We start from the raw sequence: 115343 nt of genomic DNA, 5'->3' as shown, positions 1-115343 counted from the left end.
AACCAGGGCGGGCGGCCGCCAAAGCCGCCCACCCCGCTCTGCAACAACCGGCATCGGGGCCCGCCCGATGTGCTGTGCCTCCTCTTCTTGTCAGTGTTGCCCTGCCTTTACTGCGTCGTACCCGGCCTCAACGCGCCTTCGCGACGTCCTGCTCGGTCACCTTCGCGGCCGGATTGCCGAACTGGCCGGTCAGGTAGTTCGTCAGCGCGGCGATCTGCGCATCCGACAGCTCGTTGCGGAACGCGGGCATCCCGACGTCCTCGCTGCCGGCCTTGCGCTGCACGCCGTTCAGGATCACCTGCACCAGGTTCGCCGGATTCGACGCGCCCACCGTCGAGTTGTGGAACAGCGACGGGTAATAACCGTCCGGCGTGCCCTTGCCCTGCATCTGGTGGCACGTCGCGCAGTTGCCGAGATACAGCCGCGCCGGATCGATGCCCGACGACGCCAGTGCGACGCCGCGCAGCTTCAGGCCGTCTTCCGCCGGCTTGCCCCACGACGAGCGCGACTGCTTCGCGTCGCCGCTGGCGACGGCCGGCACCGTACGGACGTACGTCGCGATCGCGCCGATGTCGGCGTCGGTCATCTTCGAGAAGCTGTGCTCGACCGCCTCGGCCATCGGACCGGCTGCCTGCGCGACTCCCGGCACGCTGCCGGTACGCAGGTACTGGACGAGCTGCTGCTGCGTCCAGCCGCCGATCCCCGCGTTCGGGTCGGACGTGATGTTGTAGCCGTCCCAGCCCGCCAGCACCGAGCCCGACAGGAAGCTGCCGCCGGTTTCGTCGAGCGACTTCTCCTGCATCGCGACGCCGCGCGGCGTGTGGCACGTGCTGCAGTGCGCGAGGCCCTGCACCAGGTACGCACCGCGGTTCCACTCGGCGCTCTGCGCCGGCTTCGGCTGGTATGCGCCGTCCTTCAGGAACAGCCAGTTCCAGATCTTCAGCGGCCAGCGCATGCTCAGCAGCGCGGGGATCTCGTTCTTCGGCGGCGCCTGCTTGATCGGTTCGACACCGTGCATGAAGTACGCGTACAGCGCCTGCACGTCGTCGTCGCTGATCTTCGCGTACGACACGTACGGCATCGCCGGATACAGGTTGTCGCCGTTCTTCGACACGCCGTGGCGCACCGCGCGCTCGAAGTCGTCGAACGTCCAGTTGCCGATGCCGGTATCCGGGTCGGGCGTGATGTTGCTCGTATAGATCTTGCCGAGCTTCGGCACCGGCATCCCGAGGCCGCCGGCGAACGGCTTTCCGCCCTTCGCGGTGTGGCAGGCCATGCAGTCGCCCGCGACCGCGAGATATTCGCCGCGCTTGACCTGCGCGGGATCGGCCGCATCGGCCGCGCGCACGAGGCCCGGCAGCGCGAGGCAGCCGGCGAGGAGGAAGGTGAGAGTAGATTTCCGCACGGTCAGACTTCCTTCTTCAGCGTGTCCGACATCCGCAGCGCGAGCGCCGCGATCGTCAGCGTCACGTTCACCGTACCGACGGTCGGCATCGTCGAGCTGCTCGAGATGAACAGGTTCGGATGGTCGAACGTGCGGCAGTCCTTGTCGACGACCGAGTCGCGCGCATCCGCGCCCATGATCGTCGCGCCCGTGATGTGGTTGTTCGGCGCGAACTCGTCGTTGAACACGACGTCCGTACCGCCCAGCACCTGCGCCGCCGTCGCATAAACTTCGCGCGTATGCACTGCGCCACGCTTCACGTAGTCGTCGATCGCATACGTGATCTCCGGGCGCGGAATGCCGACCGCGTCGGTGGCCGTCTTGCTCGGCACGATGCGGTTCTCGGGCTGCGGCAGGATTTCGTGGAAGCAGTCGAACTGCACGTAGCGCGCGGAACGGTCGCGGATCTGCGCGTCGAGCTCGTCGGCCTTCATCAGCTTGCCGGCCTTGAAGATCTTCTGCGTCTCCTGGTTGATGCGCGACATGTTCGACAGGTGGATCTTCTTCGCGGCTTCGGTCGCGCGGAACGGGCCGTCGCGGAAACCGATCAGCGACGTCATTTCCTGCGGGCCGCGGCCCGGCCACAGCTTCTCGCTCGCGTAGAACGACACGCCCGTGCCCGGGTGGTCCATCAGGTTGCGCCCGACCATGTCGGAGCTGTTCGCGACGCCGTTCGGGAAGTCGCGGTTCGCCGACATCAGCAGGATCTTCGGCGTCTCGATGCCGTTCGCGGCCACCACGAAGTACTTGCCCTCGACGCGATGGTCGGCGCCCGTCTTGTCCTTGTAGATCGCGGCGACGATGCGCTTGTCCGGACCCGTCTCGAGCTTGTACACGACCGCGCTGTCGATCAGCTTCGCGCCGGCCTGCTCGGCCTTCTCGACGTGCACGATGCCGTTGTACATCGCGCCGATCGGGCAGATCGGCATGCAATTGTTGTTCCCGCAACAAGTCGGCCGGCCGTCGTACGGGCGGCTGTTGCGCGCGACCGGCTCGGTCACGACGTGGAACTTCGGGTCATGGCCGTTGAGCGCGCTCTTGATCGTCTGCTCGTTGAACGACAACGGCAGCGGCGGCATCGGGTACGGCTGCTTGCGCGGCGAATACAGGTCTTCCTCGGGGCCGGGGCCCCACACGCCGAGCTCTTCCTCGGCACGCTGGTACCAATGCTCGAGATCGTCGTACTGGATCGGCCAGTCGCGGCCGACACCGTACACGGTCTTCATCTTGAAGTCGTTCGGGATGAAGCGCCACGCCGACGCGGCCCAGTGCCACGTCGTGCCGCCCACCGCGCGGATGTACTGCGAGTTGAACTTGTGCTCGCCCTTCAGGACCAGGTAGTCGTTCGGCGGGCCGTATTCCGGATGCGGCGCCCACGGGCTCGACGGGTACGGCGCCATGAAGTCCGTCTTGTCGGGCTGGTTGCGGAAGCGTTCGACGATTTCCCAGCGCGGCATGCGCGGGCCTGCCTCGAGCAGGATCACCGACTTGCCGGCCATCGCGAGCTGGTGCGCGACGATCGCGCCTGCGACACCGGACCCGACGACCACGACGTCGGCCTTTTGCGTATCGGTATCGGCCATCAGCCTTGCCTCTCGATCGGTTTTTCGGCCCAGAAGCCGGGTTTATTCGGGCAATACGAAGGAATCACGAGCGTATCGGACACGACGCTGAACATTAATGCTTCTTCGTAGGTAATTACGACGTTGTCGACGATGCCGAGATACCAGGCTTCGAGAATCGACAGCGCGGACGTTTGCTGATCGGGAGTCAACGAACCGGACGCGAGTGCGCCGGCGAGTTGCGACAGACCGTCGGCGGTCTTGAACGAGCCCTTCTGCAAGGCCTGCAGGAAGCGTTCGCCGAGCACGCGGCTCAGCCCTTTCTTGCCTGTCAGTGCTTCGGAGAGCGTCATGAACGTATCGAGCGGCGCGGTGCCGGGATTATCGGCCAGGGCCCGCAACGCCAGCGAGCCGGTGAGGCCCGCCGCCGTCAGCGCCAGTGCGCCCTGCAGCCATTGACGCCGCGTGATGCCGGATGCGGCTGCGTCGCGATCGCGACGCGAGTGGGGGGTGTTGTCGTTGTGCATGTTTCCTTCTCTCGAACACCGGATTCGGGAAAACCACGCTTGATATTTCTCAAAATTTCGCGCGGCCCTGAAATGTACGCGCTCAATTCGGATTGGACAATGCTTTTATAGTCCATTTAATGTTCCGCAATCCGAGACAATCGACATTTCGCGGCATCTTTGTGTCGTCGACGCGACAATTCCGTATCGGGATGCCGGCGTGTCGCAACCCGGCGACACGCCGCTTCCCGTCATCCGCTCGCATGCCCGTCGGTTAGAATCGCGTGCAATCAAACAGAAAGCTTCCCTCCGAGGGCATCGAGCGATGAAGCAGCACGACAAGCACAACAACACACATTCAACCCATCACACCACACGGCTGCTCTGGCGCATCGGCGCCGTCGCGGCGCTCGGCGCCGCCGCCGCACTGTCGCTGCATGCGGGCGCGGCACGCACCGTGAGCGTGTCGCCGCAAGGCACGGTCACCGAAGTCCGGCAGAGCGTCGTCAAGTTCGACGAACCGATGGTCGCGTTCGGTTCGGCGTCCGCGCCGAGTCCCGCGCGCATGACCTGCAACGATTCCACCGCCGCACGCGGCCAGGGTCACTGGCTCGACGACAAGACGTGGGTCTACGATTTCGAGAACGACCTGCCGCCGGGCGTGCGCTGCTCGGTCGCGCTCAACGACACGCTGCGTTCGGTCGCCGGCAATGCGGTCAGCGGCCCGCGCCGCTTCACGTTTCAAACCGGCGGCCCGTTCCCGGTGACGGTGCGCCCCGGCTCGCGCGAGATCGAGGAGCGCCAGGTCTTCGTGCTGAAGCTGAACGGCCCGGCCGAGCCGCGCTCCGCGCTCGCGAACATCTGGTGCGAAGCGGCCGGCATCGGCAACCGCATCCCGGTCACGGCCGCCGACGACGATGCGCGCAACGCGCTGCTCGATCACTTCGGGCTGAAGAAGGACGCCGCGCGCGTGCTGACGCTGTCGTGCGCGCAGGCGCTGCCCGCGAGCGCGAAGATGCAGCTCGTCTACGGCAAGGGCGTCGCGAGCCCGAGCGGCATCGCAAACGACACCGAGCGCCGCTTCGACTTCACCGTGCGCGCGCCGTTCGCCGCGAGCTTCTCGTGCGAGCGCGAGAACGCGAAGGCGCCCTGCACGCCGCTGCGTCCGCTGACGCTGTCGTTCAATGCACCGATCTCGCGCAAGAACGCCGAGGCGATCAGGCTGAGCGGTCCTGACGGTTCGCTTTCGCCGACCTTCGCGGCCGACGACCACAGCGACGAAGTGACGACCGTCACGTTCAACCCGCCGCTGCCCGCGCAGGCGAACCTGACGATCGAGCTGCCGTCCGGCCTGCGCGACGTGACCGAGCGCACGCTCTCGAACGCCGACCTGTTCCCGCTCGCGACGCGCACCGCACCGATGCCGCCGCTCGCGAAATTCTCGTCGGGCACGTTCGGGATCGTCGAGCGCTTCGCCGAACCCGATACGCCGGCACTCGTGCCCGTCACGCTGCGCAACGTCGAGGCCGACCTGCGCATCGCGGGCCTCAACACGAGCGGCGCGCAATTCTCGAACCTGAAGGTCGACGACGACACCGCGATCCGTCAATGGATGCGCACCGTCGAGCGCTTCGACAACTGGTCGATGACGGCCGGCACGATCGACGAACGCGTCCCAGGCCTGCTCCGGCGCAAGGGCCAGCACCCCGTCTACGTGCCGCTCGAGGCCGGCGAGAAGATGCCCGCGCCGCAGAACCGCCGCATCGACGTGCGCTCGCTGTCGCTGCTCGCCGGCGAACCGGGTGCGCAGGCGCTGACGCTGCCGAAGGCCGACCCGAAGGCGCTGCGTCCGTTCGAGGTCGTCGGCGTGCCGATCGACAAGCCCGGCTTCTACGTGCTCGAACTCGCGTCGCCCGCGCTCGGCCGCTCGCTGCTCGCGAAGCCGTCGAGCATGTACGTGCGCACCACCGTGCTCGTCACGAATCTCGGCGTGCACCTGAAACAGGGCCGCGAGAACAACCTCGTGTGGGTCACGACGCTCGACAAGGGCAAGCCCGTGCCGAACGCGCAGATCCGCGTGTCGGACTGCAATGGCGACGAAATCGCGTCGGGCAAGACCGATGCGCAAGGCCTGCTGAAGATCGACGGCCCGTTCGAGCCGAAACGCGAATGCAGCCAGTCGGAACGCTTCGACGACTACTTCGTGTCGGCACGCGTCGACGATCCGACGACGGGCCGCGACATGGCGTTCGTCAGCTCGAACTGGAACCGCGGGATCGAATCGTGGCGCTTCAACGTGCCGACCGACACCGACAGCGCGCCGACCGTGCGCGCGCATACCGTGTTCGACCGCACGCTGCTGCGGGCCGGCGAAACCGTGTCGATGAAGCACTTCCTGCGCACCGAGACGCTGCAGAGCCTCGCGTTCCCGGCGCACTACCCGACACGCGTGACGATCCGCCATCTCGGCTCCGACCAGACCTACAAGCTGCCGCTCACGTGGTCGGCCGACCATAGCGCAGACACGCAGTTCACGCTGCCGCCCGCGGCGAAGCTCGGTGAATACAGCGTGTCGCTCGAAGGCGGCCCGGACGATGCGCCGACCGCCAGCTACTACGGCGGCAGCTTCCGCGTCGAGGCGTTCCGCCTGCCGGTGCTCAAGGGGACGATCGGCGCGCGCGACGCGCAGAAGAGCCCGCTCGTCGCGGTCAAGGAAGCGCCGCTCGCGGTACAGATCGACTACGTGTCGGGCGGCGGCGCATCGAACCTGCCCGTGCAGGTGTCGGCGCTGATGAAGTGGGCATCGCCGCCGTTCGCGGATCGCTTCGAGGACTTCAGCTTCACGCCCTATCGTCCGGAGCGCAGCGACGGCAACGCCGACGACGATGCGCAGGACGGCGACAGCACATCCGCCGCGAACAACGATCCCGACGCGACGAAGCTGATCGCGGACAAGCTGCCGCTCACGCTCGACCGCAACGGCGCGGGTTCCGTCACGCTCAAGGGCCTGCCCGACGTCGACGCGCCGAAGCGCATCGCGCTCGAGGCGACGTTCGCGGACCCGAACGGCGAAGTGCAGACGATCCGCGGCGACACGATCCTGTGGCCGGCCGCGGTGGTGGCCGGCATCAAGGCCGGCCGCTGGGTGTCGGTCGGCCAGCGCGTGCCGGTGCAGGCGCTCGCGGTCGACCTGCAGGGCAAGCCGCGTGCCTCGGTGTCGATCGAGATCAAGGGCGTCGCGCACATCACGACGACGTCGCGCAAGCGGATGGTCGGCGGCTTCTATGCTTACGACAACAAGAGCGATACGCGCGACCTCGGCGTGCTGTGCTCGGGCAAGACCGACGACAAGGGCCGCATGGCCTGCGACGCGACGCTCGAACAGGCCGGCAACGTCCAGTTGATCGCGGTCGCGAAGGACGGCGACGGCCGCACGTCGAATGCGTCGACGTCCGTCTGGGTCACGCGCGAGGACCAACTCTGGTTCGGCGGCGACAACACCGACCGGATCGACGTGATCCCGGAGAAGACGTCCTACGAACCGGGCGAAACGGCCCGCTTCCAGGTGCGCATGCCGTTCCGCTACGCGAGCGCGCTCGTCGCGGTCGAACGCGGCGGCGTGATGGAAACGCACGTCGTCGAGCTGAACGGCAAGAACCCGACCGTCGACCTGAAGGTCGGCGAATCGTGGGGGCCGAACGTCTACGTGTCGGTGCTCGCGTTGCGCGGCCGGATTCGCGAAGTGCCGTGGTACTCGTTCTTCACGTGGGGCTGGAAGGCGCCGGTCGAATGGGCCCGCGCGTTCTGGCGCGAAGGCCGCTACCATGAAGCGCCGACCGCGTTCGTCGACCTGTCGAAGCCCGCGTTCCGCTATGGCCTCGGCGAGATCAAGGTCGGCACCGGCGTGCATCGTCTCGGCGTGACCGTGACGACCGACGCGACGCGCTACACGGTGCGCGGCAAGGCGCAGGCGCACGTGAAGGTCACGCTGCCGAACGGGCAGCCCGCGCCGGCCGGCACGCAGATCGCGGTCGCGGCCGTCGACGAGGCGCTGCTCGAGCTGATGCCGAACAACAGCTGGGACCTGCTCGACGCGATGCTGCAGCGACGCGCGTACGGCGTCGAGACGGCCACCGCGCAGATGGAAATCGTCGGCCGCCGCCACTTCGGCCGCAAGGCGGTGCCGGCCGGCGGCGGCGGCGGCAGCGCGCCGACGCGCGAGCTGTTCGACACGCTGCTGTTGTGGAATCCGCGCGTGACGCTCGACGCGAACGGCAGCGCGACCGTCGAAGTGCCGCTGAACGATGCGCTCACGCGCTTCCGGATCGTCGCGATCGCGGCGGTCGGCGCGGACCGCTTCGGCACCGGCAGCACGTCGATCCGCAGCACGCAGGACCTGCAGCTGATCTCCGGCCTGCCGCCGCTCGTGCGCGAAGGCGATGCGTTCCGCGCGCAGGTCACGCTGCGCAACACGACCGACCGCGCGATGCAGGTCGTCGTGACGCCGCGCGTGACGGGCCTCGACGTCGCGCCGCAAACCGTGTCGCTCGCGGCCAATGCGGCGGCCGAGGTCGCGTGGACGATCACCGTGCCCGAGCAGGCGCTCGACGCGGCCGGCGCGCTGAACTGGCGCATGGAGGCGGCCGAGCAAGGCGGCAAGCGCGCGTCCGACGCGCTGGCCGTCGCGCAGAAGGTCGTGCCCGCGCTGCCGGTCACCGTGCAGCAGGCCACGCTCACGCAGGTCGACGGCACGCTGACGCTGCCCGTGTCCGCCCCGGCGGGCGCCGTCAACAACGCGCAGGGCGCGCCGCGCGGCGGCATCGCCGTGTCGCTGCAGTCGAAGCTCGCCGACGGCCTGCCCGGCGTGCGGCGCTGGTTCGAGCGCTATCCGTACCGCTGCCTCGAACAGCAGACGTCGCGCGCGATCGGCCTGCACGACGCCGCGCAATGGCAGGCGCTGGTGGCGCGCATGCCCGTCTACCTCGACAGCGACGGACTAGCGAACTACTTCCCGCCGTCCTCCGACGATGCGCACTACGGCAGCCCGACGCTGTCGTCGTATCTGCTCGTGGTCGCCGACGAGGCCGGCCGCCTCGACCCGCGCTTCGCGCTGCCGGAAGACCTGCGCACGCAGCTCGAGGCCGGGCTCGCGCGTTTCGTCGACGGCCGCATCGAGCGCAACGCGTGGGCTCCGCGCCAGGATCGCGACCTGCGCAAGCTTGCCGCGATCGAGGCGCTGTCGCGCTACGGTGCAGCCCAGGGCCGCATGCTCGGTTCGATCGAGATCGCGCCGAACCAGTGGCCGACGTCGGCGGTGCTCGACTATCACGCGATCCTCACGCGCGTGAAGGACATCCCGCAGCGCGACGCGAAACGCGCGCAGGTCGAGCAGATCCTGCGGGCGCGCCTCACGTACCAGGGCACGCAGCTCGTGTTCTCGACCGCGCGCGACGACGACCTGTGGTGGCTGATGACGAGCAACGAGACCAACGCCGCGCGGCTCGCGCTGGAATTCGCGGGCGACCCGGCGTGGAAGGACGAGATGCCGCGCGTGGCGACCGGCCTGCTCGCGCTGCAACGCCAGGGCGCATGGCAGACGACGACGTCGAACGCACTCGGCCAGCTCGCGATCGAGCGCTTCTCGCGCACCTACGAGAGCACGCCGGTGGCCGGCACGACGAAGGTCGCGCTCGGCGGCAACGAGCGCGCGATTTGGTGGTCGCAGGCACCCTCGACCGCGCCCGCCGACAGCCCCGCGTCGGCCACTCCCGCGACCCGCGCCGCCGCCGCGCGCAGCGTGCTGATGCCGTGGCCGCGTGCGGCCCAGGCGCCGGCCACGCTGTCCGTCACGCAGGACGGCACGGGCCGCCCGTGGGCGACCGTCGAAAGCCTCGCGGCCGTGCCGCTGCGCGCGCCGTTCGCGGCCGGCTACCGGATCACGAAGACCATCACGCCCGTGTCGCCCGCCGTCAAGGGCGTGCTGACGCGCGGCGACGTCGTGCGCGTGCATCTCGACATCGACGCGCAGAGCGACATGACGTGGGTCGTCGTCAACGATCCGATCCCGTCCGGTGCGACGATCCTCGGCTCGGGCCTCGGCCGCGATTCGGAAGCCGCGACGCAAGGCGAGAAATCCCCGGACGGCGCATGGCCGGCGTTCATCGAACGCGATTTCGACGGCTACCGCGCGTATTACGACTATCTGCGGAAGGGCAAGCTCTCGGTCGAGTACACGGTGCGGCTGAACAACGTCGGCACCTTCGGGCTGCCGCCGACGCGCGTGGAGGCGTTGTACGCGCCATCCGTGTACGGCCTGTGGCCGAACCCGCCGATGACCGTGAAGCCGGCCGACGCGGGCAAGTAACGGGTACGCGATGATCGATCATGGATTGCCGCGGCAGGTGCGCTTCGCCGGCCGCGTTTTCGTCGCCGTCGTGCTGGCCGCGCCGCTCGTCGCGCACGCGCTGCCCGGCTACGACGACGTGCGCCGCAACTGGCGCAGTTCCGACTGGGTGCTGCTCGCGCGTGACGGCACGCCGCTGCAGCGCACGCGCGTCGACCTCGCCGAACGGCGCGGCGACTGGGTGTCGCTCGCCGACGTGTCGCCCGCGTTCCGCGAGGCGATCGTCGTGTCCGAGGACAAGCGCTTCTACGAACACAGCGGCGTCGACTGGCGCGGGATCGCCGGTGCGGCATGGGGCAACCTGTGGAACCAGCGCACGCGCGGCGCGTCTACCGTGACGATGCAGCTCGCCGGGCTCCTCAATGACGAACCGCGCCGCTCGGGCCAGCGCTCGCTGCCGCAGAAGGCCACGCAGGCGATGAACGCGCTGCTGCTCGAACGCGGCTGGCGCAAGGACCAGATCCTCGAGGCCTACCTGAATCTCGTGCCGTTCCGCGGCGAGACGGTCGGGCTCGCCGCGCTGTCGCAGGTGCTGTTCGGCAAGGCGCCGTCCGGCCTCGACGCACGTGAAGCCGCGATCGCGGCAGCGCTGGTGCGCGCGCCCAACGCGGCGAGCGCGAAGGTCGCCGAGCGTGCGTGCCGGATCCTGCGCGACATGCACGCGGAGCAGGCCTGCGCGTCGCTCGACGGCTACGTGCAGCTCGTGATCGCGCGCCCGGCCAATGCCGTGCGTAACGACCTGACGGCGGACGGCGCCGCCCTCGCCCCGCACTTCGCGCGCCGCATCGCGGCCGAGGTCAGGCCCGCGGCCGGCGCGCAGGTGCGCACGACGCTCGATGCGCCGCTGCAGCGCTTCGCGCGCGACACGCTCACGCGCGCGCTGACCGAGCTCAACGCGCCCGCGCACCGGCGCAACGTGCAGGACGGCGCAGTCGTCGTGATCGACAACGCGACCGGCGAGATTCGCGCGTGGGTCGGTTCGTCGGGCGCGTTGTCGAGCGCACGCGACGTCGACGCCGTGCTCGCGCCGCGCCAGGCCGGCTCGACACTCAAGCCGTTCCTCTATGCGCAGGCGATCGACGAGAAGCGGCTGACGGCCGCGTCGCTGCTCGACGACGCGCCGATCAACCTCGCGGCCGGCGGCGGCCTCTACATTCCGCAGAACTACGACAAGGATTTCAAGGGCTGGGTGAGCGTGCGCAGCGCGCTCGGCGGCTCGCTGAACGTGCCGGCCGTGCGCACGCTCGTGCTCGTCACGCCGCATCGCTTCGCGCGCACGCTGACCGCGCTCGGCCTGCCGCTCGCGCAGGAAGGCGACTACTACGGCTTCAGCCTCGCGCTCGGCAGCGCGGACGTCACGCTGCTGTCGCTGACCAATGCGTATCGCGCGCTCGCGAACGGCGGCGTCGCGCGCAAGGTCGTCGACCTGCCTGCGCCGTCGCCCGCTGCCGGCGCATCGGCAGTGGGGCGTGCGGACAACGGCACGCGCGTGTTCAGCGAAGCGGCCAGCTTCGTCGTCACCGACATCCTCGCCGACAACAACGCGCGCGTGCGCACGTTCGGCTTCGACAATCCGCTCGCGACGCGCTTCTTCTCGGCGGTGAAGACCGGCACGAGCAAGGACATGCGCGACAACTGGACCGTCGGCTTCACGTCGCGCTATACGGTCGGCGTGTGGGTCGGCAATGCGGACGGCTCGCCGATGTGGGACGTGTCGGGCGTCACGGGCGCGTCGCCGGTGTGGTCGGCCGTCGTCGGCTACCTGCACCGCGACCTGCCGAGCCGTGCGCCGCGTCCGCCGGCCGGCGTCGAAGCACGCCGCATCACGTTCGAGCGCGACGTCGAACCGTCGCGCAACGAGTGGTTCGTCGCGGGCACGGCGCTCGACACGATCCGGCTCGCCGCGCCCGTCACGCCGGGCAAGGACGGCGCGCGCGCGCCGCTGACGATCGGTGCGCCGACCGACGGCACGATCTTCGCGATCGATCCGGACATTCCACCGAAGAATCAGCGAATCTGGTTCGAGCGATCTTCCGGGCATGCCGCACGGTTCGCGTGGCGGCTCGACGACAAGGTGATCGGCCACGCCGACCGCATCGCGTGGATGCCGTGGCCGGGCCGGCATCGGCTCGAACTCGTCGATGCGCGCGGCAACGTGGCGGATGCGATCGGCTTCGAGGTGCGCGGCGCGTTCGCGAAACCGGCCGCGCGCAAGCCGTAACGGGCGCCAGCCATGCCGGACGCCGCAGGCCGCGGCGAACAAACGGGCCAGCAACCCCGCGATCGGAGACCTAGAATACGAACAGCGCGCCGAAGCGTCGGCGCGCGCCGGTTGCCCTGCCGCGCTCACTCTTCCGATCCGCCCGCGACCATGAACCTTCGCCATCCGCGCTTCCTCCGCCCCGCGCTGGGCACGCTGTGCGCCGCGGCCCTCGCGACGCTTGCCGGCTGCAACGGCGACGCCTGCTTCGGCGTCGACGTCTGCTTCAACAACGCCAACACGCAAACCGTCGCGCTGTCCGGCACGGCCGCCACGGGCTCCGCGCTCGCGAGCGCATCGGTGACGGTCAGCTGCGCGCAAGGCTCGGCGACGACGCTGACCGACGGCGGCGGCAACTACCGCGTGGCGGTCAACGCTGTGCTGCCGTGCGTGATCACCGTCGCGTCGAGCGGCACGAGCCTGCATTCGCTCGCCTACGCGGGCGGCACCTTCAACACGACGCCCGAGACCGAGCTGATGCTCGTCTATCTCGCCGCGCAGCTCGGCACGAACACGGCCGGGTTGATCGGCAATTTCCAGGGGAATGCGCACTTCCAGCAGGTGATGGGCAGCCCGAACACGGTGCAGGCCGCGCAATCGGCGGTGGTGACGAATCTGCAGCAGCGCTATGCGGTCACGCTGTCGGCGCCGGCCTTCCTGACGACGCCGTTCGTGGTCGGCCAACCGGGCGTCGACAGCGACCTCGCCGCGCTGGCCAAGGCCGGCGCGATCGATTCGAACGGCATGCCGGATCCGGTTGCGGTTTCGCTGCTGGCGCAGGCGGGCGCGGCACACCCGCTGTGAGCGGCGGGCGTGCCGCTGCCGCCCCCGTCGACGCGCCTTACGCGGCTTCCCCGCTCCCGCAAGCCACGCTCGCCGCCTGCTGCTGCGTGAGGTAGCGCAGCAGCTTCGTCACCATCCACACGACGATGAACGACAGCGCGACGAAGAACACCGCGAGCGGCGTCAGCACGTGAATCGATACGAAACCGGCCAGCCCCATCATCGCGGACGACACGAGCAGCAGCGCGCACCCGAGGATCGCGCTCGTCAGCCCCGCGATATGCGGAAACAGCGAATTGCCCTTCGCCATCAGCGTCGGATACATCGCGCCCGCGCAGAAGCCCATCACGAGCACCGGCGTCGCGAGCGTCCATACGCGCAGCCCGACGGTCAGCGCCAGCACCAGCATCGCGACCGCCGCGACCGCCATCACGCGTGCGCCGATGCGCAACCGCTGCTCGGCGCTCGGCAGCCCGCGCCCGTGAATCCGGTTCGACAGGCCGCCGAGGAAATACATCAGCCCGATCCCGAGCGCGAGATAGCCGAAGAAGGTCGGCGGCTTGTGCAGCGTGGTCTGCACCATGAACGGCCCGACGATGTTGAACACCAGCAGGATGCTGTAGCACAGCCCCTGCGCGAGGAAGCAGCTCTGGAACACCGGGCTCGCGAGCACCTTGCCCGCGTTCGCCATCAGCGTGCGCGGCTCGAGATGGACCGGCTTCGGCAAGGTCTCGCGATAGCGCCACAGCAGCGCCCACATCACCAGCGAATACACCAGCAGGAACACGAGGCACGCGCGCCAGCCGAACCATTCCTGCAGGTGCGCGCCGATCACCGGCGCGATGATCGGCGCGAGCCCCCACGCGATCGACATATAGGTGAACGCATGCATCAGCGCCTGGCCCGAGAACGAGTCGGTGATGATCGCCTTCGCGAGCAGGTTCGTGGTCGCGATCCCGAAGCCCTGCAGGCAGCGCGCCAGCACGAACGTCTCCAGGTTCGGCGCGCCGAGCGACAGCAGGCAGCCGATCGTGTAGATGACCAGCCCGAACGCGAGCACGCGCTTGCGCCCGTATGCATCGGCAACCGGACCGAAGATCAGCTGGCCGAGCGCATAGGCGGCCATGTAGCCGGAGACACTCGACTGGATCGCCTGCGGCGTGGTCGCGAACGAACGCGCCATGTCGGGCAGCGCAGGCACGTAGATGTCGATCGCGAGCTGGCCGGCGGAGGCGAACAGGCAAATCAGGAACAACAGGAAGCGCGGGGAGTTCGATTCGCGCGCGGGAGTGAGCGAGGCGTTCATGACAACCGGGAAAGTTCGGACGGCGGCGACACGCGCCGTGCTGCTCGAAGTCGAACAACGGTGCGCGGCGAAGCGCATATTGTGCCTGTTGTTGCGCAACGCGACAGGAATCCCCTGGCGCGGGCGCGGTTGAATGCGGATTGCGTCAGGTTTCGAAACGCGTTACACGCCCCGCTTGCCGATCATGGCGAGCCGGTCCGGCGGCCGGCACGGCCACGGTTTTGATCCATATTTCGTTTTTTGTTTGCGGCGCCACTCGCCTGCCTGCGCGCATCCGCGGCTCGCCGCGCCCCTCCGTACTTTCCACCGATTGACACACCTCCCGGCGTTCCCCCTATACTCCTCGCAGCGCCAATAAATTGTTGAACAATCCAGCATGAAAATTGACGCCTGACCGGCCACCACAACGGATTCCAGCCGGATCTCCGAATCTGCAAATTTCCCCGAGAGCACCGCGTCATGTCGAACTATCCCGCCGCCTACCAGGTCACCAAGGGTTCCGTCCTGAACGTCGACAAAGCCTTTTATTCCGCGATCGCCCAGCGCCGGGACGCGCGCGAACGGATCGCGTCGCACGTCGTGCCGATCCGCAGCGGCTTCGCGTGGACGGTGCCGGCGGGTCACGTGTTCCGGATCGTCACGCTCGAAGGCCCGCAAGTCGCCGACTTCAACATCTGGAACCTGCACAATCCGCGCGAGCGCATGTGGGCGTCGCGCACACGTCAGCTGCAGGCCGCGCACGTGACGACGTTCGACCGGCTCTGGTCGACGCTGCCGTACCTGCGGCCGCTGGTCACGATCACCGACGACACGCTCGCCGGCTATGGCGTCGACGGCGACGGCGGCCGCGTGCACGACCTGCTCGGCACGCGCTGCGACCCGTACGTGAACAAGCTGCTGACCGGCGAGGATTTTCATTTCCACTGTCATTCGAACCTCGTGCGGGCGGTCGCGCCGTACGGGCTGACCGAATTCGACGTGCACGACGTGCTCAACGTGTTCCAGTGCACCGGCCTGAACGACGATGACAAATATTTCATGAAGGCCTGTCCCGCGCAGCCGGGCGACTACCTCGAGTTCTTCGCGGAAATCGACGTGCTGTGCGCGATGTCCACGTGTCCGGGCGGCGACCTTTCGGTGCCGATGTGGGGCCCCGACGCACGCGACCCGATCGACGTGTGCCGGCCGCTCGGCGTCGAGGTATACCGGCTCGACCCTAGCCTGCTCGAAGGCTGGTCGCAGCCGCCCGTCGCGCCCTACCGTGGCCAGCACGGGATGCAGCCGCCGCAGGCCGACTGGCAGCACGACAAGACGGCGTAACGCGGTCCGTAGCCCGTAGAATGGCGAAACGCCGCCGGCCGGCCACGCCGGCGGCGCACGACCAGGAGAGGAGCGAACGAACGGAATGGCAAGCGAAAAAGCGAGAGGACAGTCGGTCGCCGACCGGATCAGCCATCAACTGCGGGAACACATCATCAGCGGCAAGCTACCGCCCGGCACCGCGCTGATCGAGATGGACCTCGCGGCCGAATACGACACGTCGCGCAACTCGCTTCGCGAAGTCCTGCATCAGCTCGGCCGCGAAGGGCTCGTCACGTTCGTGCGCCACAAGGGTGTCGTCGTGCGCACGCTGAATCGCCAGGACGTACGCGATCTCTACGTCGCGCGCCGCACGCTCGAGCTGCATGCGCTGAACACGGCCGAACTCGCGCAGCCGGCGCTGCTCGAAAAGATGCAGGCCGCCATTCGCGCGGCCGAGCGCGAACTCGACAAGGAAAATTGGCAGGCCGTCGGCACGCACAGCCTGCGCTTTCACCAGCACATCGTCGCGCTGCAGAAGTCGGCGCTGCTCGACGAGTTCTTCCGGACCATCTCCGCACAGCTGCGGCTCGTCTTCGCCGCGGATCCCGACGAGAAACGCGTGCAAACGCCCGACTGGATCCAGCGCGAATACCAGATCTACGACCTGCTCACGCAGAACCGCCGCAGCGAAGCCGTCACCGCGCTCGCGCGCTATCTCGACGATTCCGAGCGGATGCTCGTCGCGGCAATCAAGCGCAGCCATCGCGAGGCGGCCTGACCCTGCACGCCGCGCCGCCGTTGCTTGCCTCAAGACGTGGCAAGCAACGGCAGCACGAAAAGGCACGCAACGGCCCGACCGCTCGCGCCGTCAGGCCTGCTCCGTCGGCAGCGCGTAACTGCCGTCTTCCCGATGCGTCTCGAGTCCCGTCAGCGGCGGATTGAACACGCACACGAGATGCAGGTCGCCGCGCGTCGCGCGCAGGACATGCGGATCGTTCAGGTTCAGCGCGTAGATCGTTCCGGGCGTGATCCGGTGCACGTTGCCGGTCGCCGTGTCGACGACCTCCCCCTCTCCGGCCACGCAGTAGTTGGTCTCGAAGTGGTTCTTGTAGTGCAGATGCAGTTCGGCGCCTTCGTGCACGCGCGTCTCATGAACGGAATAGCCGACGCCGTCCTGCTTGACGATCATGCGCTTGCTGTCCCAGCCCGGGCCGCGCGCATGGCGCTCGGTATTGGCGATATCGGCCGATCTCACGACGATCATAAGCACCTCTGAATAGTTACGATGAAAAATGGCAAGGTGATCCTTGCCGCCGGACAATGCGTCATGCGGAATCGGCGGTCAGCGCGCGCTCCACCGCTGCGGCGACATCGAGCAGTCGCGCGTCTTCGCCACGATGCCCGGTGATCAGCAAGCCGACCGGCTGCCGGTTGCGCAGGTCGCCGGGCACACTGATGCTCGGCAGGTCGAGCCGGTTCGCGAATTCGGTCAGCCGGAACGCACGCGCGTTCTGTGCGAGGTATGCTGCTTCGTCGGCCAGATCGGCCACGCGCGGCGGCAGCATCGGCACCGTCGGCGTCAGCACCGCATCCGCGTCGCCGAGTTCGGCGTGGTACGCGTCGGCCAGTGCAGCCAGGCGCCGCAGCGCCGCGGCGTAGTCGTGCGCCCGCACCTGCTCGCCTGCAGCGATGCGCGGGCCGACCAGCGGATCGTAGCGGTCCGCCGCCGCGGCCAGCCGCGCACGATGCAGCATGAACGCCTCTGCCGCGATGATGCCGCCCGCGCGGGCGACCGCGCCGGCCTCGGCCACGCAATCGAGCCGCTTGCGCCGGATCCGTGCGCCGTGCGCGGACAGTCGGGACAGCCACGCGTCGAATGCGCGTCCGACGACCGGGTCGACGTCGTCGGCGACGAACGCCTCGGGCACGATGAACTGCAGGTCGCGGATCGCCGCCGGTCGCCGCCGCCGCGCTTCGCGGCCGTGCAGCGCAACGTCCGCCTGCCGGCACAGCCCGACCGTCGCGGCCAGCAGGCCCGGCACGTCGAAGCTCGTCGACAGAAACCGCATGCCGTCGCTCGCATAGCGCCCGCGCGACGGCTTGAATCCGGTCACGCCGCAGAATGCGGCCGGAATGCGTGCCGACCCGCTCGTATCGGAACCCAGCGACAGGTCGGCCGCACCGAGCGCCACCGACACCGCCGCGCCCGAACTCGATCCGCCGGCCACCCGCTCGCGCCGCGCATCGAGCGGCGTCGTCGGCGTCCCGTACGCACGGTTCACGCCGAGCGCGCCGTACGCGAACTCGGTCATCGCCGTCTGCGCGACCAGTACCGCGCCGGCCCGACGCAGTGCCGACACCGGCGCCGCGTCGATTCGCGCCGGCGGCTCGTCGGCCAGCACGCGCGAACCGGCATGCGTGACCCAGCCGGTGCAATCGAAGCAGGCCTTCACCGTCAGCACGGTGCCAGCCAGCGGCGCATCGATCGCGCCGGCGCGCCGCGCCGCATCCCAGGCGCGCGCATCGGCGACCGCCGCGTCGTCGCGCCGCGCGAGCCACGCGGCTTCGATATCGCCGGGATGCGCGTCGGCATGCGCAAGACACGCACGCACCCGTTCCGCACACGCGTGATCGTTCACGTCGCCCAGCCGGAAATCCGTCGGATCCATTCCCGCTCCCATCCGGTCATTCGTCATGCGAAGTGAACGTGCTTCAGAAAATCCTTCACACGCGCGTCCACGCTGCCGCGAATCCGGTCCGGCGGCACGTCGTACAGGATGCGCCCGTTCTCCATGAACACGATCCGGTCGGACACCTTGAACGCGAAATTCATCTCGTGGGTCACGATGATCATCGTCATCCCCTCTTTCGCCAGCGTCTCGACGACCTTCAGCACTTCGCCGACGAGCTCCGGATCGAGGGCCGACGTCGGCTCGTCGAACAGCATGATCGACGGCCGCGTCGCGAGTGCGCGCGCAATGGCGACGCGCTGCTGCTGGCCGCCCGACAGCTGATGCGGATACTTGTTCGCATGTTCGAGCATCCCGACCTTCGACAACAGCGACAGCGCCTGCAGCCGGATCGCCGCCGCATCGGCCTGCCGGTGATAGCACGGCGCCATCATCACGTTCTGCAGCGCGGTGCGATGCGGGAACAGGTTGAAGCTCTGGAACACCATGCCGATGTCGAGGATGCGCTCGTGCGACACGCGCGGCGGATGCGAACCCGACGCGCGGATGAACGGCTCTCCGTACAGGTCGATCTCGCCCGCGTTCACCGGCGCGAGGCCGTTGACGGTACGAATCAGCGACGTCTTGCCGGAGCCGGACGGCCCGATGATCGACACGACCTGCCCGGGCGCGACGTCGAGATGAATGTCCTTCAACACTTCATGGCGGCCGTAGCGCTGCTGCACGCCTTTCAGGCGCAGCGCGAATTCGGCGTTCGCCCGCGGTCTCGGCGCGACGGCCGGCGCCGACGGCGGCAGCGCAAGATCGACGTGGCCGGCCTGGGCCGGCGTACGGCGGCTGACGTCGAGGTACCGCTCGAGATAACCGAGCAGCCGGCTGAACACCGTCACGATCAGCACGTAGTAGAACGCCACGGCCAGCATCGTTTCGAACACCAGGAAATTCTGCGTGTACAGCCGCTGGCCGACGAGCAGGATCTCGGCCAGCGAAATCACCGACACCAGCGACGTGAGCTTCACGATCGTGATGAACTCGTTCGCCAGCGCCGGCAGCGCAATGCGGATCGCCTGCGGCAGCACGATCATCCGCTGGATGCCGGTGAAGCGGATGCCCAGCGCGCGGCCCGCCTCGAGCTGCCCGCGCGGCACCGACAGGATCCCGCCGCGATGGATTTCCGCGAAATAGGCGGTCTCGCTCAGCACCATCGCGATCAGGCCGGCCATGAACGGATCGGACAGCACCGCGCTCGTCGCCGGAAAGACCTGCGGCAGGTTGTAGATGAAGACCAGCAGCACGAGCAGCGGCAGGCTGCGGAAGAACCAGATGTAGAGCGCCGCCGCCCGTTTCAGCAACGGCTGGTGCGACTGTCTCGCGAGCGCCACCGGAAAGCCGAGCAACACGCCGAGCAGCCACGCGGCGACGCTGAGTTCGACGACCACGACGCAGGCGCGCCAGAAATCCTGGTCCCGCAAGAGCTGAAACGCATAGTGCCAATCGAACTGCATCGAAGACTCCTCAACCGCGGATGGTGATGCGGCCGCGCGGCGCGCGGTGGTCAGGTCGTGCTGGCCGCGCGCTTACTTCGGCGCGCCGAGCGCGTTGGCGACGTCGGCAGGTGTCGGCTCCTGCAACCCGTATTTCTTCACCAGGCTGCCGTATTCGCCGCTGCGCCGCGCATCGTTCAACGCACCCTCGAGCGCACCCTGCAACCCGCTATCGCCCTTCGTCACGCCCAGGCCGATCACGATCGGATACAGCAGCGTGGTCGAACTGATGTCGACGCGCCCGTTCGTCTGCTTCGGAATCTCCTGCGCGACGGCCGCGTCCTCGATCTGGACATCGACCGCCTTCGACAGCAGCGCGGACGTCGCTTCCGGCGACGTCGGGAACTCGAGGATCGCGATCTCGGCGCGCCCGGCCGCCTTGCACGTGTCCTGCGACACCGCACGCAGCTTCGGCGTCCACGACGCGCCCTTGATCGAGCCGACCCGCTTGCCGCACAGGTCCTGCGGCGTCTTCGGCAGGAACGCGCCGCCCTTCGCGACGAGCAGCGACGCGCCCGTCTTCAGGTACGGCACGAAATCGACCTGCTTCACGCGCTCGGGCGTCACGTACAGCGCGGATGCGACGACGTCGAAGCGGCGCGCCTTCATCCCGAGAATCAGGTCCGGGAAGCGCGTATCGAGAAATACCGGCTCCAGTTTCAGGTGACGTGCCAGCAGCCGCGAGAACTCGGCATCGAAACCCGCAGGCTTGCCGGCGTCCAGGTAAGCGTATGGCGGATACGTGAGGTCGGAGCCCACCAGCAGCGTGCCGGGCCGCACCGTCTGCAGCGGCGCCGCCGACGCGAGCGAGCATGCGAAGGCCAGCGGCACGAGCGCGCCGCGGAGGAAATGTCGAACCGGGAAACGAGCAGACATGGCGAAGCTCCTGGGTTGTTCGGCTCTCGCGCTGAAACGTCGCAACGCCTCCCAGGCGCCGCCACACGCGGCTTTCCGGGATTTTCCGCCGAAAATTGTTGAACAATTTCGGCCGATTCTGACCAGTTCAAATTGAAATCTGTATTCGGGTTTACGCGGCAAACGGCGTCGCCGGACGTGCGTCGGGCGCGCATCCGCCAACCCCGCTTCGGTGCGGGCACGTGTTCAGGCAAACGGAGAAAAGACCGGGCGGGACGACGCGCGGACGGCGGGCCGTCGAGGTGCGGCGCCATAAACGCGACGCACGCGATGGAGGGTCAGGACACGGGGTTCAGCATCGGGCGCGACGGGCCCGGCTCGCGCTTGCGGCTGCGGGGATGCGCGCCGCGACGCCGACCCGAAGGCCGGGGGATTCGATCGTGCAGGCCGAGCACGCAACGTGTCGGCCCGCACGCCACTGCGACGTTTCGATCAGTACTGTGCCTGATCCGTCGGATTCCTGAACAGCTGCTTCATCTCCGGCGACAGCGGATAGTTGAGGCTCACACCCTTCGGCGGAATCGGCTGCATGAACCACTGGTCGTAGAGCTTCTCGGCCGCGCCCGAGGTCTGTAGCTTCGCGATCACGCCGTCGACCACGTGCTTGAACGCCGGATCGTCCTTGCGCATCATGCACGCGTAGTTCTCGTGGACGAGCGGCGTGCCCGCCACCGTGTACGCGCCCGGATTGCGGTCCTTCGCGATCTCGCCGTACAGCAGCGGCTCGTCCATCACAAACGCGACCGCGCGCCCGGTCGTGACGTTCATGAACGCTTCGGCATGGTCCTTCGCGCTGATGATCGTCATGTTCATCCCTTTCTCTTCGTTGAGCTTGCGCAGCAGCCGCTCGTCGGAGGTGCCGGCCGTCGTCGCGACCGTCTTGCCGGCCAGGTCCGGGAAGTCCTTCACGCCCGAATCCTTGCGCGTGCTGAAACGGATCCCGTACAAAAAAATGCTGTTCGAGAACGCAGCCTGCTTCTGGCGCTCCAGCGTGTTCGTCGTCGAGCCGCACTCGAAGTCGATCGTGCCGTTCTGCAGCAGCGGAATCCGGTTCTGCGACGTGATCGGGATTTCCTTCACCGTCAGGTTCGGCGTCTTCAACTCCGCCTTGAGCGCATCGATGATGCGCGCCGCGATGTCGCGCGAGTAACCGATGTTCTTCTGCTGGTTGTCCGAATACGAGAACGGCACCGACGATTCGCGGATGCCGAGCGACACGACGCCCGTGTCCTTGATCTTCTTCAGCGTGCCGGTGAGCGCCTGCGCGTGCGCGGCGCCCGCCAGCGCGCAGGACAACGCGACAGCCAGCCAACGGAAGCGGTGATCCATGCTTTTCTCCTGACGAAACCTTGATCGAATCGCGATCCTACGCCCGAAAAATTCGCACCGCATCGGGGAAAGCGTCAAGCGCCCTCCGTCACGGCCACACCGCGCGCAATCGTTTCCGTGCCGCGCAAAAGCGCCCGCGCCGCATGTTTCGCCGGGTCGACCGCCTGCAATCTTGCACCTCATGAACAGATCACCCGTTCCAAACGCGCGTTCGTGCTGCAACCCAGCAACGCAATCGTTTGCGCGTCGCATCTTTTTCACACAAAACATATTCAAGAAGCCGCCTCATCAGCCGTTACCCAATGCATGGCGTGTCGCAGGAACCCCGCGCGCGCCCGACAAAAATCAAGGTCCGGCTTAGGCCAGACCAGGCACCACCGCCGGCACGACGGTTATCTCCGAGGATCGACTTTCAACATGAAAGCCAAACGTTTCAATTTCGCGCTGGCCCGTTCGGCCCATGCGCGCATGCTCGCCGGCATGCTGTCCGCCGCCGCCCTGCTCCCGATCGCCGGCTGCGGCGGAGGCGGCGGCGACGGCAGCAACCCGTCGCCGACCAACTCGGCACCGGCCCCGACCCCGGCCCCCGCGCCCGCTCCGACGACCCCGCCCACCAATTCCGGCAGCAACGCGTGTACGTCGCAGCAGGCCGCCACGCAAATGGCCGCCCAGACCACGCCCGACGAGCCGCCGGTCGATCACCTGATCGTCAGGCTGAAGACGCTGACGGCCACGAACGCAAGAGCGGCCATCGACGACGGCACGCGGCTCGACGCAGTGATCCAGCGTTCGATGACACGCTGGACGGCGCCGACGGCAACCGGCGCCGCGCGTGCGTATGCGGCCGCGCCGACGCCGCTGAACGTGCAGGTCGAGCGGACGGCCTCGAACGGCGCGGCCGTGCTGTCGCTCGGCCAGCGCGTCGCGGCCGCCGACGCGGCGGCGCTCGCGGAGGCGTTCGGCGCCGATGCCGACGTCGACTACGCTGAACCGGATCATCCGATGAAGGTCCGCGACACGCCGAGCGACCCAAGCTACGGCCAGCAGTGGTATCTGTCCGACCCGACCGCCGGCGCCGATCTGCCGCCTGCGTGGAACCAGACCAAAGGCTCGCCGACCGTCGTGACGGCCGTGCTCGACACCGGCTATCGGCCGCACCCCGACCTCGTCGGCAACCTGCTGCCCGGCTACAGCTTCATCACCAGCGTCAACACCAGCAACAACGGCCTGTCGCGCGGCCCCGACGCGAGCGACCCGGGCGACTGGGTCACGCAGCAGGAACTCGACAACGCGAGCGGCCCGTACTACCACTGCGAAAGCGAACCGAACACCAGCAGCTGGCACGGCACGCGCGTGATGGGCGTGATCGGCGCGACCGCCAACAACGGCATCGGCATCGCCGGCGTATCGTGGCTCGGCAAGATTCTGCCGGTTCGCGTGCTCGGCAAATGCGGCGGCGTGACGAGCGACATTGCCGACGCAATGCGCTGGGCGGCCGGCATTCCCGTCACCGGGGTGCCGAACAACCCGACGCCGGCGAAAATCATCAACCTCAGCCTCGGCGGCGTCGGCGCCTGCAGCAAGACGTTCCAGCAGGCGATCGACGACGTGAACGCGAAGGGCGTAACCGTCGTCGTCGCCGCCGGCAACGACGGCCTGTCGACCGGCCTCGACCAGCCCGCGAACTGCAGCGGCGTGATCAGCGTCGGTGCCAGCGATGCAGCCGGCCGCCGCGCCTCGTTCAGCAACTTCGGCACCAACATCACGCTCAGCGCACCGGGCGTCAACATCCTGTCGACGGCCAACAGCGGCACGACGACTCCGGACGGCGACACCTATGGCCTGGCGAGCGGCACGAGCCTCGCGACGCCGCAGGTGACGGGCGTCGCCGCGCTGATGCTCGCGGTGAACGGCAACCTCACGCCCACGCAGATCCAGCAGAAGCTGAAAAGCGGCACGCACACGGCGAAGCTGGCGGCCAGTACGCCATGCACCGCGTTGCCGGCAGGCTCGGGCATTCTCGATGCGGGAACCGCGGTCGCGTCAGCCACGCAGTAAGCGGCCCGTTCTCGACGCATGCAGTCGCGCGCGGCTGCATGCGTTTTCTGCCGTGCGGCGGCCCGACTGTCCGGCATCGCGCCGATAACATTTCGCAAGCATCTTCCGACAAAAGGGTTGACGCTTCGCACAACGAGCCTTTACCATCGCCCCCGTCTGAATTACATGGAGTGTTCTGTGAACACCGATGCGAGTTGTAGTTGGTCCTCGACCAACTTGACTGCTGCCTGAGGAAACCGCGCAGAGCCTCGTCTTCTGCCGCATCCCGGGAAGCAGGATGCGGCGTCCTTCCGGCCTGACCGGCCAGAATCCCCCGCCGAATTTTTTCGATATCGCCGAATGTCCGCGCTGCGCAACCCTGCGTTGCAGCGTGCGTACGTTCGTGCTGCGCGCAGCGCAAGCTGCGTGCGTGTTCCGTTCGCGTGCCGTCCGGCCGCGCGCCCTCGTGCGTGCGCGGCTGCCGATCGCCCGTGCCGCCTACTCGCAACCGACAGGAGTGCAGATGAACTCGGACGACAGTAGTCGATTACCGCTCGCCGGTGCGACGCCGCGCATCGATCCTTCGGCCGCACTCCGCGCGCCGGCGAGCGTTCCCCCCTTCACCGATCCACAGCCGATCGCGCCTGACGCGACGCGGCGGGGAGCGCTCGTGCGTCGCTGACGTCACGGTCGCTCCCCGCCCGCCGCCTCGTGCGCAAGGAGCGACTCATGACACGACACAACACTTCGCAAACATCGCAAAAGAAACAGCGCGGCTTCATCAACGCCGGCCCCGGTCAGCAAAACGAACCGCGCAACATGCGCGCCGCGCAGGAAGCGGCCCGCCCGCTCGAAGAAACCTTCAAGTCGCTGCGCACCAGCACGCGCGGCCTCACCTACGACCAGGCCGCCGATCGCCTGCAGCACAACGGTCCGAACGAGATCGCGCACGACAAGCCGCCGCACTGGACGCGCCAGCTGCTGCACGCGTTCCACAATCCGTTCGTCTACGTGCTGCTGGTGCTGGCCACGATCAGCTTCTGCACCGACGTCTACTTCGCGGCGCCCGGCGATCGCGACTTCGTCGGGATGACGATCCTGCTGACGATGGTCACGATCAGCGCGCTGCTGCGCTTCGTGCAGGAATTCCGGTCGCTGCGCGCGGCCGAAAAGCTCAAGGCGATGGTCCGCACGACGGCGACCGTGCAGCGCGCGGTGACCGACGTGTCCGAGCCCGCGCGCCGCGAGGTGCCGATGCGTGAAGTGGTGGTCGGCGACATCGTGCACCTGTCGGCCGGCGACATGATCCCCGCCGACGTGCGCCTGCTCGCGTCGCGCGACCTGTTCATCAGTCAGGCCGTGCTGACCGGCGAAGCGCTGCCGGTCGAGAAATACGACACGCTCGGCGCGGTCGCCGGCAAGTCGGCCGGCGCAGGCGCGACGGGCTCGTCCGCCGCCGCGAACGATGCGTCCAAGTCGCTGCTCGATCTCGAGAACGTGTGCTTCATGGGCACGAACGTGGTGAGCGGCACCGCGACGGCCGTGGTCGTCGCGACCGGCGAAGACACCTACTTCGGTTCGCTCGCACGCAACGTCGTGAGCCACAAGCGCATCGAGACCAGCTTCGATCGCGGCGTCGCGAGCGTGAGCTGGCTGCTGATCAGGTTCATGTTCGTGATGGTGCCGATCGTGTTCATGATCAACGGCCTGACCAAGGGTGACTGGCTGAGCGCGCTCACGTTCGCGCTCGCGGTGGCCGTCGGCCTCACGCCCGAGATGCTGCCGATGATCGTGAGCGCGAACCTCGCGCGCGGCGCGATCGCGATGGCGCGTCGCAAGGTCGTCGTGAAGCGGCTGAACTCCGTGCAGAACTTCGGCGCGATGGACGTGCTGTGCACCGACAAGACCGGCACGCTCACGCAGGACAAGATCATCCTCGAGCACCATCTCGACCTGTCCGGCCACAAGAACGAGGACATCCTGCGGCTCGGCTGGCTGAACAGCTTTCATCAGAGCGGCCAGAAGAACCTGATCGACATCGCGGTGGTCGCGCGCGCCGACGAGATCGGCGAGCGCGTGAAGCCGCACGGCTACAAGAAGATCGACGAGCTGCCGTTCGACTTCGTGCGGCGCCGCCTGTCGGTCGTGGTCGAGGACACGCACGGCACGCACCAGCTGATCTGCAAGGGCGCGGTCGAGGAAATGCTCGCGGTGTCGACCCACGTGCAGGACGAGGACGGCGTACGCCCGCTCGATTTCGTCGCACGCAAGCGGCTGCTCGAACAGGCAAACGCGTACAACGAGGACGGCTTCCGCGTGCTGGTGCTCGCGACGCGCACGATCCCGCGCGGCGACGAACGCGAACAATACCGCACCGCCGACGAGCGCGATCTCGTCGTGCGCGGCTTCCTGACCTTCCTCGATCCGCCGAAGGAATCGGCCGCGCCGGCGCTTGCCGCGCTGCGCGAGAACGGCGTGTCGGTGAAGGTGCTGACGGGCGACAACCCGACCGTCACGATGAAGGTCTGCCGCCAGGTCGGCCTCGAACCGGGCAAGCCGATGCTCGGCGCCGAAATCGAGGCGCTCGACGACGCGACGCTCGCCGAGGTCGTCGAACGCACGACGGTGTTCGCGAAGCTCACGCCGCTGCAGAAGGCGCGCATCGTGAAGGCGCTGCAGGCGAACGGCCACACGGTCGGCTTCCTCGGCGACGGCATCAACGACGCACCGGCGCTGCGCGACGCCGACGTCGGCATCTCGGTCGACAGCGGCGCCGACATCGCGAAGGAAACGGCCGACATCATCCTGCTCGAAAAGAGCCTGATGGTGCTCGAGGAAGGCGTGATCAAGGGCCGCGAAACGTTCGGCAACATCCTGAAGTACCTGAACATGACCGCCAGCTCGAACTTCGGCAACGTGTTCTCGGTGCTCGTCGCCAGCGCGTTCCTGCCGTGGGAGCCGATGCTCGCGACCCAGCTGCTCGTGCTGAACCTGATCTACGACACGTCGCAGATGCTGCTGCCGTGGGACAAGATGGATCCCGAGTTCCTGAAGAAACCGCGCAAGTGGGAAGCCGGCAACATCGGCCGCTTCATGCTGTGGGTCGGGCCGACGTCGTCGGTGTTCGACATCACGACCTACGTGCTGATGTGGACCGTGTTCGGCGCGGGCGCGATGTATCACCTGCACGGCGGTTCGGGCGGCCAGATCGTGATGAACTCGGGCTGGTTCATCGAGAGTCTCGTGTCGCAGACGCTCGTCGTGCACCTGCTGCGCACGCAGAAGATCCCGTTCCTGCAGAGCACGGCCGCGCTGCCGGTGCTGCTGTCGACGTTCACCGCGATCGCGATCGGCTGCTGGCTGCCGTTCTCGCCGTTCGCGGATTCGCTCGGCTTCATGCACCTGCCGGGCACCTACTGGCTGTGGCTCGCGGCGACGATGGTCGGCTACATCCTGCTCGCGCAGATCGTCAAGACGATCTATGTGCGTCGCTACAAGCAGTGGTTCTGATCGCCTCCGAAACGACGGCGTGCCGGCCCGCGCGGGCCGGCCGCCCACGACGCAACAACGGTGACTTCATGAAAAGAATGCTTTCGCTCGCGGCCGCGAGCACCCTGCTCGCGCCGCTGTACGCGTACGCGGCCCATCCGCTCGTCAGCGACGACACGGGTACGCAGGGCAACGCGAACTGGCAGTTCGAGTTCAACGGCGAGCAAACCTCGAAACAGGACGAAAACGGCCGCCATCAATTGTGGAACGCGACGCTCACGCGCGGGTTCGGCGAGCACGTCGATCTCTACGTGAACGCGCCTTACACGCATCTGCAAACGCGCACCGACGAACACGGCGCAGGCATCGGCGATGTCGAGATCGGCATGAAGTGGCGCTTCGTCGAACGCGGGCCGCTGTCGCTTGCGCTGAAACCGCAGGTGACGATGCCGACCGGCAACGACGATCGCGGGCTCGGCACAGGCCGCGTCGGCACCGGCGCCACGCTGCTCGCTCAAGCCGACGTCGCGCGCTTCTCGCTGCTCGCGAATGCGGGCCTCGCGTACCAGCCGAACCGCCAGGGCGACCTGCGCTCGGTCTGGGCCGTGTCGGCCGCGGCGCTCTACAAGGCGACCGACAAGGTGCAGCTCGTGGCCGACATCGGCTTGTCGCGCAACACCGAGAGCACGGCCGGCGCGAATCCGGCGTTCGTGATCGCGGGCGCGATCTACTCGCCGAAGCCCTGGCTCGATCTCGACGTCGGCTACCGGCATGGGCTGAACGACCAGACCTACCGTCATTCCGTCATGGGTGGGGTGACGGCGCGGTGGTGATGCCGCATATCGAACCGCAATATGACGGGTCACCTTCGGGCGACCCGTTTTTTCATCCGCGGTCGTTCCCACCGAACAGTTGCGCGCACACGGCGCGCCCCTCTTCGGTCAAGGCGGCGCTGCCGGTGCCGTCGTCGTTCAGCGTCGTCGCGCTCAGGCCGGCGGCGTCGAGCTGCGTCAGCACGCGGCGCAGCGTGCTCATCGGCAATTGCGTGCGCTTCGCGATCTTCGGCAGCGACCACGTTTTGCCGGACGGATCGGTCGCGGCTTCATGCAGCGTCGCGAGCGTCGCAACGAGTGCGGGATCGAGCGGGGAGTCGTCGGGTTCTGAAGTCATCGGTTCGGGTTCGTGAGCCGGCGCCGGGCCGGCATTCAGGCGGAAGGCGATCGCGGACACTATACGCCCGGTCATGCGCCCTTGATCGCGGCGCGCATGAACGACACGAAACGCGCGGTCACGGGATCGTCGCGGCCGGACAGCCACGCGAGCCCGACGCGCCATTTCGCGTCCCTGCCGGCGAGCGGCAACACGGTCGCGTCGCGCAGCAGGTACTGCGCGTGCGACGGAATGAACGCGACGCCGACCCCGGCCGCGACCGACGTGAGCACCGATTGCACGTCCTCCGCCTGCTGCGTGACCTGCGGCACGAAGCGCCGCTCGACGCACCACCGGTCGATCTGCGCGGCGAGCCCGGGGCCGCGTGCGCGCTGCAGCGCGATGAAGCCGATCTCGTTGAGCACGTCGAGATCGGCCGGCACCCGCTTGAAGCCGAGGTGCGGCGGCACCGCGAGCGCGAGCGCCTCGTCGATCACCTTGAACGACGACAAGCCTTCATCCGACGGCAAACGCAGGAACCCGGCGTCGAGCTTGCCGGCACGCAGCCGACGGGTTTGCTCGGACGACGACAGATCGCTCAGCGTGACCGCGACACCCGGATTGCGGCGCCGGAATTCCGCGACGAGTTTCGGCACGAGCGTCAGCACGGACAGGCAGATGCCGAGCCGCAGATGGCCGCGCTGCCCGCTGGTCGCCTCCCGTGCACGCGCGAGGATTTCGTCGGCATCGCGCACGAGCGCCTGTGCGTCGGGCAGGAAGCGTTCACCGAACGGCGTCAGCTCCGCGCCATGCCTGCCACGTTCGAACAGCTTGCCGCCGAGGCTCGCCTCGAGCGCGCCGATCTGCTTGCTAAGCGCCGGCTGGCTGATGTGCAGCGTGTCGGCCGCGCGGCTGAAATGGCTGAGTTCGGTGACCGTCAGGAAGGTTCGGAGCAGTTTCAATTCCATTCTTTAAAGGAATCATAGCGATCAAAACATTCATTTTACTGATCGAACCGCGTGGCGTTCAATACGGGCATGCCCTTCACGGAATTCACTGACATGCCTGTTGATCAAGCGGCCGAGTGCTTGGCTGATACATCGTGCGATGCCGTCGCCGCGGCCGATGCACGCGCAACGAAGCGTCGTGCTGGACGCAGCGACGGACGCAGCCGCCGTTTTCGCTTCGGCGATGCGATTGAAGACGCGCCGGAACGCACCGTGACGGGTTCGATAGCGATCAGCTTTGCGGTAGTGTCGCGGCGGAACTGGCCGCGCTGAACCACGCCACCTGCTGCGGTGTGTCCCCGTCGAACATTCATCGTCATCGGTTTGTAGCGTCGTACCGCCATCTCCAGCGTTGCGCGGCAAACGACGACATTCGGCCACGTGCATCGCGATCCCCTCAAGGTTCTCTTCTTGATGGATGCTGATCTGCTCGTCGGTCGACACGAACGGTGAATTCGGGCGACGTCCTGCGCGCGACCGGTAGTCACAAGCGAAGCGGTGCTTCGCCTTCAATCCGCGAAAGGTCGAATCCCGGCAAACCGGTCCATGTTTTCCGACTGCGTCGCGCAAAGCGTGACTACGGCCCAGCACCGCATGTAATTCGTCAGGTTGGGACATGTACGACAAAGATATGCGGCCGCCAGTACGAAATTTAAAAACCCGTTTCGGGTTCGCCGATCGTGGAATTGGAATTCCCCGAGCCGATCGACGTTTTTTTTCGTCAAGCGGTTATCATGGCAATGTCATGACGTTAGCGTGCCCGACACCATTCAGCGCAACCGAAACAGTCGGCGAATATATCGGTTCGCCGCGTTGCAGGTTCATCACTTCACGCAATGGATCAACTGCTTCCGCACTACGAACGAGAACTTGCGCTACTACGCCGATCGATTGGAACCTTCGCGACGCGCTATCCCAAAATTGCCGTTCGCCTGGGGATTTCCGGCGACCATTCCGAAGATCCCCATATCGAACGGATGTTGCAGTCGTTCGCGCTCCTCGCCGCCGATATTGGCAATCGGCTCGACGACAACTATCCTGAATTTGCCGAAGCGCTCCTCGGCATGCTGTATCCCCAGTATCTTCGAGCGATTCCGGCATGCGCAATTGCCCAGTTCGATGTCTCGGACATGTTCGAAAAGCTCACTGAGCCATCGGTCATTGCCCGCCACACGGAACTCGCAAGCAAGGTAGAAGACTGCCGTTTCCGCACCGTATATGACGTAACGCTGGCGCCTGTGCGCATTTCGGCAGCGCGCTACGCATCGGCTACGGCTGTGCCCGCCGACGTCGTGCTGCCTCCCGGTACGACCGGCCTGCTCTCCATCACTTTCGAGGTAGCGCGGCCTGACTTTCGCCTCGAAGCCGTCCCCAGCCCGTTGCGCATCCATGTCAATGGCACCCGCGAAGTCGTCGGTACGGTAATGGACACGATGACGATGCGCACGCCGGCGGCCTTTGTCGAAAACATCGAACGTCGCTGGTCAACGCTGCCCACACCACCGCTCACCGCCGTAGGCTTCGATGGCGCCGAGAAACTGTTCGACGAAGATCACGGGCCGCCGGCCCTGCGGCTACTGAGCGAATATTTTGCGTTTCCGAAGAAATTCGATTTCATTGACGTCGACCTCGCTGCGCTCGCGCATGCCGCAGGTTCCGGCCAGCAGTTCACATTGCATCTCGCCATTTGCGGCGTTCATCCGGATTCGTGGACGGCACAGCGACTGAAGAATCTGTCGGCGAACAATCTGAAGCTCTTTTGCACACCGATCGTCAACCTGTTCCGGCTTACGTCGCTGCCAGTCAAGCGGAATCCGATCACGGACACGTACCCCGTGCAATCCCAGAATACGGATGCCGCCGGCGTCGAAATCTGGTCCGTCGACGCGGTCCGTACCACCACGAACCGATCCGGAGCGAACATCATTCATCCGTTCACGTCGCTCATGCACGGCAGTTCCGCCAAACCGGCCGGTCCCTATTGGGTTCTCAAGCAACACAACGTCGCCTCGCCATCGGGAAAGAAGGAAACCGCGCTGAGCCTGGTCGAACTCGACGGCCGACCGGCGACCGACACCGGGATCGAACAGATAACAGCGGATGTCTCCTGCTCGAATGGCAGTCTCCCTCGTGCGATGCGGGCCGGAGCCGAGGACGGTGATCTGGTGAACGAACAGGGAACGATGGTTTCACGCATCGTGATGCTGGACGCACCGACGGAAGTCGCACGATTGTCGAAGGAAGGTGATGCGGCTTGGCGGCTCATCACGCAGTTCGCCCCACACTCGATCGAATTGACCCGTACCGGGCTCGTGGAACTAAAGCGCCTGTTCCGCCAATTCGCTGCTCACTCTGCGGGATACGCGAACCTGCTCGACGGACTGACGAACCTGAGCCATAGCGTCAAGCGACTCTGGCTGCCGGGAGAACCGATGCCGAGCTTCGTGCGAGGTCTCGAAGTGACGTTGACGGTCGACGAGCAAGCGTTTGCCGCCGCCAGTCTCAGCACATTCATCGTCGTGATGGATCACTTCTTCGCCGTGCATGCGCCAGTGACGAGTTTTGTCCAACTTGTCGTGATGTCGGCCAACACAGGCGCGGAAATTCGACGTTGCACGCCGCGGCCAGGCACAATCATGCTCGCCTGACTGCCTGCCCCGAAGCCTCGATCAAGTCGCGCCGCAAGTCGTCCAGGTCACGTAAGGCTCGAAATCAGGTGACAGCCGCAGGTCGCCCGGTGACCGTGCCGCGCAATCGGAACACCGTTATCTGTCATCGATTCGTCGCCCTCCTCGATCAAATTCGGTTTGACGTCTGGGTGTTGAGGGCAGGATACCTCGTCGCCCTTGCGAGCAACGTAACGGCCATCGAAACGCATCGTCGATGAACCGGTGATCACCTTGCCGCCGTGGTCGGTGTCGTCACCGATGCGGATGAGATTCATCATGAATAAGGCGTCAACCTTCGAGTGAGCAGACTACGTTAGTAGCGAAAATACAAGACGCCTAATGCACCAGGCTCTCCGGGATGCTTGCTCTTTCTTGTGATCGCAGGCAGATCGATGCTCTTCACGCCCCTCCAGCCGAATCCGGAAAAAATTCCCTCAGCAAGACGAACGAACTTCATCATCTTTCTGGATATACGAAATGCAATTATGCCAGTAATAGACAAAACAATTACCCCACCCCCCAAGAACAAATTCAAAATACCATACCAATCATTATCACCACTGAAATACAAAACAATTGCAGCGAAAATATTAAAAGCCAACAAAAATGCAGCCGTCAGTCCAATCCACCATCGCGCCGTCGCCTTATAGTGCGCATATCGACCGCGACTGCAATGCGGATGTAACGCAACAATTCGGTCGCTGATACGCCTGATGCCAAATGCGTGCCATACTTGACCCAATTGTTCTGCAACAATTTCGACCTCATCGCCCTCTTTGAACACGGAGACCCATACCCACGCACGAATGCCTTTTCCATCCAGTTCAAATTCAAGCAGATCTGCCTCCTCCGCCGTATCATCCGCAGACGCAGCTAGCCCGATAGCCACGCCACCGAGACCCGCCAAACTCGCCGCAACAGCCGTTGCTCCCATCGCGACCCGATCCGCATCCGTAAAAAAAAACTCCTGAGACTGCCGCGTGCTACGGAGATTCTGGATACGCCCTCTCAACAATTGGGTAGGGGACGGTTTTACCGTATCTGTCATTATCAATCCATTCCGCCAAGCGAAAGCCCCATTATCGAGTGAGCGGGCTGCTTCTAGTAACGAAAATACAAGATACCTAATGCCCCAGGCTCCCCTGGCTGCTTGCTCTTTTTCGTGATCGCAGGCAAATCGATGTTCTTCGCATTTTTCCAACCAAATCCAGAAAAAATCCCTTCTGCGAGACGAACAAACCCCATATATTTCCTAGATATGTTGAATGCAATCGCACCAAAAATAGCAGCAGCTATGCCCCCTCCCCCTGCGTACATATAAAAAATCCCAAGCCAGTCATCAACCCCTTTCATGGGGATAATAATCGCACCCAAAATAATCATTATCGACATCAATAATGAATATACCAAAATCCACCACCGCACCGTCGCCCTATAGTGTGCATATCGGCCACGACTGCAATGCGGATGTAGCGCTACGATTCGATCGCTGATACGTCTGATGCCAAATGCATGCCATACCTGACCCAATTGTTCTGCGACAATCTCAACTTCATCGCCTTCTTTGAACACGGATACCCATACCCATGCGCGAATGCTTTTCCCGTCCAGCTCGAATTCAAGCAGATCAGCCTCTTCGGCCGTATCATCCGCAGACGCAGCTAGCCCGACAGCCACGCCTCCGAGACCTGCCAAACTCGCTGCAACAGCCGTTGCCCCCATCGCTATCCGATCCGCATCCGTAAACAAGAACTCCTGAAGCTGCCTCGTGCGACGGAGATTCTGGATATGCCCCCTCAACAATTGGGTAGGGGAGGATTTCGCTGTGCCTGCCATCATCAATCTGCTCCGTCAGTCGAAAGCCCAATTGCCTTCAATGCCTTCTCATATTCATCGCTCTGCTTTCCAGCATCCCAAACCGGATCCGCAGGTTTCCGTCCGAACGTGCACTTTTCAAGCCATGTCTGCAAATCATCATCTGAGAAATACCAAATCAAAAACTGGATAGCGACCACTGCTAAAGCGACCTCCCAGCCAGTCAGGATCAAGACACTGCGGCCGAGGACCAACAATGCTCCTCGCGAACCAATCGTGATACCCGCCTCCTCCGCTGCCACACCGACTGCAGTTCTGCCCGCCGCTTTTGCCGCCGCCTGTCGAGCACGCCATCCGCCAGCCTCCGCAACCTCGGGTGTCGCAAACGATCCCAATCTGGTAGTCGCACCTGCAATGCCCGCAGCACCGCCCCTCGCCAGAATCACAATGCGGCTCCCACCACCGGCCAGGCGGGCAAGCAGTGGGGCCGACGATGTCAGAGCGGTAAGAAGATATGAAATGCCTGTGCCAATACCAAGCATCGACTTGATAAAGTAAAAAACGGCGATGCCGTAGCTACCACCTTGAACTTTATCAATGCCTTTCCGGAAATCCACAATCCCCTGAATCAGCGCCGAAACTCCCCCCAAGAAACTCGTAATCGCCTTCAGATTGCGCAGTGTCTGCGCTGCCTGACTCGAGAATGCCTTGAGCGCCTTCTCCGAAACCGTAAAAACCGCCCCCACCACAGACACCCCGGACGCGACCAGCAACGCGTAGTCATCGCTGCTTTTATCCGCCTTGGCAAGCAAGCATCCGAAGTTCAACATCTCGATTACAACCAGCGTACTAGCCACCCGGGCATTCAACTGCGTCGATGCCCCCTTCTCCGAACGGCTAACCTCCTCCCACATGTCCGTCAAACTCTTGACACGCTTATCCGATCCTACCGCCTGCAGCGAACGTACATATGCTTGAGGCGGCGGTAGACCCTGCTGCCGCAGCGTGCGATAGCCCATCTGCAAAGCCAGGCGCATCGCCGGCTCGGCTGCCATCGCCGCTCTGATAAGCTTGATCGTGTCCGCCTGCGCAATTCCGCCGCGTATCATCAACGTGCCACGAATCAGATACATACCGACACAATCGGCCAACTCCGCGCTTTTACTCCATTTGAACAGGCCATTGCCTATCGTCACGGCGAGCTGATCGGCACGAATACCTTTCACAACCAGTTCCGAACCCGACACCGCCGTTGCTCCGCGCTTGAGCACATCCGTCATCTTGTCGCAAAACTTCAAGAAGGACTTCGCATTCTTGAGAATATATGAGGACACGAAGTCGGCCCAATGGCTGACCTGATCACCGACACTCGCTGGCTGTGCCTTGTATTCGGTCGCCTTCGCCAGCAGCGCTTTGATTTCCTCCTTCTGATCCCGCTGGTTATACGCGAAAGCCCGCCAGACCAGACTCGACGGTTGCGTCGGGTCCATGTTGTTGACCAGATCCTCGATCAACTTGGCGCCCTTTTCCTCCGATGGCAATCCCCACAACGCGGCGTCGATGACTGCGGCAAAGGCTACGCCATCCTGGAAGTCGTTTTCGTGATAATCGTGCAGCGTGACCAGAAACGTCGACGCTTTCAACCAAGCGCCAACGTCCGACGTTCGATTGGCCTGCAACTGATGCGATGCCTTCTGCACCGACTCATACCACGGCCGAAACACATCAAGCTTCCGCGGGTCGAGTTTTCGGTAGTATTTCGGCCAAGCGGCATCGCCGATCTGCTTTGCCTCAGCCGGCGTGATCACTCCGGCCACGGAAATTTTTTTGTCGGACATCGCCTGCTGCTCCGGAGATACAACCAGAGCGTCAGGAACCCCATCCGCAGCATACGGATTATTCTTGAGCGCTTCCCAACCCGCTGTCCACGCCGACCGCGAACGGCTCTTCGACTCGACTGCACCGTTGCGTACCATGCCTTCGGCAGCAGTGATGGACTCGAGCGCATCGACCTGTATCACGCGCTCGCGCGTGTAGGTCATCAACCAGCTTCCAGCGTCGTTGCGGAAGCCGTTCAATTCATGAACGTTCCCGATACCGTCCCATAATGCCAAGAGCATCGGCGGATGATGCTTGCCCGCGCCGATCTGGCCGACATCATTCATCACCCTGATCAATGCGTCACTGGCCGACGCCGGCGAAGCCTGACGAATATGCAATGGGTAACAGGTTGTCTCCTGGCGCATTACTTCCGGCTTGTATTTGCCAGTTTCGTCGCTAAGCGTCTGCTCAGGCGGCTGCAACAGTTTTGGATCGAGACCCGGCATGTACTCGATGACATCATCGATACTTTTTCGGGTTGCAACGACACCATGCCCTTGCGCATCTTGGCCGGCTGAGATCCATTTCGACGGCTCGATCCATTGCATGCGCCGCTGACGAAGCGCCGCATCCTTCTTGTACAGCTCGAACGTATCGCGATGCCACGCGTGTTGCGAAAACGCGATATACACACGGTCAGTGCACTTCTCCGGTCTCTCGATAGCAATGATGTCCATTGGTACCGCGATTGCTTTCTTTGCGCACGTAGGATGAGTCGTCGGCTCGACCGGCAACGGAAGCGATTGCTTCCACAAGCGCCCATCCTCCGTCACGTTGTACGCTTCCCAGTAGTTACTGCCTCGCGCACCCTTTACGTAGAACAGATACAGCCAACCTGCACGCAACGTGCGCACCGCGTATCGATGTTCAGTGAGTTTGACGTCAATCACCCCATGCCCGCCAATGCCGGCGGGCAACTTTGCCGTCACGGTATTCGGTACGACCGTGTACCGAACCGGCAGGATCGGCAGCCCCGTCTTCTCGCAGTTGGCACACTGGTTAGCTGAATCCATTCGCTCTCTCGATATGGGTATTGGGTTTATTTTGCTGAGACTAGGAAGACGACGTAGCCGTCGACTCGCCGTACCACTTCCCGCGGCGAATCACTTCGATCTCGTCGTCAGTTAACTCGCCGACCGTAGCCGTGTAGAACTCATCCGGCGCACGCTGACGCAATGCCTGCGCGACGCTCGGATGACGATCGAAATATGGATGCCATGTCAGCGCGTGCCCGATGAAAGCAATTTTGTCTTCACGATCGGCAAGTCCGTGCTGCTCCGCGCGCGCAGCGCTCGCAACCGCGGTCTCGACCTCGCTCGATCGAGGCTGTCGCTGCGTAGTCAGCATGTGCAACGCAAGCGCTCGATTGATCAGGCCATGGCGGTGGATGTCACGCCATTGTCCGTCGGTCAACTCCAGTTCCGCACGCAACGCCGTTGCCGACGAGTAGACACACGGCTTGGCACAGGCATCCAGCGCGTGCCAAGCCTTTACCGGTCCAAGCAAGGCTTGCTTCTGCCCGTCCGAGAGAATCGGCCATATTAGGCTCAACGCACGAGCGTCGTAGAAACGCAATGCACACCGGCGCCCCTGATCGTCGATCTGCAGCACGTTATTTGACCAGTATTCGGCGATCTGTTCCGGCGTCGCGTCACTCGCCAACCAGCCCCCAATTCGTTGGCCCAGGCCCTTTGAGACCGCGTCCGGATGTCGATCTTCGAAGGCCAGCCGAACACTTTCAGCCAGCAGCGCCATACCCTCGGATGTCGACAGATCCAACTCGATCAAGTACGGACGACGATCATCGGGGAAAGCGTCGTGTGCGATCGCGACGACGGCACTAGGCTGATCCCTGAATGAGGGAGCGCCCTCGTCGCTCTGGGGCAACGCACGCTGACTCGGGTCGATAACAAGACAACAGCGCGGCTCGCGCTGCTGGTCGAAATAGGCACGCAAGACGCTGATCATCGAATCGACGGACTCACGGCTCCCGTCATCAACCGGTTCGAACGCTTCCATCCAGTCACTCCAGCACGACGCTCGACGCGCTATCGGCTGATGCCGCAACGGTCTTCCACGAACACCCCTTCGGCACGCTGGCAATCGGCGAAGGAAGGCGCATCGACGATGCGCCCGGCTTATCCCATGACGCACACTTTTCCAGAATCTGGCCACTGGTGCCGTTCTCGATCAGGTCAGGCGTGATCTTGATATACGAGCCGCCTGCACCGATCCAGATTTCTTTTTCTGCCGAGATAACAACTTTCCCGTTCGAACTGGTAATCGTCACGTCATTGAGCGCCGAGAGCTTCATTTCGTCGCTCTGCGCCTGGATCTCGACCTTTCCCTTGGACGCAAACAGCTTGATCCCTGCGTTCTGCGCAAACAGACTGATCTTCTCCATCACGCTCGCGATCAGCGATTTGCCCGCCGCCACGTGCACGCTCTTGCCACCGACGATATTGACCTGCTGGTTCGCCGTGACCTGTGCCGACTCCTGCGTCGACAGCCCCACGCCTGCAGGACTCGCCATCAACATGATCGGCGTCGAAAAGCCATTCGCGTTGCCCGTGCCGCCGCCGCCCGTACGACCGCCGCTGCCAGCGCCGCCGCTCACGCTATAGTGCGTCGCGTCGGTAAATTTCTTGAGCGCGTCCTGCCCTTCTTGCAGGCTCTCCGCCTGATTCGCCGAACTTGCCTGCGACGTCAAATCAACAACGGTTTCCGCGCTGGCTAGCTGCTCGGACGCAGCCGTTACGTTCAACGGCTGGTTCGTCGCTGTCGGATGGGTAGATACGAACAAGCCCTGCCCCGCCCGAATGGCGCCGTAGGCGTCCGATTTGAGATCGAAACCGTTGCCGAGGAACGCACCGCGCGTATTGTCCGTCTGCTGGATCAGGTATCCGAGGTGCAAGTGAGACTGATAACTGCTCGAGTAAAGGTGAACCCGATTCTGCTGCGTCGAGTCGTCCATTACGAGCTGGTTGTAGCCGGTGCCGCCATACTCGCGCGAGCGTTGACCGGACAGCAAGCCGTTCGTATGCCATACCGGCTGCGTAGCACCCCCGTACATCCTCGCGATAATGACGGGCCTGTCACAGTCGCCTTCCATGAAACCGACGACGACTTCATCGCCCTTGCGTAACGGCTGAATCCCGCCACGATTCGAGCCTGCATCAAGGAAGGTCGGACGCACCCAGCACGACGCACGTTCATCCTGACCGTTGCGGCGATTCCAGTGGAACCACACCTTCACACGATTCAGCGAGTCGGTATAAACCTCCTCCCCGCTCGGCCCGGCAACGATTGCATTTTGCAACTGCATCACAGGCTTCTTGTGCTCGAACGGGCTGCGGAACGGCACGTTGCGGGGCTGCGCTTCAACCGTCACCTGAAAGAAACCTTCGCCACCATCCGCGTGGCTCACCGTCGCACCCACCTTCGCTTCCGCGATTTCCGCAGCCAGGCCGTCGGGAAAATCCCCCACCTCATCCAGACCGGGCAGATTATTGCGAATCAGCCAGTCCACCCCGAGCAACACGAATTCACGATCCGGCTGGCTTCCGGCGTCATGGACCGGATGGCCGTGCAATTCGAAGCGCCGCCCGGGCATCGCGCAGCGCAAGCCGCCCACTCCGTGGAAGCGCTTCATTCGCGACTTCCTCTCCTCGAGTCGGATCTGCGCGAGGCGCTCGCCCTGCTCACGGTCCGACCACATGTATGCGCCCGGATAGTCGTAGACCTCGCCATCCGTCGGCAACTCGCTCTGCGTATCGGTGACGCCTTGAACCTGCCGCGGAAGATCAGGTCGCTTGTAGTCGAACGAGCGCGATGTCAGTTGAGCACTTTCGATCTGAAGCTGCTCCTTCCACTGCACGAATCCGTCCATCTCACCACTGAACCCCGTGTGACCGAACTCGACAATGGACTGCCTCAGTTGCGGGACGAAATAGACGTCGTCCGTCAGGACCATCATGTGCGACCGGCCGTTGTCCGCCTGCTCGAAGTACGGAAACACGCCTACTTCTTCAAGGCTACGGTGGACGAAGTTCAGGTCATATTCCCACTGCACTCGATTCGAATAAGACGGCAGCGGCTTGTGAAGATCGTAGCGGAACGCGCCGCGCGCTTGAGGATGCTCGTTGAATACATCGGTCAGAATTTGCTCGCCGTTCTGTTCCTGCCAGTCGCGCATATCGCGACGCAGCCGCAAGAAATAGAGCCAGGACGAGAATGCCAGCTTGTAATAGGTCAACGTCCCATCGAATCCCAACCGGCTGAATCTGTGAACGTAACCGTGGATCGGCATGTACGTGCCGTCGGTCTGTTGAATCCAAAGCGTGACGGGTTTGCCAAGCAGCGCGTTGAGTTCGATCTGACTGCCGCGCGGCGAAACCGCATCAACCACGAATTCATAATCGCGGCCCAGCTTGGCCGTTCCTTTTACGTAGAGCGGCAATAGCCAATCGACGCCAAGCGGCGTGTCGAGTTTGACTAGACGATTGTATTGCGCGTTGCCCAGACGCAACGTCTTATAAAGTGCGGTGTGGCCCATGCAGCTTGCCCTTGGTTTGGTATTCAGGTGGGTTTCTGCCGAGGGCTGATTATAAATGTCTTTCTGAACAACACGATAGTGCTGAACGCCCACCCACTAATCTCAATAAATTTACAGCTCAAAAGGTAACATTTACCAACACAATTCAATTAGGTAATTATTGCCATCCGGTGTAACCCATAACGTTGAGTCACATATCATTTCCCTGAGCATGGCCCGGATACGGCTGCTCCGCGGACGGCCAAGGAACAGCTTGAATCCGCCTGCATCACGCACCATTGCGCGCACATCCATCGTCATCGCCACACAATCGACCTTATAATTTCCCGCACCCGCTGACCGCCCACGCATTTCGCGCCGCCGCAACGCGCGTGAAAAGGAGACTCTCGCTTGACCGGCCTCATCGCGCGCCTGCTTCGCGCCCGGACCACCACCCTGCTCATCGCCCTTTCGTTCCTGACACTTGCGTTCGCAACGAACGCGACGGCGCAGCGTGCGCAGCCGCATCGCACGGCGACGCCCCATGCGCATGCGAAAGTCGTCAAGAAACAACCCGCCCACCGCAAGCACAAGGCCATCAAGCACCGCCGCCCGCGCGTGACGCATCATGCACTCAAGCGTCACGCGGCGCCCGCACCGCAGCACCGGCGCGCGAAACGCACGAACGCGGTTCGCCCGCGCCCCGCCGCGCAGCCGCGCCTGCTCGCGAGCTGCGGCTACAGCCCGCGCGCGGTGAGCTCGCTACATTCGCGAGCGGCCTACGTGCTCGACGTCGACTCCGGCACGCCGCTGCTGGCCCACAACGCACGCACGGTGCGGCCGATCGCGTCGATCTCGAAGCTGATGACCGCCGTCGTCGCACGCGACGCGGACCGGCCGATGAACGGCGTGCTGCGCGTCACCTCTCGCGATCGCGACACGATCAAGTTCACCGGTTCGCGGCTGCCGATCGGCGCCGAACTGTCGCGCCGCCAGATGTTCCATATCGCGCTGATGTCGTCGGAAAATCGCGCGGCCGCCGCGCTGAGCCGCGACTATCCGGGCGGCCGTGCCGCGTTCGTGAAGGCGATGAACCGCGAGGCGCGCCGGCTCGGGATGCGCGATACGCATTTCCGCGAACCGACCGGCCTGTCGCCGCACAACGTGTCGACCGCCGAGGATCTCGCGCGGCTCGTCGGCGCGGCCGCGCAGGATCCGCTGATCCGCTATTTCTCGACGGACACGTCGACTACCGTGCAGGCCGGCGACGGCGAGCTGCTGTACGTGAACTCCGATCCGCTCGTGCGCAACGGCCGCCTGCCGATCCGGCTGCAGAAAACCGGCTTCATCAACGAATCGGGGCACGGCGTCGTGATGCGCATGCGCGTGAAGGGCCGCCGCGAAACGGTCGTGCTGCTCGGCGCGCCGACGCGCGCCGGCGTGTCGAGCGATGCGCTGAAGATCCATCGCTGGCTGACCTGCTCGATCCAGTAAACGCGGCGCGCGCGGCCGGCACATTCATCCACGAAGGAGCGATGCCATGCAGGACGAATACCGTTTCAACGCGTTCGGACGCCTGCTCGCCGTCGTCCGGACGAACGGCCGCTGGACCGTGTTCGATCTCGGCACCGAAGGCAAACGGCGGCCGGCCAACCTGCACGTTCCGTCCGCGCTCGCCGCGGACGAACTCGCGCAATATCTCGGCGACCTGCTGCACGAAAATGCGTCGCCGAAGTACAACGACGTCGTGCCGGTTCCGTTGCCGCGCCGCACGTAGCGTCCGGCCGCACACCGCCCACCGTCCGACAGTCGGCGGTTGCCGAGCCGCCGCCCGCTGTTCCTCTCCCGGCCTCGCCGGCGCATCGTGCGTCGGTGCGCGGTGCGTCGTACGTCATGCGCCGTGCATCGCGAACGCCTGCCAAACTAGACAGCTAAACTTGCAAGTTTAACTGTCGTGTTCTATGATCCGCCGCATGACTCCGCCACGCACACCCCGCATTTCCGCCGACACCGTCGCCGCCGACTTGACCCTCGCGGTCGGCCAGCTGATTCGACGGCTGCGCGCCGAGATCGAGTCCGAAGGGCTCGGCATGTCGCAGACGAGTGCGCTAGCGCGGCTCGAACGACAGGGCCCCATGACGACCGCCGATCTCGCGCGCGCCGAGGCGATGAAGCCGCAGTCGATGAAGGCGATTCTCGCGAGTCTCGAGGAAGACGGGCTCGTCGAACGCGAGCCGCATCCGACCGACGGCCGCCAGATCCTGTTCCTGCTGACCGCAGCCGGCCTGGCGGCACGGCGCAAGCGCGACACCGCGAAGCACAAGTGGCTCGGCGCCGCGATCGAGAAGCTCGATGCCGAAGACCTCCGCACACTCGCCGCCGCGATTCCGCTGATCCGGCGCATCGGCGAGCAGTGACCCCGCGTGCGTGCCGTGCGGCACGTGTCCCTTCTCCCTATGCATGGAGCATCCGCATCATGAGCACAACCCGTCTCGACACGCATACGGCACTCGTCGTCATCGACCTGCAAAAGGGCATCGTCGCGCTGCCCACCGCCCACCCGGTCGCACCGGTGATCGAGCGCACGCGCGAACTGCTCGACGCCTTCCGCAGCCGCGGCCTGCCGGTCGTGCTCGTCAACGTCGCCGGCGGCGCACCGGGCCGGACGCAACTGCCGCCGCGCAAGGATCCGTTCCCGGCCGACTGGGCCGAGCTCCTGCCCGAACTGAACCGCCAGCCTGGCGACCACGTCGTGACGAAGAAAACCTGGGGCGCATTCACGGGCACCGATCTCGACCCGCACCTGAAAACGGCCGGCGTCACGCAGATCGTGCTGGCCGGCATCGCGACGAGCATCGGCGTCGAATCGACGGCCCGCCAGGCGCACGAACTCGGCTACAACGTGACGCTCGCGGTCGACGCGATGACCGACCTCAACGCGGACGCGCACACGAACAGCGTCGAACGGCTGTTCCCGCGGCTCGGCGAGACGGGCTCGACGCACGAGATCGTCGCGCTGCTCGACCGCCGCGGCGCGTGAACGACCAACGCGCGCGGCCGGCGCCGGGCCGTGCGGCCGAACGGCTCGGTCCGTCGATCTGGAAAGTCAGCGCGGTCGCGACGCTCGGCTCGCTGCTGTCGCAACTCGACGCGACGATCGTCAACGTCTCGCTGTCGAGCCTCGCGACCGACCTGCACGCGAGCCTGTCGACGATCCAGTGGGTGACGAGCGGCTACCTGCTCGCGCTCACGCTGGTGTTGCCGCTGAACGGCTGGCTGGTCGATCGCATCGGCGCGAAGGCGCTGTACCTGTGGTGTTTCTCAGCGTTCACGCTGACGTCGGCGCTGTGCGGGCTCGCGTGGTCCGCGCCGTCGCTGATCGCGTTCCGCGTGCTGCAAGGCGTCAGCGGCGGGCTGCTCGCGCCGATGGCGCAGATGATGATCGCGCGCGTGGCCGGCCAGCAGATGGCGCGCGTGATCGGCTATGCGGCGGTACCCGTGCTGATTGCACCGATCCTGGGGCCGGTCGTCGCCGGTACGATCCTGCAGTACGCGTCGTGGCGCTGGCTGTTTCTCGTGAACCTGCCGGTCGGCGCGCTGGCGCTGGCACTGGCCGTGTGGTTCCTGCCCGGCGACCGCGAGGAAACGCAGCAGCGCGAACTCGACTGGGTCGGCCTCGCGCTGCTGTCGCCGGCGCTCGTGCTGTTCCTGTATGGCGCGGAGCGCATCGACGCGGTGCCCGGCATCGCCGCGATCGCGGGCTCGGTGCTGCTGCTCGCCGCGTTCCTGCGCGTCCAGCTGCGCAAAGGCGAGCGGGCGCTGATCGACCTCGCGCTGTTTCGCTCGCGCGTGTTCGGCGCGGCGGCGGCCACGCAGTTTCTGTCGAACGGCGCGATCTACGCGGGCCAGATGCTGATTCCGGTGTTCCTGATCGAGGCGTGCGGCCGCTCGCCCGGCGAGATGGGCTGGCTGCTGGCGCCGCTCGGGCTCGGCATGCTCGTCACCTATCCGTCGATGGGCGCGCTGACCAGCCGGTTCGGCGTGCGCCGGCTGGCCGCCGCCGGCGCGCTGCTCGCGCTCGCCGCGACGCTGCCGTTCGTGTATCTCGCGCTGGCCGGCTACGATCCCGCCGTGCTGGTGCCCGCGCTGTTTCTGCGCGGGATGGGCCAGAGCGCGATCGGCGCACCGTCGATTTCCGCCGCGTATGCGTCGGTCGAGCGGCACAACCTGCCGATGGCGACGACGTCGCTCAATATCGTCCAGCGCCTCGGCGGCCCGACGTTCACGACGATGTGCACGCTGTTTCTCGCGTGGCGGCTGCAGGCCGAATCCGCGTCGACGGGCGGCACGCACGGGGCCGCCTACGCGTGGACGTTCGGCCTGCTTTGCGCACTGCATGCGGCGAGCTTCGCGACGACGCTGCGGCTGCCGCGATGGTCGAGCGGCGCGGGCGGACGGCCCGCGGGGGCCGCGCGGGACGGTTCGCGCTGAGTGTCGCGGCTGCGCCGTGCGCGCAGCGCCGCTGCTACAGCCACATCGGCACGATCGACGCCGCGAGCAGGATCCCCAAGCCCGCATTCACACAACGCCACTGCTGCTCCGTGCGCAGCACGCGCGCGAACAGCAGCCCGGCACAACACCAGAGCGACAGCGACGCCATCGCCGCCACGCCGAACGCCAGCCCGAGCAACGCGCCGAGCCGCACGGGGCCGGACGCGAGCGCGGCGAACGACGCGGCCGCGCCGAGCGTCATCGCCCAGCCCTTCGGGTTGTGCCACAGCATCCATACGCCGCTGACGAATCCTTGCGGCCGCTGCACGGCCGCGTCGACACCGGGCTTGCCGCCGCGCGCGATGCGCGTGGCCAGCCACAGCAGATACAGCGAGCCGAGCACCTTCATCCCGAGCTGCAGCGCGGGCAGGGCCAACAACACGCTGCCGAGCCCGGCCGCGGCGGCGGCGGCCATCGATGCCAGGCCGGCCGCGATGCCCGTCATCATCGGCAGCGAACGCCGATAGCCGAAATGCGCGCCCGATGCGGTTGCGAGGGTCGTCGCGCCACCCGGTGTCACCGTGGACACGATCACGAACAACAGCAGCGGCAAATAGTCTTGAAGCGGCACACGGGCTCCCGGTTCGGGTCGTCGAAGCTCCGTTTTACCCGCGCTCCGTGCATTACGACAGCGAAAGCTTTTTATGCCAGTCATTAGCATTCATAATGCGAACCATGACACGCAACCTCGACATCGCCCTGCTTCGCGCCTTCGTCACGGTCGCCGATCACGGCAGCATGACGGCGGCGAGCCGCGCGCTGCACCTGACGCAAGGCGCGGTCAGCCAGCAGGTCGCGCGGCTCGAAACGCTGTCCGGCCCGCTGTTCGTGCGCGAGCATCGCAACCTGCTGCTCACGGCGGACGGCGAGCGTCTGCTCGCGCAGGCGCGCCGGCTGCTCGCCGCGCACGACGCGCTGCTGACCGAGCTGACGGCCGGTGCGATGGAAGGCGCTGTGCGCATCGGCGCGCCGCAGGATCTCGTCGGCAGCTGTCTCGCGCCGATCCTGAAAGGCTATGCGCACGCGCATCCGCAAGTCGCGCTGTCGCTCGTGTGCGCGTCATCGCCCGCACTGCGCAAGGCGCTCAGGCAAGGCGAGATCGATGTCGCGCTGATCGAGGCGCCGGTCGGGCCGTCGCGCGGCGAATGCATCGCCGTCGACCGTCTGGTCTGGGTCGGCGCGAAAGGCGGCAGCGCCCATCTGCAGACGCCGCTGCCCGTGTCGATGGTCGACCAGACCTGCGCGTTCCGCCCGACCGTGCTCGACGCGCTACGGGCCTGCGATCGCGCGTGGCGCACCGTGTTCGAGAACGGCAGCATCGACGCGACGGCCGCGACCGTGCGCTCCGATCTCGCGGTGACCGTCTGGCTCGCGTCCACCGTGCCGGCCGATCTCGACATCCTGCCGGCCGACAGCGGCCTGCCCGCCCTGCCGAACTTCGCGATCAACCTGCATCTGCCGCGCGGCCAGCACGCGCCGGCCGCGGCGGAACTGGCCCGCCATTTGCGCAACGGCTTCGCGCGCGTGCGCGCAGCCGCTTAGCGGTGAAGCTTCCCGCGTTCCACTTCCCGCGTTCCGCCTCCCGCCTCCCGCGTTCCCCCTGCTTTCCGCTTTCCGCTTTCCGCTTTCCGCTTTCCGCTTTCCGCTTTCCGCTTTCCGCCTCTCGCCTTCCGCTTTCCAATTTCCGCTACGTGACCCCCGGCTCCTGCTGCGCCGGCGTCACGCCCGCCGCTTCCAGCGCCTGGTGCAGTGTCGGGAAAATGCGCGACGCGCCGACGATCTCCGTGATCCGGTGGCGCTCCATATCGGCGTGCAGGTAGCGGTTCACGCGCCCGAACAGCACACCGATCCGGCGCGCGTGCAGCGCCTTGACGAGATCGGTGATCGTCCGCGCGGCCGAGTAATCGAGATCGGTGATCGCGCCCGCGTCGACGATGAACCAGCGCAGCGGTACCGGCGACGCGTCGACGAGTTCGGTCACTTCGGCGGCGAACCGATGGTCGTTCGCGAAAAACAGGTCGGAGCCGAACCGGTAGACGATCAGCCCCGGCGCCGTCATCGCGCCCGGCCGGGCCGGCACCGGCAGCCACCGCCCGTTGCCGTCGGCGGCTTCGAGCACCATCGTGTGCGGCTGATAGCTGTGGCGCACGTGCCGCATCAGCGACAGCGCGACGGCCAGCAGGATCCCGTGCTCGACGCCGACCGTCACGACGGCCGCGGCGGTGACGAGCGCGAGCGTGAATTCGCCGGGGCTTTCCCTGCGGATCGCCGCGAGGCTGCGCACGTTGATCAGCCCGAGCGCGATCGTGAACACGATGCCGGCCAGCACCGCATGCGGCAGGTACTGCAGATACGCACTCAGGAACAGCAGCACCGCCGCGACGACCGCGGCGAACGCCAGATGCCCGATCTGGCTGCGCACGCCCGCGCCGTCGGCCATCGCGGTCTGCGTCGGGCTGCCGTTGACGACGAACGCGCCGCCCACCGCCGCCGCCGCGTTCGCGGCCGCGAGCCCGAGGATGTCGGCGTTGGTGTCGACGTCCTCGCCGTACTGCTGCGCGAACACGCGGGCCGCCGCCGCGCTCTGCGCGATGATCATCACGAAGCACGACGCGGCGACCGGCACGAGATCGAGGAACTGCTGCCACGTGACGGACGGCCAGCGCAGCGGCGGCAAGCCGCCCGCGACGGGCCCGAGCACGGCGATGCCTTGCGCGGCGAAGCCGAAGCAGTCGCTCGCGGCGATGCTGCCCGCCACCGCGATCATCGGCATCGGCACGCGCGGCACAAAGCGCTTGCACGCGAGAATCGCGACGACGACGAGCGCCGCGAGCGCGAGCGTCGGCCGATGCGCGTGGATCGCATGCGTGACGACGTAGTCGAGCTGGGCGACGCTGCGCGATGCCGGATACGGCACGGACAAGCCGAGCATGTCGCCGAGCATCGCGATCGATACTTGCACGCCGACGCCGGCCAGGAATCCGACCAGCACCGTGCGCGACAGGAAATCGGCAAGAAAGCCGAGCTTGAAGATGCGCGCGAGCAGCAGCATCGCGGCGGTCAGCAGCGCGACCATGCCGGCCAGCGCGACGTACTCGGCGCTGCCCGCCGGCGCCATCGACGACAGGCGGCTCGCGAAAATGGTCGCGGTCGCGGAGTCGGCGGCGACCACCAGATGGCGCGACGCGCCGAAGCACGCGAACGCGATCAGCGGCAGGAACACGGTATAGAGGCCCGTCACGGCCGGCATGCCGGCTATGCGCGCATAGCCGAGCACCTGCGGGATATCCATCGACGCGAGCGAGATGCCCGCGAACACGTCGCGGATGGCCGACGCGCGCCGAACCGGCAGAATGCCCTTCAGCAGCCGCACGCGTGACGGCTGGCTTTCGTTGGAATCTTGCATGCGTGAAATGCGTGGTTGAGCGGAACGACGTGGAAGCGGAGTTCGCGAAGCCGTTCGCGCATCGTGCCCCGAGCGGGCGATGCGTGGCAAGTGCACAGTATGTTGCGCTACGTGAGCACACGGACTCGACGACACAAGGCCACAAGGAAACTCCGCGCGACGGTGACAATGTTGAGGAGCCCTGCGTCACGCATTCGCGACATCCGGCCGGAACCCGATGGCACAATCACGGTCCCTTTCATGTGCCCTTCACCGGGCGCGCGCCGCGTCGCGGTACAGATTCAACGCACGAGAAGGCCCCTGTCCACCCTTATGACCCTGAACGAATCCTGGTTTGCGCCGCTCGTCGGCATCCTCATCCTGCTCGCCGCCGCCGGCGCGATCGCCGCCGCCGTCCATTTCCTGCTGTTTCGCGTGGTCGCGCGCCTCGCGCGGCTGTCGGCCACCCGCATCGACGACGCGCTGTTCGAGTTCGGCGCATTCAAGTGGCTGAACCGCATCGTGCCGTTCGTCGTGATCAAGCTCGGGCTCGGCGCGGTGCCCGGCATTCCCGCCGTGGCCGCGCAGGCTGCCGACAAGGTGCTGTTCGCGCTGATCGTGTTCCTGGTGTCGATGACGATCAGCGCGACGCTGTCCGCGCTCGAACACTCGCATCGCACGAGCCGGCGCGACCAGCCGCGCCTGTCGCTGAAAGGCGCGATGCAGCTCGTCAAGCTCGTGATGTTCATCACGGCCGCGCTCGTCGTGATCGGCGACGCGACCGGCAAGCAGATCGGCCTGCTGCTGTCGGGCATCGGCGCGATGTCGGCGGTGCTGATGCTGATCTTCAAGGACACGCTGCTCGGCCTCGTCGCCGGCGTGCAGCTGTCGTCGAACGACATGCTGCGGATCGGCGACTGGATCACGATGCCGTCGGCCGGCGCGGACGGCACCGTCATCGACATCACGCTGAACACGGTCAAGGTCGCGAACTTCGATCACACGATCATCACGGTGCCGACCTGGAAGCTGATCACCGAGAGCTACCAGAACTGGCGCGGGATGACCGAGGCCGGCGGGCGCCGCATCAAGCGCGCGCTGTTCATCGACGCGACGAGCGTGCGCTTTCTCGGCAACGACGAGATCGAACGGCTCGAACGCCTGACGCTGCTGAAGGACTACCTGGCAGACAAGGTCGACGCGATCGCGCAATGGAACGGCACGCTCGGCGCGGCCGGCGAATGCCCGGCGAACCGCCGCCAGCTGACGAATCTCGGCACCTTCCGCGCGTACGTCGCGAACTACCTGAAGGGCCATCCGCACATTCGCCGCGACATGACGTGCATGGCGCGCCAGCTGCCGCTGACGGCCGAAGGCATTCCGCTCGAACTGTACTGCTTCACCGACACGACGACCTGGGTCGATTACGAGGCGATCCAGTCCGACCTGTTCGATCACCTGATCGCGGTGCTGCCGGAGTTCGGGCTGCGTGTGTACCAGCATCCGTCGGGCTTCGACATGCGCCGGATGGTCGACACGGCGCAAGCCGGACTGCCCGCGCCGTCCGCGCGGTGACGCTTGCCTGCGCGGCCGCCGACGGGTCGCCGCCGGCAACGCGGTGTCGCGGCGGGCGCCGCGCCGCTCACCGCCCCGCGCACTCGGATGCGAGCCGCCCCACCACCTTCAGCGCCTCCTCGATCTGCCGCGACCACGGATAGCTGTAGTTGAGCCGGATGAAGTGCCGATAATCGGCGGTTGCCGAGAACATGTGGCCGGGCCCGATCGTGATCCCTTGCGCGAGCGCGAGCGCATACAGCTTCATCGCATCGACCTGCCGCGGCAGCTCGACCCACAGCACGTACCCGCCCTGCGGCTGCGACAGCCGCGTGCCTGCCGGGAAGAAGCGCCGCACCATCGCGCTCATCAGGCTCGCCTGCTGCGCATACTGCTTGCGCATTCGCCGCAGGTGAAAATCGTAGCCGTCGTACTTCAGGTATTCGGCGATCGCGAGCTGCTCGATCGCGGGCGTCGCGAGCGTGTTCAGGAATTTCAGCTTCTCGACCTGGTCGCGGTAGCGGCCGGGCATCGCCCAGCCGATCCGGTAGCGCGGCGACAGGCTCTTCGTGAACGATGCGCAATGCAGCACGAGCCCGTCGCGGTCGTACGACTTCAGCGCGCTCGGCGTCGTGTCGCCGAAATGCAGCTCGTGATAGACGTCGCTCTCGATCGCGGGAACGCCGTGCTTCGCGAGCAGCTCGACGAGCGCGCGCTTGCGTGCATCGGGCATCTGGAAGCCGAGCGGATTCTGGAAATTCGGCATCACCATGCACGCGGCGATGCGCTCGCGCGCGAGGATCCGTTCGAGCGCGTCGAGATCGATGCCGTCGCCCGGATGGGTCGCCACCTCCAGCGCGCGCATGCCCATCCGCTCGATCGCGTGCAGCATCGCGTAGAACGTCGGCGACTCCACCGCGATCGTGTCGCCCGGTTTCGCGACCGCCTGCAGGCACAGGTTGATCGCCTCGGTCGCGCCGATCGTCATCACGATCTCGCCCGGCTCGACCGGAATTCCGCGCTCCGCGTAGCGCCGCGCGATCTGGCGGATCAGCTCCGGGTTGCCGGGCGGCAGGTCGTCGATCACGCCCCAGCGCGTGCGGCGCCGCCCGATCGCCTGCGCGTAGCGTGCGAGACGCTGCACCGGGAACTGCGACGCGTCGGGATACGGCGAGCCGAGCGGCACCGCGTCGTCGCGCGAGATCGTGCGCAGCGTCGACAGCACGAGCCGGCTCACGTCCACCGCCGACGGCTCGGCCGCCGGCGCCGACATGTGCAGCTCTGCCTCGGCCGGCGCCGTGGCGCGCGCCCGCACGAAGTAGCCCGACTGCGGCCGGCTCTCGATCAGGCCGCGGCTCTCCAGCACGAGGTACGCGCGCAGCACGGTCGTGACGCTGAGCTGCTGCTGCCGGCTCGCCTGGCGCACCGACGGAATCCGCTCGCCGGGCCGGTACACGCCGCGCTCGATCTGCGCCTGCAGATCGTCGGCCAGTTGTTCATAACGCTTCACGCGCCTCCCTTTCAACTTCCCTTCAACAACACAGTTGCGGTCCGCACTGCCCGGATGGCCGAAACTGTACTCTTTTTTGAAGACGAAAGGTGTACACACAGCGGCCGGAGCGCCGCGCGTACTCTGCGTGCATCGCCCCTGACACCCTGCATCATGAAAAAGAAATCCGCCGCCGCGCGCATCGAACCGTACACCCACCCGGCTGCCGGCTGGGGCGCGCTGAAAGCCGTCACGATCAACCTGATCAAGGAAAAGGTCACCGGCGGCAACTACCGCACGCTGCTGCGCCAGAACCAGCCCGACGGCTTCGACTGCCCGGGTTGCGCGTGGCCGGATCGCCAGCACGCATCGACGTTCGAATTCTGCGAGAACGGCGTGAAGGCCGTGGCCGCCGAAGCGACGAGCAAGCGCGTGACGCCCGAATTCTTCGCCGCGCATACGGTCGCCGAGCTGCTCGAACAGTCGGATTTCGAGCTCGAACAACACGGCCGCCTGACCGACCCGATGGTGTACGACGCGCAGACCGACCGCTACGTGCCGATCGCGTGGGACGACGCGTTCGAGCTGATCGCGCGCCACCTGCGCGCGCTGGCGGACCCGAACCAGGCCGCGTTCTACACGTCCGGCCGCGCGAGCAACGAGGCGGCGTTCCTGTACCAGTTGCTGGTGCGGCTGTACGGTACGAACAACTTCCCCGACTGCTCGAACATGTGCCACGAGGCGACGAGCCGCGGGCTGCCGGCGTCGGTCGGCGTCGGCAAGGGCACCGTCACGCTGGACGATTTCGAACATGCGGACATGCTGCTGATCTTCGGCCAGAACCCGGCGACCAACCATCCGCGGATGATGGGTGAGCTGCGCGAATGCGCGAAGCGCGGCGCGACGATCGTGTCGATCAACCCGCTGAAGGAACGCGGGCTCGAGCGTTTCGCCGATCCGCAAAGCCCGCTCGAGATGCTGACGATGTCTGGCACGAAGATCGCGTCGACCTTCATCCAGCCGACGATCGGCGGCGATTTCGCGCTGATCAAGGGGATGGCGAAGCGCGTGCTGGAGCTCGACGATGCCGCGCGCGCCGCCGGCGCGCCGCGCGTGCTCGACACCGCGTTCATCGACGAGCACACGGCCGGCTTCGACGCGTTCGCCGACGATCTGCGCAATGAAAGCTGGTCCGCGCTGACGGCCGAAAGCGGCGTGCCGTACGAGCAGATCGACGGCCTTGCGCAGCGCTACGCGCGCAGCGAGCGCGTGATCGCGACGTGGGGCATGGGCATCACGCAGCACAAGCATTCGGTCGCGACCGTGCAGATGCTGACGAACCTGATGCTGATGCGCGGCAACATCGGCCGCCCCGGCGCGGGCCTGTGCCCGGTGCGCGGCCACTCGAACGTGCAGGGCAACCGCACGGTCGGGATCGAGGAAAAGCCGTCGCAGGCGTTCCTCGACCGGCTCGGCCACGTGTTCGACTTCGAACCGCCGCGTCACCACGGCTACGACGTCGTCGAAACCATCGAAGGGATGCTCGAAGGCCACGTGAAGGTGCTGATCGGCCTCGGCGGCAACTTCGCGATGGCGACGCCCGACACGCCGCGCACGTGGGCAGGCATGCGCCGCTGCGATCTCTCCGTGCACATCACGACGAAGCTGAACCGCAGCCACCTGATCCACGGCCGCGACGCGCTGATCCTGCCGACGCTCGGTCGCACCGAGATCGACCTGCAGGACAACGTCGCGCAGGGCGTGACGGTCGAGGATTCGATGAGCATGGTCCACGTGTCGTACGGGATGAACAAGCCGGCGTCCGCGAACCTGATGTCGGAACCGGCGATCGTCGCGCACATGGGCCACGCGCTGTTCGGCAGCGGCAAGATCGACTGGCTCGCGTACAAGGACGACTACGCGAAGATCCGCGACGCGATCGAGGCGACGCTCGACGGCTTCTACGACTACAACACGCGTATCGCGCGGCCGGGCGGCTTCCACCTGCGCGTCGCGTCGCGCGATCGCGAATGGCTGACGCCGACGGGCAAGGCGAACTTCATCGCGCATGCGCTGCCGACCGACACGCCGATCCAGCGCGCCCGCGCACTGCACGGCGAGCGCCTGATGACGCTGATGACGACGCGCTCGCACGACCAGTACAACACGACCGTCTACGGGCTCGACGACCGCTATCGCGGCGTGTACGGCCAGCGCCGCGTGGTGTTCGCCAACCGCGACGACCTCGCGATGCTCGGCCTGAAGGCCGGCGACTGGGTCGACATGGAAACCGTGTGGCACGACGGCATCGAGCGGCGCGCGGACGGCTTCCTGCTCGTCGAATACGACATCCCGCGCGGCTGCATCGGCGCGTATTACCCGGAAACGAACCCGCTGGTGCCGCTCGACAGCGTCGGCGACGTGTGCAACACGCCGACGTCGAAGTCGGTGCCGGTGCTGCTGCATCGCGCGGCCGCGCCGGCGTCGGCTGCCGCCTGACGGAGCGCCGCGATGATCGTCCGGCCGCGCGAGCACTGGCTGCGGATGCTGCTCGTCTGGAACGGGTCGGTGCTGCCGACCATCCTGCCGCAGTTGGTGCTGACGCTCGCGATCAGCCTCGTCGCGGTGTGGGGCGGCGGCCGCGTGCTCGGCGAGAAGGTGCCGCTGAACCCGACGCCGTTCACGCTGATCGGTCTCACGCTCGCGATCTTCGCGGGGTTTCGCAACAACGCGAGCTACGAACGCTATCGCGAGGGCCGGCAGCTGTGGGGTGGCGTGCTGACCGCCACGCGCACGCTGGTGTCGCAGGCGCTCTGCTACGGCGCGATCGACGCCGACGATGCCTCACGGCAGGCATTCGTGCGCAAGGTCGTCGCGTTCGTCTATGCGCTGAAGCATCAGCTGCGCGGCACCGCTCCGGCGCCGGACCTGCGCACGCTGCTCGACGACGCGACCTATGCGCGCATCGTCACCGCCCGGTTTGTGCCGATCGCGATCGTTCATGAACTGCGCGAAGCCTTCGCCGCGCGCGCCGATGCGGGCCGTCTCGCCGACACGCGGCTGTGGATGCTCGACGCGCGCCTCGACGATCTGGTGTCGATGGTGAGCGGCTGCGAGCGCATCGCGTCGACCCCGATCCCGTTCTCGTACGACGTGCTGCTGCACCGGACCATCTATGCGTACTGCGTGCTGCTGCCGTTCGGTCTCGTCGATTCGATCGGCGCGGCGACGCCGTTCGTTACCGTGTTCGTCGCCTATACGCTGATCGCGCTCGACGCGATCGCGCATGCGATCGCGGAGCCGTTCGGCGACGGGCCGAACCACCTCGCGCTCGATGCGATGACGCGCACGATCGAGCGCACGCTGCTCGAACTGAACCGCGAGCCGCTGCCGGCGGAGGTGACGCCCGGCCCGGCGTATCGGCTCACCTGACGAGCCGATACGGCCGACGCGCTGTAATAAACACTTGCAAGCGATACAGCCGGAAACGTCAACAGCCGGGGCCCGCACAGCGTTTTTTCGACAAGCGCGCACGTTTCGTGACGCGCAACGACAGGAGAAAACGTCATGCGAGCCCTTACCCGCCATCTCGCGATCGCCGCCACCCTGATGTCGGTGCTGACCGGCACCGCGTTCGCCGAAACGCCGTGGCAGCAGGCGCATCCGCGCCGCGAGGAGGTCAACCAGCGTCTCGCGAACCAGAATCGCCGGATCCGTCACGAAGTGAAGGAAGGCGAGATGTCGCACGCCCGGGCCGCGCGCCTGCACCGTGACGACCGCAGGATCCGCCGGGAAGAGCGGGACATGGCCGCGCAGGATCGCGGCCACATTACGCAGAGCGAAAAGCACGTGCTGAACCAGCAGGAAAATGCGGTCAGCCACAAGATCGGCCAATAACGCCGGCAAACGTCGATTCGCCATCGCTTGAAACGCCCGCTGCCGCCACGCGACAGCGGGCGCTTGTTGTTGTATCGAATCGTTTCAGCGGGCCGTTCGTGTCAAGTGCCGCGGGTATACTCCGACGTCAGCCGCCGCCCGTATCGACCGTCAAAAACGGCACGATTGCGGCGGTTTCGTCGCGAAGCTTCGCGTTTCGCGTACCCCGCGCCCCAGCCTCGACACGAGACACACGACGATTCCGATCATGAAACGATTCCTGCTGCTCCTTCCCGCCGCCCTGCTCGCCGCCTGCGGTTCCGCGCCCTCGTCCGACTCGGCCGCGTCCGGCCCGGCGCCGATGATCTACGTGTCGTCGGCGCGTCCGGCCCACGCGATCGCCAACTGCCTCGACAGCCGCCTGTCCGGCACCGAGCAATCGCAGCACAACGGCGTGACCGACATCACCGTCGGCTCGCGCTCGTACTTCGTCACGCTCACGCCGTCGGGCAACGGTTCGGTCGTCAAGGTCGTGCGCGGCTCGGGCAGCGAGCCGGCCGAGGAAGCAATGCGCTTCGCGATCGCGCGCTGCGTGATCTGACCGCCGCCGCTGCCGGGCACCGCGCCCGGCACGCAAGCCGCTTCCCCCGGGCGCCGTCAGGCGCGCCCGTCGAATTTTTTCATCCGGGCGGCCGTCGATGAGAGAATCGCACCACGATTCCCTTTCCACGGAGCCCGCATGAAGCACCTGCTGTCCCGGCTGTTCGTCAGCGCCGCGCTCGTCGCGCTTGTTCCGGCGCTGCCGGTGCAAGCCGCGACGCCGCCCGGCATTTTCGTCGTCGCCACCCAGCTCGGCGAATTCACGACCCTCGATCCGAGCGAGATCTACGAGCTCGTGCCGTCCGAGTACGTCGCGAACACCTACGAACGGCTCGTGCGGGTCGACCTGAAGGACCCGACGCGCTTCGACGGGCAGATCGCGCAATCCTGGACGGTCGGCGCCGACGGGCTCACCTATACGTTCAAGCTGCGCCCCGGCCTCGCGTTCCACTCCGGCAACCCGGTCACCGCCGACGACGTCGCATGGTCGCTGCAGCGCACCGTCCTGCTCGACAAGGGCCCGGCCGGCGTGCTCGCCGATCTCGGCCTCACGAAGGCGAACGTGATGCAGAAGGTGCGCGCGGTCGACCCGCAGACCTTCGTGCTCGAAACCGACCGCAAGTACGCGCCGAGCTTCGTGCTCAACGTGCTGAGCGCGTGCCCGGCGTCGGTGCTCGACAAGAAGCTGCTGATGTCGCACCAGCAGGGCAACGATTTCGGCAGCGGCTGGCTGAAGACCAACGACGCGGGCTCGGGCCCGTACCAGCTCGCCAAGTGGACGCCGAACGAAAGCATCGTGTTGCAGCGTTTCGACAAGTACCGCGCGCCGTACCCGATGAAACGCGTCGTGCTGCGCCACGTGCCCGAGGCATCCGCGCAGCGGCTGCTGCTGGAAAACGGCGACGTCGACGCCGCGCGCAACCTGAGCCCCGACAGCCTCGCCGCACTGACCAAGGCCGGCAAGATCAAGGTCGCGTCGTGGCCGGTGTCCGCGCTGCTGTACCTGAGCCTGAACACGAAGAACCCGAATCTCGCGAAGCCCGAGGTCCAGCAGGCGATGAAGTGGCTGGTCGACTACGACGGCATCCAGCGCAACATCGTCAGCACGACCTACAAGGTCCACGAGACCTTCCTGCCCGAAGGCTTCCTCGGCACGCTGAATGCGAACCCGTACAAGCTGAACGTCGCGAAGGCGAAGGCGCTGCTCGCGAAGGCCGGCCTGGCGAACGGCTTCGACGTGACGATGGACATGCCGAACGATTATCCGTACCTCGAGATCGCGCAGGCGCTGCAGGCCAACTTCGCGCAAGGCGGCATCCGCGTGAAGCTGATCCCGGGCGATGCGAAGCAGGCGATCGGCAAGTACCGTGCGCGCCAGCACGACATCTTCATCGGCGAATGGTCGCCCGACTACATGGACCCGAACAGCAATGCGCGCGGCTTCGCCTGGAATCCGGACAATTCCGACCAGTCGAAGACGAAGATGCTCGCGTGGCGCAACAGCTGGGACATCCCGCAGCTGACGAAGGACACCGAGGCCGCGCTGGTCGAGCCGTCGCCCGCGAAGCGCGCGCAGCGTTACGAGGCGCTGCAGAAGGCCGTGCTCGCGAACTCGCCGTTCATCATCATGTTCGAGAAGGTCGTGCAGGTCGCGACGCGCCCCGGCACGACCGGGCCGGAGATCGGCCCGATCAACGACCTCGTGTCGTACCGGACGCTGGCGAAATAAGCCCGGCTGCCCGCGCGACCGGCGACGCCGGCGTGCGGGTGCATCCGTCATCCAATACGCTTCGCTCGGGGACTACGCAATGCGCTCATTACAAGAACTGCGGCTGGAATTCCTCCAGTACAAGATCGAACCGATCGGCTGGCTCGGCGACAGCCCGTCGCGCTTCGACTTCTATACCCGCACGGCCGCCGGATGCGACAGCATCCTCGAGCTGGGCGTGTTCACCGGACTGACCACGACGGCCTTCATGCTCGCGCAGCCGAAGCGGCTCGTGTCGGTCGACATCACCGATCAGTATTTCCACATCCAGGACGAGCTGAAGCACGCGGCGCAGGAACTGGCGATCGACTTCGAATTCAGGATTGCCGATGACCTCGCAATGGACCCGCTCGCGTGCGACCTGCTGTTCATCGACACCACGCACACGTACGAGCAGACGCTCGCCGAACTGAACCGGTTCGGCCCGCTCGCGCGCAAGAAGATCGTGCTGCACGACATGAACACGTCGGGCGTCTACCAGGCCGTATTCCAATGGCTGTGGGACAACAAGCAGTTTCACATCACGTATCACGACAGCCGCGGCTGCGGCGCGGTCGTGTGCGAGCGTCACGTCGGCTATTGAGCCGCGCACGCGCAACGGGAGGCACCATGCATGCGAACGGACACGCGGTCTGCGTGGCGATCAACGACAACAACCGCGCGTGGTACGAGATGCTCGTGCCGTTCCTGCTGTCGCTGCGGCAGACAGGCTACGACGGGCAAGTGGCCGTCATCGGCTACGGGCTGTCCGAACGCAAGCGGCGCATCCTGGAAAGCCAGTCGGTCGACGTGGTCGAAGCGTCGAGCGCGCATGCGCTGCCGGTCGGCCGCTTCATCGAGGCCGCCGACTATTGCGCGCGCAATCCGCACATCACGAAACTCGCGCTGTACGACGCGGACATCTGGTTCTGCGCGTCCTCGTTCGACCTGTTCTCCCGGATCGCCGACGACCGCCTGTACGCGTGTCCCGACCCGCTGTTCTGCACGTTCATCGTCACGCCGCTGATCGGCGAGCGACGCGACGCGCACTGGCGTCTCGTCGTCGACGACGTGAAGGCGCGTCACGGCGGAGCGCTGCAGGCCGGGCTCGTCGCCGGCACGGCCACGGCGTGGGCGCGCTTCGCGGCGCATCTGCGCGACTGCGTCGCCCGCATCGGCACCGACTTTCAGGAATGCTTCGGAATCGACACGACGTTCCTGCATCTGTGGGGCGCACGCGGCGAAACCGCGCTGCTCGACCCGGTCCAGAACTTCGTCAGCAAGAACGGCATTCACGAATCGTTCGATCCGAGCAACGGCACCACGACATTGCGCTATCAGGGCGAACCGATCCGCGCGCTGCACATGACCGGCGACATCCGTTTCTTCGACCGCTGGCGCTACTACGCGAACCATGTCGACGCCGCATTGCGCGACGGCATGCCGTTCGCGCTGTCGGACGGCACGCCGGCACCGTCCGACACGGCCGCCGCCCGCATCGCCGCGACCGAATACGTGCGTTCGGCCGGGCTGACCGTCAGCTCCGCCGCGATCGAGGGCAGCGCGGGCGCGTACCTGCAGGCGCTCGACGAACCGGGCGGCACGATGCTCGTCGGCAGCGGGAACCACGAGATCGTGTTGACCGCGACCCGCGACATCGCGCGGCTGAACGTGTACATCACGCACCCGTCCGGCTCGCCGTCGCCGCTGCGATGCGAGGTGCTGATCGATGGGCAGGCGCAGCACAAGGGCCCTGATCTGATGACCCATTTCTGGTATCGGATCTCGGCCGGCACCGTCATCACGCTGCGCTCGACGAGCCTCGGCGGCCAGCAGTGCAACGCGATCTGGCGGCTGCGCGAGGCGCCGGACATGCAGCAGTAGGCAGTGGACGACGCGTAGGCGGTTCGCCCCCCGACGTCAGGCGCGCGGTGTTTCGGCGAGACGTTCGGCGGCGAACCGCAATCCGCCCAGAATGCGTTCGGCGATCCGCGCCGGAAACCCGGCCGGCAGCGTCGCGCCGACCGACTCGATCACGTGCGGCGTCGCGGCGACCAGCCGTTCGATGATCGGCGTCGCGATATCGCCGAGTAGACAGTGTTCGGCCATTGCGCTGAAGTGCCGGCGCGTGATGTCGCGCATCGCATAGTGCTTGCGCTTGCCGTGCACGGCCATCGCAAGCTTCGCCTTGTGCCACGACCACTGGTTCGCGCCATCACCCTCGACCGGCCAGATCGACATCACGTCATAGAGCGGCGTCAACCGGAACCGACCGCCCGGCAGCAGGCGCAGGCTGAAGTTCTTCGCATGCCCGTCCGGTGCGGCGAGCATCCAGAACACGATCAGCGCGGCAAACAGCGTGTCGAGGTCGTCCTGCGCCGTTTCCGACCGGCGCAGGATGGCGGCCAGATCCGGCACGCCGGGGCCGCCCTGCGATTCGTATTTCAGATGCGGCGGCACGCCGAGCGCCTGGCAGAAGTCCTCCTGCGGCAAGCGCAACAACCATCCACCTTCACGATGCAGCGCACGATCGAAACGCGCGACCGACAGCACCTTGTGCTCGCCGAAACGCACGATTTCGGCATCGGCCGTCGGCAGGCCGTACGCGCGCAGAATCGCGAGACACAGCCACTCGTTTTCGACGGAGGCGGTGAGATCCGCACGCTTGTTGCCGACCAGACCGAGCGGCAACTTGAGAATATGCGTGGTCGGCGTCGCGCCGTGCGGGCGCTTCCATCGCCCGTCGTGAAACAGCAGCGCGGTCTTTTCCTGCGCGCCGGCGAGCGACAAGCGGAAGTCGTCGTCATCCTGCGCACCACCCGCCACCCCGCTCGCCTGATCGAGCACGCGCGCGACCTCGTCGTCCGACAACGGCGTACCGTCGATGCGGTCATGGCCGGCCGGTACTTCGTCCTCGCCGAGCAGTTGCACCGCGCCGACGCAGTCGCGGCCGAGCGCGGCGAGCAGATCGAACGGCTCGATCGTCGCCGTGCCGAACCGGGACGCCAGCCGGCGACGAATGGCGTCGCTGTCCGGCAGCAGATTGTCGAAGTAGTGGTTCACACGCTCGCCGCGCAACGGCGTATCGCCGACGCCGAACGGCAGCGACAGCGACAACGGGCGGCCCGCGGCGGACTGCTTCCAGCCGGCGTCGTACCGCAACTCCATGTCGCCGCGCGCCGGAATCCGCCATGTCCCGACCCGCTGGCCGTTGGCCCAGATCGACAGTGCGCGGCTGTGCGAGTTGCGCCCCATCGCTTACCAGTCGATGTCGGCAACGTCGCGTCCGTCCTTCGTGCGGACGCTGAGCTCAAGACCGTACAGCGCGGTCAGTTCGAGCAATTGGCTGAGCGACAGGCTGGCGGTGCGCGTGGTCTCGAGCGACGACAGGCGCGACTGGCCGACGCCGATGCGCGCCGCCGCCTCGGCTTGCGTCAGCCCCTTGGCCTGACGCGCGGACGACAGGATTTCGCCCAGTTGCGCGGGCGTATTGACGATGAAATCCACGGCTCGGGTCCAGTAGGCAATAAATGCAGTATATCTCTGACAGACATAAACGCAAATTATTGCTGACAGACATAAGCGTAAAATATCTCTGTCAGAAATAATCTGCGTGGTTACGCATCGCGACATTGCCGTCGGGGACGCGTACCCGACCCTATCACCCTCCGCTAAACCATAGTTTTTATCCGCTGGCGCGAATGATTTTGGCTTTGTTAGATGGATGACACTGAATCATCCGATGACAAACATCTAACAGTCCGATGACCTGCGCGTTCGCCCATACCGTCGAATCCCGCTTTGCCGAGCTGACGCCGACCGCGAAGCGCATCGCGAGCTACATGCTCGCGAACCTCGACCGTCTCGGACTCGAAACGGCCGACCAGATCGCGCAGCAGGCCGGCACCAGCGGCATCTCGGTCGGGCGCTTCCTGCGCAGCATCGGCTACCGGAACCTCGACGATCTGAAACGCGAACTGCGCGGCGGCAGCGATCGCCCGTGGATGATCACCGATCGCCTCGACGAATATCGCCGCGCCGCCGGCACACACGTGAGCGACGGCGACGGCACCCGCAGCGACGGCACGCTGGCATCGTCGCTCGATCGCGAACTCGACGCGATCCGCCACGTCTACCGGCTCGCGGAAGAACCCGTGTTCGCGCAGGTCGCGGACCGGATCGCGCATGCCGACGCCGTGTTCATCCTCGGCATCCAGTCGACCCGCGGCATCAGCAATGCGTTCAGCAGCTATCTCGAATACCTGCGCCCGCGCGTGTTCTATTCCGACGGCCAGTCGGGCTCGTACGTCGATTCGCTGAATTCCGAATTCGAGCGGCCGTACTGCATCGTCACCGATACGCGTGCCTATTCGCGCAGCGCGCGCCGCTATTGCCAGGCGGCCGCCGAGCGCGGCCAGCCGTTCGCGCTGGTCACCGATCTCTATTGCCCGTGGGCACGTGAATGGCCGGCCGACCTGCTGCAGGTGAAGACCGACGTCGGCCAGTTCTGGGATTCGCTCGCGCCGCTCACCTGCCTGTTCAACCTGCTGATCACCGCCGTGGTCGACCGCCTCGGCCCCGCGATCGACCGGCGCGTCGCGCGCAACCGCGAACTGCAGCGCACGTTCGACCAATTCGAATCCTGAGCGCCCCGACCGCCGATGAACCCTCCCCGCCTCGTCGAAATCACACCCGCCACGCATCGCGTCGAGATCGATCTCGTCTACGCGACCGAGCGCAACCTGACCGGCAAGGCGATCTACCGCCGCGCGCACTGCCTGCTGCTCGAGCCGGCCGAAGCCGCGCTGCGCCGCGCGGTCGACGTCGCCGCGCAGGCCGGCTTCACGCTGCGCGTCTACGATGCGTACCGGCCGCCGCAGGCGCAGCAGGTGCTGTGGGATTTCCTGCCCGACCCGAACTTCGTCGCCGATCTCGGCCGCGGCTCGAACCACAGCCGCGGCACCGCGCTCGACCTGACACTCGTCGACGCGAACGGCGAGGTGCTCGACATGGGCACCGGCTTCGACGAGATGGTGGCCGCGTCGGGCCACTTCCACGCGGGGCTGCCCGAAGCCGTGCAACGCAACCGGCTGCTGCTGCTCGGCGTGATGCACGCGGCCGGCTTCGCGCATATCGACAGCGAGTGGTGGCACTACGAGCTGCCCGGTTCGCATGCGTTGCCGCAGATCGACAACGACGCGAGCGGCCCGTGGCGCCTGATGTAACGACGCTGCACGTTCCCTTCACCGTTCACGTTCAACGACTTCAACGACACATGGAGAAACGCACATGAAGCCCCTGACCTCCCGGCTCGTCGCGGCGCTGGCCGCCGCGGCCGTGCTCGCCGCCGTTCCGCTTGCCGCCGCACGCGCGGAAACGCCGAAGGACATGTTCGTGATGGCCACGCTGCTCGACGAATTCACGACGCTCGATCCCGGCGAGATCTACGAGCTGGTGCCGGAGGAATACGTCGCGAACGCGTACGACCGGCTCGTGCGCGTCGACCTGCGCGATCCGTCGAAATTCAACGGCGACGTCGCGCAGTCGTGGACGGTGAGCCCCGACGGGCTGACCTATACGTTCAAGCTGCGCCCGGGCCTCAAGTTCCACTCGGGCAACCCGCTGACGGCCGACGACGTCGCCTGGTCGATCCAGCGCGCGGTGCTGCTCGACAAGGGCCCGGCCGCCGTGCTGACCGGCATCGGCCTCACGAAGGCGAACGTCGTCGCGAACGTGAAGAAGCTCGACGACCAGACGGTGTCGATCACGACCGACCACAAATACGCGCCGACCTTCGTGCTGAACGTGCTCGGCGCGTGGCCCGCGTCGGTGCTCGACAGGAAGCTGCTGCTGTCGCACCAGCAGGGCGACGACTTCGGCAACGCATGGCTGAAAACCAACGAGGCCGGCTCCGGCGCGTACAAGCTAGTCAAGTGGGCAGCCGGCGACAGCATCGTGCTGCAGCGCTTCGACGGCTACCGGCTGCCGCTCGCGATGAAGCGCATCGTGCTGCGCCACGTGCCCGAAGCGGCGAGCCAGCGCCTGCTGCTGGAAAACGGTGACGTCGACGCGGCGCGCGACCTGAGCCCCGACGATCTCGCGTCGGTCGTGAAATCCGGCAAGGCGAAGGTCATGGCCTCGCCGCAGGCGACGCTGCTCTATCTCGGCCTGAACACGAAGAACCCGACGCTTGCGAAGCCCGACGTGCAGGAAGCGCTGAAGTGGCTGGTCGATTATTCCGGCATCCAGAGCAACGTCGTGAAGACGACTTACAAGGTGCACCAGACCTTCCTGCCCGAAGGCTTCCTCGGCACGCTGAAGGCGAACCCGTACAAGCTCGACGTCGCGAAGGCGAAGGCGCTGCTTGCGAAGGCCGGCGTGCCGAACGGCTTCTCGGTGACGATGGACGTGCGCAACGACTATCCGTATACGGAGATCGCGCAGGCCGTGCAGGCGAACTTCGCGCAGGCGGGCGTCAAGGTGCAGCTGATTCCCGGCGACAACAAGCAGACGCTCGCGAAATACCGTGCGCGCCAGCACGACATCTATATCGGCGAATGGTCGGCCGACTACATCGACCCGCACAGCAATGCGCAGGGTTTCGCATGGAACCCCGACAACTCCGACAAGTCGAGCTATAAAATGCTGGCCTGGCGCAACAGCTGGGACATTCCGCAACTGACGAAGGAGACCGACGCCGCGCTCGCCGAGCCGACCGCCGCGCAACGCGCGCAACGGTATCAGGCGATGCAGAAGGACCTGCTCGCGCGCTCGCCGTTCGTGATCATGTTCGAGAAGGTCGCGCAAGTCGCGACGCGGCCCGGCGTGAGCGGGCTCGAAGTCGGACCGATCAACGATCTCGTGTCGTACCGTAACCTGAAGAAGCAATAAGATTCGCCGCATGTCGACTCCCGTCTCCTCCCTCGAAGCACTGCGCACGCTGCCCGCGCGCCGCCCGGCCGTACGCTGGGCGCTGCGCGTACTGCGCTGGGCGCTCACGCTCGCCGTCACGTTCGCGGGGCTGCTCGCGCTGACGTTCGTAATCGGCCGCAAGGTGCCGATCGATCCCGTGCTCGCGATCCTCGGCGATCGCGCGTCGGCCGAGGCGTACGCGGCCGAGCGCCTCGCGCTGGGCCTCGACAAGCCGCTCGTCACGCAGTTCCTGATCTACGCGCGCGACGTGCTGCACGGCGATCTCGGCATGTCGCTGCTGACGTCGAACCCGGTGCTCGACGACATCAGGCGCGTGTTCCCCGCGACGCTCGAACTCGCGACGATCGCGACGCTGATCGGCATCGCGATCGGCGTGCCGCTCGGCGTCGCGGCCGCGGTGAAGCACAACCGGCCGATCGACCACGTCGCGCGCTTCGTCGGCCTGATCGGCAATTCGGTGCCGGTGTTCTGGCTCGGGCTGATGGGGCTGCTGCTGTTCTATGCGCGGCTGCACTGGGTCGGCGGCCCCGGCCGGCTCGACCCGGTGTACGACGGGATGGTCGACCCGCGCACGGGCAGCCTGCTGATCGACGCGGCGCTCGCGGGCGAGTGGGACGTGTTCCGCAACGCGGTGTCGCACATCGCGCTGCCGGCCGCGATCCTCGGCTACTACTCGGTCGCGTACCTGAGCCGGATGACGCGCTCGTTCATGCTCGACCAGCTGAGCCAGGAATACATCGTCACCGCGCGCGCGAAAGGCTTGTCCGAGCGCCGCGTGATCTGGCGGCACGCGTTCGGGAACATTGCGGTGCCGCTCCTGACCGTGATCGCGCTCACGTACAGCAACCTGCTCGAAGGCTCGGTGCTGACGGAGATCGTGTTCGCGTGGCCCGGGCTCGGCTCGTACCTGACGGGTGCGCTGCTGAACGCCGACATGAACGCGGTGCTCGGCGCGACGCTCGTGATCGGTGCGATGTTCATCACCGTCAACCTGCTGACCGACGCGCTGTACCGCGTGTTCGATCCGCGTGCGCGCTGAGGGCTGCCGCGACATGACTGCTTTCACGCTGCTTCCTTTCCCGTCCATGCCGAAGGTGTCCCGATCATGAATGCCGAGCGTCTCACGCTGCGCGCGTGGCTGCTTTCCGATGCGCCCGCGTCGCGCGCGCAGGCCGCGTTCGGCCTTGCGTATCGCCGCTGGCGCCGCTTCGCCGCCAATCCGCTCAACCTGTTCGGGCTCGCGATCCTGGTCGCGCTGATCGTCGTCGCGATCGTCGGCCCGCTGATCATGCCGCACGATCCGCTGCGCCAGGTGCTGCCCGACCGCCTGCTGCCGCCCGGCTCGCCGTCGCACTGGCTCGGCACCGACCAACTCGGCCGCGACATCCTCTCGCGGCTGATCGACGGCTCGCGCCTCACGCTCGGCATCGCGCTGCTCGTGGTCGTGATCGTCGTGCCGATCGGCCTCGCGATCGGCACGACGGCCGGCTATTGCGGCGGTTTCGTCGACAGCGTGCTGATGCGCATCACCGACATCGCGCTCGCGTTCCCGAAGATCGTGCTCGCGCTCGCGTTCGCGGCCGCGCTCGGGCCCGGCGTGGTCAACGCGGTCGTTGCGATCTCGATCACCGCGTGGCCCGCCTATGCGCGGCTCGCGCGCGCGGAGACGATCCGCATCGCCCAGGCCGACTACATCCATGCGGCGCGCCTGCAAGGCGCATCGGGCCCGCGGATCCTGCTGCGCCACATCGTGCCGCTGTGCATGTCGTCGGTGATCGTGCGCGCGACGCTCGACATGGCCGGCATCATCCTGACCGTCGCGGGCCTGGGCTTCCTCGGCCTCGGCGCGCAGCCGCCGAGCCCCGAATGGGGCTTCATGGTCGCGTCCGGCCGCAACGTGCTGCTCGACGCATGGTGGGTCGCGACGCTGCCCGGCGCGGCGATCCTGCTCGTCAGCCTCGCGTTCAACCTGCTCGGCGACGGGCTGCGCGACGTCTTCGATCCGCGTCATGGAGCGTGACATGCCACTGAATTCCGTCAACGCCGCCGCGCCGCTCTGCGAGATCGACGGCCTGAAGATCGGGTTTCGCGGACACGACGGCGTCGTGTCCGACGCGGTGCGCGACCTGTCGCTGACGCTCGCGCCCGGCGAACGGCTCGGCATCGTCGGCGAATCGGGCTCCGGCAAATCGCTGACGGGCCGCGCGCTGCTCGGCCTTCTGCCCGAAGCCGCGCGCTGGTCGGCCCGCACGATGCGCTTCGCGGGCCACGACCTGCTCGCGATGTCGGCGAGCGAACGCCGGCGCCTGTGCGGCAGCCAGATGGGGATGATCCTGCAGGATCCGAAGTATTCGCTGAACCCGGTGATGACCGTCGCGAAGCAGATGGGCGAAGCATTCCGGCTGCATGAGCCGGGGCTGCGCGGCCGCGCGCTGCGCGAACGGATCGTCGATGCGCTCGCGGCCGTGCAGATCCGCGATCCGGCGCGCGTCGCCGATGCGTATCCGCACGAGCTGTCGGGCGGCATGGGCCAGCGCGTGATGATCGCGATGATGGTGTCGACCGGCCCGCGTCTGTTGATCGCCGACGAACCGACCTCCGCGCTCGACGTCGCGGTATCGATGCAGGTGCTCGCGGTGCTCGACGCGATGATCGCGCGGCACGGCACCGGCCTGATGTTCATCAGCCACGACCTGCCGCTCGTGACGTCGTTCTGCGATCGCGTCGCGGTGATGTATGCAGGCCGCGTCGTCGAAACCTGCGCCGCGCGCGACCTGCGCAACGCCACGCATCCCTACACACGCGGGCTGCTCGCGGCGAACCCGCCGCTCGCGAACCCGCCCGACGAACTGCCGGTGCTGCGGCGCGATCCGGCGTGGCTCGATACCGTTTCGCCTGCCGGCGCCGCGACGGCACAACAGGAGTCCGCCCGATGATCGACGTCGATCACGCCTCGATCCGTTTTCCGACCCGCACGGGCCATGTCGACGCCGTGCGCGATGCGAGCTTCGCGGTGCGCGACGGCGAAGTGTTCGGCCTCGTCGGCGAATCGGGCTCCGGCAAGTCGACGCTGCTGCGTGCGCTGACCGGCCTCGTGCCGCTCGCGGGCGGCAGCCTGTCGATCGACGGCCGGCCCGTCGGCGGCACGCCCGACCGCGCATTCCGCCGCCACGTGCAGATGGTGTTCCAGGATCCGTACGCGTCGCTGCATCCGCGCTTCACGGTCGACCAGACGCTGCGCGAGCCGCTGTCGATCCACGGGATCGACGACGCCGACGCGCGCATCGCCCGCGCGCTGTCCGAAGTCGGGCTCGGCCCGGCGTTCCGCTTCCGCTATCCGCACCAGCTGTCGGGCGGCCAGCGCCAGCGTGTCGCGATCGCGCGCGCGCTGATCGTCGAGCCGCGTGTGCTGCTGCTCGACGAGCCGACCTCCGCGCTCGACGTGTCGGTGCAGGCAGAGATCCTGAACCTGCTGCGCCGCCTGCATCGCGAACGCAATCTGACGATGATCCTCGTCAGCCACAACCTCGCGGTGATCGGCTTCCTGTGCCAGCGCGTCGCGGTGATGCAGCACGGCGAGATCGTCGAACAGCTGCGGATCGAGGACGTGCGCGCCGGGCAGGTGGCACGCGACTACACGCGCACGCTGCTGCGCGCGACCGAAGGGTATCGCCGGCTCGATCCGGTCGCCTGACATGTGCGCGACGCGCGGGCGTGCGATACTCGGCACCCCGTGCGTCGGTGCGCCAGTGCGCTGACGCGCCGCCGAATGGAACCCTCGCGCGCCGCGCGGGTCCATGTCCTTTCGTCAACAGCTCAACAGCTATAGGGAGGCGTTCATGCTGCAATTCATCGAAACCCTGGTGGTCGGGCTCATCGTCGGCCTCCTCGCCCGTGCGCTCAAGCCCGGCGACGACAAGATGGGTATCCTGATGACCATCGTGCTCGGTATCGTCGGCTCGCTCGTCGCGGGCTACGTCGGCCGCGCTGCCGGCTGGTATGCGCCGGGCCAGGGCGCCGGCTGGATCGCGTCAATCATCGGCGCGATCGTGCTGCTCGTGATCGTCGGCGCGGTGCGCAAGCGCGCGGGCTGACCGCCGCATCGCCCGCGTCGATGCACAACGGCCGCTCGTTCGCACGAGCGGCCGTTTTCTTTTTGCATACCTCAATTCGCGCCACCCGTGAATCGTTGAATCCTCAACGATTTACCGGCAAACGCCGCATCCATTGACGCCCCTTCCGCTAGCGTATGCCACCGGCAATACCCTGACTTGCGGCCGCACAAATTTGAGATAAATTGATTGAAGAAATACGGCGTCATTTGCTTATTGCCGTTATTTCCGTCTTTTCATTCAAGAGGTCCGATGGATTTGCCGTTTACGCATACAGCACCGCAGCGTTGACGGACTGCCATTCGAGCGGCCCCGCTGCGACGCGCTTCCTCTCTGGAGCCTGTCATGAAGCATCGCCCGTTTGCCGCCTCGTTTGCCCTGGCTGCCGCGCTTCTGGCCTCGTCCTCGTCATATGCCGCCGGCGCGTCCGGCATCATCCACTTCACCGGCATGATCGTCGAGCCGCCGTGCTCGTTCGCGCTCGACACCGCCGACACCGCGCATGCGCACGTGCGCGCCGACTGCCCGCGTCCGGCGACCGGACAGGTCGCGTTCGTCGACGCGGCCAGCCTGCGCACGATCAAGACCACGACCTTTACGCAGGCGTCGCGCGCAATCGTTTTACCGGACCGTCCGGGCAACGCGCATGCGCCGATGATCGCCGTCGTCACCTATCAGTAAGCAACATGCGCCGCCGGCGTCGCGTCGCGCGTCAGTCGCGATGGCTGGCGATCCAGTCGCTGAACGCGCGAATCTTCTGCTGGCTGCCGATGCTCTCGGGATAGACGAAGAAATAGCGGGCGCCGGTCTCGAGCACGATGTCGAACGGCCGTTCGAGCCGGCGCGCGCTGACGTCGTCGTCGACGAGCGTCACGTCGCCGATCGCGACGCCGAAGCCCTGCATCGCCGCGTTCGTGGCGAGATCGAGCGTGTCGAAGGTCGGGCCGCGCTCCGCGTCGACGGCACGCTCGCCCGCGTAATCGAGCCACGCGCGCCAGTCGCGATGGTCGCGCGTCGGATGCAGCAGCGTATGGCGCGCGAGATCGCCGACCGCATCGAGCGGCGTCGCGTGCCGCAGCTCGGGTGCGCACACCGGCGTCAGCCGCTCGTCGAACAGCGGCAGCGCGAACACGCCCGCGCCCGGCGACGTGCCATAGACGACCGCCGCATCGAACGGCTCGGCCGAGAAATCGACGACGTGCTGCCACGCGGTCGTGATCTGCACGTGGAGATCGGGATGCTCGCCCTGGAAGCGCATGATGCGCGGCAGCATCCAGCGCATCACGCAGGTCGGCACCTTCAGCGCGAGATCGGTGCGCTGCCGCGTGAGCTTCATCGAGATGTCCTCGATTCGCGCGAAGCTCTCGTTGACGACCGGCAGCAATTGCTCGCCCTCCGCCGTCAGCGTGAGGCCCTTCGCGTGCCGCTTGAACAACGGAAAGCCGTAGTGCGCCTCGAGTGTCAGGATCTGCCGGCTCACCGCGCCCTGCGTGAGGCACAGCTGCTCGGCCGCGCGCGTGAAGCTGCGGTGGCGAGCCACGGTCGAAAATATCTGCAGCGCGTGCAGGGGCGGAAGTCGGCGCATGACGAAGCGGGTAAGGCGGGTAAACGGACCGCGGATCGCGGATCGACCGCGCCGAACGACGGCGCGGCAGGACCGCGCGTCGACATCGGCGCGCGCTGATCGACACGATAAGCCAAACGCGGGCTTTACGCGAGGTGCGCCGGGCGCTCAGGTCGTAGGAACTAGCGCGCCCGCCGCGATGCGTGACGCCGACGCGACGACGTCCGCTCGTGCCGCCGCGCTCAGACGGTGGGAACGAGCGCACCCGCTGCGATGCGCGCCTCCGACGCGACAACGTCCGCGCGTGCCGCCGCGCTCAGGCGGTGGGAACAAGCGCACCCGCCGCGATGCGCGCCGCCGACGCGACGACGTCCGCGCGTGCCGCCGCGCTCAGGCCGTGGGAACGAGCGCGCCCGCCGCGATGCGCGCCGCCGATGCGACGACGTCCGCGCGTGCCGCCGCGTCGGCACGCGGCTGCGTGAACGACACGGCCAGCACGATCGGCGCGCGCGACGGCGGCCACAGCACCGCGACGTCGGTCGTCGTGCCGTAGCCGCCGGTGCCGGTTTTGCCGGCACTGCGCCAGCCGGGCGGCACGCCGGCCGCGATTCCGGTCGCGCCGCCGGTCATCCATTCGGTGAGCTGCGCACGCTGCGGCTCGCGCAGCGTGTCGCCGAGCAGCAGCCGCTGCAGCATGTCGACCATCGCGACCGGCGTCGACGTATCGCGCTCGTCGCCGGGCGCGGCCTGGTTCAGTTCGGGTTCCCAGCGGTCGAGCCGGAACGCGGTGTCGCCGCTCTCGTGCGCGAACGACGTGACGGCCTGCGGGCCGCCGAGCACGCCCATCAACAGGTTCCCCGCGCCCTTGTCGCCCGACTGCAGCAGCGCGGTGCAGAGCTGCGCGATCGTCATCCCCGTATCCACGTGGCTTTCCGTCACCGGCGACCCGGCCACGACCTCGTAGCGGCGGTACAGGATGCGGCGCGGCAGCAGCGATGCGTCGAGCGAACCGCGCGCGAGTATCGCGGCGGCGGCGACGACCGCATAGGTGCCGCACAGCGGGAAGCGCTCGCGCGCGTGATGCGCGATGCGCGTACCGTTCGACGTATCGAGTGCGGCAACGCCGAGCCGGCCGTTCGACGCTTTTTCGAGCGCGGCGAGCTCGGCCTGGGCGACGTGGGCGCGCCCCTGGTCGGCGACGGGTGCCGACGAGCAGGCGGCGACGAACGGCGCGGCGACGGCGGCGAGCAACAGCGAGCGGCGTGTCGGAGAGTGTTCCATGGATGAAGGCTGTTCGGTCGGAAACGGTGGCACGGAGCAACGCACGCGCGCATCGGCGATGCGCGCGTGTTCACGCCGACGGCCGGCTCGCGACGGCATTCGCCGCGCATCCCCGAAGACGTCCGTCGGCCCCGCATGCGGCGGGACTCACATGAACAGACCCTAGCGTAGCAGCGCGCGCCGCTCGCGTCAGCCTTGCGACGAAGGCAGGTACGGCATCGGATTGACGGGCTTGCCGTCACGCCGCACCTCGAACAGCAGCGCGACACGCGCGTTGTCGAGGTCGCCCATCTCGGCGATCTCGTCGCCCTGGCGCACGATGTCGCCGGTCTTCACGAGCAGCTTGCGGTTGTGCGCATAGGCCGTGAGGAAATCGGCGTTGTGCTGGACGATGATCAAGGTGCCGTAATCGTTCAGGCCGGTGCCCGCGTACATCACGCGGCCGTCGGCGGCCGCGCGAACCGGATCGCCCGGCCGGCCGGCGATCTGGATGCCGCGGTTCTGCCCCGGCTTGAACGCATCGACGATCTTGCCCTGCGCGGGCCATCTGAGCGCCACCGCGCCCGCATGGCGCCGGGTTTCCTTCACGACCTGCCGGTCGCTCGCCGTCGACGCGCTCGCCTGCGCGGCGCCTGCCGCATTGCTCGCGGCGGCCGGTGCGGCCGCCTGCGCGCTGGCCGACGCGCCCGGCGCCTGCAGCGACTGCTGCCGGACGATGCGCAGCACCTGCCCCATGCGCAGCGCGCCGCGCCCGTTGAGCTTGTTCCAGGTCCGCAGGTCGGCGACGCTGCAGTCGTTGGCGGACGCGATGCCCGACAGCGTGTCGCCGCGTTTCACCACGTACTTCTGCGCGACGAGAATGGGCGCCGGCGGCGCCGCCGGCGCGGCGGCGGGCTGGCCCGACGTCGCGCCCGCCAGCGTATCGCTCGGCGGGACGGACGGCGTACTGGCGCAACCGGCCATGACGAGCACCGCGGCCAAGCCGGACAGCCACGCCGACTTGCGGCAAATCTCGCGCTGTTTCATGGACGATCGACTCCGGTTTGACAATCTTTCAAGCATCTCAAAAACGGAACGGCCGACGTGTAACCGGATGCAAACAATGATGACAAACGATCACGAACCGGGTGCCGGCAAACACTTGTTACCGGGAATACGGTCGGATTCGGAAAAACTTGACGGTATTGGACGTGCGATTCGGAAGAAATTTCGCGATGCACCTATTATTTCGAAAAGCTTTCATTGCGCGCGTGAGCGCGCCGGCGAGCCAATGCGGCCCGCACCGCCCGCCCGCTCAACGCAGCCAGTCGACCAGCTCCGCGCAGGCCCACGCGATGCCGATGCACAGGAACAGCACGTGCAGCGCGATCTTGAACGACACGCCCCACGACGAATCGACCCGCATGACAGTCTCCCCCGGTTGATATGCGGCCATGATCCGGCATCGATCCCGCCCCGAAAATGAGGAACCGGCGAACCGGGCCTCAGGCCCAGCCTGAGACCGGTGCGGCGGTTCCTGCTAACTTATCGGCCATACCCATCCTTACGCGCCCCCAACGATCATGCGCTTCGACCTGACCGACCTGCGGCTCTTCCTGAACATCTGCGAGGCCGGCACGATCACGGGCGGCGCGGAGCGCACCCACATCACGCTGCAGGCCGCCAGCGAGCGCATCCGCGGGATGGAGGACGAGCTCGGCGTGCCGCTGCTGCACCGGACCAAGTCGGGCGCGCAGGTAACCGACGCCGGCCGCGCGCTCGAGCACCACGCGCGCACGGTGCTGCAGCAGATCGACCACATGCGCGGCGAGCTGCAGCAATACGGCCAGGGGCTGCGCGGGCATATCCGGCTGCTGTGCAACACGGCGTCGCTGAGCGAATACCTGCCCGACGCGCTCGCCGCGTATCTGCCGCTTCACCCGAAACTGTCGATCAGCGTCGAGGAGCGCTCGAGCCAGGACATCGTGCATGCGATCCGCAACAGGACGGCCGAGGTCGGCATCGTCGCCGATTCGGTCGGGCTCGGCGGGCTCGAACAGAAGCCGTTCAGAGAGGACTGGCTGATCGCGGTCGTGCCGGCCGGTCATCCGCTCGCCGCGCGCGACAAGGTCGCGTTCGACGAGATCGCCGACGCGGACTTCATCGGGCTGACCGACGGCAGCGCGCTGCAGGTCCATCTGGCGGACCAGGCGCGTGCGCTCGGCAAGCGGATCCGCTACCGTGTGCAGCTGAAGAGTTTCGATGCGATCTGCCGCGTGATCGCAAGCGGCGTGGGGATCGGCATCGTGTCGCGCCATGCGGCCGAACGGGCGATGCAGACGATGGACGTGCGGCTCGTCGAGCTGTCCGATGCGTGGAGCCACCGCAAGCTGACGCTCTGCGCGCGCTCGTTCGATGCGCTGCCGAAATACACGCAGGCGTTCGTGTCGTATCTGTCGGGCGACATGCCGCCACGCTGAACGTCGCGCGCTCCGCTCCGCAACAGCGCGGCGATAACCGAGGAGACATCGCAGCCATGACCGGACCCGAACTCGCGATGCACTATCGCGCCTACATCGACTGCCTGAACCGGCAGGACTGGCCGGCGCTCGGCCGGTACGTCGCCGACAACGTGATCCACAACGACCGGCCGCTCGGCCTGGCCGGCTATCGCGCGATGCTGGAGCAGGATTTCCGCGACATTCCGGATCTCCATTTCGAGGTCCGGCTGCTCGTGTGCGAACCGCCGCGCATCGCATGCCGGCTGCGCTTCGCCTGTGCGCCGAAAGGGACCTTCATGGGGCTCGCCGTCGACGGCACGCGCGTCACGTTCGCCGAAAACGTCTTCTACGAATTTCACGACGGAAGGATCCGGCAGGTGTGGTCGGTGATCGACAAGGCCGCGATCGAAGCGCAGCTTTAGCACGGCGCGGGACGGCCGCCGGACGGGATCGACGAGCCGATACCCGGCCTGATCCGATTTGACTCTTAAGGGTAACGTTTTCCAAAAATCCCACCGAAAAACGCACCGCCCGTGTACCTTTCCGCCACCGCTGTCACCGCCGAGATATTCACGCCGCGCCGCAGCGAAAAAAACAGAAACCGCGGAAATTTCTACGTGAATATGCCCTTCTTCATGCACATTGTGCTTTGGCCATTCGGGTTTTCACCGGCGCATCCGGCGCGAAAGCGCGTTGACATCGAATCAATCGAAGCCTAAATTTGGAAAACGTTTTCCCTTCATATCGGCGCGACGGCGGCCACGGCTCGCGCAGGGAGAACGCTTGCCTGCTCGAGTAGTGATTCAAGCCGTCCGTCCACAGGGATCAGGGTTGCGAGACGGAGGCCGGGTCGGGCGTCGAGCGCGGCAACGGTTGAACCCGCCCGCCCTTCATTACCATTCGAACCTGGAGACACAATGCATACGCGCAGCAGATTCGCGCTCGGCGCCGCGCTCAGCGCCTTTTCCGTCCTGTTCGTCAGCGCATGCGGCGGCAACGACGTGACCGCCCCGCCACCCTCGTCGCCCCCGTCGTCGACACCCGCGCTCGCACCGAACTCGCTGCAGGCGCTCGTCTACGGCGCACCCGACACCAGCGTGCCGGCCGGCACGACCATTCCGGCCACGATGATGGGCCAGATGCGCGCGCTGTTCGACCTGATCCGGAAGTCGCCCGACTTCACGCAGGTCGTCATGGATCTCGGCGACGGTTCGCCGGTTCACGTGCTCGACACGAACACCGGCGACAAATTCCTGCCCGGCAAGCTCGCGCTCGGCCTGTCGTACATCCTGATCGACATGAAGTCGAAGGGCGATCCGCAATACGCGAGCTACCTCGCGACGTACCAGACGATCACGACCGCGATGATGGCGCAGTCGGGCAGCAACTACACGTATGCGAACACGTCATGGGGCGAGTACTACTACCTCGTCGCGCTGAACAACCTGAAGGCGCACGGCATGCTCAACGAAGTCTTCAGCGACGCGATGCTCGCGACGCTGCAGCAACGGCTCACCTTCTGCGACATGTTCGGCCCCGATGCGAGCGGCAAGACCAGCACCTGCCCGGCCGCCGGCACGCCGATCGACATCGCGTCGCTCAACACCGCGCAGAACTACTATGCGGTGTCCTACGGAATTGCCGGCCTGCGGCAGAAACTCGGCTGGAGCAATCCGTCGTTCTCGTCGGCGACCGATCCGGCCGTCGCGACGATGGGGGCGCGCGATGCGCTGCTGTACACACTGACGAACCACATCCGCAGGGATTCGTCGGGCGGGTTCTCCGACGAAGCGTCGAACACGCACACGACCTACTACGACCAGGCGCGCTTCGACCGCTACAGCACGCTGCTGATCGGTGAAGTGGTCGAGCGCACGTTCGAGATGGACAACGTGGCGAATCTCACGCCCGAACTGAAGGGCTATCTGCGCAAGTCGGTCGACCTGATCCTGCCGCAGCTGAACGCCAACGGCCAGGGCTTCAACTACGGTCGCTCGATCGGTCCGTACGGTGATTCCGCGTTCATGGAGGTGCTGACGGCCGCCGCCAACGCCGGCGTGCTGACCGACCAGGAGAAGCAGGTCGCGTATGCGTTCATCTACCAGGCCGCGCATCGTTTCGACACGTACTGGTACGACCCGTCGCTGCCGACGCCGTCGGTGAACATGTGGGTCAAGGGCCGCGGCACCGACGCGTATCGCGGCAAGCCGCGCGTGATGGGCGAGAATTTCAGCCTGCTGCACCAGTACCTGTACGTGAACGCGTGGTGGAACAAGCTCGGCTTCGGCGGGAAGGCGCCGATGGCCGATGCGGACTACGGCGCATGGCTCGACGCGCTGCCGCGCTACACGCTGACCTGGTACAACCAGCCGACCGATGCCGCCCATCCGTACAGCGCCGCGCTGCTCACCGTGCGCGACGGCCGGCGCGTGATCAACCTGAACCTGAGCCAGGCGCCCGACTACAACTCGTACACGCCGTACTACCCGGTGCCGTTCTCGGACAAGCTGATCTACGGCACGACCGATCTCGGCTATGCGCTGTTGGTGCCGCAGGTGACGTACAACGCAAAGACGTACATTCCCGTCACGTACTACAAGAACCTGAACGTGCAGCAAAGCAACGGCCGGGTGATCGTGTCGTTCGATACGACGAAGTTCCGTCTCGCATCGAAGAACGCGGCATACACGACGGATCTCGACCTGCAGGTGCATACGGTGCTGACGTTCGCGCACGGCACCGTCTCGCGCAGCGATACGCTGAGTTCAGGCACGCTCACGGGCAACCTCGCGGTCGAGACGGACTTCACGTCGTTCGCGGATTTCGCGTCGACGCAGGCCAACGGCGACGGCGTGTCGGTGACGTACGCGAACAGCGCCGCGACCGGCTATGCGGCGTCCGGGTTCGACAACTGCGCGCTGTCCGCCTTCGACACGGTCAACGGCGCAACGAACCCGCTGTCGACGACGCCGATCGGCCAGCTGCATTCGAACTTCGCGTGCAAGACCAGTCCGTTCGCGCTCGGTGCGGGCGCCACCCGCACGTTCGGGTGGACGCTGAAATACGCCGACCCGGCCTGAGCGGCATGGCCGCCGTTCCGTGAGCGTCCTCGAAGCCGGCTTTCGAAACCGGCTTCGTGGCATTCACGCCGGGCGCGCATCGCGCGTGTCGGCAATGCCCGCTCACCGCCACGCCGAAACGGCCATATAGGCGCCGAGCGCGATCATCCCGACGAAGAAGCAGCGCTTGAACGCCTTCTCGCTCATCACGCGCCGCGCGTACTGCCCGCCGATCATCCCCGCGAGCGCCGGCACGAGTGCCAGCGCCGATACGCCGAGATCGACCGTCTGCAGCGCGCCCGTCACGCGCAACTGCAGGCCGAGCGTGATCGTCGACGCGGTAAACGACAACCCGAGCGCCTGGATCAGGTCGTCCTTCGACAGGCGCAGCGCCTGCAGGTACGGCACGGCCGGCACGACGAACACGCCGGTCGCGGCCGTCACGACGCCCGTCAGGTAGCCGACCGCGGCCGACAGCCACTTTTCGTGACGGCCCGGCGCGGGCAGCCGCGCGGCGGCGAGCCCCCAGCCGCCGTATGCGACCAGCACGATGCCGAGTGCCGCACGGGTCCATGCGCTGGCGGCCGCGAGCGCGGGCAGCCCGCCCGTCAGCGTGCCGAGCGTCAGCCCGGCGAGCAGCGGCCACAAACGCCGCAGCAATGGCCGGAACGACGGGCCGAGCCACAACTGCCACACGTTGGTGATGAACGACGGCACGAGCAGCAGGCTCGCGGCGGCCGACGGCGGCATCGCGAGCGTCAGCAGCCCCATCGCGATCGTCGGCAGGCCGAGGCCGATCATGCCCTTGACCGCGCCGGCGAGCAGAAAGACCAGCACGATGATCGTCAGCGTATGCGTTTGCATGGCGGGGGTTCGGTCCGGTTGAATACGGCGCCGATGGTGAACCACCGTCACGCCGTCGGCCATCTGGCTTTGCCTGAGGCTGGCTCGGGCCCGCCCGGCGGGGCCTGTCACCCCGCTACCCCGCCACCCATCGCCTCATCGCCTCATCGCCTCATCGCCTCATCGCCTCATCGCCTCATCGCCCCGTTGCCCGGTGCGCGTTGCCCGGTGCCCGTTGCCCCGTCGCCCCGTCGCCCCACCATGCGCGCCGTTCAGGCACCGTGCGCCGGCCCCCGTCCCTGCTCGCTGTCGAGGTGCGCCATCTGCGCGGCCGGATAACGCTCGCCGGCAGCCGCCCCGGCGGGCACCGCCGTTTCGATGCGGGCGAGATCATCGACCGTTAGTTGCAATTTAGATGCCTGAAGCGCGTCCTGGAGTTGCGTGCGCTTGCGTGCGCCGATCAGCGGCACGATGTCGTCGCCGCGCGACAGCGCCCACGCGATCGCGATCTGCGCCGGGTTGCTGCCCTTCTCGTCGGCGATCGCGCGCAGCGCGTCGACCAGCGCGAGGTTGTGCGCGAGGTTCTCGCCCTGGAACCGCGGGCTGGCCGCGCGGAAATCGCGCTCGCCCTGCCGCGCCGCGCTCCAGCCGCCGCCGAGCAGCCCGCGCGACAGCACGCCGTAGGCCGTCACGCCGATCCCGAGTTCGCGGCACACCGGCAGGATGTCCGTCTCGATCCCGCGCGACAGCAGCGAGTATTCGATCTGCAGGTCGGCGATCGGCGCGACGGTCGCCGCGCGGCGGATCGTGTCGGCACCGACCTCCGACAGGCCGATGTGGCGCACGTAGCCGGCCTTCACGAGATCGGCGATCGCCCCGACCGTCTCTTCGATCGGCACCGCCGGATCGACGCGCGCCGGCCGGTAGATGTCGATGTGGTCGGTGCCGAGCCGCTTCAGCGAATACGCGACGAAATTACGGATCGCCTGCGGCCGCGCGTCGTAGCCGACGAACGCGCCGGCCGGATCGCGCAGCGCGCCGAACTTCACGCTGATCAGCACCTGGTCGCGCGTGCGGCCGCGCAGCGCGTCGCGGATCAGCATCTCGTTGTCGCCCATCCCGTAGAAGTCGCCCGTATCGAGCAGCGTGATCCCGTTGTCGAGCGCCGCGTGCAGCGTCGCGATGCTTTCGTCGCGATCCGCCGGCCCGTAGAGATCCGACATCCCCATGCAGCCGAGCCCGATCGCCGATACCTGCGGGCCCGTGCGGCCCAGTTGACGCTTGTCCATGTCCGTTTCCTCGCGGTGGTGAGTGAATGAACCGGATTCTGGGCGTAACGCGGCGCGCGATAAACACGAAACGCCCAACCAAATCATTCGACGCTGATTAACAATGGAGCCTTTCCCGATCCGCCACGTTTCCGCCCCGCATGGACCATCTGCATGCAATGCGCATCTTTGCGCGCGTCGCTCACCTCGGCAGCTTCACGAAAGCCGCCGAGCAGTTGCAATTGCCGCGCCCGACCGTCAGCAATGCCGTCCAGTACCTGGAGAAGCACCTGAAGGTGCGCCTGTTGCAGCGGACGACGCGGCGCGTCGCGCTGACCGCGGAAGGCGCGACCTACTACGAGCGCTGCACGCGGCTGCTGGCCGACCTGGACGACGCCGAGACGCTGTTCGACGATGCCGGTGCGTCGCCGCGCGGCCTGATCCGCGTCGACCTCCCCGAGCGCTTTGCACTGGACAAGGTGATTCCGGCGCTGCCGGATTTCCACGCACGCTATCCCGACCTGCGCGTGGTGCTGAGCACGACCGACCGCTTCGTCGATCTCGTCGCCGACGGGATCGACTGCGCGGTGCGGGTCGGCGTGCTGTCCGACACGTCGCTGGTCGCGCGGCGCGTCGGCGAGATGGCACAGATCAACTGCGCGTCACCCGCGTATCTTGCGCGATACGGCACGCCGCGCTCGCCGGACGATCTGCCCGACCACGTCGCGGTCGGCTATTTCTCGAGCCGCACGGGCCGCGAGCTGGACTGGGAATATGCGGACATGGATTCCGGCGCGCTGCAGACCGTGAAGATGCGCAGCGTGGTTGCGGTGAACAGCTCGCACGCGTATCTCGCGTGCTGCCTCGCGGGCCTCGGGCTGATCCAGGCGCCGCGCGACGGGCTCGCGCCGCTGCTGGAAGACGGCTCGCTGGTCGAGGTGCTGCCCGAATGGCATGCGGCGCCGCTGCCGGTGTCGGTCGTGTTTCCGAACAGCCGGCATCTGGCGCCGCGCGTGCGGATCTTCGTCGACTGGCTCGCGCACACGCTCGACGACGCGCACCGGGCACAATGACGACGGCCGGCACCGGGGCAACCCACCCCGGGCGCCGGCCGGTCAAGGGCACTCAGAACTTGTGGCGGATCGCGGCGCGCACCGCGAACTGGTTCGCCGACGACGACGGACCGTCCGTCCCGACCACGTAGCCGCCGTCGGCCGCGGTGCCCGTCTTGTCGCCGGCGACCTTCTGCCATGCGCCCTGCAGGTAGACGTCGGTGCGCTTGGACAGGCTGTAGTCGGCCATCAGCCCGACCGTGTGATATTTCGGCTTGAACGAGCCGGCCGCGGCGTCGAACTTGCCGTCGGTATACACGTACTGCGCGCCGAGATAGAAATCGGGCGTGAGCTGGTACTTGCCGTTGATCTCGAAGTTCTGGAACCTGGTCGCCGTGAGCCCGAGGCCGTCGAACGTCGACGCCGGCAGGTAGACGGTCGACACCGGGTTCTTCACGTCGGTCTTCGTATAGACGAAGCCGACCGTCGCCGGACCGAACGTATAGTTGATGCCGCCGCCGAAAATCCGCAGGCGGTCGGCGACGAAGTTCGCGTCGTCGGCCGCGATCGCGCCCGCATTGCCGACGCCCGGGCTGTTCGCCTGCAGATACGCGGCCGCGACCTGCAGCCCGGCCAGCGAATACTGCGCGCCGATGCTGTACTGGCGGTTGGTCGAGAAGCCCGTGCTGTTGCTGAAGCTGTAGGTGCCGCCGAACGACAGCCCGTTCCAGTCGGGGCTCGCGTACTTGACCGTGTTGTTGACGCGGAACGAGTTGTCCGTGTTGTCGTTGTCGAACGGGTGCGAGAACAGCGTGCCGCCCCAGTTGCCGTTCGCGGTGAGCGGCGCGAGATAGTCGACGACCGCATCGTACTGGCGGCCGAAGGTCAGCGTGCCGAAGCGCGACGCGCTCAGCCCGACGAACGCCTGGCGGCCGAACATCCGGCCGCCCTGGTTGAACCGGCCGTTGTTCACGTCGAAGCCGTTTTCCAGCGTGAAGATCGCCTTCAGCCCGCCGCCGAGATCCTCGCTGCCCTTCAGGCCCCAGCGGCTGCCCTGCGCATAGCCGCTCGCGAGCTGGTAATTCGTTTTTCCGACCCCGTTCACGCTCACGTTGTTCGTGTAGTTGAAGCCCTCGTCGATCAGGCCGTACAGCGTCACGCTGTCCTGCGCGAAGGCCGGCGCGGCGAAAGCGGCCAGCGCGGCGGCAAAAATGACGTGCTTCTTCATGACGGATCTCCGGAGCCGGGTGCCGGACAGGCCATTCGCCCGGCGATTGTTTGGTCTGTTTTATAGAGGTGGCCCGCAGGGCGGACTGCGCGGTGTGCGGCCGCGAGGACAAAATGGTGTCACGTCGCAAACCGCCCGTCCATCGGGGCGTGGGCGCGGCCAGCAAAGCGTTGCGCTCGTCCAACTGCCCTGTTCTTCCGATGCCATGAGCACGCTTATCGGCAGCGGCCGGCCGGCCCGCTATCCGCGTAAACCCGGACGGCACCGCATCGGTGGCACAATGCGCATCCGTTCGTCATTTCTTCACGAATTCATGCTTCACCCCGATTCATGCGCGGCAGGTGCCGGCCGCGCACGCGGCGCGCGCCGGGAGGCGGCCCGATGACCGCCGCCGCCCGGGCCGGCCGCTACGCCGAACTCGATTTCTTCCGCGGCCTCGTGCTGCTGGTGATCGTCGTCGATCACATCGGCGGCAGCATCCTGTCGCGCGTGACGCTGCATGCGTACGCGCTGTGCGATGCGGCCGAGGTGTTCGTGTTCCTTGGCGGTTTCGCGACCGCCATCGCCTACAACTCGCTCGCCGAGCGCCACGACGAGGCCGCTGCGCGCCAGCGTTTCATCCGCCGTGCGTTCGAGATCTACCGCGCATTCCTCGTGACGGCCGGCCTGATGCTGCTGATCACCGCCGTGCTGAACGCGTTCTCGATCGACGGCCCTAACATGCCGACCAACGATCTCGACGGCCTGCTCCACAAGCCGCTCGCCGCGCTGCGCGACATCCTGCTGTTCCGCCGCCAGCCGTATCTCGCGTCGGTGCTGCCGATGTATGCGTTCTTCGCGCTGCTCGTCCCGCTCGCGCTGCCGCTCGCGCGCACCCAGCCGTGGCTGATGCTCGCGTTCAGCGGCTCGCTCTGGTACGCGGCGCCGCACGTCGCGCGCTTCTTGCCGACCGTCGAAGGCGCACCGTGGGACTTCAACCCGTTCGCGTGGCAGTTCCTGTTCGTGCTCGGCGTGATCGCGCGCTGCCAGCCCGTCTACCAGACGCTCGCGCCGAAACCGCAGGGCTGGCTGCTGACGGCCGTATCGCTCGCGATCGTCGCGGCCGGCGCGTACTACCGGCTGCGCGTCGAGCCGTTCCCGACCGATCCGTCGATCAAGCAGAACCTCGGCGCGCTGCGGCTCGCGAACTTCCTCGCGATCGCGTGGCTCGCGGCCAAGCTCGTGCACCTCGGGTGGATGAAGAAGGTCGCGCACGCGATGCCGTGGATCGGCACGATCGGCCGCCAGGGGCTGCTGTGCTTCGTCGCCGGCACCGGCATCTCGCTCGCGGTCGACTCGCTGCTCTACCAGGCGACCGAAGGCTATCTCGACGTGCCGCTCGGCCTGGCTGCCGACGTCGTCGCGATGGGCCTGCTGTATCTCGTCGCGAAGCTTTATGCGCCGCTGGTGTCGCGGCTGTCGTTCCCGTTCCGTACGCGGCGATGACGTGCCGCGCCGTCACGCGCCGCTGCTACGATAGCGGGCGCCTCTCCTGAAACGCTTCGCCATGCGCCGACTCGCCCTTCCGTTCGCCGTCGCCCTGATCGCCGGCTCCATCGCCACCGCCCACGCCACGCCGGGCGGGCCCGCGGCTGCGCCGGCGACGTCCGCGCCCGCGATCGTCCCGCCCGCAACGGTCGCGCCGGCCGCCCAGGAACCGCCGGTGAATCCGGGCAGCAGCGTCGTGCTGCGCGCGTTCCGGTCGGCGTCGCTCAAGCGCGACTGGTCGTACACGGTCTACCTGCCGCCCGGCTACAACCCGGAAGGCGCGCGCTACCCGGTGCTGTACCTGCTGCACGGCAATGCCGGCAATGCAAACGACTGGATCACGCAGGGCCGGCTGCAGGCCACGGCCGACACGCTGATCGAACGCCGCGAGATCCCGCCCGTCGTGATCGTGATGCCGCAAGGCGGCACCGACTGGTACGTCGACCGCAAGGAGAAGATGCAGAGCGCGTTCCTGAACGACCTGCTGCCGGAAGTCGAAGCGCACTTCGCGGTGTCGAACCAGCGCGCGGGCCGCGCGATCGGCGGCGTGTCGATGGGCGGCTTCGGCGCGCTGCGTTTCTCGCTGCTCGAACCGGGCCTGTTCTGCGGCGCGATGCTGTTGAGCCCCGCGATCTACGCGAACGAGCCGCCGCTCAATTCCGCCGCGCGCTATGTCGGCGTGTTCGGCGACCGGCAGTTCGACCCGCGCGTGTGGCACGAGCTGAACTACCCGGCCCTGATGCGCGGCTATTTCGCGCGCAACTGGCGCGTGCCGATGTTCATCGCGGCCGGCGACGACGACCTGACGATCCAGGCCGAATCGAGCGTGCTGTACACGCAACTGCGCCGAGCGCAGAACCCGGCCGAACTGCGCATCGTCGATGGCGGGCACACGTGGGACGTGTGGCGCGGGGTGCTCGGGTCGGGGTTGAAGTACGCGCTGGAATGCGTGAAGTAATGGAGCCGGCCGACGCGTCAGGCAACCGCACAACGATCACCTGACGCCGCTTCCTACTCTGCGCCGGCGTCGCCGGCGCAAGGCGCGCGCCGCGCTGTCGCGCTGCCTCGCGCCCGATTCAATTCCACGCGTGACGCGCCGGCCGCACGCCGTTCAGGTAGTAGTTGCCGACGAGGTGATACTTCCACCGCACCGGATCGTGCAGCGTGTGCGTGCGCGCATTGCGCCAGTGCCGGTCGAGATTGTGTTCGGCGAGCGTCGACTGCGTGCCCGCCAGCTCGAACAGCTTCTCGCCCGCGAGCAGCGCGATCTCGGTCGTCAGCACCTTCGCCTCGCCGACCGCGACCGATGCACGCGCGACATCGTCGTCGGTCACCGTGCCGCGCGCGCCGATCTCGTCGAGCGTGCGCGCCGCGCGTTCGAGCAGCGCTTCCGCCGCATGCAGCTGGATATGCAGACGGCCGATCTCGCGGACGATCAACGGATCGTCGGCCGCCCGTTCGACGCCGCTGTCGACCCACGGCCGCGTGCGCGTGCGCACGAACGCCTCCGTATCGGCGATCGCGGCCTTCGCGATGCCGGCATCGATCGCCGCCTGGATGATCTGCGACAGCGGGCCGTTGAGCGTCGGCTCGTCCGACACACGCTGCGCGTGCAACACATGCGAAGCCGGCACGCGCACGCCGTCCAGCACCACCGTGCCGCTCGCGGTCGTGCGCTGCCCGAAGCCCGACCAGTCGTCGATCACGGTCAGCCCCGGCGTCGGCTGCGGGATGTAGGCGAGCCACGCCTGCTGCGCATCGTCGAGGCCGAGCACCGGCACGTAATGCGCGAACAATGCGCCGGTCGAATAGAACTTCGTGCCGTCGACGACATAGTCGTCGCCGTCGCGCCGCACGCGCGTCTTCAGGTCGAGCACGTGCTTCGTGCCCTTCTCCGAGAAACCGTTGCCGAAGCGCTTGCCGCTCAGGATCTCAGCGAAGAAATGGCGCTTCTGCGCATCGGTGCCGGTCAGCGCGATCACGTCGACCAGCCCGAAGTGGTTCTGCGGCAACTGCCCGAGCGACGCATCGGCCGCCGCGACGATCTTGATCACCTCGGTGAGCGTCACGTTCGAGACGCCCGCGCCGCCGTAGGCCTTCGGCACCGTGATCGCCCACAGCCCCGACTGCGAGAACCATTCGATCTCGTCGCGCGGCAGCCGGCGCTCGCGGTCCCGCTCGGCCGCCCCTTCGGCCAGCCGCTGCGCGAGTGCCTGCGCAACCGCGATCGCCTGCGCGTCGTCGGCGATCACGCGGGCCACCTGCGGTCTTGCGTCGGCCGGCCGGTCCTGAATCGTCGCGCTCGTATCTGACATCGGGCTCTCCTGTCGAATCACGAAAGCATTCAATCTAGCAGCGCGCCGCAGGCCGGCAAACCGAGCGATTCTCGTAACGATATTCCTTCGGATAACAAACGACATCGCACGGCACCGCATCCGCTTCCGCGCTTCGGCGTCGCAATCGATGCCCTGGCGTCGACGTTTCACGGCGCCGTTCGCGTAATGCGCAGCGACGATAACGATCTGCGAATCCGTTATTGGAACGTGCGCGTCGTGCTTCCTATACTGGGCTCCCGGTGCAAACGGCCCCGCCCTACGAGGAACCCCGCATGACTTCGTCGCACGCAGATACCGAACTGTCCACCGGCACCGACTACGACGCACTCGCGAGCCGGTTCCGGCCGATCTTCGACCGGATTGCCGCCGGCACCGCCGAGCGCGAACGCCGCCGCGAACTGCCGTACGAAGCGATCGGCTGGCTCAGGGCCGCCGGCTTCGGCGCGATACGGCTGCCGGTGCGTGACGGCGGCGCCGGCGCGTCGCTGCCGCAGCTGTTCCGACTGCTGACCGAACTCGCCACCGCCGACTCCAATCTGCCGCAAGCGTTGCGCGGCCACTTCGCGTTCGTCGAGGACTGGCTGAACGCGCCGCCCGGGCCGCAGCGCACGACGTGGTTCGATCGTTTCGCGAGCGGCCAGCTCGTCGGCAATGCGTGGTCGGAGGCCGGCGACGTTCCGCTCGGCCAGACGATCACCAAGGTATCGGAGCAGAACGGCCGGCTCGTGTTGAACGGCCGGAAGTTCTACAGCACCGGCAGCCTGTTCGCGGACTGGATCGACGTGTTCGCGCAGCGCGAAGAGGATGGCAGCGACGTGATCGTCGCAATCGCCACCGGGCAGCCCGGCGTGATACTCGAAGACGACTGGGACGGCTTCGGCCAGAAAACGACCGGCAGCGGCACGACGCGCTTCGAGAATGCGGCGGTCGACGCCGACCACGTGATCGATTTCGCACGCCGCTTCAAATACCAGACCGCGTTCTACCAGCTGTTCCACGTCGCCACGCTGGCCGGCATCGGCCATGCGATCGTGCGCGACGCGGGCGAGCTCGTGCGCGGCCGCACGCGCGTGTACAGCCACGGCAACGCCGCGCGCGCCGGCGACGATGCGCAGCTCCAGCAGGTGATCGGCGAAATCGCGTCGTGGGCCTATGCGGCCGATGCGCTCACGCTGCGCGCCGCGCAGCCGCTGCAGCAGGCATACGTCGCACGCTTCGGCGGCGACGACGAAGCCGAACACGCCGCCAACGTCGCCGCCGAAATCGAATCCGCGCAGAGCCAGCTCGTCGTGTCGGAACTCGTGCTGCGCGCGGCGACGCGCCTGTTCGACGCGCTCGGCGCATCCGCGACGCGCAGCACGACCGCGCTCGACCGTCACTGGCGCAACGCGCGCACGGTGTCGTCTCACAATCCGCTCGTCTACAAGGCGCGGATCGTCGGCGACTGGGTCATCAACGGACGCACGCCGCCGTTCGTCTGGCGCGTCGGCAACGGTGCAGGTGCGCAAGCAAGCACGGAAACGGGAGCCGCGCGATGAGCAAGACCATCCGCTTCAACGCGTTCGAGATGAATTGCGTCGGCCATCAGTCGCCCGGCCTGTGGGCGCATCCGCGCGATCGTTCGTGGCAGTACAAGGATCTCGACTACTGGACCGATCTCGCCCGCGTGCTCGAACGCGGGATCTTCGACGCGATCTTCATCGCGGACGTGATCGGCTATTACGACGTATACCAGGGCAGCAACTACCACGCGCTGCACCAGGCCGCGCAGATCCCCGTCAACGATCCGCTGCAGCTCGCCGCGCCGATCGCAATGGCGACCGAGCATCTCGGTATCGGCATCACCGCGTCGACGACGTTCGAGCATCCGTACACGTTCGCGCGCCGGCTGTCGACCGCCGACCATCACACGAAGGGCCGGCTCGCGTGGAATATCGTCACGTCGTACCTGGAAAGCGGCGCGAAGAACGTCGGCGACAACGGACTGCGCACCCATGACGACCGCTATGCGGTCGCGGCCGAATACGTCGAGGTGCTGTACAAGCTGTTCGAAGGCAGCTGGGAAGATGGCGCGGTCGTGCGCGATCGCGACGGCCGCGTGTTCACGCATCCGGAGAAGGTGCACGAGATCGGCCACAAGGGGCGCTTCTTCGACGTGCCCGGCTATCACCTGTGCGAACCGTCGCCGCAGCGCACGCCGGTGCTGTTCCAGGCCGGCGCGTCCGGCCCCGGCAAGGCGTTCGCCGCGCAGCACGCCGAATGCGTGTTCGTCGCCGCGCCGACCCGCCCGCAACTCGCGCGCTATGTCGCCGACGTGCGCGCGCAGGCCGCCGCCGCGGGCCGCGACCCGCACGACGTGCTGATCTACAACCTCGTCACGGTGATCGTCGACGAGACCGACGAGAAGGCGCAGGCCAAGTTCGACGAGTACCGTCGTTATGTGTCGTACGACGGCTCGCTCGTGTTCATGTCCGGCTGGACCGGCATCGATTTCGGCCAGTACGCGCCGACCGATCCCGTCCGGCGCGTCGAGACGAACGCGATCGTGTCGGCCGTCGAGCATCTGGCCGGCGGCGATACCGCGTGGACGATCGAGGAACTGGCCGCGTGGGGCGGCATCGGCGGGATGGGGCCCGTGTTCGTCGGCTCAGCGCAGACCGTCGCGGACATCCTGCAGGAATGGGTCGCCGCGACCGACGTCGACGGCTTCAATCTCGCGTATGCCGTTGCGCACGAAACCTTCGAGGACATCGTGCGCTACCTCGTGCCGGAGTTGCAGCGGCGCGGCGTCTATCCGACCGAATATGCGCCGGGCACGCTGCGCGAGAAGCTGTTCGGTGCGTCGGCGCGGCTGCCGGACGCCCATCCGGCCGCGCGGTTTCGCGACATCGAACAGGTCAAGCGCGACGCGCAACAGGTGGCCGACTACGCGTGACGGCCAGCCGGGCTGGCCAGCCTGCACGAGAAAGGCCGGCCTTCCCGACGAACGCCCCCACGCAACTGCCGCACCGGTTGCCTGATGCACTGCCACTGATCGCGCCTGTCAGGTCAAAGCCACGTCCCGCCCTGCCGCTCGTTCGGTTCATCGGCGAGCGCGTCGAAATCGTGAATCCAGTCCAGGTGATGCAGCACGCTGTCGCGCTCGCCGAGACGCGCATTGCGCGCCTGCGCGGCCGGCCCGTCGGGCAGATGCAGCACGTCGGCCGCGGAGATCGACGCGTACTGCACCTTGCGCGTGCGGCCGCGCCGCAGCCGCTCGTACGCTTCCTGCGCCTCGCGCCAGTTGCCGCGCCCGGCCTTCGCCAGCTGCGCGGCCAGCACCATCGCGTCCTCGATCGACTGGTTCGCGCCCTGCCCGTGATGCGGCACCAGCGCATGCGCGGCGTCGCCGATCAGCGTCACGCGCCCGCGGCTCCAGCGGCCGAGCGGCGGCCGGTGGAACAGCCCCCAGCGCTGGCTGATCGGCATCGCGGTGATCATCTGCACCACCGCCGGATGCCAGTCCTTGAACAGGCGCAACTGCTCGCCCTCTTGCGCCGGCATGACCCAGTCGCGCGACGGCCACGGCGACGGATGACGCTCGACCAGCAGGAAGTTCTGGTCGCCGTTGTCGCCGATCGGATAGTGCAGCAGATGGCCGTGCGGCCCGACCCAGAACTGAATGGTCTCGGGATCGGGCAACAGGTCCATCCGCTCGGCCGGCACCACGCCGCGAAAGCCCGAGCACCCCGAATACAGCACGTCGTCGTAGCCGAGCATCCAGCGCCGCGTGATCGAACGCGCGCCGTCCGCGCCGATCACGAGATCGGCGTCGACGCGTACGCCGTTGGCAAAGCTCAGCGTGACGCGATCCGGATGCTGCGCGAGATCGACGAGCCGATGGCCGAGATGAATCTGCCCGACACCGACCGCCTTCGACAGGATCGCCTGCAGGTCCGCGCGATGCACGCCCCAGTACGCGCCGCCGAACTGCCGGCGATAGTCGGGTTCGCCGCGATGATGGCCGATCACCGCGCCGCTGCGCCCGTCGCGATAGACGAGGCCGGGAATCTCCGCGCACACCGCGTCGAAAGCCGGCCGTAATCCCATCCGTTCGTAGAAGCGCGTCGCGTTGGCCGACAGCGCGACGGCTGCCCCCACCTCGCGCAGCACGTCGGTCTGCTCGTACAGTTGCGCGTCGATGCCCAGCTCGCGCAATGCAAGCGCCAGCGTCAAGCCGCCGATGCCGGCCCCGACGATCGCGATCCTCAGATTCGTCTGCATGATGAACGTGTCTCCGATATTCAGATGGTGAGTGGTCGAGACCGCGGTGCGCGTGCCCCGCCCGGCGCGCCTGGCGAATGCGAGCGCCGTATCGGTATTTTCAGCAGCGCCCCCTTATCCCACAATAAAATGCAGGGAATCTGCCTCATCACCAAACGGAATGATCGGAGACAACCCGGAACCATGGAACTGAGCGAGATCGACCTCAATCTGTTGCTGCTGTTTCAGCGACTGATGCAGGAGCGGCGCGTGTCGAGCGTCGCCGAGCAGATGAACATGAGCCAGCCGGGCGTCAGCAACGCGCTCGCGAAGCTGCGCCGCCGGCTCGGCGATCCGCTGTTCGTGCGCGGGCCGGGCGGCGTGGTGCCGACACCGTTCGCGCTGCGCCTGGCCGAACCGGTTGCGCACGCGCTGTCGACGCTGCATGCCGCGCTCAACCCCGAGACCGGTTTCGATCCGCTGCGCGCATCGCGCACGATGACGATCGGGATGACCGATATCGGCGAAGTCGTGTTCCTGCCCGCGCTGCTCGAACACCTGTCGCGCACGGCACCGGGCATCGCACTCAATACGGTGCGCAACACGAGCGTCAACCTCGCCGACGAGATGGCCGACGGCCGCGTCGATCTCGCGATCGGCCTGCTGCCGCAGTTGCAGGGCGGGTTCTATCAGCGCCGGCTGTTCGATCAGCGCTACGTGTGCCTGTTCCGGCGCGGGCATCCTCTCGAGGACGCGCCGCTGACCGTCGACGCATGGCGAGCGGCCGAGCATCTCGTCGTGGTGTCGGCCGGCACCGGTCACGGCCAGGTGGACGAATGGCTGAAGCGCCGCCGCGTGAAGCGCCGCGTGCGGCTGACGGTGCCGCATTTCATGAGCGTCGGCTATATCCTGCAGCGCACCGACCTGATCGCGACCGTGCCGGAACACCTGGCGCTGCAGCTCGCCGCGCCGTTTTCGCTCGGCTGGCGCGCGTTGCCGGTCACGCTGCCGGGCGCGCCGATCCACATGCTGTGGCATGCGCGCGTGAATCAGGATGAAGGCAACCGGTGGCTCCGCGATGTCGTGGTCAGCCTGTTCGCGCAAGCCGGAACGCGCGAACGCAAGGCCGCGCCGACGCGCAAGGCATAGCCGCTCGCGTCGCGAAATCCGGTGTGCGCGGTAGGATGTCGCTTCGACCGGCGCGGCGGGTCCATCGCGCGCCCGCCGCCGCTTTCCTCACCCAACCCGCAGGAAATCAAGCCATGTCTGTCTCGAAGAAGTTCGCCGCCGTCACGGGCGCCGGATCCGGCATCGGTCGTGCCGCGGCAATCGCGCTCGCGAACGCCGGATTTGCCGTCGCGCTGATCGGACGCAAGGAAGCCTCGCTGCGTGAAACGAAAGAGGCGATCGTCGCCGACGGTGGCGACGCACACGCGTTTCCGGCCGACGTCACCGACGAAGCGTCGGTCGAACACGCATTCGCGCAGATCGCGCAGCGGTTCGGGCGGCTGGACGTCCTCTTCAACAATGCCGGGCGCAATGCGCCGGCCGTGCCGCTCGACGAACACGAGTTCGACGTATGGAACGACGTCGTCGCGACGAACCTCACGGGCGTCTTTCTGTGCGCGCGGGCCGCGTGGCGCGTGATGAAGGCGCAAACGCCGCAGGGTGGCCGGATCATCAACAACGGCTCGATCTCCGCCTATACGCCGCGCCCGAACACGATCGCGTACACGGCCACCAAGCATGCGGTGGCCGGCATCACCAAGTCGCTCGCGCTCGACGGCCGTGCATACAACATCGCGTGCAGCCAGATCGACATCGGCAACGCGGCGACGTCGCTGACGGATCGCATGACGGAAGGCGTGCTGCAGGCCGACGGCCGCATGGCGCCCGAGGCGCGGATGGACGTCACGCACGTCGCGAATGCGGTCGTTCAGATGGCGACTCTTCCGCTGGATACGAACATCCTGAACATGACGATCATGGCGACGACGATGCCGTTCGTCGGACGGGGATAAACACGTGCAGCTGACGGTGCGGGCGCCCCATGTTCCGTCAACCCCTCCTCGTCTTCTTGCCAATCGGCGGGGGCTTGCCTATGACGAACTGACGGCGGTCCTTGCCCCGGATCCAAAGCGGCGCGTTACCGCGCCCGCTCCACTCCTTGCCGCTCGCCGGATCACGATAGCGCGCCGGCAGGGCTTTCACGACGTACGCCCCCCGACGGCCGTTGCGGCCGACCAGGTCGCGATGCTTGATCGCATAGGTGTCCATCAGCGCGTGAACCTCCGCGATCGCATCGATGCGTTCGCGTGCGCGGGCGCGCTCGATTTCCTCGTCCAGTTCCGCCAGCTCCACCACGAGCTGCGCATAGGTCTTCCTCACGCTCATCTTCTGCTTCCTGCCTCGCATCCGCATGCGAAGCGATATGATTCGCATGACTAATGGACTGTTTCACCACGTCCCGGGAGGGCCGCATTCACTCGATCGTCACGCGGCCGACCCGGTGTACGGAAAACGGCCATCCGCCGCACATCGACGCCGCGACGACGCATGCGTGCGGATACGATCGTTCGCCCACGACCCGCCCATGGCGGACATTCAGGTGCACGATCGCGCGCCACGTTTCACATATCAAGTGATATTTGAAATGCCATCGTAATGGTATCCATCTCAAATATCAACTGATATCCTTCCGCCCATGAACATGGCGCCCCTTCCCCCGCGGCTGACCCGCGAAGAAAGTCGACTGCAGACCCGCGCGCATTTGCTTGCCGCGGCGAAGCGGCTGTTTGTCGAGCGCGGCTTCGGCGCCACGTCGCTCAGGGATATCGCGGCCGAGGCCGGCTACACGCAGGGCGCGTTCTATTCGAATTTCGCGAGCAAGGAAGCGTTGTTTGTCGAACTGATGCTGGAGCGCTCGAAGACGCAAGTGGCCGACATCGCCCGGGCGCTGAGCGACCCGTCCGCGTCCGGGGACGACATACTGGATGCACTGGAAGTGTGGTCGCAGACGGTCGATGCCGAGCCCGAGTGGTCGGTGCTGGGCGTCGAGTTCAAGCTTCAGGGGCGTCGCAATCCCGCTTTTGCGACGGCATCGCAGGCGTTGCTGGACACCCACCGCGACGGCCTCTCCTATTGCATCGAACAGATTTTCGCCAGATTCAAGAAAGTGCCGCCCGAGTCGCCGGCCGTCCTGGCCGTGTCGTTCATGGGGCTCTCGCAAGGGCTGTCGCTGCAACAGTCGATTCTGTCCGAAGTGCCGATCGGGCACATGATCATGGTGTTCCTGCGCAGCTTGCTGGCCTCCGCGGAGCCCGTGCGTTGACCTGTGAGGTCGCGGGCGCGAAAGGACTGACCGGCTCCGCGATCGGGCCGGATTACGCGTGATGCGGCGGCATTGCATCGCATGCGAACGGGTGACGCCACACCCGCGCGACTCATCGATCGTGATAGATCGCGAGCCAGACCGACCGTTCTTCAGGATGCGTCCATGCGACGCGATGCCGGCAATGCGGTTCGATCAGCACGTAGTCGCCGGGGCGCATGTCGTGCAGCGTCGCGTCCGCTTCGAACTCGAGCACCGCGGCGCCTGACAGCAGCACGACCCATTCGGCGCGCGAATCGTCGTACCAGAATCCATCGGGACTCGTGTGCCCCATCGACACGATCCGCTCGACGTTCAGGCGCGATCCCGCGACGAGCACGTCGACGCGCTCGTCGTCGCCGCGCGCGCCTTCGAGGCTGAACAGGTTGCCGGTCTGGCGTTGCATGGTTCGACTCCGGGTCGGCCTTCGGCTGAAGGCGAATGACGCCAATGTAGCGCGAAGACCGGCATCGCGGCGAACTTGTTTGCGGGTTCCGGCAAGCGCTGCATTCACGCGGCCGCCTCGGCGTCGATATCGCGCGCCGTCGGTTCATGACGCACGATCAGCAGGAACACGATCGGCGTGGCCGCGCTGACCGCGACGACCCAGAACATGTCCGTGCCGAGACGGGCCTGCAGGATCGGCAGCACGAACAGCGCGAGCGCCTGGCCGATCCCGCACAGCGAGCGGCCGAAGCCGACACCGGTGCCGCGGATCGCCGCCGGATACGACAGCGTCGGATAGATCATCATCTGCGCACCCGGCCCGAAACCTTCGGCGAACAGCCAGGTGCCGAGCATCAGCAACACGAGGCCGATTGCGAATGCGCCGTGCGGATGCCCCGCCAGCGCGAGCGCGACGAGTGCGACGAACTGCAGCGCGAACCCCGCGATCGCGACGTGACGCGACGGATATCGATACGCGAGACGCATGCCCAGCAAACCGCCCGTCAACGCGAACAGCACGTTCAGCGCAAGCGACGCCGCGATCGTCTCGAACACGCCCGCGCCGAGAAACTGCGACAGGATCGACGGCAGGAAGAACGCGATCGCCGTGTATTCGAACGGAATGCACAGGTTCATCACGCTCGCGACGATCGTTCGGCCGAGATACGGACGCTGGAACAGCACGCGAATCCGCACGGGCGGCGGGCTCGGCTCGCGCGGCGCGTCGTCCGCTTCATGGGCGTGAATGCCGTACGACTCGCGCAGGATGCGCGCGGCATTGGCCAGGTCGCCCTGGTTCGCGGCCCACAACGGCGATTCGTTCATGAAGCGATTCCGGACCAGGATGATGACGAGCGCCGGCACCGCGCCGAAGATCAGCGACGCGCGCCACAGCCAGCCCGCATGCTCGGCCGGCAGCAGGAAATACATGCCGAAGATCAGCAGGAAGCACACCGACGACGCCACGTACCACATCGGGCACCATGCAGCGAGCCGCGACGCCTTGTTGCCGCGGCCGTTGAACTTCGAGAATTCCGCGAGAAACGCCATCGCGACGGGCAGGTCGATGCCGACCCCGAGCCCCATCACGAAGCGCGCGGCGATCAGCACCCAGACGTTCGGCGCGAGCCCGGCCGCGATCGCCGCGACGACGAAGAACAGCATGTCGGCCATGAACACCTGATAACGGCCGATCCTGTCGGTCAGCCATCCGCCGATCAGGCTGCCGAAGATCGTGCCGATCATGATCGCCGAGCCGACCAGCCCCGTCAGCGCAGGCGTCAGGCCGAATTCGCGCGCGACGTCGTCGATGCCGTACGACAGTGTCGTCAGGTCGTACGCGTCGAGAAACACACCGCCGAGCGCGAGCAGCACGATCATCCGCGCGTGGCTGACGGAACTGTCCGTCGTATTGATCAGGCGCGCCACATCGCTCGCGGAGCGGATGGGCGCGGAAACCGGCGTGACTGCGTTCAGATCGATCGAACTCATCGCATTCCCTTGTTCGCCGCATGGCCGGCGATGTCCACATGGAGACAGGAACCCGACACGTGCATGCACGCTCGCCATCACCTGAAAAGTGGCTGCTGGAGCGTCGACACACTGGCATTCGGGTTCCGGAAGCGACGATTCTGTTCCCGCGATCCGGCATTCCCAACCGATATAAACCGATAAATTATTCGGTGTACGTCATAAAGTTTCGCGGCCGCGTACGCCTGGCAGGCACGCGCAGGTGCAATCGCGACCGCGGCGGGCTCGAGGCAATTCGAGCGCGGCCACGCGCCTGCATGTCGCGCCACGCGTCATGCCGGCGGCTGAAACGCGACGACCTTGTTCCGGCCGGTCGCCTTCGCGTAGTACAACGCTTCGTCGGCAGCCTTGATCACGGCCTCGGCCTCGGCATCGTGCTCGGGCGTCCAGCTCGCCAGGCCGATACTGGCCGTGACATGCCCGTGTTCGCTGCCGGCGTGTTCGAGCGGCAGTTCGTCGATCGCCGCGCGGATCCGCTCGGCAATCTGGGCGGCACCCGTCTCGGCGGTATCGGGGAGCAACACGACGAATTCCTCTCCGCCATAACGGGCCGCGGTGTCGGCCGGCCGGCGAATGTTGTCGCCGATGCAGCGCGCAACCGCAGCCAGCGCATCGTCTCCCGCCTGGTGGCCGTAGGTGTCGTTGTAGGCCTTGAAGCGGTCGACATCGACGAACAGCAACGAGAACACCGATCGCGCGCGCCGCGCGCGGCGCCATTCGCGGTCCAGCACTTCCGCGAAGCTGCGGCGATTGTTCAGGCCGGTGAGACCGTCGGTGCGGGCGAGCAGCACGAGTTCCGACTCGGCGCGCATCCGGCGCCGGAGTTGCGTGCCGAGCATGAAGGACACCCCGATGAACGCGGCGCCGAACGTCGCCACCAGCGCGCCGATCGTCACGGCGCGGTGCCGCCAGGCCGCATAGATATCCTGCTCCGCTTCCGCGACCATGATGATCAGCGGGAGCTTGGGTAGATGTTTGAAGTAATAGAGACGGCGCACGCCGTCGATCGACGACGTTTCAGAGAACGAGCCCTCCGGCGCGGTCTGGAATCGCCGGAAGGTCGCGGCTTTGCTGATGTTGCGCCCGATGGTATGCACGTCGTACGGCTGGCGCATCACCATCACGCCGTCGTTGCCGATCAGCGAGATCGAGCCATGCTGCCCCAGCGACAGGCCGGCAAACAGTTGATGGAAATACTCGAGGTTGACCGCGATGAGCACGACGCCGGCAAACGAGCCGTCCGGGTTCGAGATCCGCCGCGAGAGCCCGATGCTGGGTGAGCCGCCGCGCAGGCGCGACGAGAACGGGTCGCTGACATAGAGGCCGGCATCCGGATTGTCGCGGTGGACGGTGAAATACTTGCGATCGGCGAAATTGCCGTGACGAGGCTCGTCGTTGGCCGAATCGAGGACGATGTTCCCGCCTGCGTCGAGCACCAGCATCGAGCCGAGAAACTGTGCCGTCATTGCGTTATCGAACAGCACGGCGCGCCGCAGGCTCGCGGGCGCGGTCATCACGTCGTGACGTTGAAGCCCCGCGATGACAGCCTGCAGCGACAGGTCGTAGAGTTCGAAATTGCGTTCGATGTCGCGCTCGGCGATCAGGCCGAGATTGCGGGAGGTTTCGCTCGCCCGCGCGAGCGCGTCGTTACGGCTCTGGAACAGCTGCAACACGCACAGACCCATGAGCGCGCACGCAATCACGATACCGATCACGACGATGGTATAGGGCGCCGTCGACCTGAATTGCATGTGTCTCCTCGATGATCACGCTCGTGCGCGGCGCACGACGCGATTACCTCATACTAAATAACGTGCGGGGACATATCAAGCGGGGTTGCCCCGGTCACCGCGCGGTAGGGCACACGATGCCGGGATGCTGCACAACCGGCCCTCACACATCCGGATCCGGAATCCGCGCCGACTGAATCACGACCAGCGTATCCCCCGCCTCGATCCGGCACGGTGGATCCTCGTAGAACGAATGGATCTTCCCGCAGCGATCGAGCCCGACGACGATCGCACCCGGCACGACGTTCGTCATGCAGCCGATCTCGTGCGGCAATGCCTCGCGCTCCAGCAGCGTCGCGCGCCCGCGCGTCGACAGCATGTCGTTCACGAACGGCACGATGTAGCGGCTATGCACCGCATCCGCGAGCAGCAGCGCGCCGATCTTCGTCGACGACACGATCACGTCCGCGCCCGCCTGCCGCAGCTGCCGCTGATACAGGTTCTCCTGGATCCGCACGACGATCTTCGTCTCGGGCGCGATGCTGCGCACCGACAGCGTCAGCAGGATCGCGGTCGGGTCGTCGGTCACCGAGATGATCACGGCTTTCGCCGAGCGCACTTGCGCCTGCTGCAGCAGATCCTCGTGCGCGGGATCGCCGAGCAGCCCCGTCACGCCGAGCGACGTCGCGGCCTCGAGCGCCTGCTGCTGCGCGTCGATCACGATGACCGTCGACGGATCGACACCGCTTTCGAGCAGCTCGCGCACGGCGATCGACCCCGACAGGCCGTAGCCGCACACGACGATGTGATCGGACAGTTGCTTCTGCAGGCGTTTCATGCGGAATTCCTCGATGACGCGCTGGATCACGAACTGATACGCCGTGCCCAGGAAGATGAACCAGATGCCGATGCGGATCGGCACGATGAAGAACGCATCGATCAGACGCGCGCGCGCGGTGACCGGCACGATGTCGCCGTAGCCGACCGTCGCGACCGTGACCATCGTGAAGTACACGAGATCGGCGACATTCATCGGCGTGCTCTTGGTCGAATCGCGCAGGCCGTCGCGATCGAGATACAGCACGAGAAACGCGAGCATGCACAGCACCACGACCGCGCCGAGACGGAACAGCAGCGTGCGCCGCGGCGACGTCGCGGGACGCGTGAACAGCGTGCGCGCACGCGGCGCCTGCCACGGATCGCGGGCACGACGCAGGCGTGAGCGTAACGAGCGGCGCTTGTCGGAGGGCGTTGCCAACGGGGAATCTCCTGAAGATTGCGGGCTCGATTCTACGACGGGAACACGCGGGCCCCCGTCCGCTACAGCATGCTGCGCGGCCGCACCATCGTCCCGTCGGCGAAACGCCCGGCGCGAAACGCCGCCAGGTCGAGCGACGGCGCGCCCGTATCGACCCATTCGGCCAGCAGCCGCCCGACGATCGGCCCCATCGCGAAACCATGCCCGCAGAAGCCGGTCGCGATCGCGAGCCCGGACGGCGTGCCGGGCGCGTCGATCACCGGAATCCCGTCGGGCAGCACGTCGATCAGGCCGGCCCAGGCCTCGACGATCTGCGCGTCCTTCAGCGCAGGGAAGATCGCCTTCAGCTTCGCGAGCGCGCGCGGCGCGTGCGCGCGATTCGGCTGCGGCTGCGGATCGCGCGGCTCGATCGGCCCGCCTCCGCCGCCGATGCGCGCGCAGGCATCGCGCCACGCGGCGCCATTCAGATGCAGCCGGAACTTCTCGCGCTGCGACCAGAATTCCGGCCAGAACAGGCTCAGGCCGCGCAGATGGCCGAGCGTCAGGTCGACGTCGACCTGCATGTCGTCTGCGAGATTGATCGCGCCGTTGCTGCGTTGCCGGATGCCGAGGCCGTGCCCCCAGATCGTCGACGCGGACACGTCGGGCAACACGTTGGTGCGCATGCAGGTGCCGCGCACGGCCTGCTGCGGCAGCCGGATGCCGACGCCGTCGAGCAGCCGGAAGCTGGTCGCGCCGGCCGCGCAGATCACGCGCCGCGTGCGGATCGTGCCGCGCTCGGTCACGACGCCGACGACCGCGCCGCCGGCCGTCTCGATCGCCGTCACGCCGCAGCCTTCGAAGAAACGCGCGCCGGCTTCCGTCGCGCGCGCCGCGAACGCGGCGGCCACGCGGCGCGGTTCGGCCTGCCCGTCGGTCGACGTATACAACCCGCCGAGCGTGCGTGCCTGCGTCGACAGCCCGGTCACGCGTTCGTCGATTTCCGCGCGCGTCAGCGTGCGCGTGTCGAGCCCGTGTTCGCGCGCAACGGCGAGCCACGCCTGGAACGACGCCCAGTCGTCGTCGTTGTCGGCGATATAGAGGCAACCGCCCTGCCGCCATTCGAGGTCGAAGCCGAGCGCCTGCTCGAGCCCTTCCCAGATCCGCATGCCGGCCATCATCAGCGGCACTTCGGCGGACTCGCGGCCCTGCTGCCGCACGAAGCCCCATGCGCGCGTCGATTGCTGGCCGGCGATGCGCGACTTGTCGAGCACGACGGCCTTCAGGCCGCGCAGGCCGAGGTAGTAGGCGGCCGCGCAGCCCATGATGCCGGCGCCGGCGATCACGATGTCGGCTTCGGCCGGAAACGCCGTGTCGGCGTGCGTCAATGCGTCGTGCAGCGGATAGGTGGTCGTCATTGTTCTCTGTTGGCGTCGATACGCCGGCACACGCATCGGCGTTCGCGATGGCATGCGCCGGACCGGCGCCCGGATTGAGGATCGGGATGGCGAACGTGGGGGAAAGTCGATGAACGATCCGGTGCGTGGCCGCGGCCCCGCCGCCGGTGACGGTTGCCCGTCGACCGTCCCTGTTTTTTCGCCTTGACGGCGCTATGTTACCGCGCGATAAACTGTATATCCATACAGTGCCTCTTCAGCAGTAACATGATCCTCCCCCCATTCGATCCCCCGAAGCTGAACGACCTCACCGAATGGTGGACGAAGTGCACCTACGCCGACGTCCAGCGACTGATCCTCGAGGTGCAGCACCTTCGTCTGACGCTGTGGGAACTGAAAGCGCACGTCGCGGATGCATCGCGCGGGATCCGCGTGCTCGATCCGGCCATGCTCGCGCACGGCTCCGCACTGAGACGGCTGACCTACCTGCTCGAAAAGGAAATCGAGCGCGCGAATCCGATCGGCCGCTCGCGCGACGTATATGCACCGTTTTCCGACGAATGGCGCGCCCGTGAAGCGCTGCGATGCGCATTGCGCGCGCCGCCCGAACCCGCGGAAGCCGGCACGCTCCCCTGCACGATTCCGGAATTCCGGCGCGTCACCTGGGCCGAGCTTCGCGATCGCTGGCGTCATCTGAGCGACAGGCAATCGAGCCGGCAGAACATCGAGCAACGCATGGTGCTCGAGATCGCGCGTCAGCGATCCGTGATCCTCGCGCGCGCGCGAAAACTCGTCGATGCCGCGATCGCCGAAGCGGCGGCGGAAGGCAAGCAGTTGTTCGCGCTCGATCAACTCAAGCGGCTGCTGTCCGTCGAACGGGAAGACGGCGAGCCGTTCACGTATATGCCGGCGTAAGGCGATTCGAATTCGGCGGTCGTTTTTCGAGGGTTCTTCGATGTCGTTCGTTTTCCTGACCATGACGACATGACGATACTTTCCCGTGCAATGCGTCGGGAAGGCCATGCTTCATTGATCAATGCCGAAGGCGCGATGACCGCGAGGTCATCGCAACACATGGACGTTATCGAAGATCGAAAGGCGCGGTTCGCGCCGGGACGATCCCGGTGCAACCGGTATCGGGGTGATCAGTGTGGATAGCTCAACCGACGCGTTTGCGCGTGCGCCGTGCGGTTGTACGGCTGAAGCCGCGCGAGCTGTTCGATCGACATCGTGATGACTTCGAGCACATGCCGTGCGATCTCGTCGTCCGTCATGCCGGCGTCGACGTACTGTTCGATGCTCATCGTTCGGGGCGGATGGCTGCCCGCGTCGGCGTCGACGATGTAAATCCTGGCGGTACGGTGCTCCGACGACAACACGAGCTGGACAGTTTTACCGAGAACGATGATCTGCATGCACAAAGTGGCCATTCGCTGCCTCCAATTGCGTTGCCTTCAATCGAGCATCGAACGATACCTCACAACCCGGGCGATGAATCTACTCGCTTCCCCGGATATTCGAAACCATCAGGAATCAATCGCGGGCCGGCTGCCCATCGCTTTCCGCAAACCTTTCTGCCGGGCGCGACCATCCGGGCGCGTCGCCATGCGGCAACGGCGGGAAGGTGCGCGCGACCCCGCCGCGCATCCGGGCGTCACTCGTGATTTTCGCTTTGAATGGGGGGCGCCCGTTCGGCGCCCTAATGGCTCACAGTGCATGCACCGGCCGGTCGAGCCGGCGCCCGTCTTGCACGGACAAACGACGCGCTACGCGTAGCGGCTCAACCAGGCTTCGGAGAATGCTTTCGCGTAGGCGACGGCGTCCGCTTCGGTATCGAATTCGCCCAGCTTGCGGAATGCGGCCTCGCGGCTGAAACCCAGCTTCGTGACCTCGACCTGGGCGGCATATTTGCCGTCCTCCGTCACGCGCGGTTCGCAGTTCATCTCGTACCCGCGCATCACAAATTTCTTCTGCATCGCTTCAACACTATTTTGAGACGGGCGAATCGTAGCATGGGGTTCCGCCGCGTTCATGCGCGCTCGACAAGGGCATCCCCATCGGTTTCATTAGAGTAAGCCGTCGAATCATTCGCGTACAAGATGTGGGGCCATCCGGCCCGACGCTCGACGCCATGTAAAAATTTGTCGCCGACGCAGCGGCACGAATGCCGCGGTTCGGCTCGCCGACACGCCCTGCTCTGGTGCATTTCGTCGGCAGTGCGGTGCGATTACGTGCCGCTCGGCGAGGAATCGTGTCCCAGCGCCTCGCGATCCGCGTCCGAAGGTTGCGAACGGGCCAGCGGCGCGTGACGCACACCTGCGGATCTAGCGTAACGTCATGACACACCTTTCACAGAAAGGCACCGATTGCGACATGGAATGACACTCGTTTTGCGGTAAAGTTATCTTTTCCGCGCGTGGCCGGTCGGCTCGCCCCTGGACGTCATAAAGACTGTCCGCCGAGACTGCCGCAAGGCGTCGTTCTGAACGTCACGATCCGTTCCCGTAGCATGACCACTGAAGCAATCACCACGGATTCCCTCGCGGTTGCCGAGCGCGTGCGCGAGCTGATGACCCGCAACGGCATCGGCAAGCGCCAGCAAACCACCGAGCTGTGCCGCATCCTCGACCTGAGCTTTTCGCAGGGTCACCGCAAGCTGCGCGGCAGCAGCCCCTGGACGCTCGCGCAGATCAAGAAAGTCGCCGAAGCCTACGGCGAGCCCGCCGCTCAACTGTTCGGCGCGCAGACGCTCGACCCCGGCATGGTCGGCGCCTATTCGCAGGAGGCCGTCCTGTACGCCGGCGTCGCCGAAATTCCGTGCACTGCCTGGATCGGCGCGCCGCTCGAAGCCGGCGCGCGCCCCGAGTTCGTCGCGTACGAACAGAACGGCCGCTGGCGCGTGCTGCGCCATACGGGCGTGCTGTATCAGAACGCGTACGACGTGCACAAGATCGAGATCTATCCGCGCCGCGCGGAGAGCGACAAGCTCGTCGTCGCGGTGATCGATCCCGATCGCGTCAGCGCGACCGAGTTGTGCCGCTATCTCGAGCGGCAGGGATTCTCGACGGCCGCGTTCGACGGCCTCGCGCCGTTCGTCGACGCGCTGCAGGGCCAGGCGTTCGACGCGGTCGTCACCGAATGGCTGTTCGACGACAGCACGGCCGCCACCGCGATCAAGGCGGTGCGCACGTCCGACAATCCGGGCGCGCCGATCTTCGTGCTGACGGGCGACCTGCTCACCGGCCGCGCGAGCGAAGCGGACATCAGCGAAGTGATCCGCGCATTCGACGTCGTCTGCTATGAAAAACCCGCGCGCATGGCGATCCTCAGCGCCGACCTCGCGAAGCGGCTCGCACGCGGGTAATTCCCGCACGCCGTCTACCTCTTTCGCATGGCCGGCGCCCCTGCGGCGCGGCGGTCGTGAACGGGCTCCTCAGTACAATAGCCGGACCCCGTTCACGACCGGCATCCGCCGCCCGACTTCATGGCCCGCCTCATTCCCGACGACTGGAAAAGCCTCGCCGCCACCGGCGCGGCCGAACGCGAGCGCGAGACGCTTGCCGCCCTCGAACACGCGCTGCCGGACAGCTACACCGTCTATCACGGCGTGCACTGGACGCGTGCCGACCAGGGTTTCTCGGTGTTCGGCGAAGCGGCGTTCGTCGTCGTGAGCCCGGCCGGCCGCGTGCTGCTGATCGAGCAGAAGGCCGGCTTCCTGCGCGAAACGCCGAAGGGGCTCGTGAAGGTCTACCTGCAGAAGGAGCGCAACGTCCCGATCCAGCTCGCGCGCACGCAGGAGACGCTGCACCGGCGGCTGACCGCCGCGCTCGGCGCGGGCGTCTATGGCGTCGAGGCGCTGCTGTACTGCCCCGACTACGCGATCCGCGAGACGGCGATCGCCGGCGTCGCGGCCGACCGCATCGTCGACGCGTCGCGCAAGGCGCAGCTCGCGCAGGTGATCCTGCAGATCCTGCCCGAGCACGACGAGCCGTTGCCGAACGCAGCGAAGCTGCATCACTTCCTCGCGGACGAACTGGCGCTCACGCCCGACACGAGCGCGCTCGTCGGGCAGGCCGGCACGCTCGTCACGCGGCTGTCGGGCGGGCTTGCCGAGTGGGCGCGCCAGCTCGAATTCACGCCGTTCCGCTTGCGCGTGACGGGCACCGCGGGTTCGGGCAAGACGCAGCTCGCGGTGCAGGCGATGCGCGACGCGGTCGCGGCCGGCAAGCGCGTGCTCTACGTGTGTTTCAACCGGCCGCTCGCCGACTACATCGCGCGCATCGCGCCGCCCGGCGCGAAGATCGCGAACTACCATCAGCTGTGCGACTGGGTCGCCCGCGACGGCGGCTATACGCCCGACTTCGACACGCCCGGCGCGTTCGAGCGGCTCGAGGCGCGCTTCGCGCAAGCGCCGATTCCGGAACGCTGGCGCTTCGATGTGCTGATCGTCGACGAAGGACAGGACTTCCACGCGCCCTGGGCGGCGGCGCTCGAGCGCCTGCTGGCGCCGGACGCCGCGTGGTGGTGGCTGGAAGACCCGCTGCAGAACCTCTATCTGCGCGAGCCCGTCGCGCTGCCCGGCTGGGTCACGTTGAAGGCGCTGACGAATTACCGCAGCCCGCGCGACCTGCTCGAATTCGTGCGCGACGTCGTCGGCCGCGTCGAGCCGCTCGCGGCCGAACTGCGCTCGGGCAGCCCGTTCGACGGTTCCGATCCGTCGGTGTCGTCATACGGGGAAGACGGCGCGTCGGGCGACGCACTCGCCGAAGCATGCATCGACGCGACCAAGCGCGCGATCACGCACGCGCTGTCGCTCGGCTTCCGCAAGCAGGACATCGCGGTGCTGTCGTATCGCGGCCGCGAAAGCTCGGTGCTCGCGCGGCTCGACCAGCTCGGCCCGCACCGGGTCAAGCGCTTCACCGGCAAGTACGACCTGTTCGGCAACCCTGAATATCGCGAAGGCGACGTGCTGCTCGATTCGATCTACCGCTTCAAGGGGCAGTCCGCGCCGTGCGTGATCCTCACCGAGATCGACTTCGACACGCTCGACGCGCGTGCGGCCCGCAAGCTGTTCGTCGGCGCGACGCGCGCGACGATGAAGCTGCTGCTCGTCGCGTCGGCACGCTCGGCGGCGCAGCTTGCGGGTGGATGACGCGGCGGAACGCGGGTGGCGGGCGCGCGCCGGATGACCACCCCGCCCACTGCTCCCGCTGCGCGCGCCGCACCGTGCGTCACGCCACCCGAAACGCCCCCACCGCCCGCCGCAGCCCATCGGCCTGCTCCTCGAGCGACGCCGCAGCCGCCGCCGCCTGCTCGACCAGCGCCGCGTTCTGCTGCGACACCTGATCCATCTGCGACACCGCGCGGTTCACCTGCTCGATCCCGTCGCGCTGCTCGTTCGACGCGGCCGCGATCTCGGTCATGATGCCCGTCACGCGGCCGATCGCCTGCTGGATGTCCTGCATCGTCGCGCCGGCCACGCCGACCAGCCGCGACCCCGTCGCGACACGCTCGACCGACTCGCCGATCAGCGTGCGGATCTCCTTCGCGGCCGACGCCGAGCGCTGCGCGAGCGTGCGCACCTCGCCCGCGACCACCGCGAAGCCGCGGCCCTGCTCGCCCGCACGCGCGGCTTCGACCGCTGCATTCAGCGCGAGGATGTTGGTCTGGAACGCGATGCCCTCGATCGTGCCGATGATGTCGGCCACCTTCTGCGAACTCTGGTCGATCTCGTTCATCGTGCCGATCACCTCGCCGACGACCGTCGCGCCGCGCGTCGCGATCTCGCTCGCGTTGTCCGCGCACGCCTGCGCCTCGACCGCGTGATCGGCGTTCTGCTTCACGGTCGCCGTCAGCTGTTCCATGCTCGCGGCCGTCTCCTGCAGCGCGGACGCCTGCTCCTCGGTACGCTGCGACAGGTCGGTGTTGCCGGCCGCGATCTGGTGCGTCGCGGTCGAGATCGCTTCGGAACCCTGGCTGACCTGGCGCACCGTATCGGCAAGGCTGCGCTGCATGCCCGTCACGCCCTTGACCAGCTCGGCCATCTCGTCGCGCGACGACCAGCGCACTTCCGACGTCAAGTCGCCGTCCGACAGGCGGCGGAAATGCGACAGCAGGCGGTTCACCGGTTGCGTGATCGCGAAATGCAGGCCGACCGCGCAGCCGAGACACGCGGCGAGACCGAACGCGATGCCGGCGATCGCGCCCGCGCGCATCCAGCCGTAATAGGTCTGCGCGGTGTCGTAGACGTCCTTGCCGCGCGCGGCCTGGTACGCGTCGAGCGCGTCGGTCGCCTGCGTGAGCGCGACCGACAGCGGCGGCGCGACCGTCATCAGCAGGCGGTCGGCGTCGTCGCGGCGTCCCGCGCGGATCGCGTCGATCATCGGCTTCAACGCCTGTCCGATCAGCGCCTGACGCGCGGCGTCGAGCCGGGTCGCGAGCGGGCCTTCGTCGCCGTCGTGCGGCATCGTCGCGTAGGTGCGCCACGCGGCGTCGGCCTTCGCGAGATAGCCCTCGGCCTTGTTGACGATCTCGGGCACTTCCGGCGCCTCCGGATGCAGCATCGCGCGGTCGAGCGTGGTGCGCACGATCGTCAGATTCAGGCTCGCGGCGGACAGCGCGGTCTTCGCGGCCAGCTCGCGCGTATAGGCTTCGTCGAGCGCGCGGTTCGAGCGCTGCATGCCGGTCAGGCCGATCAGGCCCGACACGACGAGCAGCACGGCGACGAGCCCGAGCGTGGAAAAAATCCGCGTACGGATCGAGAAACGGGAAAACAGGGCGTTCAGGTTCATGACGGGACGGGAGCGATAAAGGGTGCCGCGGCAATCGGTCCGCGGCACTCTGGATTACGGTTTGCCTGCAAAAAACTTGAGTCCGGTCCGCCGTCGGGCTGATCGCGATCAATTTTCCCGGTCGGCAATCTCCTGTTACCGATGCAACAAATCGAGGCCCGGCAGAAATTGACCAGGCAACAAATTATCTCTATATTTCGCTCAATTCCCTGCCATGGCAGATATCTCGATGAGAACCGATACCCTCCTTGCCCCGCCGGCCGCCGACACGGCCCGCCGCGATGCGCCGACCGGGCTGATCGTCGCCGCGCTGCTGCTCGTCATGCTGCTGTCCGCGCTCGACCAGACGATCGTGTCGACCGCGCTGCCGACCATCGTCGGCGAGCTCGGTGGCCTCGACCAGTTGTCATGGGTCGTCACCGCGTACCTGCTGTCGTCGACGGTCGTGCTGCCACTGTACGGCAAGCTCGGCGACCTGTACGGCCGCAAGATCGTGTTGCAGGCCGCGATCGTGCTGTTTCTCGCCGGCTCCGCGCTGTGCGGCATCGCGCAGGACATGACGCAACTGATCGTGCTGCGCGCGCTGCAGGGGCTCGGCGGCGGCGGGCTGATGGTCGTCACGATGGCCGCGATCGGCGATCTCGTGCCGCCCGACCGCCGCGCGCGCTATCAGGGGATGTTCGGCGGCGTGTACGGCCTCGCGACGATCGTCGGGCCGCTGCTCGGCGGCTTCCTGGTCGAACACCTGTCGTGGCGCTGGATCTTCACGATCAACCTGCCGCTCGGCCTGCTCGCGCTCGCGGTGATCGGCATCGCGTTCCGGCCGCATACCGCGCACGTGAAGCACCGGATCGACTACATGGGCGCGGCGTTCCTCGCGACGGCCCTCACCTGCGTGATCCTGTTCACGAGCGAAGGCGGTTCGCTGCTGCCGTGGTCGTCGCCGCAGCTGTGGATGACGCTGGTGCTCGGCGTGGTCGCGGTCGGCGGCTTCATCTACGAGGAGCGGCTCGCGGCCGAGCCGATCATGCCGCTCGAACTGTTCCGCCAGCGCACCTTCGTGCTGATGAGCCTGATCGGCTTCGTCGTCGGCATCGCGCTGTTCGGGTCGGTCACGTTCATTCCGCTCTATCTGCAGGTCGTGAAAGGCTCGACGCCGTCGCAGGCCGGAATGCAGCTGCTGCCGATGATGGGCGGGATGCTCGCGATGTCGGTGGTCAGCGGCCGGCTGATCTCGCGGCTCGGCACGTATCGGCCGTTTCCGATCGCGGGCACGCTGATCGGCGGTGTCGCGATGGCGCTGCTGTCGACGCTGTCGCTCGACACGCCGCTGCACACGATGTACGCGTACATGGCGCTGCTCGGGATCGGGCTCGGCATGGTGATGCCGGTGCTGACGCTCGCGGTGCAGAACACGGTCGAATTCCGGCACATGGGGGTCGCGACGTCGGGCGCGACGCTGTTCCGCTCGATCGGCGGTTCGCTCGGCGTCGCCGCGTTCGGCGCACTGTTCTCGCACGGGCTGCAGTCGCGGATCGTGCAGGCGCTGCCGGCCGGCACCGAGCTGCCGCCCGCGCTCGGCCCGGCGGCCGTGCACCAGTTGCCGGATGCGGTGCGCGATGCGTACCTGCATGCGTTCGCCGGGTCGCTGCATGTGGTGTATCTCGCGGCGGCCGGCGTGATCGCGATCGCGTTCGTGCTCGCCTGGTTCGTCGAGAGCGCGCCGCTGCGCACGCACCACTGATTCGCAGGCCGGCGGCAGCGATCGCCGGCCGATCGAAGCCACGAGGCGACCGTTCTCCCGATTTGCGATCGCCGCGCCGCCCCGCCCGCCGTCACGGCACCAGCACCACCCCGCCCGTCGTCTGCCGCGACTCCAGCAAGCGATGCGCGTCGGCCGCATGTTCGAGCGGCAGCCGCGCGCCGATCTCCACGTGCATCCCGCCCGCGAGCCGCTCGAGCGTCGCGCGCGCCGCTTCCCGATACCCCGCCACGTCACGCGCGATGAAACCCAGCACGCTCGGCCGCGCCAGCGCGATCGAGCGGGCCGGCCCGAGTTCGTCGAGATCGATCGTCTGCCGCGCGCCGATCGCGGCGACCTGCCCGATGCTCGCGACCATCCCGAACGGCCGGACCGCGCCGAGCGTACGCGTCAGCACGTCGCCGCCGATTCCGTCGATCGCGTAGTCGACGCCTGCGCCGCCGCCGAACGCGCGGGCCGCCGCGACGAAATCCGCCTCGCGATAATCGACCACCGCTTCCGCCCCGTGTGCGCGCACCAGCGCCGCCTTCGCGGCCGAGCCGACCGTGCCGATCACCCGTGCGCCGAGCGCGCGCGCCCACTGCGTCGCCAGCAAGCCGACGCCGCCGGCCGCCGCATGCACGAGCACGGTCTCGCCGGCGCCGACCTGCCGCACGCGGTGCAGCAGCATGTAGACGGTAATGCCTTTCAGCAGCCCGGCCGCGGCCGCGTCGTCGCTCACGCCGTCGGGCACGGGCACCACGCGCTCGGCGGGCAGCGTGCGCAGGCTCGCGTAGCTGCCGGTCGGCAGTCCCGCATAGGCAACGCGCTGGCCCGGGACGAGCGCCGTCACGCCGGGCCCGACCGCCTCGACCACGCCGGCTGCCTCCACGCCGAGCGCGTCCGGCAGTGCCGGCAACGGGTGCGCGCCGGTCCTGAAATAAATGTCGACGAAATTCACGCCGACGGCGGTCTGGCGAATCCGCACCTCGCCGGCACCGGGCGGCACGACGGGCGCATCGACACGGCGCAGCACGCCGGCGTCGCCGTAGCGGTCGATCCCGATCCGGGTGGCGGTGGCAGTTTGGGTCATGACGTTCCTCGCAATCGAATGAAGTGACACGATCATCCCATCGTGCATAATCGAACGGAATTCCCGTTACACGCCCATCTACTGTGCAAAATTCGACCGAACCAACGGCAGCGTCCGCGCCGCCGATGAGCTGGGACGACCTCCGCTATTTCCTCGCGGTGATGCGCGGCGGCAGCCTGTCGGCCGCGGCGCGGACGCTGCAGGTCCAGCATTCGACGGTTGCCCGGCGCATCGACGCGCTGGAGTCCGCGCTCGGCATCCGGCTGTTCGACCGGCTGCCGCGCGGCTGGCCGCCGACCGACGAAGGGCTGCATCTCGCCGAACATGCGGCGCGCGTCGAAACCGACGTGCATGCGTTCGCGCGCGCCGCACAGGGGGCGGCGGCGCTCGACGGAGTGGTGCGCGTGTCCGCGTCGCCGGTATTCGCGAGCCACTTCCTCGCGCCGCGGCTCGCCCGCGCGCAGCGCGCGTGGCCCGCGCTGCGGATCGACCTGATGGGCGAAATGCACGCGGCGAACCTGTACGCGCGCGAAGCCGACCTCGCCGTGCGCTTGTCACGACCGAACGAGCCGGGGCTGGCCGCGCGCCGGCTCGGCACGATGCGCTTCGCGCTGTGCGCATCGCGCGACTGGGCCACCGCGCCGCCCGACACCTGGGCATTCCTCGGTTACGACGACGCGCTCGCGCAAATGCCGCAGCAGCAATGGCTCGAGCGCTTCGCGGCTGGGCGCCGCTTCGCGTTCGTCGCCAACGACCTGGCCGCGCTGCATCGTGCGTGCGTGGCCGGTGCGGGAATCGCGTTGCTGCCGCGCTTTCTCGTCGACGTGCCGGCCACGAGCTCGGGCCCGGCCGCGGCCGATCCGTCGTTGTCGGCCCCCGCAGCGCTCGTCGAACTGACGTCCGTGCCTCGTTGCGACGTCGAGCGCGAGATCTGGCTCGTCGTCCACCCGGACGTGCGCCGCTCGCCGCGCGTGCAGCGCGTCGCGGAGGCGATCGCCGACGCCGTTCGCGACGCGGACGGCCATCTGTAGGCCGGTCGGGCAGGCCCTGCACGCATGCGACGCGGCCAATGCCTTTACCGCACCGCCCGACGGCCGGCATAGTAGCGGTTTCATCCGCCTGCTCCGCCACCATGCCCGCCGCTCCCGCCTGCGTCGTCCGCGACGCGACCGATGCCGATCTCGACGCCATTCACGCGATCTACGCGCACCACGTGCGCCACAGCGTCGCGTCGTTCGAGGAGACGCCGCCCGACGTCGACGAACTGCGCACGCGCCGCGACGCGGTGCTGCGCCACGGGCTGCCCTATCTCGTCGCGGAATGCGACGGCCGCATCGCCGGCTACGCGTACGCAACGCCGTATCGCACGCGCAGCGCGTACCGCCACACGATCGAGGATTCGATCTACATCGACGACGCGCAGCGCGGCCGCGGCATCGGCCGCGCGCTGCTCGCGGCACTGATCGCGCGTTGCGAAGCCGGCCCGTGGCGGCAGATGATCGCGGTAATCGCCGACGGCGGCACCGGCGGGTCGACGTCGCTGCACCGCGCGTTCGGTTTCGAGCCGGCCGGCGTGCTGAAGGCGGTCGGTTTCAAGCACGGCCGCTGGATCGACACCGCGCTGATGCAGCGCGCGCTCGGCGACGGCGCACGCACGCTCCCCGCCGCGCCCGAGCCTGTCGCGCCGCGCTAGAATGGCCGCATGTCAAAACAGACTCCAACCATGCCAGACGAGGCCGCGCCGGATTCCCGCAACGAGTACACGGTCGACGAACTCGCACGCGTGTCCGACACGACCGTGCGCAACGTGCGCGCATACCAGGATCGCGGGCTGCTCGCGCCGCCCGAGAAGCGCGGGCGCGTGGGCATCTACGACGACACGCACGTCGCGCGCCTGAAGCTGATCAACCACCTGCTCGCGCGCGGCTACACGCTGTCGAACATCCAGGACCTGATCATGGCGATCGACGAGGGTCACGACCTGCGCTCGATCCTCGGCCTGGAAAACGCGATCGGCGGCCGCTGGTCGCACGAACTGCCGAAAACCTATTCGCTCGCGCAACTCGCGCAGATGTTCGGCCCGCAGACGGCGTCGCAACTGTCGCGCGTGACCGAACTCGGGCTGCTCGAACGGCGCGGCCTGTCGTTCGTCGCGAAAAGCCCCGCGCTGCTCGAGGCGGCAGCCGCGATGACGAAGGAAGGCATCCCGCCGCGCGAGCTGCTCGACGTGATCAGCCTCGCGCGGCCGCACTTCGATGCGATCGCGCGGCTGCTCGTCGATCTCGTCGTGAAGCGGCTCGACCGCTATGACGAAGGCACGCTGCCACCCGTCACCGACGTGCCCGCGCTCGTCGATGCGATCTGGCGCCTGCGCCCGCTCGCGGCCGTGTTCGTCGAGGGCGAGACGAACCGCGCGCTCGAGAACGCCGCCAGTGCGTATCTGGGCGGCCGTGTCGCGACGATCCTCGACCGGAAACTCAGCGACGAAGCAGCACGCCAGGCCGGCACGTCGGATACGTCCGATGCGTCCGGCCCGCAAGGCGACGGCGACAAAGCATAGGACCGCCGCCGTCATATTCATATCGGCATTGCTTGGTTTGCGGGCCCGATCGCCCGTGCGACGATTCTTCCAACCGAGCGGCGCGCGCCGCTCCCCGAAGACGTTTCGCATGGAGTCCGTTCGATGATTCGTTTCACCCGCTGGATCACCCGCACCGCCGCGACGGCGCTCGTCGCCGTCGCCGCCACGTCGGCCTTCGCGCAAGGCAGCGCCGACAAGGTCGTGCGCATCGGCTACCAGAAGGCCGGCCTGCTGTCGGTCGTCAAGACGCAGGGCTCGCTCGAGACGCGGCTCAAGCCGCTCGGCTACACCGTCCAGTGGTTCGAATTCCCGGCCGGCCCGCAACTGCTCGAGGCGCTGAACGCGAACAGCATCGACTTCGGTTATACGGGCGCGCCGCCGCCGGTGTTCGCACAGGCGGCCGGCGTGCGCTTCGTGTACGTCGCCGCGGAACCGCCGTCGCCGCACAACGAAGCCGTGTTCGTGAAGGCCGATTCGCCGGTCCGTTCACTCGCCGACCTGCGCGGCAAGAAGGTCGCGCTGCAGAAGGGTTCGAGCGCGAACTATCTGTTGCTCGAAGCGCTGAAAAAGGCCGGCGTACGCTACGACGAAATTCGCCCTGTGTACCTGCCGCCCGCCGACGCGCGTGCCGCGTTCGAGAGCGGCAACGTCGACGCGTGGGCCGTGTGGGATCCGTACTACGCGGCCGCGCAGAATTCGCTGAAGATCCGTACGCTGTCCGACTACACGGGCCTCACGCCCGCGAACAACTTCTACGAGGCAACGCGTGGCTTCGCGGAGCAACATGCCGACGTGGTCGGCTCGATCCTGAAGCAAGTGCGCGAGACGGGCCTGTGGGTCAACGGGCATCCGGCCGAGACGGCCGCGCTGATCGCGCCGAAGGTCGGCCTGCCGCAGCCGCTCGTGGAAACGTGGATCAAGCGTGTGCCGTTCGGCGCGGTGCCGGTCGATGAGAAGATCGTCGCGGTTCAGCAGGGGGTGGCCGATGCGTTCTATGCGGCGAAGCTGATTCCGCAGAAGCTGAACGTGGCCGATAACGCGTGGACCGACAAGGGCGTGGCAAGCGCGCTCGCGGCGAAGTAACGCGCGGTTCGCACTGGTTTCGAACAGGCCGACGGGTGCCCTGCCCGTCGGCCTTTTTTGGTTCTGCTCGAATTTTCGGGGGACGTCGGGCGCGCTGGCGGCGTTCGGCCCGTTTGAGTCGCTCAACGAAGATCTACGACTGCCCGCTCCCGGACCAGGAAGAGACGGTCATCGATGATGCTGTACCCTTCGGAGCATCTACCGTTGCGGCGGTCGCGAACAGAAGCCCTGTCTCGCGGAAGAGGCTTGGTCGTGACTGCCAGCCCGTTGGCAAACAGGTTCGGCACCGCGACGGCCGGGCAAGTGGCTCGGATCACACAGTCGGAACAGTTCCTCCGTCGATGACGTATTCAGTGCCGGTGATTGCGCTGGCCCGCGCGGAGACGAGGAAGCCAATGAGTTCCGCAACCTCCCGAGGCGAGCATGGTCGGCCGAGAGGAATGCCACCGAGCGAATCCATGATGATCTTGCGGGCGCCTTCCGTGTCGATACCGCTTTGTCGGGCGATCTCGGCAACGAGACCTGCGGCGGCATCGGTCTCGACCCAGCCCGGGGAGACACGCACGACGCGAATGCCCTTCGGACTGACCTCCTTGGACAAGGCCTTACTGTAGGTTGACAGCGCGGCCTTGGCGGCGGCATAGGCAATCGTCGCCTCCGGCAACGGCAATTGCCGCTGGATCGACGTGACATGGATGATGACGCCCGAACGCTGCGCGATCATCGAGGGCAACAGCGCGCGATCGATGCGCACTGCCGGGAATAGGTTCAGGCTCAATGCCTTGTTCCATTCAGCGTCATCCAGCACGCTGAAGCCACCGGCCGGTGCAGACGAGCCGCCCACTACGTGCACGACTATATCAACGCCACCCAATCGCTCGAGCACGGCGTCGACGATGGCTTTACAGCCCTCTGCCGTCGCGATGTCCGCCCCGATGAACCGTTCTTCGGCAAGCTCATCGGGACGGGAACGCGCGGTCGTCAGAACCTTCGCACCTGCCTCGCAAAGGCGTCCGACAACGGCCTTGCCGACGCCCTTGGTTCCGCCCGTAACGAGCGCCCGAAGCCCCAGCAGTTCGGATGCGGAGCGCATTAGCGGATTTCCAGCGACGCAATCCTGCCGCCGGCCAGGACGAACGTATAGGTCAGCTCAACCGGGCTACCCGGGAAGGTGCCCGTGAGCCGTGCGCGCATCGTCACGGTGGCGCCGTCCTGCGATACGTCCAGCGGCTCAACGCTGTACTGGTACCTGGTTTTGCTGTCTTTCTTCCAGGCCTGGATGGCCTCCAGCCCCTTGATCGTGCGGCCTTCGTCCCGCACCACGGCATCGGCGGTAAAGCAGTTCGATAGAGGGGCGGTGTCGGTGACGGTTTCCGCGAGCAGATAGGCATCCAGCGGCGGAGGCAGCATCATGTTCATCGGGGTTCACCTCAACGCGAAGGTTTGCATGCCCCGATCATGGCGCTACAGTTACCGCATCGCAAGAACGCACAAAAAAGTAAGTAACCCGTGGCTAACCGAAAAAACTACACCCCCGCGACTGCCGCAAGCGATGTCGAAGCCGCATTCAAGCTGCTGGAAGGCCGCTGGAAACTGGTGATCCTGTTCCACCTATTCGGCGGGCAAGTGAGGCGCTTTTCGGACCTCGAGAGGCTGATCCCCGGCATCACGCAGAAGATGCTTGCCCAGCAGCTACGCAGCCTCGAAGCGGACGGCATCGTAACGCGCACGGTCTATCATCAGGTGCCGCCGAAGGTGGACTACCGCCTGACTGATTGGGGCCAGGCGTTATGCCCCGCACTGGATGCGATCCTGACATGGGCGGAGCGCCGTGAAGACTTTCCGTAGGCCGCGCCGAGCTTGCGTGCGTGACGCAAGCAGCCTTTCATCCAGAGCTCGAATTTCCCAAGTCGTCGACGTGGTCTCATCCGCGATCGTCTCATGTCGGGCGGGAACGTGACGGTCGTCGATTCCATTTGAGGGGCCGCACCGGGTCGGAAAGCACCATCCACCGAAACGCGCGACAAGCCCTTTTCCTCAGCCCACCGCAAACAATCCACCCGCGGCCATCGATCCGTCGAAGTTGCACGCGGCGCATCAAAGAAGACCGGTGGGCGCTCAGCCCGCCGGTCTTCTGCATGACAAGGCCATGCCCGCCGGCCTACCCCCACTTCAACGCCCCGCCACCTTCTTCTGCCGCCACAGACACAGCAAATCGCACGCAACATGCGCAGCGGCGATCGCGGTAATGTCCGCGTGATCGTAAGCAGGCGCAACCTCGACCACATCCGCGCCGACCAGCTTCACCGCCCCGAGCGCACGCACGATCGCGAGCGCCTGCGCGGACGACAACCCACCCGCGACCGGCGTCCCCGTGCCGGGCGCGAACGCCGGATCGAGACAGTCGATATCGAACGTCAGGTACGCGGGCCGCGCGCCGACGATGTCGACGATCCGCTCCACCGCCGCGCGCGGACCATGCTCATGCACCCACGCGGCATCGAGCCGCTCGATCCCGAGGAAATCGTCGTTCCATGTACGGATACCGACCTGCACCGACGTCGCCGGATCGATCAGCCCTTCCTTCACCG

General features: G+C 66.7%; 98 protein-coding genes (1 of these 98 cut by a window edge). 54 read left to right on the top strand and 44 right to left on the bottom strand.

Features of this window, described 5'->3' with window-relative positions; genetic code table 11:
• Positions 1 to 127: 127 nt before the first annotated feature.
• Genes U4Z64_RS00995 through U4Z64_RS00985 form a run of 3 tightly spaced genes read right to left on the bottom strand, consistent with a single transcriptional unit; the run spans position 128 to position 3533 of the window.
• Positions 128 to 1405, bottom strand: coding sequence for a cytochrome c (locus U4Z64_RS00995; protein WP_321818971.1), 1278 nt, complete (start codon positions 1403 to 1405; stop codon positions 128 to 130).
• Between the two features lie 2 nt (positions 1406 to 1407).
• Positions 1408 to 3027, bottom strand: a complete 1620-nt coding sequence (locus tag U4Z64_RS00990; protein WP_321804420.1) for a GMC family oxidoreductase — start codon at positions 3025 to 3027, stop codon at positions 1408 to 1410.
• Positions 3027 to 3533 (bottom strand): sugar dehydrogenase complex small subunit, encoded by a 507-nt coding sequence (locus U4Z64_RS00985; RefSeq protein WP_044843286.1) that lies wholly within the window; start codon positions 3531 to 3533, stop codon positions 3027 to 3029. The genes U4Z64_RS00990 and U4Z64_RS00985 overlap by 1 nt, the downstream gene beginning before the upstream one ends.
• A 304-nt stretch (positions 3534 to 3837) precedes the next feature.
• Here U4Z64_RS00985 and U4Z64_RS00980 point away from each other — a divergent pair, with 304 nt between their 5' ends.
• The 3 genes from U4Z64_RS00980 to U4Z64_RS00970 all read left to right on the top strand — a co-directional run bounded on the left by U4Z64_RS00980 (position 3838) and on the right by U4Z64_RS00970 (position 12979).
• A complete protein-coding gene (locus U4Z64_RS00980; RefSeq protein ID WP_321818970.1) occupies positions 3838 to 9876 on the top strand; it encodes an alpha-2-macroglobulin family protein in 6039 nt (2012 codons plus the stop codon).
• Between the two features lie 10 nt (positions 9877 to 9886).
• Positions 9887 to 12136 carry a penicillin-binding protein 1C gene (gene pbpC, locus U4Z64_RS00975; protein ID WP_321818969.1) on the top strand — a complete coding sequence of 750 codons (2250 nt, stop codon included), beginning with the start codon at positions 9887 to 9889 and terminating at the stop codon, positions 12134 to 12136.
• Positions 12137 to 12286: 150 nt separating this feature from the next.
• Positions 12287 to 12979, top strand: a complete 693-nt coding sequence (locus U4Z64_RS00970; RefSeq protein WP_124523966.1) for a hypothetical protein — start codon at positions 12287 to 12289, stop codon at positions 12977 to 12979.
• 37 nt (positions 12980 to 13016) lie between these two features.
• Here the strand turns inward: U4Z64_RS00970 and U4Z64_RS00965 are convergent, their stop codons facing one another.
• Positions 13017 to 14264 carry a multidrug effflux MFS transporter gene (locus U4Z64_RS00965; protein WP_321818968.1) on the bottom strand — a complete coding sequence of 416 codons (1248 nt, stop codon included), beginning with the start codon at positions 14262 to 14264 and terminating at the stop codon, positions 13017 to 13019.
• Between the two features lie 459 nt (positions 14265 to 14723).
• Between U4Z64_RS00965 and U4Z64_RS00960 the strand changes: the two genes are divergently transcribed.
• Together U4Z64_RS00960 and U4Z64_RS00955 are read left to right on the top strand one after the other, a co-directional pair.
• Positions 14724 to 15584: an urea carboxylase-associated family protein gene (locus tag U4Z64_RS00960; protein WP_321818967.1), complete on the top strand. Its 861-nt coding sequence runs from the start codon at positions 14724 to 14726 to the stop codon at positions 15582 to 15584.
• Positions 15585 to 15669: 85 nt separating this feature from the next.
• Positions 15670 to 16344, top strand: coding sequence for a GntR family transcriptional regulator (locus U4Z64_RS00955; RefSeq protein ID WP_124523962.1), 675 nt, complete (start codon positions 15670 to 15672; stop codon positions 16342 to 16344).
• 90 nt (positions 16345 to 16434) lie between these two features.
• On the opposite strand, the gene U4Z64_RS00950 is transcribed toward U4Z64_RS00955, so the two are convergent.
• The 4 genes from U4Z64_RS00950 to U4Z64_RS00935 form a co-directional block, all read right to left on the bottom strand.
• The gene (locus tag U4Z64_RS00950) at positions 16435 to 16830 is read right to left on the bottom strand and encodes an ectoine synthase (protein ID WP_044843279.1); all 396 of its coding nucleotides are present in this window, start codon (positions 16828 to 16830) and stop codon (positions 16435 to 16437) included.
• Between the two features lie 61 nt (positions 16831 to 16891).
• A complete protein-coding gene (locus U4Z64_RS00945; RefSeq protein ID WP_321818966.1) occupies positions 16892 to 18235 on the bottom strand; it encodes an amidase family protein in 1344 nt (447 codons plus the stop codon).
• Positions 18236 to 18258: 23 nt separating this feature from the next.
• Positions 18259 to 19761: an amino acid ABC transporter permease/ATP-binding protein gene (locus tag U4Z64_RS00940; RefSeq protein WP_321818965.1), complete on the bottom strand. Its 1503-nt coding sequence runs from the start codon at positions 19759 to 19761 to the stop codon at positions 18259 to 18261.
• Positions 19762 to 19833: 72 nt separating this feature from the next.
• On the bottom strand, positions 19834 to 20676 hold the full coding sequence (locus tag U4Z64_RS00935; RefSeq protein WP_321818964.1) for an ABC transporter substrate-binding protein: 843 nt from the start codon (positions 20674 to 20676) through the stop codon (positions 19834 to 19836).
• On the opposite strand from U4Z64_RS00935, the gene U4Z64_RS00930 reads away from it, so the two are divergent.
• Positions 20675 to 20812 (top strand): hypothetical protein, encoded by a 138-nt coding sequence (locus U4Z64_RS00930; protein WP_185735425.1) that lies wholly within the window; start codon positions 20675 to 20677, stop codon positions 20810 to 20812. The two genes, U4Z64_RS00935 and U4Z64_RS00930, sit on opposite strands and share 2 nt — an antisense overlap.
• A gap of 335 nt (positions 20813 to 21147) precedes the next feature.
• On the opposite strand, the gene U4Z64_RS00925 is transcribed toward U4Z64_RS00930, so the two are convergent.
• Positions 21148 to 22044, bottom strand: coding sequence for a glutamate/aspartate ABC transporter substrate-binding protein (locus tag U4Z64_RS00925; RefSeq protein WP_124523952.1), 897 nt, complete (start codon positions 22042 to 22044; stop codon positions 21148 to 21150).
• 417 nt (positions 22045 to 22461) lie between these two features.
• Between U4Z64_RS00925 and U4Z64_RS00920 the strand changes: the two genes are divergently transcribed.
• From U4Z64_RS00920 to U4Z64_RS00905, 4 genes are all read left to right on the top strand, one after another.
• Complete coding sequence (locus U4Z64_RS00920; RefSeq protein ID WP_321818963.1) at positions 22462 to 24102, top strand: S8 family peptidase; 1641 nt, start codon at positions 22462 to 22464, stop codon at positions 24100 to 24102.
• Between the two features lie 277 nt (positions 24103 to 24379).
• Positions 24380 to 24763 (top strand): hypothetical protein, encoded by a 384-nt coding sequence (locus U4Z64_RS00915; protein ID WP_193759914.1) that lies wholly within the window; start codon positions 24380 to 24382, stop codon positions 24761 to 24763.
• 47 nt (positions 24764 to 24810) lie between these two features.
• Positions 24811 to 27591: a magnesium-translocating P-type ATPase gene (gene mgtA, locus U4Z64_RS00910; protein ID WP_321818962.1), complete on the top strand. Its 2781-nt coding sequence runs from the start codon at positions 24811 to 24813 to the stop codon at positions 27589 to 27591.
• Positions 27592 to 27659: 68 nt separating this feature from the next.
• Complete coding sequence (locus U4Z64_RS00905; protein ID WP_321818961.1) at positions 27660 to 28403, top strand: transporter; 744 nt, start codon at positions 27660 to 27662, stop codon at positions 28401 to 28403.
• Positions 28404 to 28455: 52 nt separating this feature from the next.
• Here the strand turns inward: U4Z64_RS00905 and U4Z64_RS00900 are convergent, their stop codons facing one another.
• The 3 genes from U4Z64_RS00900 to U4Z64_RS37575 form a co-directional block, all read right to left on the bottom strand.
• Positions 28456 to 28740 (bottom strand): transcriptional regulator, encoded by a 285-nt coding sequence (locus U4Z64_RS00900; protein WP_044843344.1) that lies wholly within the window; start codon positions 28738 to 28740, stop codon positions 28456 to 28458.
• Positions 28741 to 28811: 71 nt separating this feature from the next.
• Complete coding sequence (locus U4Z64_RS00895) at positions 28812 to 29687, bottom strand: LysR family transcriptional regulator (RefSeq protein WP_321818960.1); 876 nt, start codon at positions 29685 to 29687, stop codon at positions 28812 to 28814.
• Between the two features lie 30 nt (positions 29688 to 29717).
• On the bottom strand, positions 29718 to 30344 hold the full coding sequence (locus U4Z64_RS37575; RefSeq protein ID WP_415750544.1) for a hypothetical protein: 627 nt from the start codon (positions 30342 to 30344) through the stop codon (positions 29718 to 29720).
• A 218-nt stretch (positions 30345 to 30562) separates the two neighbouring features.
• On the opposite strand from U4Z64_RS37575, the gene tssF reads away from it, so the two are divergent.
• A complete protein-coding gene (tssF, locus tag U4Z64_RS00885; RefSeq protein ID WP_321818959.1) occupies positions 30563 to 32374 on the top strand; it encodes a type VI secretion system baseplate subunit TssF in 1812 nt (603 codons plus the stop codon).
• Positions 32375 to 32421: 47 nt separating this feature from the next.
• Here tssF and U4Z64_RS00880 read toward each other — a convergent pair whose 3' ends face one another.
• Genes U4Z64_RS00880 through U4Z64_RS00855 form a run of 6 tightly spaced genes read right to left on the bottom strand, consistent with a single transcriptional unit; the run spans position 32422 to position 40646 of the window.
• Positions 32422 to 32673 carry a PAAR domain-containing protein gene (locus tag U4Z64_RS00880; protein WP_321818958.1) on the bottom strand — a complete coding sequence of 84 codons (252 nt, stop codon included), beginning with the start codon at positions 32671 to 32673 and terminating at the stop codon, positions 32422 to 32424.
• Positions 32674 to 32708: 35 nt separating this feature from the next.
• On the bottom strand, positions 32709 to 33443 hold the full coding sequence (locus U4Z64_RS00875) for a putative type VI secretion system effector (protein WP_321818957.1): 735 nt from the start codon (positions 33441 to 33443) through the stop codon (positions 32709 to 32711).
• Between the two features lie 53 nt (positions 33444 to 33496).
• Positions 33497 to 34234, bottom strand: coding sequence for a putative type VI secretion system effector (locus U4Z64_RS00870; protein WP_321818956.1), 738 nt, complete (start codon positions 34232 to 34234; stop codon positions 33497 to 33499).
• Positions 34234 to 37104 (bottom strand): T6SS effector BTH_I2691 family protein, encoded by a 2871-nt coding sequence (locus U4Z64_RS00865; RefSeq protein ID WP_321818955.1) that lies wholly within the window; start codon positions 37102 to 37104, stop codon positions 34234 to 34236. Before U4Z64_RS00865 ends, U4Z64_RS00870 begins: the two co-directional genes overlap by 1 nt.
• A gap of 40 nt (positions 37105 to 37144) precedes the next feature.
• Complete coding sequence (locus U4Z64_RS00860; RefSeq protein ID WP_321818954.1) at positions 37145 to 38110, bottom strand: DUF4123 domain-containing protein; 966 nt, start codon at positions 38108 to 38110, stop codon at positions 37145 to 37147.
• A gap of 4 nt (positions 38111 to 38114) precedes the next feature.
• Complete coding sequence (locus U4Z64_RS00855) at positions 38115 to 40646, bottom strand: type VI secretion system Vgr family protein (protein WP_321819117.1); 2532 nt, start codon at positions 40644 to 40646, stop codon at positions 38115 to 38117.
• Between the two features lie 390 nt (positions 40647 to 41036).
• Here U4Z64_RS00855 and U4Z64_RS00850 point away from each other — a divergent pair, with 390 nt between their 5' ends.
• The 5 genes from U4Z64_RS00850 (at position 41037) to U4Z64_RS00830 (ending at position 45116) form a co-directional block, all read left to right on the top strand.
• Entirely contained in the window at positions 41037 to 42119 is a 1083-nt protein-coding gene (locus U4Z64_RS00850) for a serine hydrolase (RefSeq protein WP_321818953.1), read from the top strand.
• Positions 42120 to 42165: 46 nt separating this feature from the next.
• A complete protein-coding gene (locus U4Z64_RS00845) occupies positions 42166 to 42402 on the top strand; it encodes a hypothetical protein (RefSeq protein WP_014899043.1) in 237 nt (78 codons plus the stop codon).
• Positions 42403 to 42586: 184 nt separating this feature from the next.
• A complete protein-coding gene (locus tag U4Z64_RS00840) occupies positions 42587 to 43042 on the top strand; it encodes a MarR family winged helix-turn-helix transcriptional regulator (protein ID WP_124666681.1) in 456 nt (151 codons plus the stop codon).
• A 59-nt stretch (positions 43043 to 43101) separates the two neighbouring features.
• Positions 43102 to 43665, top strand: a complete 564-nt coding sequence (locus tag U4Z64_RS00835; protein ID WP_321818952.1) for an isochorismatase family protein — start codon at positions 43102 to 43104, stop codon at positions 43663 to 43665.
• Positions 43662 to 45116: a DHA2 family efflux MFS transporter permease subunit gene (locus tag U4Z64_RS00830; protein WP_321818951.1), complete on the top strand. Its 1455-nt coding sequence runs from the start codon at positions 43662 to 43664 to the stop codon at positions 45114 to 45116. Before U4Z64_RS00835 ends, U4Z64_RS00830 begins: the two co-directional genes overlap by 4 nt.
• 34 nt (positions 45117 to 45150) lie before the next feature.
• Here the strand turns inward: U4Z64_RS00830 and U4Z64_RS00825 are convergent, their stop codons facing one another.
• Positions 45151 to 45747: a LysE family translocator gene (locus U4Z64_RS00825; protein ID WP_321811667.1), complete on the bottom strand. Its 597-nt coding sequence runs from the start codon at positions 45745 to 45747 to the stop codon at positions 45151 to 45153.
• A gap of 95 nt (positions 45748 to 45842) precedes the next feature.
• Between U4Z64_RS00825 and U4Z64_RS00820 the strand changes: the two genes are divergently transcribed.
• Entirely contained in the window at positions 45843 to 46718 is an 876-nt protein-coding gene (locus U4Z64_RS00820) for a LysR substrate-binding domain-containing protein (protein WP_321818950.1), read from the top strand.
• A 145-nt stretch (positions 46719 to 46863) separates the two neighbouring features.
• On the opposite strand, the gene U4Z64_RS00815 is transcribed toward U4Z64_RS00820, so the two are convergent.
• Complete coding sequence (locus tag U4Z64_RS00815) at positions 46864 to 48582, bottom strand: SulP family inorganic anion transporter (protein ID WP_321818949.1); 1719 nt, start codon at positions 48580 to 48582, stop codon at positions 46864 to 46866.
• Between the two features lie 312 nt (positions 48583 to 48894).
• Between U4Z64_RS00815 and U4Z64_RS00810 the strand changes: the two genes are divergently transcribed.
• A complete protein-coding gene (locus U4Z64_RS00810) occupies positions 48895 to 50136 on the top strand; it encodes a mechanosensitive ion channel family protein (RefSeq protein ID WP_044843259.1) in 1242 nt (413 codons plus the stop codon).
• A gap of 67 nt (positions 50137 to 50203) precedes the next feature.
• On the opposite strand, the gene U4Z64_RS00805 is transcribed toward U4Z64_RS00810, so the two are convergent.
• On the bottom strand, positions 50204 to 51625 hold the full coding sequence (locus U4Z64_RS00805; RefSeq protein ID WP_321818948.1) for a PLP-dependent aminotransferase family protein: 1422 nt from the start codon (positions 51623 to 51625) through the stop codon (positions 50204 to 50206).
• A gap of 153 nt (positions 51626 to 51778) precedes the next feature.
• On the opposite strand from U4Z64_RS00805, the gene U4Z64_RS00800 reads away from it, so the two are divergent.
• From U4Z64_RS00800 to U4Z64_RS00770, 7 genes are all read left to right on the top strand, one after another.
• On the top strand, positions 51779 to 54103 hold the full coding sequence (locus U4Z64_RS00800; RefSeq protein WP_321818947.1) for an FdhF/YdeP family oxidoreductase: 2325 nt from the start codon (positions 51779 to 51781) through the stop codon (positions 54101 to 54103).
• Positions 54104 to 54115: 12 nt separating this feature from the next.
• A complete protein-coding gene (locus U4Z64_RS00795; RefSeq protein ID WP_321818946.1) occupies positions 54116 to 55036 on the top strand; it encodes a bestrophin family protein in 921 nt (306 codons plus the stop codon).
• A 135-nt stretch (positions 55037 to 55171) separates the two neighbouring features.
• Positions 55172 to 55501 carry a hypothetical protein gene (locus U4Z64_RS00790; protein WP_044843255.1) on the top strand — a complete coding sequence of 110 codons (330 nt, stop codon included), beginning with the start codon at positions 55172 to 55174 and terminating at the stop codon, positions 55499 to 55501.
• Positions 55502 to 55748: 247 nt separating this feature from the next.
• Positions 55749 to 56081, top strand: coding sequence for a hypothetical protein (locus U4Z64_RS00785; protein ID WP_059533926.1), 333 nt, complete (start codon positions 55749 to 55751; stop codon positions 56079 to 56081).
• 138 nt (positions 56082 to 56219) lie between these two features.
• Positions 56220 to 57809: an ABC transporter substrate-binding protein gene (locus U4Z64_RS00780; protein ID WP_321818945.1), complete on the top strand. Its 1590-nt coding sequence runs from the start codon at positions 56220 to 56222 to the stop codon at positions 57807 to 57809.
• Positions 57810 to 57888: 79 nt separating this feature from the next.
• Positions 57889 to 58431 (top strand): class I SAM-dependent methyltransferase, encoded by a 543-nt coding sequence (locus U4Z64_RS00775; protein WP_044843252.1) that lies wholly within the window; start codon positions 57889 to 57891, stop codon positions 58429 to 58431.
• A 26-nt stretch (positions 58432 to 58457) separates the two neighbouring features.
• Positions 58458 to 59711, top strand: a complete 1254-nt coding sequence (locus U4Z64_RS00770) for a hypothetical protein (RefSeq protein WP_321818944.1) — start codon at positions 58458 to 58460, stop codon at positions 59709 to 59711.
• Between the two features lie 36 nt (positions 59712 to 59747).
• Here the strand turns inward: U4Z64_RS00770 and U4Z64_RS00765 are convergent, their stop codons facing one another.
• Together U4Z64_RS00765 and U4Z64_RS00760 are read right to left on the bottom strand one after the other, a co-directional pair.
• Positions 59748 to 61082, bottom strand: coding sequence for a type II toxin-antitoxin system HipA family toxin (locus U4Z64_RS00765; protein WP_321818943.1), 1335 nt, complete (start codon positions 61080 to 61082; stop codon positions 59748 to 59750).
• A gap of 3 nt (positions 61083 to 61085) precedes the next feature.
• Positions 61086 to 61334 carry a helix-turn-helix transcriptional regulator gene (locus U4Z64_RS00760; protein ID WP_321818942.1) on the bottom strand — a complete coding sequence of 83 codons (249 nt, stop codon included), beginning with the start codon at positions 61332 to 61334 and terminating at the stop codon, positions 61086 to 61088.
• A gap of 257 nt (positions 61335 to 61591) precedes the next feature.
• Between U4Z64_RS00760 and sapR the strand changes: the two genes are divergently transcribed.
• The 9 genes from sapR to U4Z64_RS00715 all read left to right on the top strand — a co-directional run bounded on the left by sapR (position 61592) and on the right by U4Z64_RS00715 (position 69553).
• Entirely contained in the window at positions 61592 to 62473 is an 882-nt protein-coding gene (sapR, locus tag U4Z64_RS00755) for a sap1 transcriptional regulator SapR (RefSeq protein ID WP_044843248.1), read from the top strand.
• A 15-nt stretch (positions 62474 to 62488) separates the two neighbouring features.
• Positions 62489 to 63052 (top strand): D-alanyl-D-alanine dipeptidase, encoded by a 564-nt coding sequence (gene ddpX, locus U4Z64_RS00750; RefSeq protein ID WP_044843247.1) that lies wholly within the window; start codon positions 62489 to 62491, stop codon positions 63050 to 63052.
• A 64-nt stretch (positions 63053 to 63116) separates the two neighbouring features.
• Positions 63117 to 64718, top strand: coding sequence for an ABC transporter substrate-binding protein (locus tag U4Z64_RS00745; protein ID WP_321818941.1), 1602 nt, complete (start codon positions 63117 to 63119; stop codon positions 64716 to 64718).
• Between the two features lie 10 nt (positions 64719 to 64728).
• Complete coding sequence (locus U4Z64_RS00740) at positions 64729 to 65799, top strand: ABC transporter permease (RefSeq protein ID WP_321818940.1); 1071 nt, start codon at positions 64729 to 64731, stop codon at positions 65797 to 65799.
• Positions 65800 to 65865: 66 nt separating this feature from the next.
• Positions 65866 to 66780 (top strand): nickel transporter permease, encoded by a 915-nt coding sequence (nikC, locus tag U4Z64_RS00735; protein WP_321818939.1) that lies wholly within the window; start codon positions 65866 to 65868, stop codon positions 66778 to 66780.
• A gap of 1 nt (position 66781) precedes the next feature.
• On the top strand, positions 66782 to 67696 hold the full coding sequence (locus U4Z64_RS00730; protein ID WP_321818938.1) for an ABC transporter ATP-binding protein: 915 nt from the start codon (positions 66782 to 66784) through the stop codon (positions 67694 to 67696).
• A complete protein-coding gene (locus U4Z64_RS00725) occupies positions 67693 to 68454 on the top strand; it encodes an ABC transporter ATP-binding protein (RefSeq protein ID WP_124520696.1) in 762 nt (253 codons plus the stop codon). The genes U4Z64_RS00730 and U4Z64_RS00725 overlap by 4 nt, the downstream gene beginning before the upstream one ends.
• Before the next feature lie 145 nt (positions 68455 to 68599).
• Positions 68600 to 68854, top strand: a complete 255-nt coding sequence (locus U4Z64_RS00720) for a GlsB/YeaQ/YmgE family stress response membrane protein (RefSeq protein ID WP_044843241.1) — start codon at positions 68600 to 68602, stop codon at positions 68852 to 68854.
• Between the two features lie 363 nt (positions 68855 to 69217).
• On the top strand, positions 69218 to 69553 hold the full coding sequence (locus U4Z64_RS00715; protein WP_321818937.1) for a type 1 fimbrial protein: 336 nt from the start codon (positions 69218 to 69220) through the stop codon (positions 69551 to 69553).
• A 31-nt stretch (positions 69554 to 69584) separates the two neighbouring features.
• Here U4Z64_RS00715 and U4Z64_RS00710 read toward each other — a convergent pair whose 3' ends face one another.
• The 3 genes from U4Z64_RS00710 to U4Z64_RS00700 all read right to left on the bottom strand — a co-directional run bounded on the left by U4Z64_RS00710 (position 69585) and on the right by U4Z64_RS00700 (position 72743).
• Complete coding sequence (locus tag U4Z64_RS00710; protein ID WP_044843239.1) at positions 69585 to 70457, bottom strand: LysR substrate-binding domain-containing protein; 873 nt, start codon at positions 70455 to 70457, stop codon at positions 69585 to 69587.
• Between the two features lie 369 nt (positions 70458 to 70826).
• The gene (bla, locus tag U4Z64_RS00705; RefSeq protein ID WP_124488122.1) at positions 70827 to 71717 is read right to left on the bottom strand and encodes a class A beta-lactamase; all 891 of its coding nucleotides are present in this window, start codon (positions 71715 to 71717) and stop codon (positions 70827 to 70829) included.
• Between the two features lie 189 nt (positions 71718 to 71906).
• Positions 71907 to 72743: a peptidoglycan DD-metalloendopeptidase family protein gene (locus tag U4Z64_RS00700; protein WP_321818936.1), complete on the bottom strand. Its 837-nt coding sequence runs from the start codon at positions 72741 to 72743 to the stop codon at positions 71907 to 71909.
• Between the two features lie 536 nt (positions 72744 to 73279).
• Between U4Z64_RS00700 and U4Z64_RS00695 the strand changes: the two genes are divergently transcribed.
• The 3 genes from U4Z64_RS00695 (at position 73280) to U4Z64_RS00685 (ending at position 77277) form a co-directional block, all read left to right on the top strand.
• Positions 73280 to 74176, top strand: a complete 897-nt coding sequence (locus tag U4Z64_RS00695) for a LysR family transcriptional regulator (RefSeq protein ID WP_257769921.1) — start codon at positions 73280 to 73282, stop codon at positions 74174 to 74176.
• A gap of 56 nt (positions 74177 to 74232) precedes the next feature.
• Entirely contained in the window at positions 74233 to 74619 is a 387-nt protein-coding gene (locus U4Z64_RS00690; protein WP_044843235.1) for an ester cyclase, read from the top strand.
• A gap of 495 nt (positions 74620 to 75114) precedes the next feature.
• Complete coding sequence (locus U4Z64_RS00685) at positions 75115 to 77277, top strand: hypothetical protein (protein WP_321818935.1); 2163 nt, start codon at positions 75115 to 75117, stop codon at positions 77275 to 77277.
• 102 nt (positions 77278 to 77379) lie between these two features.
• Here U4Z64_RS00685 and U4Z64_RS00680 read toward each other — a convergent pair whose 3' ends face one another.
• Together U4Z64_RS00680 and U4Z64_RS00675 are read right to left on the bottom strand one after the other, a co-directional pair.
• Complete coding sequence (locus U4Z64_RS00680; protein WP_321818934.1) at positions 77380 to 78120, bottom strand: sulfite exporter TauE/SafE family protein; 741 nt, start codon at positions 78118 to 78120, stop codon at positions 77380 to 77382.
• 251 nt (positions 78121 to 78371) lie between these two features.
• Positions 78372 to 79388: an aldo/keto reductase gene (locus tag U4Z64_RS00675; RefSeq protein ID WP_321818933.1), complete on the bottom strand. Its 1017-nt coding sequence runs from the start codon at positions 79386 to 79388 to the stop codon at positions 78372 to 78374.
• 140 nt (positions 79389 to 79528) lie between these two features.
• On the opposite strand from U4Z64_RS00675, the gene U4Z64_RS00670 reads away from it, so the two are divergent.
• Complete coding sequence (locus U4Z64_RS00670) at positions 79529 to 80440, top strand: LysR family transcriptional regulator (protein ID WP_321818932.1); 912 nt, start codon at positions 79529 to 79531, stop codon at positions 80438 to 80440.
• A 52-nt stretch (positions 80441 to 80492) separates the two neighbouring features.
• Here the strand turns inward: U4Z64_RS00670 and U4Z64_RS00665 are convergent, their stop codons facing one another.
• Positions 80493 to 81647: a porin gene (locus U4Z64_RS00665; protein ID WP_044843230.1), complete on the bottom strand. Its 1155-nt coding sequence runs from the start codon at positions 81645 to 81647 to the stop codon at positions 80493 to 80495.
• A gap of 381 nt (positions 81648 to 82028) precedes the next feature.
• Between U4Z64_RS00665 and U4Z64_RS00660 the strand changes: the two genes are divergently transcribed.
• Both U4Z64_RS00660 and U4Z64_RS00655 read left to right on the top strand, forming a co-directional pair.
• Positions 82029 to 83132, top strand: coding sequence for an OpgC domain-containing protein (locus U4Z64_RS00660; protein WP_044843341.1), 1104 nt, complete (start codon positions 82029 to 82031; stop codon positions 83130 to 83132).
• 61 nt (positions 83133 to 83193) lie between these two features.
• Positions 83194 to 84132: an alpha/beta hydrolase gene (locus tag U4Z64_RS00655; protein ID WP_124488130.1), complete on the top strand. Its 939-nt coding sequence runs from the start codon at positions 83194 to 83196 to the stop codon at positions 84130 to 84132.
• A gap of 118 nt (positions 84133 to 84250) precedes the next feature.
• On the opposite strand, the gene U4Z64_RS00650 is transcribed toward U4Z64_RS00655, so the two are convergent.
• The gene (locus U4Z64_RS00650) at positions 84251 to 85489 is read right to left on the bottom strand and encodes an SfnB family sulfur acquisition oxidoreductase (protein WP_321818931.1); all 1239 of its coding nucleotides are present in this window, start codon (positions 85487 to 85489) and stop codon (positions 84251 to 84253) included.
• 293 nt (positions 85490 to 85782) lie between these two features.
• Between U4Z64_RS00650 and U4Z64_RS00645 the strand changes: the two genes are divergently transcribed.
• Both U4Z64_RS00645 and U4Z64_RS00640 read left to right on the top strand, forming a co-directional pair.
• A complete protein-coding gene (locus U4Z64_RS00645; RefSeq protein WP_321818930.1) occupies positions 85783 to 87048 on the top strand; it encodes an acyl-CoA dehydrogenase family protein in 1266 nt (421 codons plus the stop codon).
• The gene (locus U4Z64_RS00640) at positions 87045 to 88445 is read left to right on the top strand and encodes an LLM class flavin-dependent oxidoreductase (RefSeq protein ID WP_124520711.1); all 1401 of its coding nucleotides are present in this window, start codon (positions 87045 to 87047) and stop codon (positions 88443 to 88445) included. Before U4Z64_RS00645 ends, U4Z64_RS00640 begins: the two co-directional genes overlap by 4 nt.
• A 113-nt stretch (positions 88446 to 88558) precedes the next feature.
• On the opposite strand, the gene U4Z64_RS00635 is transcribed toward U4Z64_RS00640, so the two are convergent.
• A complete protein-coding gene (locus U4Z64_RS00635) occupies positions 88559 to 89773 on the bottom strand; it encodes an FAD-dependent monooxygenase (protein WP_321818929.1) in 1215 nt (404 codons plus the stop codon).
• 183 nt (positions 89774 to 89956) lie between these two features.
• Between U4Z64_RS00635 and U4Z64_RS00630 the strand changes: the two genes are divergently transcribed.
• Together U4Z64_RS00630 and U4Z64_RS00625 are read left to right on the top strand one after the other, a co-directional pair.
• Positions 89957 to 90901 carry a LysR family transcriptional regulator gene (locus U4Z64_RS00630; RefSeq protein WP_321818928.1) on the top strand — a complete coding sequence of 315 codons (945 nt, stop codon included), beginning with the start codon at positions 89957 to 89959 and terminating at the stop codon, positions 90899 to 90901.
• Positions 90902 to 91014: 113 nt separating this feature from the next.
• Positions 91015 to 91773 (top strand): SDR family oxidoreductase, encoded by a 759-nt coding sequence (locus U4Z64_RS00625; RefSeq protein WP_321818927.1) that lies wholly within the window; start codon positions 91015 to 91017, stop codon positions 91771 to 91773.
• Between the two features lie 37 nt (positions 91774 to 91810).
• On the opposite strand, the gene U4Z64_RS00620 is transcribed toward U4Z64_RS00625, so the two are convergent.
• Positions 91811 to 92146 (bottom strand): H-NS histone family protein, encoded by a 336-nt coding sequence (locus tag U4Z64_RS00620; RefSeq protein ID WP_321811642.1) that lies wholly within the window; start codon positions 92144 to 92146, stop codon positions 91811 to 91813.
• 310 nt (positions 92147 to 92456) lie between these two features.
• Here U4Z64_RS00620 and U4Z64_RS00615 point away from each other — a divergent pair, with 310 nt between their 5' ends.
• A complete protein-coding gene (locus tag U4Z64_RS00615; RefSeq protein ID WP_321818926.1) occupies positions 92457 to 93083 on the top strand; it encodes a helix-turn-helix domain-containing protein in 627 nt (208 codons plus the stop codon).
• Between the two features lie 112 nt (positions 93084 to 93195).
• Here U4Z64_RS00615 and U4Z64_RS00610 read toward each other — a convergent pair whose 3' ends face one another.
• The 5 genes from U4Z64_RS00610 to U4Z64_RS00590 all read right to left on the bottom strand — a co-directional run bounded on the left by U4Z64_RS00610 (position 93196) and on the right by U4Z64_RS00590 (position 99484).
• Positions 93196 to 93528 (bottom strand): cupin domain-containing protein, encoded by a 333-nt coding sequence (locus U4Z64_RS00610; RefSeq protein WP_044843221.1) that lies wholly within the window; start codon positions 93526 to 93528, stop codon positions 93196 to 93198.
• A 104-nt stretch (positions 93529 to 93632) separates the two neighbouring features.
• Positions 93633 to 95060: an MFS transporter gene (locus U4Z64_RS00605; protein ID WP_044843220.1), complete on the bottom strand. Its 1428-nt coding sequence runs from the start codon at positions 95058 to 95060 to the stop codon at positions 93633 to 93635.
• A gap of 311 nt (positions 95061 to 95371) precedes the next feature.
• Entirely contained in the window at positions 95372 to 96850 is a 1479-nt protein-coding gene (locus tag U4Z64_RS00600; protein ID WP_321818925.1) for a sensor domain-containing diguanylate cyclase, read from the bottom strand.
• Positions 96851 to 96992: 142 nt separating this feature from the next.
• Positions 96993 to 98087: a potassium channel family protein gene (locus U4Z64_RS00595; protein ID WP_044843218.1), complete on the bottom strand. Its 1095-nt coding sequence runs from the start codon at positions 98085 to 98087 to the stop codon at positions 96993 to 96995.
• A gap of 62 nt (positions 98088 to 98149) precedes the next feature.
• The gene (locus U4Z64_RS00590) at positions 98150 to 99484 is read right to left on the bottom strand and encodes an FAD-binding oxidoreductase (protein ID WP_321818924.1); all 1335 of its coding nucleotides are present in this window, start codon (positions 99482 to 99484) and stop codon (positions 98150 to 98152) included.
• Positions 99485 to 99730: 246 nt separating this feature from the next.
• Here U4Z64_RS00590 and U4Z64_RS00585 point away from each other — a divergent pair, with 246 nt between their 5' ends.
• On the top strand, positions 99731 to 100378 hold the full coding sequence (locus tag U4Z64_RS00585) for a hypothetical protein (RefSeq protein ID WP_044843216.1): 648 nt from the start codon (positions 99731 to 99733) through the stop codon (positions 100376 to 100378).
• A 230-nt stretch (positions 100379 to 100608) separates the two neighbouring features.
• On the opposite strand, the gene U4Z64_RS00580 is transcribed toward U4Z64_RS00585, so the two are convergent.
• Positions 100609 to 100893, bottom strand: coding sequence for a hypothetical protein (locus tag U4Z64_RS00580; protein ID WP_321818923.1), 285 nt, complete (start codon positions 100891 to 100893; stop codon positions 100609 to 100611).
• 336 nt (positions 100894 to 101229) lie between these two features.
• Complete coding sequence (locus U4Z64_RS00575; RefSeq protein WP_044843214.1) at positions 101230 to 101439, bottom strand: hypothetical protein; 210 nt, start codon at positions 101437 to 101439, stop codon at positions 101230 to 101232.
• 533 nt (positions 101440 to 101972) lie between these two features.
• Here U4Z64_RS00575 and U4Z64_RS00570 point away from each other — a divergent pair.
• Positions 101973 to 102827 carry a helix-turn-helix domain-containing protein gene (locus U4Z64_RS00570; protein ID WP_044843213.1) on the top strand — a complete coding sequence of 285 codons (855 nt, stop codon included), beginning with the start codon at positions 101973 to 101975 and terminating at the stop codon, positions 102825 to 102827.
• A gap of 120 nt (positions 102828 to 102947) precedes the next feature.
• Positions 102948 to 104615 carry an ATP-dependent helicase gene (locus tag U4Z64_RS00565; protein ID WP_321818922.1) on the top strand — a complete coding sequence of 556 codons (1668 nt, stop codon included), beginning with the start codon at positions 102948 to 102950 and terminating at the stop codon, positions 104613 to 104615.
• Positions 104616 to 104694: 79 nt separating this feature from the next.
• On the opposite strand, the gene U4Z64_RS00560 is transcribed toward U4Z64_RS00565, so the two are convergent.
• A complete protein-coding gene (locus U4Z64_RS00560) occupies positions 104695 to 106254 on the bottom strand; it encodes a methyl-accepting chemotaxis protein (protein WP_124666711.1) in 1560 nt (519 codons plus the stop codon).
• Between the two features lie 229 nt (positions 106255 to 106483).
• On the opposite strand from U4Z64_RS00560, the gene U4Z64_RS00555 reads away from it, so the two are divergent.
• Complete coding sequence (locus tag U4Z64_RS00555; RefSeq protein ID WP_321818921.1) at positions 106484 to 107998, top strand: MDR family MFS transporter; 1515 nt, start codon at positions 106484 to 106486, stop codon at positions 107996 to 107998.
• 91 nt (positions 107999 to 108089) lie between these two features.
• On the opposite strand, the gene U4Z64_RS00550 is transcribed toward U4Z64_RS00555, so the two are convergent.
• Positions 108090 to 109088: a quinone oxidoreductase gene (locus tag U4Z64_RS00550; protein ID WP_321818920.1), complete on the bottom strand. Its 999-nt coding sequence runs from the start codon at positions 109086 to 109088 to the stop codon at positions 108090 to 108092.
• A gap of 125 nt (positions 109089 to 109213) precedes the next feature.
• Here U4Z64_RS00550 and U4Z64_RS00545 point away from each other — a divergent pair, with 125 nt between their 5' ends.
• From U4Z64_RS00545 to U4Z64_RS00530, 4 genes are all read left to right on the top strand, one after another.
• Positions 109214 to 110119, top strand: coding sequence for a LysR family transcriptional regulator (locus U4Z64_RS00545; RefSeq protein WP_044843209.1), 906 nt, complete (start codon positions 109214 to 109216; stop codon positions 110117 to 110119).
• Between the two features lie 101 nt (positions 110120 to 110220).
• The gene (locus U4Z64_RS00540; RefSeq protein WP_044843208.1) at positions 110221 to 110781 is read left to right on the top strand and encodes a GNAT family N-acetyltransferase; all 561 of its coding nucleotides are present in this window, start codon (positions 110221 to 110223) and stop codon (positions 110779 to 110781) included.
• Between the two features lie 9 nt (positions 110782 to 110790).
• Complete coding sequence (locus U4Z64_RS00535) at positions 110791 to 111648, top strand: MerR family transcriptional regulator (protein WP_044843207.1); 858 nt, start codon at positions 110791 to 110793, stop codon at positions 111646 to 111648.
• Positions 111649 to 111771: 123 nt separating this feature from the next.
• Positions 111772 to 112752, top strand: coding sequence for a sulfonate ABC transporter substrate-binding protein (locus U4Z64_RS00530; protein ID WP_321818919.1), 981 nt, complete (start codon positions 111772 to 111774; stop codon positions 112750 to 112752).
• Positions 112753 to 113065: 313 nt separating this feature from the next.
• Here the strand turns inward: U4Z64_RS00530 and U4Z64_RS00525 are convergent, their stop codons facing one another.
• Together U4Z64_RS00525 and U4Z64_RS00520 are read right to left on the bottom strand one after the other, a co-directional pair.
• Positions 113066 to 113845 carry an SDR family oxidoreductase gene (locus tag U4Z64_RS00525; protein WP_321818918.1) on the bottom strand — a complete coding sequence of 260 codons (780 nt, stop codon included), beginning with the start codon at positions 113843 to 113845 and terminating at the stop codon, positions 113066 to 113068.
• The gene (locus U4Z64_RS00520) at positions 113845 to 114171 is read right to left on the bottom strand and encodes a nuclear transport factor 2 family protein (RefSeq protein WP_044843204.1); all 327 of its coding nucleotides are present in this window, start codon (positions 114169 to 114171) and stop codon (positions 113845 to 113847) included. The genes U4Z64_RS00525 and U4Z64_RS00520 overlap by 1 nt, the downstream gene beginning before the upstream one ends.
• A 90-nt stretch (positions 114172 to 114261) precedes the next feature.
• On the opposite strand from U4Z64_RS00520, the gene U4Z64_RS00515 reads away from it, so the two are divergent.
• A complete protein-coding gene (locus U4Z64_RS00515; RefSeq protein WP_044843203.1) occupies positions 114262 to 114600 on the top strand; it encodes a winged helix-turn-helix transcriptional regulator in 339 nt (112 codons plus the stop codon).
• A gap of 324 nt (positions 114601 to 114924) precedes the next feature.
• Here U4Z64_RS00515 and speB read toward each other — a convergent pair whose 3' ends face one another.
• On the bottom strand, positions 114925 to 115343 hold the final stretch of the coding sequence (speB, locus tag U4Z64_RS00510; RefSeq protein ID WP_321819116.1) for an agmatinase. The gene runs 544 nt beyond the window's last position; only the last 419 of its 963 coding nucleotides appear in the window; its start codon lies off the right edge, out of view — the gene reads right to left on this strand; it ends in the stop codon at positions 114925 to 114927.

The organism is Burkholderia sp. BCC1996 (genome assembly GCF_905339955.1).
In the GTDB taxonomy this organism is placed as follows: domain Bacteria; phylum Pseudomonadota; class Gammaproteobacteria; order Burkholderiales; family Burkholderiaceae; genus Burkholderia.
This window is presented reverse-complemented; position numbering and strand designations above follow the sequence as displayed.

Excerpts from the sequence above, each read along its gene's own strand:
- U4Z64_RS00990 (WP_321804420.1), bottom strand. The coding sequence starts at position 3,027 with ATGGCCGATACCGATACGCAAAAGGCCGACGTCGTGGTCGTCGGGTCC.
- U4Z64_RS00985 (WP_044843286.1), bottom strand. The coding sequence starts at position 3,533 with ATGCACAACGACAACACCCCCCACTCGCGTCGCGATCGCGACGCAGCC.
- U4Z64_RS00980 (WP_321818970.1), top strand. The coding sequence starts at position 3,838 with ATGAAGCAGCACGACAAGCACAACAACACACATTCAACCCATCACACC.
- pbpC (WP_321818969.1), top strand. The coding sequence starts at position 9,887 with ATGATCGATCATGGATTGCCGCGGCAGGTGCGCTTCGCCGGCCGCGTT.
- U4Z64_RS00970 (WP_124523966.1), top strand. The coding sequence starts at position 12,287 with ATGAACCTTCGCCATCCGCGCTTCCTCCGCCCCGCGCTGGGCACGCTG.
- U4Z64_RS00965 (WP_321818968.1), bottom strand. The coding sequence starts at position 14,264 with ATGAACGCCTCGCTCACTCCCGCGCGCGAATCGAACTCCCCGCGCTTC.
- U4Z64_RS00960 (WP_321818967.1), top strand. The coding sequence starts at position 14,724 with ATGTCGAACTATCCCGCCGCCTACCAGGTCACCAAGGGTTCCGTCCTG.
- U4Z64_RS00955 (WP_124523962.1), top strand. The coding sequence starts at position 15,670 with ATGGCAAGCGAAAAAGCGAGAGGACAGTCGGTCGCCGACCGGATCAGC.
- U4Z64_RS00950 (WP_044843279.1), bottom strand. The coding sequence starts at position 16,830 with ATGATCGTCGTGAGATCGGCCGATATCGCCAATACCGAGCGCCATGCG.
- U4Z64_RS00945 (WP_321818966.1), bottom strand. The coding sequence starts at position 18,235 with ATGGATCCGACGGATTTCCGGCTGGGCGACGTGAACGATCACGCGTGT.
- U4Z64_RS00940 (WP_321818965.1), bottom strand. The coding sequence starts at position 19,761 with ATGCAGTTCGATTGGCACTATGCGTTTCAGCTCTTGCGGGACCAGGAT.
- U4Z64_RS00930 (WP_185735425.1), top strand. The coding sequence starts at position 20,675 with ATGGCGAAGCTCCTGGGTTGTTCGGCTCTCGCGCTGAAACGTCGCAAC.
- U4Z64_RS00935 (WP_321818964.1), bottom strand. The coding sequence starts at position 20,676 with ATGTCTGCTCGTTTCCCGGTTCGACATTTCCTCCGCGGCGCGCTCGTG.
- U4Z64_RS00925 (WP_124523952.1), bottom strand. The coding sequence starts at position 22,044 with ATGGATCACCGCTTCCGTTGGCTGGCTGTCGCGTTGTCCTGCGCGCTG.
- U4Z64_RS00920 (WP_321818963.1), top strand. The coding sequence starts at position 22,462 with ATGAAAGCCAAACGTTTCAATTTCGCGCTGGCCCGTTCGGCCCATGCG.
- U4Z64_RS00915 (WP_193759914.1), top strand. The coding sequence starts at position 24,380 with ATGCGGCGTCCTTCCGGCCTGACCGGCCAGAATCCCCCGCCGAATTTT.
- mgtA (WP_321818962.1), top strand. The coding sequence starts at position 24,811 with ATGACACGACACAACACTTCGCAAACATCGCAAAAGAAACAGCGCGGC.
- U4Z64_RS00905 (WP_321818961.1), top strand. The coding sequence starts at position 27,660 with ATGAAAAGAATGCTTTCGCTCGCGGCCGCGAGCACCCTGCTCGCGCCG.
- U4Z64_RS00900 (WP_044843344.1), bottom strand. The coding sequence starts at position 28,740 with ATGACTTCAGAACCCGACGACTCCCCGCTCGATCCCGCACTCGTTGCG.
- U4Z64_RS00895 (WP_321818960.1), bottom strand. The coding sequence starts at position 29,687 with ATGGAATTGAAACTGCTCCGAACCTTCCTGACGGTCACCGAACTCAGC.
- U4Z64_RS37575 (WP_415750544.1), bottom strand. The coding sequence starts at position 30,344 with ATGTCCCAACCTGACGAATTACATGCGGTGCTGGGCCGTAGTCACGCT.
- tssF (WP_321818959.1), top strand. The coding sequence starts at position 30,563 with ATGGATCAACTGCTTCCGCACTACGAACGAGAACTTGCGCTACTACGC.
- U4Z64_RS00880 (WP_321818958.1), bottom strand. The coding sequence starts at position 32,673 with ATGATGAATCTCATCCGCATCGGTGACGACACCGACCACGGCGGCAAG.
- U4Z64_RS00875 (WP_321818957.1), bottom strand. The coding sequence starts at position 33,443 with ATGACAGATACGGTAAAACCGTCCCCTACCCAATTGTTGAGAGGGCGT.
- U4Z64_RS00870 (WP_321818956.1), bottom strand. The coding sequence starts at position 34,234 with ATGATGGCAGGCACAGCGAAATCCTCCCCTACCCAATTGTTGAGGGGG.
- U4Z64_RS00865 (WP_321818955.1), bottom strand. The coding sequence starts at position 37,104 with ATGGATTCAGCTAACCAGTGTGCCAACTGCGAGAAGACGGGGCTGCCG.
- U4Z64_RS00860 (WP_321818954.1), bottom strand. The coding sequence starts at position 38,110 with ATGGAAGCGTTCGAACCGGTTGATGACGGGAGCCGTGAGTCCGTCGAT.
- U4Z64_RS00855 (WP_321819117.1), bottom strand. The coding sequence starts at position 40,646 with ATGGGCCACACCGCACTTTATAAGACGTTGCGTCTGGGCAACGCGCAA.
- U4Z64_RS00845 (WP_014899043.1), top strand. The coding sequence starts at position 42,166 with ATGCAGGACGAATACCGTTTCAACGCGTTCGGACGCCTGCTCGCCGTC.
- U4Z64_RS00840 (WP_124666681.1), top strand. The coding sequence starts at position 42,587 with ATGATCCGCCGCATGACTCCGCCACGCACACCCCGCATTTCCGCCGAC.
- U4Z64_RS00835 (WP_321818952.1), top strand. The coding sequence starts at position 43,102 with ATGAGCACAACCCGTCTCGACACGCATACGGCACTCGTCGTCATCGAC.
- U4Z64_RS00820 (WP_321818950.1), top strand. The coding sequence starts at position 45,843 with ATGCGAACCATGACACGCAACCTCGACATCGCCCTGCTTCGCGCCTTC.
- U4Z64_RS00815 (WP_321818949.1), bottom strand. The coding sequence starts at position 48,582 with ATGCAAGATTCCAACGAAAGCCAGCCGTCACGCGTGCGGCTGCTGAAG.
- U4Z64_RS00810 (WP_044843259.1), top strand. The coding sequence starts at position 48,895 with ATGACCCTGAACGAATCCTGGTTTGCGCCGCTCGTCGGCATCCTCATC.
- U4Z64_RS00800 (WP_321818947.1), top strand. The coding sequence starts at position 51,779 with ATGAAAAAGAAATCCGCCGCCGCGCGCATCGAACCGTACACCCACCCG.
- U4Z64_RS00795 (WP_321818946.1), top strand. The coding sequence starts at position 54,116 with ATGATCGTCCGGCCGCGCGAGCACTGGCTGCGGATGCTGCTCGTCTGG.
- U4Z64_RS00790 (WP_044843255.1), top strand. The coding sequence starts at position 55,172 with ATGCGAGCCCTTACCCGCCATCTCGCGATCGCCGCCACCCTGATGTCG.
- U4Z64_RS00785 (WP_059533926.1), top strand. The coding sequence starts at position 55,749 with ATGAAACGATTCCTGCTGCTCCTTCCCGCCGCCCTGCTCGCCGCCTGC.
- U4Z64_RS00780 (WP_321818945.1), top strand. The coding sequence starts at position 56,220 with ATGAAGCACCTGCTGTCCCGGCTGTTCGTCAGCGCCGCGCTCGTCGCG.
- U4Z64_RS00775 (WP_044843252.1), top strand. The coding sequence starts at position 57,889 with ATGCGCTCATTACAAGAACTGCGGCTGGAATTCCTCCAGTACAAGATC.
- U4Z64_RS00770 (WP_321818944.1), top strand. The coding sequence starts at position 58,458 with ATGCATGCGAACGGACACGCGGTCTGCGTGGCGATCAACGACAACAAC.
- U4Z64_RS00765 (WP_321818943.1), bottom strand. The coding sequence starts at position 61,082 with ATGGGGCGCAACTCGCACAGCCGCGCACTGTCGATCTGGGCCAACGGC.
- sapR (WP_044843248.1), top strand. The coding sequence starts at position 61,592 with ATGACCTGCGCGTTCGCCCATACCGTCGAATCCCGCTTTGCCGAGCTG.
- ddpX (WP_044843247.1), top strand. The coding sequence starts at position 62,489 with ATGAACCCTCCCCGCCTCGTCGAAATCACACCCGCCACGCATCGCGTC.
- U4Z64_RS00745 (WP_321818941.1), top strand. The coding sequence starts at position 63,117 with ATGAAGCCCCTGACCTCCCGGCTCGTCGCGGCGCTGGCCGCCGCGGCC.
- U4Z64_RS00740 (WP_321818940.1), top strand. The coding sequence starts at position 64,729 with ATGTCGACTCCCGTCTCCTCCCTCGAAGCACTGCGCACGCTGCCCGCG.
- nikC (WP_321818939.1), top strand. The coding sequence starts at position 65,866 with ATGAATGCCGAGCGTCTCACGCTGCGCGCGTGGCTGCTTTCCGATGCG.
- U4Z64_RS00730 (WP_321818938.1), top strand. The coding sequence starts at position 66,782 with ATGCCACTGAATTCCGTCAACGCCGCCGCGCCGCTCTGCGAGATCGAC.
- U4Z64_RS00725 (WP_124520696.1), top strand. The coding sequence starts at position 67,693 with ATGATCGACGTCGATCACGCCTCGATCCGTTTTCCGACCCGCACGGGC.
- U4Z64_RS00720 (WP_044843241.1), top strand. The coding sequence starts at position 68,600 with ATGCTGCAATTCATCGAAACCCTGGTGGTCGGGCTCATCGTCGGCCTC.
- U4Z64_RS00715 (WP_321818937.1), top strand. The coding sequence starts at position 69,218 with ATGAAGCATCGCCCGTTTGCCGCCTCGTTTGCCCTGGCTGCCGCGCTT.
- U4Z64_RS00710 (WP_044843239.1), bottom strand. The coding sequence starts at position 70,457 with ATGCGCCGACTTCCGCCCCTGCACGCGCTGCAGATATTTTCGACCGTG.
- bla (WP_124488122.1), bottom strand. The coding sequence starts at position 71,717 with ATGGAACACTCTCCGACACGCCGCTCGCTGTTGCTCGCCGCCGTCGCC.
- U4Z64_RS00700 (WP_321818936.1), bottom strand. The coding sequence starts at position 72,743 with ATGAAACAGCGCGAGATTTGCCGCAAGTCGGCGTGGCTGTCCGGCTTG.
- U4Z64_RS00695 (WP_257769921.1), top strand. The coding sequence starts at position 73,280 with ATGCGCTTCGACCTGACCGACCTGCGGCTCTTCCTGAACATCTGCGAG.
- U4Z64_RS00690 (WP_044843235.1), top strand. The coding sequence starts at position 74,233 with ATGACCGGACCCGAACTCGCGATGCACTATCGCGCCTACATCGACTGC.
- U4Z64_RS00685 (WP_321818935.1), top strand. The coding sequence starts at position 75,115 with ATGCATACGCGCAGCAGATTCGCGCTCGGCGCCGCGCTCAGCGCCTTT.
- U4Z64_RS00680 (WP_321818934.1), bottom strand. The coding sequence starts at position 78,120 with ATGCAAACGCATACGCTGACGATCATCGTGCTGGTCTTTCTGCTCGCC.
- U4Z64_RS00675 (WP_321818933.1), bottom strand. The coding sequence starts at position 79,388 with ATGGACAAGCGTCAACTGGGCCGCACGGGCCCGCAGGTATCGGCGATC.
- U4Z64_RS00670 (WP_321818932.1), top strand. The coding sequence starts at position 79,529 with ATGGACCATCTGCATGCAATGCGCATCTTTGCGCGCGTCGCTCACCTC.
- U4Z64_RS00665 (WP_044843230.1), bottom strand. The coding sequence starts at position 81,647 with ATGAAGAAGCACGTCATTTTTGCCGCCGCGCTGGCCGCTTTCGCCGCG.
- U4Z64_RS00660 (WP_044843341.1), top strand. The coding sequence starts at position 82,029 with ATGACCGCCGCCGCCCGGGCCGGCCGCTACGCCGAACTCGATTTCTTC.
- U4Z64_RS00655 (WP_124488130.1), top strand. The coding sequence starts at position 83,194 with ATGCGCCGACTCGCCCTTCCGTTCGCCGTCGCCCTGATCGCCGGCTCC.
- U4Z64_RS00650 (WP_321818931.1), bottom strand. The coding sequence starts at position 85,489 with ATGTCAGATACGAGCGCGACGATTCAGGACCGGCCGGCCGACGCAAGA.
- U4Z64_RS00645 (WP_321818930.1), top strand. The coding sequence starts at position 85,783 with ATGACTTCGTCGCACGCAGATACCGAACTGTCCACCGGCACCGACTAC.
- U4Z64_RS00640 (WP_124520711.1), top strand. The coding sequence starts at position 87,045 with ATGAGCAAGACCATCCGCTTCAACGCGTTCGAGATGAATTGCGTCGGC.
- U4Z64_RS00635 (WP_321818929.1), bottom strand. The coding sequence starts at position 89,773 with ATGCAGACGAATCTGAGGATCGCGATCGTCGGGGCCGGCATCGGCGGC.
- U4Z64_RS00630 (WP_321818928.1), top strand. The coding sequence starts at position 89,957 with ATGGAACTGAGCGAGATCGACCTCAATCTGTTGCTGCTGTTTCAGCGA.
- U4Z64_RS00625 (WP_321818927.1), top strand. The coding sequence starts at position 91,015 with ATGTCTGTCTCGAAGAAGTTCGCCGCCGTCACGGGCGCCGGATCCGGC.
- U4Z64_RS00620 (WP_321811642.1), bottom strand. The coding sequence starts at position 92,146 with ATGAGCGTGAGGAAGACCTATGCGCAGCTCGTGGTGGAGCTGGCGGAA.
- U4Z64_RS00615 (WP_321818926.1), top strand. The coding sequence starts at position 92,457 with ATGAACATGGCGCCCCTTCCCCCGCGGCTGACCCGCGAAGAAAGTCGA.
- U4Z64_RS00610 (WP_044843221.1), bottom strand. The coding sequence starts at position 93,528 with ATGCAACGCCAGACCGGCAACCTGTTCAGCCTCGAAGGCGCGCGCGGC.
- U4Z64_RS00605 (WP_044843220.1), bottom strand. The coding sequence starts at position 95,060 with ATGAGTTCGATCGATCTGAACGCAGTCACGCCGGTTTCCGCGCCCATC.
- U4Z64_RS00600 (WP_321818925.1), bottom strand. The coding sequence starts at position 96,850 with ATGCAATTCAGGTCGACGGCGCCCTATACCATCGTCGTGATCGGTATC.
- U4Z64_RS00590 (WP_321818924.1), bottom strand. The coding sequence starts at position 99,484 with ATGACGACCACCTATCCGCTGCACGACGCATTGACGCACGCCGACACG.
- U4Z64_RS00585 (WP_044843216.1), top strand. The coding sequence starts at position 99,731 with ATGATCCTCCCCCCATTCGATCCCCCGAAGCTGAACGACCTCACCGAA.
- U4Z64_RS00580 (WP_321818923.1), bottom strand. The coding sequence starts at position 100,893 with ATGGCCACTTTGTGCATGCAGATCATCGTTCTCGGTAAAACTGTCCAG.
- U4Z64_RS00575 (WP_044843214.1), bottom strand. The coding sequence starts at position 101,439 with ATGCAGAAGAAATTTGTGATGCGCGGGTACGAGATGAACTGCGAACCG.
- U4Z64_RS00570 (WP_044843213.1), top strand. The coding sequence starts at position 101,973 with ATGACCACTGAAGCAATCACCACGGATTCCCTCGCGGTTGCCGAGCGC.
- U4Z64_RS00565 (WP_321818922.1), top strand. The coding sequence starts at position 102,948 with ATGGCCCGCCTCATTCCCGACGACTGGAAAAGCCTCGCCGCCACCGGC.
- U4Z64_RS00560 (WP_124666711.1), bottom strand. The coding sequence starts at position 106,254 with ATGAACCTGAACGCCCTGTTTTCCCGTTTCTCGATCCGTACGCGGATT.
- U4Z64_RS00555 (WP_321818921.1), top strand. The coding sequence starts at position 106,484 with ATGAGAACCGATACCCTCCTTGCCCCGCCGGCCGCCGACACGGCCCGC.
- U4Z64_RS00550 (WP_321818920.1), bottom strand. The coding sequence starts at position 109,088 with ATGACCCAAACTGCCACCGCCACCCGGATCGGGATCGACCGCTACGGC.
- U4Z64_RS00545 (WP_044843209.1), top strand. The coding sequence starts at position 109,214 with ATGAGCTGGGACGACCTCCGCTATTTCCTCGCGGTGATGCGCGGCGGC.
- U4Z64_RS00540 (WP_044843208.1), top strand. The coding sequence starts at position 110,221 with ATGCCCGCCGCTCCCGCCTGCGTCGTCCGCGACGCGACCGATGCCGAT.
- U4Z64_RS00535 (WP_044843207.1), top strand. The coding sequence starts at position 110,791 with ATGTCAAAACAGACTCCAACCATGCCAGACGAGGCCGCGCCGGATTCC.
- U4Z64_RS00530 (WP_321818919.1), top strand. The coding sequence starts at position 111,772 with ATGATTCGTTTCACCCGCTGGATCACCCGCACCGCCGCGACGGCGCTC.
- U4Z64_RS00525 (WP_321818918.1), bottom strand. The coding sequence starts at position 113,845 with ATGCGCTCCGCATCCGAACTGCTGGGGCTTCGGGCGCTCGTTACGGGC.
- U4Z64_RS00520 (WP_044843204.1), bottom strand. The coding sequence starts at position 114,171 with ATGAACATGATGCTGCCTCCGCCGCTGGATGCCTATCTGCTCGCGGAA.